This window comes from Intrasporangium mesophilum (genome assembly GCF_054783095.1).
This window is the reverse complement of sequence record NZ_BAAGRF010000003.1, coordinates 285,723-397,445: the sequence shown is the minus strand read 5'-3', so window position 1 is coordinate 397,445 and position 111,723 is coordinate 285,723. Positions and strand designations below refer to the sequence as shown.

Sequence of the window (111,723 nt, the reverse complement as noted above, 5' to 3'; positions counted from 1 at the left end):
GGGCTCCCCGCAGGGCTCGGGGCGGTGGCCGCGCCTCTGGTCGTCGTCGGGGCGGCAACCGGCGATATCACGCTTACCGGTGTGGGGTGGGTCATGGGGGTCGCCGCGACTGCCGCACAGTGGCCGGCGGGTCTGGGTCCGCTCCATCGGGCGCTCGTCCTGGGCGAGCTGACCACCGCGGTGTACCTGCTGCTCTACACCACGATCTCCTTTCCTGCGCTCGCCACCATGGCGGCGATCGGCTATGCCACCGGATGCGCGTGGCGGCTGATCGTCGGCCGTGACATCCCGACAGTCACTCCCGCCGAGGCGGCGGCCCTGGCACGCGACATCGGGGTGGTGGTCGCCGACCCGCGACGTGCCCGGCGGGCACGCAACGGCATGGCGGAACGGTTCCACGCGCGCGCCGACGTGGGCAGCGTGGAGATCTGGGTCTACCAGCGCAGCACCGTCGACACCCAGGTGCTGTCGCGGCTGCTGCGGTTCCTCTGGTACCGCAACGCACGTATGCCGGTGCCGCTGACCCGGCTGCAGAACCTCGAGCATCACCTCGCGGTCACGATGCGGGCAGCCGAAGCCGGCGCATCAACCACGACCATCCTGGCCGCCGGCCTTGCCGGAAGCGCGGAAGACGTGGTCGTCGTGACCACGCTCGACCACGGCCGGACGCTTGCCGAGCTCGACGGCGACGATCTCGACGACCGCCTCCTGGACCAGCTGTGGCACGTCATGCTCCGACTCGGACAGGCCGGTGTCTCGCACGGTGCCATCACGGCAGAGGCGGCGGCGACCGACGGCACCTCGTGGACGGTGCGCAACCTACCCGGCGGATCGGTCGTTGCGAGTGCTCGCGACCTCGCCGCCGACCGGGCCGCCTGCCTGGTCGTCACCGCCGGGGTCGTCGGTCCGGACCGCGCCGCCGCTGCCTGCCGCCGGGCCCTGGACGACCAGCAGCTCGCCGACGTCCTGTCGATGGTCCAGGTGGCGGCGCTGCCTGCGGACGCTCGTCCGAGCCGCAAGTCCCCGCTGCTGAAGGACCTGCGCCAGGCGCTGACCAGCGACCTCGGCGTCGAGTCGGCCGAGCTGGCCGAGGTCCGGCGGCTCAAGGCGGGCAGCATCCTCATGGCCCTCGGCACCCTGCTCGGCGTCTGGCTGCTGATCGGCCAGTTCGCCGGGTTCGACGATCTCTGGCAGACCATCCTCTCCGCAAGCTGGGCTTGGATCGCCGCCGCGTTCGTCGTCGGAGTGCTTCCCAACTTCACGCAGGCCGTCGCGATCAGCGGCGCGGTTGCGGCGACGATGCGAATCGGACCGCTGGTCATGCTCCGGCTTGCGGACGGCTTCTTCGGACTCATCGGCGGCACCGTCGCGACCACTGCGGCGGCGGTGCGCTTCTTCCAGAAGGAGGGCCTCGGCGCCTCCGTCGCGGTGAGCTCGGGCGTTCTGTACAGCCTGGCAGGCTTCGCCGTTCAGGTCGTGCTCTCGTTGATCGCGGCGCTGTTCGCATGGGGCTCGTTCTCCCTGGCGAACCTGCAGTCCAGCTCTTCGGAGACCTCGGAGAGTGCGGGCGGCCACGGTTACCTGCTGTGGCTGCTGCTGGCCGCCCTGGTGCTCATCGGAGTGATCGCCGGACTGCTGGCACTGCGTCCCCGCTTCCGTCAGCAGGTGGTCGACAAGGCCAAACCCCAGTACGAGATCGTGCGCGACAACCTGCGCGAGATCGCGAGCAAGCCTGCCAAGCTGCAGCGCCTATTCGGTGCGAACCTGTGCAGCCAGGTTCTGCTCGCATGGAGCCTCGGGCTGTGCCTGCACGCCTACGGCGGCTCCACCTCCGTATGGGTCCTGATCCTGGTCAACACCGCAGCCTCCCTGCTCGGCGGCCTCGCGCCGGTCCCCGGTGGCATGGGAGTCATGGAGGGCGCGATCATCACGGGACTCATGGCGGCCGGAGTCCCGGAAGCGCAAGCGGTGCCAGCCACGTTCGCCTACCGCCTCATCACGGCATACCTTCCGCCGGTGTGGGGATACCCGGCCATCTTCTGGCTGCGCAAGCGCGAGTACCTGTGACCGACGCATCGTCGGGCCCGTTCCGCGCACCGCCCGAGCGGTGTAGAACTCGTAGATGACCGCACGTCAGCGGCCCAGGTGGTCCGAGCTCCAGCCGCTGCTGCGCCCACGCGGCGGACCACTCAACCCGACTGACCGGCGGCTGGCCCGCGCCGCGTCGGTCGCCGACCTCCGGCTGCTGGCGAGACGTCGGGCGCCACGCGCGGTCTTCGACTACACCGACGGCGGCGCCGGGGACGAGTACGCCCTGCGACGGTCCCGAGCGGCATACGCCCGCGTCGAGTTCAACCCGCATGTGCTCCGCGACGTCTCCGCGGTCGGCGGTTCGACGACCATCCTGGGCAGGTGGTCGGCGGCACCGCTCGTGTTCGCGCCGACCGGGTTCACCCGGATGATGCACACCGAGGGCGAGCCCGCCGTGGCGCGGGTGGCCGAACGCGTCGGCATCCCGTACGCGCTGTCGACGATGGGCACCACCTCGATCGAGGATCTGGCGGCCGCCGCCCCGGATGCCAGGCGCTGGTTCCAGCTCTACCTGTGGCGCGACCGGGCGGCCAGTCGGGACTTCGTCGCCCGGGCCCGGGAGTCGGGCTACGAGGCGCTCGTGCTCACGGTCGACACGCCGGTCGCGGGGCCCCGGCTCCGCGATGTCCGCAACGGCCTGACCATCCCGCCCTCCCTCAGCCTGCGGACCTTCGTCGACGGCGCCCTCCATCCGGCCTGGTGGTTCGACCTGCTGACCACGGAGCCGCTCGAGTTCGCGTCGCTCGACCGTTCCGACGGCACGGTCGCAGACCTCGTCAACCGGCTCTTCGACCCGGCGGCAACACTCGAGGACCTGGCCTGGTTGCGCTCTGCGTGGGATGGGCCGCTCGTCGTCAAGGGGATCCTCTCGGTCGCTGACGCGGAGGCAGTCGTGGACGCGGGCGCGGATGCCGTGGTCGTGTCGAACCACGGCGGGCGCCAGCTGGACCGGAGCAGGACGCCGCTGGAGGTGCTGCCCGTCATCGCCGACGCGATCGGTGACCGCGCGGAGGTGTACGTCGACGGGGGCATCATGTCGGGAAGCGACATCGCGGCCGCCGTGGCGCTCGGCGCCCGGGCTGCCCTCGTGGGACGGGCCTATCTGTACGGCCTGATGGCCGGCGGTGAGCGGGGGGTGCAGCGCGCAGCGGACATCCTGCTCCGTGAGCTCACCGGCACCCTCGCGCTGCTCGGCGTGGGTGGTGTCGCGGAGCTTCGCCCAGACCATGTTCAGATCCGAGAGCCCGGCGGTACTTTCGAGCATGGACGTCATTGACTTCACGCCGAGCCGTGATCAGTACGCCTACACCTTCGGCGGCGCCGCTCCCGCAATGCGGATCAAGCCGGGGGACGTCCTTCGGCTGTGGTCTGACGATGCCTTCGGAGGTGTCCTACGCACGGTCGATGACCTGTCGAGCGCCAAAGTCGACCTCCGCTTCGTCAACCCGCAGACCGGCCCCTTCTATGTCGAGGGCGCCGAGCCGGGCGACACCCTCGTCCTGCACCTGGTGAACCTGACCCCGGCCCGGGACTGGGGCGCCTCTGCGGCCATCCCGTTCTTCGGGGGCATGACGAGCACCGACCGTGTCGTCACTCTCCAGGACCCACTCCCGGACACGACGTGGATCTACGAGGTGGACAGCGAACGCCGGACCGTGGCCTTCGCTGCACGGCATACGGACCACCGCATCGAGCTGCCGCTCGAGCCGATGCTCGGCACCGTGGGGGTGGCCCCCGCTGGCGGCGAGGTGCGCTCCTCGCTCGTCCCCGACCGCTTCGGCGGGAACATGGACACGCCGCAGATGCGCGCCGGGTCGACGGTCTATCTCGGTGTCAACGTCGAGGGGGCGCTGTTCTCGATCGGCGACGGGCACTACCGGCAGGGCGAGGGAGAGGCGTGCGGCACCGCGGTGGAGGGCGCGATGGACTCGACCATCATCGTCGAGCTGGTGAAGGGCGGAGCACCCGGGTGGCCGCGCATCGAGGACGACGCGCACGTGATGGCGGTCGGGTCGAGCCGGCCGCTGGAGGACTCGTGGCGCATCGGAAACGCCGAGCTCGTGCACTGGGTCGGCGAGCTCCTCGGTCTGCACACGATGGACGCCTACCAGCTCTGCTCCCAGATCGCCCAGGTGCCCATCGCGAACGTCGTCGACGCGAACTACAGCGTCGTCGTCAAGGCGCCGAAGGCCCTGCTTCCAGGGGCGCAGGTCTACGACGGCATCCACGCCGACCTGCGTGACCGGGCCCGCGGCCTCGGCCCGCACTGACAGAGGCATCGACCACGACGAAAGGCCCAACCCATGGATCTGCACCTCGCCGGCAAGCGCGTCCTGGTCACCGGAGGCACCCGAGGCATCGGTCGAGCGATCGTCGAGGCGTTCCTCGACGAGGGGGCCGTCGTGGGCTACTGCGCGCGCGATCCCCAGGAGGTCGACGGGACCCAGGACGACCTGGCTGGCCGCGGCCAGGTCACGGGCTCCGTGCTCGACGTCGGGGACGGCGAGGCCCTGGCTGCGTGGGTCGACCGGTCCGCCGATGCGATGGGCGGTCTGGACACGGTGGTCGCCAACGTGAGCGCGCTGGCGATCCCCGACACCGAGGAGAACTGGCAGCAGAGCCTCAACGTCGACGTCATGCACACGGTGCGTCTGGTGCGGGCGGCGATGCCACACCTCGAGCGGAGCGAGGCCGCCTCGATCATCGCGATCTCCAGCGTCTCGGGCCGGGAGTCGGACTTCGCCTCGGGTCCCTATGGCACCGCCAAGACGGCCATCGTCGGTTATGTCCACGGCCTTGCTCTGCAGCTGGCGGACAAGCGGATTCGTGCCAACACCGTCTCGCCGGGCAACACCTACTTCGACGGAGGCGTGTGGGCGAGCATCGAGACCGGGAATCCCGAGCTCTTCGCCACTGCTGTCGGCCTCAACCCGACCGGCCACATGGGCACCCCCGCGGAGATTGCCGCTCCGGTCGTGTTCCTGGCGAGCCCGCTCGCGAGCCGGATCAGCGGCACCAACCTCGTGGTCGATGGTGCGCTGACCCGCGGCGTCCAGCTCTGACTCGGCGCAGGATCGGGACGACCGATCGGATCGAGAATGGAGGGGCTAGGTGACGTGGATCGAGTAGCTGCCCGTTGCGCAGCCCGACACCCGCCACCCGCCGTCGACCTGCGTCACCTCTGTGTCCGTCACCCCCGCCGTAGTCAGGTTCGGATGTGTGTCGCCGGGCACCCAGATGTCGAGCTGGCAGTTGATGTCGGGGTCGTCGACGGTGGCGGCGAACGTCAGATCGGCGCCGCGGGAGGCCAGCGAGTCCAGCCGTCCCGGGAATGCGCGCGGGTATGCCCGGCTCAGAGGCTCTGCGAACCCCTCAGGCGGCGGACTCAGCTTGCCCGTGCGGCAGTCGACCGAGACCAGGTTGCCGCTGCTCCTCGCGTCGTCGCCCGTCTCCGGCGAGCCGCAGCCCTGACGCCACACCCAGAACGCGCCGCCGACGCCGAGCCGGTCCTGTGCCGCGACGAAGCGCTGCACCTTTGCGCCGTCCACACCCGGGTCCCCGAACCAGCCCCACTCGCCGAGCCACAAGGCGGCGCCGTACGACTTGGCCGCTTCGGCCGACATCGCCAGGTTCCGCTCGATCGACGCGATGGTCAGCCCGAGGCTCTGGTCCAGGGTGATCGACTCGCTGTACGGGTGGGGAGCGAACACCAGCTGAGCATCGGAGGTGAACCCGGGAGGTGGCGTCACGTCGAATCCGAGTCCGGACCACAGGACGCTCGGCTCGAAGAAGATCAAGTGTGCGAAACCGGGGGCCTCCGCGTCGCGGATCGCCGTGATCGCCGCGTCGTAGTACCGCCCGAGAAGCAGGGCGTTGCTGACCGGCGGGGTCGCGCCGATACCGGGCTCGTTGAGCAGGTCGTAACCGGCGACGGCCGGCTCGTTCGCGAATGCCTTCGCCACCGTCGCCCAGGTGCGGACCAGCTCGGTCTGGATGCCGTCGCGGTCTGTGTAGAAGTTGCTGTATGCCGTGGCGACCGCCGGAGCGAGGTCGCGCGCCATGAACTGGCAGTGCTGCGCAGCATCGGTGATCGTCGCCCACGCCGGGGCACCGTCCCACCCGGTCGTCGGGGACGTCCCACCGCCGCACCTCGCGTCGGGCGCGGCCAGCGCATTGCCCCAGGCGTCCTGGTGCATGTCGAGCACGGTGTAGAGGCCATGCGCTTTGGCTGACGCCACCGCGGCCTTGATCTCGTCGAGGTAGGCCTGGTCGAACGCTCCCCTGGTCGGCTCCAGCCGCGACCACGACATGCCCAGGCGGACCACGTTGAAGCCGTACGACGCGATCTGCGCGAAGTCGGCATCGACGGGCTTCTGGGTCGCGGGGACATCGGGGTCGCGCAGGTAGTAGTCGATCAGCTGGTTGACGTTGACGCCGCGAAGCACGACCCGACGGCCGGTGACGTCGCCGATGACGGGGAGCCCGTCGCTGGCCTGTGCCGGCAGCAGGTGCAGTCGTTCCATTCCGCCGCTCGCGGGGACGGGCGCCACGGCTGTAGGGCCCGGGCGTCCCGTCGGGACCATGAGTGGGATCACGAGCAGGATCACGACAGCGCCTACGACGATCCAGGTTCGCCGGCGCGCGCGGTAGGGCGTCGCGCCCTCCTGGTCGCCTCCGCCGACGCGAGCTCGCCAGCGCCACGTGACTCCGGTCGCGACGGCAGCGACCAGGCCGACGCCCACGCCGTACCCGATGCCCGTCGCAACGGCGATCAACGTGGTCGCGATCCACCAGCTGTCCGCGCCGGCATCGTCGAGGTGACCGGTCAGCGCGGCAACGGCTGCCCCGACGACCCCGAGTCCGATGCCCGCGACGAGCGCCGCGAGCCAGACCGCCAGCGGGGCCTTGTCCGGAATCCGGCGCAGAGCGGTCCGGATGGTCAGCGCGAACAGGCCGAGAAATACGACTATCCCGGCCAGCGTGCCCAGCGCGCTCGCGGCGCTGGTGGGGGCAAGCAGAGGCCCGCCGAACGCGTAACCGACCGGGCCGCCGCGCCAGTTCGAGCTGGCCAACGCCATGACCGCGACGACGACTGCAGCAACCGCCACCAGGAACGCCCAGCCCGACTCGAGCCAGTGCCCGCTGCCTGGGGCTCCGGCTGTTCCGGACCCGTTTCCGGACGCCGTTGCAGACGTGGTTCCGGACGCACGCCGGCCGAGCCCGAGAACGGCGCCCGCCGCGACCAGGGGGCCGGCCACCAGACCCTTTATCCCAGCGAACCCGCTCGTTGCAACGGCGAACTTCAGGGCGGCAGCAAGGCTCAGGTGCGGCCCGAGCATCGGGAGTGCCGCCATGAACCCGGTTGCGGCCGCAGCGAGGGCGACCGCGCCGAAAAAAAGTACCCAGGAGAAGGCGAACAGCCCTCGTCTCGAACGGACCAGCGCGTAGACCGGAACCATCGTCCCGGCCAGCAGCACCGGCAGTCCCACGACCAGCGGAGCCCACTGGTACAGCCCACCGAACCCGACCACGGGCATCCCGTGCCCTCCCACCGGGGCAAGCAGGCCCGTCGGGTCAGCGATCGCCAGGACCACGACGAGCAGGAGCACGACCGCGCCGGCGGCGGCGGACGCGCGGAGCTCTCGGCGTCGCAACAGCGTGCGCCACCGGGCGCGGAACATCGTCTGATCGGCCATAGTGAGCGCGAAGCATAACCGGGCTCTGCATGCGCGCAGGCCAGATCGCCGGACTGCGTGGCGATGGCGGACGAACCTACGGCTGCCGGAGCTCCCGCCGCATGACCGGGCGGGTTCGGTAGGTACGTCCGATCTCCACGAACCCGGCCCGCTGGAACATGGCCATGGTTCCCGTGAAGACGGCTGACGGTGACGGGGTGCCGGCCAGACCATCGGTGTCAACCGGGTGACCGTCGAGCACAGAGGCACCGTGCTGCGCAGCCCAGTCCGCAGCGGCCTCGAGCAGCGCGACTCCGACTCCGCTCCCCCGGTGTTCGCGACGCACCACGAAGCAGGACACCCACCACGCGTCGGGATCCTCATCAAGGATGCGGCCAAGGCGGCGGTGCTCGGTGATACCTGGCAACGTGAAGCGCGGCACCACCCGCGTCCAGCCGACCACCAAGCCATCGAGGACGGCCAACAGACCGATCGGAACATCTGCCTCGTGAACTTCTCGGTGCAGCGCGGCCCGGTTATCGGGCTCGCAGTGCCGCCGCAAGCGTTGGCACCAGCACGATGTGGGGTCCTTCTCCCGCGGTCCGAAGGCGCGCCCGAGCTGTGGCCACATCTGGGCCGTCGCCGGCACCACACGCACCGTGCTCATCCTTCCGCGTCCTCCAGCGCAGGTGCCATCCCAGCAGGCTAGGCGCGCTTCCGGACGATCTACATCCGGAACGCCGTGCGCCTACCGTCGGAACGTCAGGTGTACCGTGCCGCTCTCGGCAGTTTCGGCGGTGACGTCGTAGCCCGACTCCAGACCGCGCAGGTCGTCCCAGAGGCGGATACCGCGACCGAGCAGGATCGGTGCGATCGCGACGTGGAGCTGGTCGACGAGCCGCGCCTTGAGGAAGTCGCGCGCGACGCTGGCTCCGCCGCCCACGCGGACGTCCTTGCCGTCGGCGGCTTCCAGCGCGCGGTCGAGCGCCTCCTGGGGTGCCGCGGACAGGAAATGGAACGTCGTGCCGCCGGCCATCTCGATCGGCGGCCGTGGAGCGCCGTGCGTAAGAACGAACACGGGCACCCGGAACGGGGGTTCGTCGCCCCACCAGCCTCGCCAGTCCGGGTCGTCGGGGAAGTTGTGCAGGCCGAACATCCCGGCACCCATGATCTCCGCGCCGACCTCCGCGAAGTATGCCCTCGCGTACTCGTCGTCCACGCCGGTCGTGCCCTCACCCGAGGGGTCCTGCAGAACCCGTTCGCGGAAGGTCTTGGTCGCGACATAGGCATCGACCAGGCGCGACCAGTCCTCGCCCATCGGGTTCTCGCTGGTCTGATCCGTGGTGGTCGCAAATCCGTCGAGCGAGATGTTGAGGTCAACGCGAACTGCCATCTGCGCCTCCAGGGCGAGTGCTTGTGGGTTGCCCTCACGATACTGAAGCCCCCAGCGCGTCGAGGATGCTCGTGGTCGAGCGTGGCCGATGCAGACCGCATCGTTGTCTCTCGGGTAGAGAGCACATCGGGCTGATCCGTCTCAGAGCCGTATGCCGCGCAGCCGCATGAACGCGACGGGGTCCGTGGCCTGACCGTCGACGTCGACCTGGAAGTGAAGGTGCGGTCCGGTGGAGTGACCGGTGTTCCCGGTCCGGCCGATGACCTGCCCGGCCTTGACCGCGTCGCCGGCCGTGACCAGGAACGCGCTCTGGTGCATGTACTTGAGGACCACGCCACCACCGCAGTCGAGGTCGGTCTGCATTCCCCCGCCGAACGGGTCGGCCGGATCGGTGCGGGCGATCACGCCGTCACACGCTGCCCGGTCGGGCGTGCCGATCGGGACGGCGAAGTCCTGGCCGCGGTGCAGCTTCCACGACCCGTTGACCGGGTCGAGCCTCATCCCGAACGGGCTCACGAGGACGTATGCCGCCGGGGCCAGCGGGTGCGCCCACACGCCCGACACCTGGGCAGCGCCTGCGGCGCCGGTGCAGTCGAGGGTCCCGGCGGCTCCCGACAGGAGCACCTGGGCCAAGGCCCGGGCGTCGGGCTCCCACCGCTTGTAGAGCGTGGGAAAGGCCGACCGCTGGACGGCCTGGGCCGCGACCCCGAAGGGCATGCTCTGCCAGCCCTGGACGTCCAGCAGGCCCGGGTTGTTCGTGTGGGCCGAGACGCCGTAGAACGCGTCGCTCGCCTGGACCGGGTCGAGAATCGCCTCGCGGGTGCCCCACCCGGCGGACGGCCGCTGCTGGAAGAGCCCGACGGAGTCACGGTCGCCGCTCGGAAGGTTCCGCAGCGAGGACTCCTGCATGGCGGTCATCAGCGCGATGATGACCCCGTTGGCGCCTGCGTTCGCGGCCCGTCCACGGTCGGCGATGACCGTCGCGTTCGCCAGCTGCTCCGCCGACCAGCGGCTCGCGCTTGCTGGTCGGGCCGCGGCGCCCGATGGCCTCCGTGCGGCCGCTGCATCGACGGCAGCCGTGCCGGCAGAGCCCGACCCAGGAGTCAAGGTGCAGGCCACCGGGGCCGGGTCCTGGCTGCTGGCGCTCGACCCGGCGACCGCGCCGAGCAGGAGGGTGAAGCCGAGCATGCCCGCGAAGGCGGCGAGGACCAGACCGCCGACGAGACCCTTGGCCAGCCTGCGGGGGCCGATCGCGAGGAGCAGGCGGGCCCACACTCTCGGCTCAGTCCCCCGGCGCGGCCGCCGACGCCGGCACGATGTCGGTGGCCAGCCAGCGCCCCTTGACGAGCGCCAGCTCCACCCGGGTGGCTCCGGCATCGGTCGGAACCTCGAACGTCGCGGCGCTCCCGTCGGGCAGGACATGGACCATCCGCGCCGGACCGGTGACCGTGGTCGCGTCGATCCGGGCCGGGTCGGTGTACGACATGGAACGCTCGAGCTCTGGCGCGATGTACCCGCGCACGCCCGAGAGCCACTGGTCGGCTGGCAGCGACGGGCGGGCCCAGGCCGTCACGAAGCCCTGGGCCGCCTCCGCGGACCCGGCCGGGACGGCTGGGCCGGTCGGGTCGTTCGGGTTGCCGCCCGCCGGACCGGTGCCCTCTGGCGCCGACGGCGTAGTGCCCGGGAGCGTGCCGGTGGGCATGGCGGTCGTGGTGCTTGCCGGTGGGGGGTCGGCGTCTGACGGCATGCTGGGGGCAGCCGTGGTCGCCACGGCCGCCGAGGTCGCGCTCGCGGTCGGCTCCGTTGTGGCGGCGGCCCGGGACGCGACATGCCAGAGCACCATGAGGACGACGACGCCGCCCAGGACCGCGAAGAGTCTTCGCGGTGAGTGCAGGGGCCACCGCACCCAGGGAGCGATCACGTCCCAGAGCACGCCGCGGGTCTGGCGCCGGTTAGGACTCAACGAGACTCCCGTTCTCGGCGTGGTTCCTGGCCGGGCTGAAGACGACGAACACGCGCTGGCCGGCGGCGTCATAGGTCAGGTTCGAGTCGTCGACTACCGGGGTCACCGCGGTCTCTCGGTCGTCGAGGACGCGCCCCTCCACCGCTCCCGTCCCGAGCGGCGTGCGACGCGATTGGCCCTCACGACTGCCCACCGGCACCAGGTCGGGGATGCTGCGCTGCGACTCGTCGCGCGCCACCAGGGGCGTTGCGTGCTTCCCCAGGTAGGGCTCCTGGCTGGGCCGGCTGGGATGGACGAGCTCACCCGCGCCGGACCCGAGCTGCGCGAACATCGACCGCGTGCCGCCCGACACCTCGCGCGCGGTCCGTCCCGCCTCGGCCGATGGCAGCCCGGCGACCGGCCGCTCCCGCGGCGCGAACGTGCCCCGCCCACTCCCGCGGAAGGCGGCTCCGGAGGTCAGCTCGCCGGCATACTCCGGCGTCCGAGAAGCGGCCACGAACAAGGGCTCGGAGGACGGCGGCACTGCCGCCGGGTTGTGCACCGGGTGCTGTCGCTGAGGCCCCGACGGGGGTATGCCGCCCGGCCCGGGCTGCTTGTCCCGCGCGTCGTCGTCGGCGTCCTTCCCCCGCTCGGTCCCGACGCGGGTGCCGAGGTAGGCGGGCAGGAACCGCCCGGGGAACTTCATCTTCGGCAGGACCGCGGTCGGCCGGAGCAGCCTCCAGACGAGGTAGGCGACAAGGAACACCAGCACGAGCTTGAGCCAGTCGGGCAGGCTCGAGCGCAGGACGCCCACGTTGTAGCGCAGGACGACGAGGGCGGCGAGGAAGTAGATCGGGCCCATGACGAGCGGCTTGACGACCTTCTTGAACAGGCCCAGCGCCATGTCTCGGGTGGAGTCGACGAGGAAGACGACGCCGGCCACGGGCGTCAGGGGCAGTAGCAGACGGATCAGCACGTAGGCGCCCAGGACGAAGATCCCGGCGACCACGAGGAAGAGCGCGACCGTGAGCACCGAGACGAAGCTGAGCAGGGCCGTCGTGATGCGCTCGCCCCACTTGTTGCCGGTGAAGTAGTCGTAGGCGACGGGGTCGTCCTGCTGGATCTTGTCGGCGAGCTGCCGGAACGCTTGCGCCTTCGCCGCGACGATGCGCGCTCCGGCGCCGGCGGGATCCTTTGCGTACGTGTCGTACTCGTTCCAGGTGAAGTGCGTCGCGGCGAAGACGCCGGGGCCGTAGGTCCGCGCCGTCACGCCGTCGGCGTCGCCGAAGACCCCCTCGGCCCACGAGCGGAACACGGTCTCACGGGTCAACGTGTCCCACTGCCGGTCGAGGGTCCGCTTGGCCGCGGTCGCCTTGTCCTGGTTGGACTGCGGTGCGACCGGACCGACGAAGTCTGCCTTGTCGAACCCGTCGGCGATGGCGACCACTGCGGTCTGGACGCCGTCGTCGAGCAGCCTGACCGACTCGACGGGATAGCTCACCGCCCACGACGTGACGACGAGGACGAGCAGCGCCCAGGCGACCGCGTTGATCGACCCGGACAGCTGACCGCTGCGCGCCCTGAGCAGGGTGACGATCGCCACGATGGTCATGGCGACGCTCAGCCACGGGAACCAGGTCCCCGCTGCAGTCGAGGCCGTCACGCTGGCGACCGTCGTGTCCAACGAACCGATCCAGCCCGACGGGTCGACGACGAGCGTGAACAGACCCTGCCCCCACGACGGGAGGAGCCCGGGCAGCTCGAGGCCGATCAGGTTCCCGAGGTTCGCCCCGAGGCTGGGCATGATCCCGTCCTGCGGCGAGCAGCCGTTGTCGTAGTTCCACCACTTGTAGTTGGTGCCGTAGACGGACTGGATCGACACGTTCGGGTCGGTGAACGGGTCCCCGCTTACGACGATCGCCGGCCGAACCGCGATATGCCCGTAGGGATTCGACGGCAGCGGCGGGTCCCCCTTGCAGTCCGGGCCCAGAGCGGGTGCTGACGCAAGCGTCGGGCCGGCGGCCGAGAGCGCCGGCCCGGGATCCGTGAGCGGCGCCGCTGTCGCAGACCCCGCCAGGCCGAGCAGCAGTATCGCAGCGGCCAGGACGGCCAGCGCGAACCGCCGCGTCACGCAGCGCCCTCGCTCTCGCGGGGTGGGAACTGCGCGATCCGGGACGCGCGCTTCTCAGGCGAGGCCGTCGTGTTGAGTGCCTCGAACAGCTCCGGGTGGTGCTTGAGGCTCACCCGGATCTTCTCCATCCCACCGCGCCCGCCCTCGCCGCCGAGGCCGTCGCGGTAGATGAACTCCCGGAACCCGAGCCGCTCCTCGCTGCGGCGGCCGCGGGGCGAGAGGTTGCCGAGGATCTCCTCGTAGCCGATGCCCTCGGGCTTGCCGAGGAGCTTGAGAGCGTCCCGCTGAGCGTCGATGTCCTGCGTCCGCCCGACCAGGGCAGCCCCGACAAAGTTGTTGACGTTGTTGGCGCCGAGCACCGTCGAGGCGTTCTGCATCGCGACGAGGGCCGCGCAGTTGTTCTTGCGGGAGTCCGAGCTGAGCTTGTAGACCAGCGTGCGGCCCGCCCCCGATCCCTCGGTGACCTCCTGGGCCTCGTCGAGCACGAACAGCTTGCGCTCGTGCGGGTCGCCCCGATAGATCAGCTGCAGCGATGACCACGCGGCGAGCGCCATGATCGGCCGGTAGAGCAGCTCCTCCGGGCTGTAGTCCTCCAGCGCCACAGACTCGTCCGGCTTGACCAGTCCCTTGAGGTTGAAGACGGTGAACCGCGCCTCCTGCGCACGGTCCAGGTGCGCCGGAGTCACTGTGCGCGCGTGGAAGAAGAGCCGCCCGAGCTCTCGTTGCGACGCCGCCACGAGCTCGTTGGCCACGTCCTGCGCGAGCTGGTCACCGCGCCGTAGCTGCTCGATGACGGACATGGGCGAGGAGTACCGGGTGTCCGGCGAGGCTGTGATGGCCGAGCGGAGCCTCGCCTGTGCGCTGGGGTCGCGACCCATCGACAGCGGCAGGCACCAGCGCAACGTCTCGTACGCGAGGTCCCGCCGGGTCGACCGGGCCGCGTTCTCCGCGAGCTCGAGCTTGGTCGCGAAGTCCTCCTCGTCCTGCGCGTCGAGCGCGACCATGGCCCGATTCGGCTCTGGCACAACGGCATACGGCGAAAGACTGCCTGGCGCGCCACCCAGCAGGTCGACGCTGCGGGAGATGTGCGCCAGCTCGGGCAGCTTCAGCATCTTCTGCAGGCGGCCGGCCGGGTCCATGGCCACGCCGCGCACGCCCGACAGGACGAACTTGTACGAGCAGGTCCCCAGCAGCATCGACTTGCCGGAACCGGGCGTGCCGACGACCGGCACGAGGCCGCCCTGCTCCATGACCTCGGTGAGGAACCACGGGTCGAAGCAGACCGCTCGCGCCGACAGCCCGGCAGTCTCGCCGATGTGTGCGCCACGGCGGTCGCCGACCTCGGCCGTCACGGCCGGCAACCCCGCTGCCACCTTGAGGATCGGGAACTTGCGCGCGTGAGCGTTGCCCGACAACGGCTCGCCGGGGACGAACTCCCTTGCCAGGTGGTACTGCCCGAGCTCCCGTACCAGCTTGATCTGCGGCTTGTAGAGGTTGACGAGCCGAGCCGCGCGCTCCAGAGCCTCGTTCTCGGTGCTGCCCGACACGGCCACGCGGTACCAGCCGCGTGTCCGGGTCGACAGACCCGTGAACTCCGTCCGCATCTCGTCCTCGACGTCGGCCGCACGGTCGGCCTGACGGGCGAGCTGCTTCGGCGGGCGCTTCCCGTGCTCCTCACGCCAGTGCGTCATCTGCCCGTCGATCCGGTTGGTCAGCCGAGACATCTCCTTGGAGATCTCCTCCGGCGCTCGCGGGTCGACGCGGTAGAACCACTCGACGGGGAACCCGAGTCGGTCCGACTTGGCCATCCACGGCTCGTGCTTCTCGGGGATCTGGATCTCCCCCACCCGCGCCACCGTCAGGACCACGACGTGCCGTGTCACCGGCGCGTCGTTGACCGCCGTGACGATCCGGACCGAGGCGCCGAGCGGCTCGGCTGTCCACGACGCCGTGTTGACGAACTCGGCGAGGTCATCCTCGTCGAGCGAGTGCCGGTCGGGCTCGTCGGGACTGGGCACCGGGACGGGACAGCCGAGCGCGAACGAGCGTGCGAGCAGCCACTCCATGTCCTTGGGCGACGCCGGGGCCGCCTCGATGCCGGGGCCCGCCATGATCGCGTCGACCGCCTGCAGCCGATCTTCCAGCGCCTGCATCTCCCGGTCGACCGCGCCGGAGAGCACCTTTCCGAGCGCCTTGAGCGCAACCCCCCGCTCGCCGAGGTCGACCCCGTAGAAGACGAGCTTGTCGGCCTGGGTGTGCTGCGCCATGTGCAGCTGGTCCCGGTGCATCATCTCGTCGAACCCGGTCTGGGGCTCCGGGGCGTTGGCGTATGCCGCGGCGGCCCAGTGGTGGACCGGGTAGGGCCGGGTCGTGACGCGGCAGTACACCGTCGTGCCGACCAGCTCGGCGAGCTGCACGGCCTGGTCGTAGATGAGACCCTCGCCCTCCTCGACCGACCGGAAGCTCCAGGTCTGCGGGTCCGCGAGGTACCACGCGACCATCCGGTCCGAGCCCTTGCCCGAGAAGGTGACGTGGTTGACCACCGCACGCAGCGCCCAGTCGTCGAGCCGGCCGCGGTACTGCGCCTGGTCGCCGACCGGCGCCCGGCGCTCCTGACCCTTCTTGAACGGCGTCCACATGGCTCACTCCTCCCGGTCTCGCCGGGCGCGGCGGGCCAGGTACCGTCCCAGCGCACCCCGCGGCCGCGTGACGCGACCGAAGGCATCGCCCCTTGACCCACGGGCCTTCCGGTCGAGCCGCGGAGCGCGCAGATCGTTCCAGAAAGAAGCGGCGATCGCGCTGATCGGGCGCTCGGGCGTCGCGTGGTCTGCCATCACCATCGCCGCCCAGACCGTCCCGATGAGCAGCAGGCCGACGCTGAGCAGGCTGAACTGCATACCGACCTGGCGCGCGATCACGAAGGCCAAGGGGGCGATGCCGAGCCACGCGAAGATGGCCTTGTGCCGCATCGGGGCGATGTACCGGCCCGGTGGACCGAGGTAGGTCTGGTCCACCTCGTAGAGCTCGTCGTCGTCCGGGAGCCGCATGGCGGTCAGTTGTTGCCTCTGAGCAGACCGGCCATCCAGGTGCCGATGTCCGATGCGTTGGTTCCGGTCGCGATGCCCAGCACGGCCAGGCCCAGGAACAGGCCGGCCACGATGGTGATGCCCTTGCCGACATTGCCACCCCGTGCCGCCCACAGGACCGTGATGGCAAGGATCAGGATCACCAAAGGGATGGCGTTGTTCTGCAGCCAGCCGACCAGCCCGGACGTGCCGTAGTCGGCCGCCGGCAGCGCGGCAAGGGTCGTGAGGGTCTGCATGCTGTGGCTCCTTGCGTGAGACCGGGGGCTGGATCCGCCCCAGGACGTCCACTGTGACCCCTCTGCTTGAGCCGCGCGACTTGAGACTAATAGGGCGTTCACCCTCAGAGACGGCAAGTCACGATATTGCCGAACCATCCCGGCCTCGCCTGTCCCACAGGCCACACGAGCACCAGGACGGGAGACGAGCGGGACCTTCGGCCCTGGCAGAGGACCACCGGCACGAGGGGATCCTTGATCTCGAGCGCGGCACGATCGACGTGCCCCCAGGCGAGGTGAACCGACATGCAAGCGATCAAGGACGCCGCGGCTGACTTCCTGAGCCACAAGCGGGTCGCTGTCACAGGGGTATCCCGGAACGCGGCCTCACACGGCAGCAACGCCGTCTACCAGCGCCTCCGGGAGCGCGGCTACGAGGTCTACGCCGTCAACCCGAACGCCGACGAGGTCGAGGGTGACGCCGCCTACCCTGACCTGAAGTCCATCCCGGGCGGCGTCGAGGCGGTGGTGATCGGAACCCGTCCTGAACGTGCGCGGGCAACGGTCGAGGAGTGCGCCGCCCTCGGTATCCAGCGGGTGTGGATGCACCGTGGCCCTGGCGGCGGAAGCGTCTCGAAGGAGGCCGCGGACTGGGCGCGCGGGCACGGGATCACCGTCATCGACGGCGGCTGCCCGCTCATGTTCGGACCCACGGCAGATCCCGGGCACAAGGTGATGCGCTGGATGTTCAGCCTCGGCGGCAACGTGCCGCGCAGCGTCTGAGACCAGAAAGGAGGACGTCACATGGTGACTCTCCTTGCCGCCCAGGACGGCGCCGGGACGTATCTCGACTGGGGTGTCGTCCACATCTCGCTGGCCAACCTGCTGGTCATCGTGCTCATGGTCCTCGTGTTCTTCGCGGCGCTGCTGATCCCCTTCCCCAAGGCGCGTGGCGAAACGTCGCGAGGCGCCGGGAGATCTGCAGACAACCCCGACGAGAAGGGGGTGGACCGATGAGCTCGACCACCTGGACCGAGCGGCTGCGCACGCGGATCGAGCACACCGTCCCACCGGGTGAGGCACTCCCGGACCGGCAGCCGGCATACGTCTCGTCGTGGATCTACGTCTTCGGCGTGCTCACCCTGGCCGCACTCGTCGTCATCGTCCTCACGGGCTGCATTCTCAGCCTGGGTGGAGTGGAATGGTGGCACACCTCGTCGGTGGGCCATTTCGTCAACAGCCTCCATCTGTGGTCGGTCGAGCTCTTCTTCTTCTTCATGGTCATCCACCTGTGGGGCAAGTTCTGGATGGCCGCGTGGCGTGGCGGACGGGTCCTGACCTGGGTCACTGGTGCGGTCGCGTTCCTCGCCTCCATCGGCACGGCCTTCACCGGATATCTCATCCAGTCGAACTTCGACAGCCAGTGGATCAGCACCCAAGCCAAGGATGGGCTCAACTCGGTCGGGATCGGCGCCTACTTCAACGTCCTCAACACCGCCCAGATGGTGTTGTTCCACGTGGTCCTGCTTCCCCTCGCGGTCGGTCTCATCACCGTGGTGCACGTGATCCTGGTCCGCCGCAAGGGCGTCGTCCCACCGATCGACGCGAAGGAGCCGTCGTCATGAGCACTCTCGCGCGGCGCCGGCACGCGGTCGAGACCCCGGACTCGCACACGTTCCCGACGCGCCGTTACGACCTGGTCAAGGAGTTCGTCATCGCGCTCGCCTCGGTCGCCGCCCTCACGGTGGTCCTCGCCATCATCTTCGGCTCACCCGACGAGAAGGCGATCTCGCTGCAGGACTGGGCCAAGGCGGCCCCGAACGACGTTGTGGCCACCGCGGCCGCCGAGCTGTCCGGAGACAGCGGGACGGCCGGGTACGGCCCGCCCTACAACGATGCGTCCGAAGGTCAGAAGCTCCTGGGCATCCCCCTGCAGAAGTGGGCCGGGGTCACCTATCCCATCGACGCCGCGAACGACTTCGTCATCAACCCGCTCCGGGCCGTCTCGGGCGACGCAACGCTCACCGCTGCAATCAACCAGTGGGCTCATGCGACGCCCGACCAGCAGACCTCGTGGGCCAGTGGGTACGTGACCGCCCTGGGCAACGCCGCCAACGGAGACCCCGCCAAGGTCGTCCCCGGTGACTTCGGCCCGGTGCCGGCGCTGTCGACGGCATACGAACGCCTGGCGGCGAGCGGCGGGCTTGAGCAGCTCGTCAGCGAAAACGCCTTCTACGGAGGCGATCCCACGCGTCGACTGCTCCTGCTCGCCGACGGAAGCTACCTCGAGGACCAGGCCCGAGCGCGCAGCCTCGGCGGTGACCAGTGGGGGATGATGAACGAGACCGGCAACTACCCCGGCCAGCCATGGCTCTGGCTCTACACCTTCTGGTATCAAGTCCCGCCGTTCAGCACGTCCGACAACGCTGACGCGCTCGTCTGGGGCCTCATGATGCTTCTCAGCCTCGGTCTCGTGCTGCTCCCCTTGATCCCCGGGCTGCGGGACATCCCGCGACTCGTCCCGATCCACCGGCTCGTCTGGCGCGACTGGTACCGCCGCGAGCGCGCGCCCCGCTGAGCGGCAGGCGGGTGCGTCAGGCCGCGCGTGCGATCACGTCCTCCATGCCTTCGCCCATGAGTCGAGTGGCTCGAGGTGCGTGAGCAGCAGGCGACCCTGTTCCGTCAGGGAGTACCCGTCCTCACCGGGCGCGAGAATCCCCGCCTCTTTCAGTTCGCGAACCCGCTCGGCCAGCACGCTGGACGAGACGCCGCCACAGCGCTTCTGCAGGTCGCGAAATGTCGTCGGACCGCTCCGAAGCTCCCACAGCACGCGCAGCGCCCAGCGTCGCCCGAGCAGGTCGAGCAGCGCCATGATGGGCCGGCCTGTTTCTGACCCACGTACCGGGCGTCCGGGTAACGGCGTCGCTGTCATGTGCTTTCCTTTCCGAAGCGCCAATGCTACCGTGACTGACATGCCTCTGAAAACGAAGCATCCGCGCGTGGCGCCGGTGGAGCCGCCCTACGACGCTGAGACAGCGGAGGCGCTGGGAATGCTCGGACCCCCGATCCAGCTTTTTCGCGTGTTCGCCCGGCGGCCCGACCTGGCTCGGTCGGTCGCCGGCTGGGGGCGCTACTACCTGTCGCGCAGATCCGCGCTGACACTTCGCCATCGCGAGCTCGTCATCGACCGCACCACCGCCCTGTGCGGCGCCGGCTACGAGTGGGGCGTGCACATCGCCCAGTTCGCTGGGAAGGCGGAGCTCAGCGACTCCCAGCTCGAGTCGCTGGCGACAGGCAAGCCGACCGATGCGTGCTGGCCGGCCGGTGACCGGCCGGTGCTCACGGCCGTCGACACTCTGCACGAGATGTCCGACCTCGACGACGAAACCTGGACCAACCTCGTCGACTCCGTCGGTCAGGACGGCGCTCTGGAACTGCTCCTCCTTACAGGCTGGTACCACGCGATCTCGTTCGCCGTGAACGCGCTACACCTGCCGCTCGAGCCAGGCACGAAGGGGCTCGATTGACGACATCCTCCCCGGACCGATCTGAGCTTCTGGATCACGGGGCGAGGATTCGGATGGTCGCGATCATGTCGCGCTGCTGGTCCAACACCCGCTCCGACGTCTGAGGGAAGGCGGACCGCTCGATCACCACGCGCCGGCCGTGGACGTCGACAATCCAGAGCTCCACGATCTCGGCGAACCAGGTCATGCTGCGGTAGGTGGCAAGGTTGAAGTCGAGGCATCGTCTGGCATCCGGTTCGGCGTGGACCTGGAGGATGACGTGCACGCCGTCGCGGCCGAATGCCCTGACGGGCTCAGGCTGCTCGAGGACGTCGAACCCGTAGCTCCTGGGCAGGGCGTTGGCGAGGTCGATCGGTCTCGGCCCGGGGTCGACCCACCGGCGCCGCAGCCTGTCGCAGCCCCCGCTCGCCACTCTGTCGATGGACATAGCGCGCACCCCGGCGACGTCAGGTTGGCCGCCGTTCACCTGACCCTTCACGACAGCGCCCTTCTCGAGGAACCACCCGCTCGCAGGAACGGTGAACTCGACGATGGCACCAGCGGCGACCCCCGGCAGGGACTCCTCCTGCCACTCGTGGCCGATCGTCATCCGATACGTGGCACCGGGCCGAAGCGCCGCTCGGGCGGAAACTACCGGGCCGGTCGGGGCGACTCTCTGGGCCTGCCACTCGAGCGGCGCGGGAACTGTCTGAGGGGCTTCCGGCACGGAATACACCGGAGGCGGCGCCTCCTGCACCGGCGTCATGGTGGGTCCGCTCATGTCGCCGTCCCTCTCGAGCGGTCCGGCCGTTGTCGACAGCGGGGAAAGGACCGGCGGTCCTGCCGCGTCGGTGCACGCACCAGTCACGGCGAGGACGCAGCACAGGCCGGTCAGGACCGGCCCGCACCGCCATCCTCGAGCGACTTCCCGTGTGGAGGTCTCCACAGCCCCTCCCTGCCAACGCTGGCAAGCACCCCCTCCCTGTGATTATTGGCTACTTGTTTCACTGACGGCGCATCTAGGGTCGAGCCATGGAGTTCGTCTCGGTGCCGAAAGCTCGGCCGGGTGACAAGGTGGCTGTGCTGTCGCCATCGTTCGCCGCGCCCGCCATCGCGCCGGCGATCCACGAGCAGGCGCTTCGACGGCTCGCCGGAGTCACCGGCTTGGTGCCGGTCGAATACCCGACCACCCGCAAGCTCGGCGCATCTGCCGCAGAACGTGCCGCGGATCTGAACACAGCTTTCGCCGACCCCGAGATCCGTGCTGTCCTCGCCACGATCGGCGGCGACGACCAGATCACCGTCGTCCCGCATCTGGACGCGCGGCTCATCGCCGACGATCCCAAGCCCTTCCTCGGCTACAGCGACAACACCAACGTCTTGAACTGGCTGTGGAGCAACGGCGTCCCGGGCTTCTACGGTGGATCGACGCAGGTCCACATCGGTCCCGGACCGCGTCTGGATCGCGTGCACGAGATATCGCTTCGTGCCGCCCTGCTGACCGGCGAGCGTGTTGAGGTGACCGAGCCCGGAGAGTCAGAGGACATGGGTCTCGAATGGAACGACCCCCGCGCCCTGACAGAGTTCGGGAGCCGCGAACCCACCGAGCCATGGTCCTGGTCCGGACCCGAGCGCCCAGTGACCGGACGCACGTGGGGTGGCTGCATCGAGGCGATCCAGTGGATCCTCACCGCTGGCCGCTTCCCGTCAGACCCGTCAGTCCTGAAGGGTGGCGTGCTCTTGCTGGAGACGTCCGAGGAGTTGATCCCAGCCCGCGAGTTCAGCTATATCCTGCGCTCCTTGGGCGAGCGCGGTCTGCTGTCGGCGATCGACGCCGTGATAGTCGCCAGGCCACCCACCTCGGACTTCACCGTCCAGCCCACCGCCGCCGAACGTCGAGCCAAGCGCGACGAGCAGCGGGACGCGGCCTTCGCGGTCATCGCGCGGTACAACCCGGACGCAGTCGTGGTCGTCGGCCCACCGTTCGGTCACACCAGGCCACAGTGGATCGTGCCGTACGGAGGAACGATGACCGTGGACGGTTCGACAAGAAGAGTCTTCGCCGACTACCGCTGACCTGCGCGTCCGATCGTTCGACTCCGTGACAGAGGTGGTGCCGGTTACTTCTTCCGATGTCGGTTACCAATAGGTAACACTGGTGGTGACAACGGGAGGCGCAGATGAGTCACGACGTGTCCGAGAGGGAAGCACAGCGGCGCGACGCCGGCGAGGTGGTAGAACCGCTCCCCGTGCAGTCCGCGAGAGACAGCGAGGGGGCTTCGGGGACGCGGCTGGGCGCCACCGAGTCCGAGGCCAGGGCGTTGGCCGAGGCCGCACGCGAGTCCGAGTGGAACCGCCCCAGCTTCGCCAAGGGGATCTACCTCGGCCGCTTCGACCTCTCTCTGATCCACCCGCACCCCCGCGGCGCCGACGACGACATCGAGCGCGGTGAGGCCTTTCTGGCGAAGCTGCGCGCGGTGTGCGAGACCATCGACGGCCACCGCGTTGAGCGCGAGGACCGGATTCCGAACGAGTACCTCGCGGCACTGTCGGACATCGGCGCTTTCGGCATCAAGATCCCGCGGCGCTACGGCGGCCTGGGGCTCACCATGGCGTATTACGGGCGAGCCCTGATGCTCCTGGGGTCTGTACACCCGAGCATCGGCGCGCTCGTGTCGGCGCACCAGTCGATCGGCGTGCCGGAGCCCGTCAGGATGTTCGGGACCGAGGAACAGAAACAGCGGTTCCTGCCCCGCTGTGCCGCAGGCGCGATTACCGCCTTCCTGCTCACCGAGCCCGACGTCGGTTCCGATCCGGCCCGGATGTCCTCGACTGCGACGCCCTCGTCCGACGGAACGGGCTATCTGCTCGACGGTGTGAAGCTGTGGACCACCAACGGCGTCATCGCCGAGCTCGTCGTCGTGATGGCGCGAGTCCCCCAGCACGACGGCGGCCGTGGCGGGATCAGCGCTTTCGTCGTCGACACTGCCTCCGAGGGCATCACGGTCGAGAGGCGCAATGCGTTCATGGGCCTCAAGGGCCTGGAAAACGGCGTGACCCGCTTCCACCAGGTGCGAGTGCCGGTCGAGAACCGGCTTGGCGCCGAGGGCCAGGGCCTCAAGATCGCGCTGACCACGCTCAACACCGGGCGGCTCTCCATCCCCGCCCTGTGCGCAGCGGCCGGCAAGTGGTCACTCAAGATCGCCCGCGAGTGGTCGGCCGAACGTGTGCAGTGGGGGCGGCCCATAGGCCAGCATGGCGCGGTCGCGGAGAAGATCTCATTCGTCGCTGCGACGACGTTCGCCCTGGAGGCTGTGCTCGAGCTGTCGGCAGCGCTCGCAGACGCAGGGACCAAGGACATCCGCATCGAGGCCGCGCTGGCGAAGCTCTGGTCCAGTGAGATGGCGTGGCTGGTCGCCGACGAGCTCGTACAGATCCGAGGTGGGCGGGGTTACGAGACCGCTGCGTCGCTGGCCGCCCGCGGGGAGCGTGCCGTGAACGTCGAGCAGCTCCTCCGCGACCTGCGCATCAACCGGATCTTCGAGGGATCCACCGAGATCATGCACCTGGTCATCGCGCGCGAGGCGGTCGACGCACACCTGGCCGCGGCGGGCGATCTGGCCAAGCCCGACGCCGACCTTCATCAGAAGCTGAGAGCCGCGGCGAAGGCAAGCGGCTTCTACGCGAAGTGGCTCCCCCACCTCGCCGCCGGCACCGGAACCGTGCCTACCGGCTTCCACGACTTCGGTCCACTGGCCCGGCACCTGAGGTACGCCGAGCGATCCTCACGCAAGCTGGCCCGCCAGACCTTCTACGGCATGTCGCGCTGGCAGGCCAGGCTCGAGTACAAGCAGGGCTTCCTCGGACGCATCGTCGATATCGGCGCCGAGCTGTTCGCCATCGCTGCGGCCTGCGCACGCGCCGAGATGATCCGCACCGAAGACCCCGACCAAGGTAAGGCGGCGTACGCGCTCGCCGAAGCCTTCTGCGAACAGGCCCGACTACGCGTGGACCACCTCTTCCAACGACTCTGGACCAACACTGACGACAACGACGGACGGATCGCGGCCCGCGTCCTCGACGGAGACTTCACCTGGCTCGAGGACGGAGTCCTCGACCAGTCCGAGGGCACCGGGCCCTGGATCGCGGAGTGGACACCAGGACCGAGCGACCACGAGACGGTCCGCCGCCACTACCGCTGAACGAGGGTGGCCGACGCCGACCCCGCCGGCGCCGGCGGCATCCCCGTCGACGCAGGCGGACCGCGACAGCCCGCCAGCTGGCCACCCGCCGTCGTGGAGGATTGACGTCGCCAGGACAACCTCAAGCATCCACACCCGGCCACCTGCGGGTCACCATCGCCGACAACGGACGAGGCTTCGACGCCCACGCACGCACGGCAACGGGCGGCCTGGCCAATATGCGCGACCGCGTTACCGCGGCCTGCGGCACTATCCGGCTCGGGAGCAACACACCATCAGGCACCATCGTCAGCGTCGAGCTCCCGGTCTCGACCGGGAGGGACCCGTCCCGACCGACATAGCCGTCGGGGACGCTGGATACGGCCAAGCGGGGAGGCCCCCCGCCCTGCGTGGTTGGCGTGTCCTTCAGGCCCGGGCAAGCGGGTGCGGGGTCTCCCTCGCGCCGCGCCGCAGCAGCACGATGCAGACGGCGACGACCCACACCCAGAAGGCCGCGTAAGGCAGGAACCACGCGCCGCTCGTCCAGTCGAGCCGGGCCACGACGAAGCCGACGCCCGAGGTGACGGCGAGCCAGCCGAGCCACCTGGGCAGCGCTCGCGCCGTGAGGGCCACCGACCCGCACGCCACAGCGAAGCTCCCCAGCGCCAGCCATGAGTTCGCGAACCCGATGTTGCCCGCGTCGAAGGCGAAGACGGCGAGCTCGCGGCTCACCGACTCACGTGCGCTTGCGGCTGCCCAGAAGGGCTCGAGCACGACGTATGCCGCGAACACCACGATGGATGCGAGCGCCACCGTCGAGCGCCACGCCGGCTCGCCCTCGTGGCGTCGCAACAACACGGCGAACCCGACCGCCCACCAGAGCAGGGCCAGGGAGCCGAGGATCTGGAACGCCGTGGCTGCCGGTACCCAAGAGGTCTGGCTGACGGCGTCGAGGAATGCGGTGACGTTGCCCGGAGGCCCGCTGAAGTCAGGCTCTCCGAGGGTGGAGATCGCGATGGTCGGGGCGAACAGCAGCGGGACGGTGACCAGTCCTAGGACGCCGAGCGTCCTCGTGAGCCGGTTCCAGCTCTGTTCCGAGGTGGCGCGCGAGTCGGCGTACGTGCGGTCGGTGTCCATGACAGCAAAGGTAGGAACGACTGGACGGACACAGAACGCGGCCAGCCCCGACCGCCCCCGGGGCTGGCCCCACGCACACACCTGTGGCTTAACGCGATTTCTCCGCCGGCCGCATACCCGTTGTCGAACTGCTCCGCCTCGCGGGCGCCGTCCTGGTCGGGACCCACGCCGAATTGGCCGTGACCGGGCGCCGCTACCTGCCCGAGGCACCCATGACCGCCCTCACCACGACGCGCTGTCGAGAAGGGAGCCACTCCAGGACAACTCACGGCATGGTCAGCACCACCAAAGACCTCGTGGTGACACACACCTCACGAGACGGCACTGTCACTGGTGGTGACGCGCAGTGTGACTCCTATTGCGAAAGGTGAGGTTCGACGTTCAGCGGACTCGCGAAGGTGTCCCAGTCCGCGCCGGGACCGCGTTCTCGGCCTGGTGGTCCGGAACTGGTCCGCAGAAGCCTCGCCCTCGGTGTCGTCAACGGCGGCCGGGGGCGGGGCATGAAGACGGGGCCTGACCGTGTTGGGCCCAAAACGGGCCCACCGTCCTCGCCGCGAAGGAACCCGCCAAGGACTCAACCCTGATCGGCCGCTGACAATGTTGGAAAGGGCGTGCCCCGTAGCGTCGTGCCAGCGACAGGTACAGCGTCGCTGTGACGGGCGACGGCGTCCCCGAGCTCGAGAGCACAGACAAAGGCATCCTTCCCGCGGTCGCCGGGATGCGGGGCGAGCGGCTCCGGTGGAAGCCCGTGACGCGCGAGCCTGTCTGTCTTCACTCGCGCCGCGGACAGCCTCGACCTTCTACGGCTTGAGTCACGGCTGACCCGTGCGGTGCTCGACCGAGTGCAGGAAGCGCCGCAACTCTCTGGTGACGTCTTGCGGCGCTTCAACCGAGCTGACGTGGCCGGGACCGGAAAGCACGACGAGCTCGGAACTGGGCACCAGAGCATGAATCGCCTCGCCGACCGCGACTGGAGCGCGCACGTCGTGGTCGGCATACACCAGGAGCGTTGGCACGTCGATCTCGGGAAGCACATAACGCTGGTCCTCGAAGCACGCGCGGCTCATGGCCCGGAAGGCACTCGGACGGACCGCCCTCACACTGTCGATGAAGGCGGTGACCAGCTCACCCCCCGCCGACGGCGAGAACATCGACGGCGCCATCGCGGCCGCGAACTCGTCGGCAGCGAGCCCCGAGGCGTGAAGCGATCGGGCGAGCCGCTGCTTGGCATCCTCAGCTCCCAGCGAGCCCAGCCAGCCGGCGTACCCGCTCACGAGTGCGAGTGAGGACGTGAGTTTGCGATGCCGGTGGAAGGCGGCTAGCACCAGCGCTCCGCCGAAGGAGATCCCGACCAGATGGGCTCGATCTATTTCAAGTGTCCGAAGGAGGGCGACGAAGCAGTCGGCGTAGTCGTTCATGCCGAAGCCCTCGGGAGGGTCCGCTGACAGTCCCGAGCCCGGAGCGTCCCACGCGATCACCGTGAAATCGGCTGCGAGCGCATCGATCTGGCTGCCCCACGTCGAGCGCGCGTCGCCCACGAAGCCGTGGGCAAGCGCCACCGGTGGCCCGCTTCCCACTCGCTCGTACGCGATATTCAGCCCCAGAACCGAAACCTGGTCGGTCACGCCGGTATCTTCCCACCGTCGCCACTCAGAAGCGGTGCTCGACCGGCGCGTCACGGCGGGTAAACGACCTCGGGTATCCGCGGGTGGTTTCGCAGACGATGCCGGGTGTCACCAAACTTCTGACATCGTGTCTGCGGACGTCGATCAAGCCCAAGCTGGCGTGCTGATCGCGGCATACGGGATGTTGCCTTTCTGGCTCTCCAACGCGCACCGCTTCGCTCCCTGCAGACCTGGGTCGATCACTTCCTCCCCTGGCGGGGCGACGACTCGGAGTCCCTCGAGACTTACGCAACCCACTTCGAACGGCACTCACCCGCCACCAAGGAGTCACCATGAAGAAGTTCGTCTTCCTCGCGCACGGCACGATGGAGCGCCCCCCCGAGTTCATCCAGGCACAGAAGGCGTGGTGGTCCTCGATGCAAGGCCACGTCGTCGACTCGGGGAACCCGCTGTTCAACGGACACGACGTCTCCAAGGACGGCGCTGTCGCCCAGATCGGCGCGGACCTTCCACCCGCACTCGGCTACTCGATCGTTCAGGCCGAGTCGATGGATGCAGCGGTCTCGCTGCTCGAGTCGTGCCCCATGGACATGTGGGTATACGAGGCGATGCACATGTAGGAGGAGCCCGCCGGGTTGCGCTCAGCCGGGTGACACGGCTTCGCTGACCCGGAGTGCACCGCCACGTCCGACGAAGGGGTGATCCCGCAGCAGGGCGGTCGCCGCCGCGAGGTCCTCTGCCTCGATGACGGAATAGCCGCCGGCCGGTCCCTCGGCGACGCCGTCCGCCACGCCCGCGCTCGAGACGACAGCGGAACCGCCGAGCGGGGCTCCAGGATCGACCAGGGCTGAGCCGACCTGCTCGACCCAGGTCATGAATGCGGCCATCGCCTGTCGTCCCTCCTCCTCGGTCCGAGGAGCGCCGGCACCGTGGTACGTCACAAGAAACTTCGCCACGACGCTACGAGCCTGCGTATGCAACCTCCATGTTCTGCTGGACAAGCGACATGTCCGATCGTCCACATGCACGTACGCTGGTGCTGTGAAGCGCGTCAGCGCTCCCTCGGACGACCTCGCCGACGTGCTCAGGGGCATCAACGTCAGGAGCACGATCCTGTGTCGCTCGCATTTCACCGCCCTGTGGGGCTTTCAGGTCGACGCCTCGGATCTCGCGAAGTTCCACATCGTCCTCGACGGCGCGGCGGGGCTTGAGCTCGACCGTCCGGCCGAGTCTCATCGGCTCGAGGCCGGGACCATCGTCGTGCTGCCTCAAGGCACGGGACACCGTGTGCGCGATGACCCGAGCAGCCCGGTGCGGGACCTCGAGAAGATCCTCGCGGATCACCCACCGGACGCGGCTGGGCGTCTTGCGTACGGCGGTACCGGGCCGAGCACGACTGTCCTGTGTGGCGCGTTCGAGGCCGCCTTCCTGCCCGAGGACATGACCGACCTGCTGCCGCGGGCACTCGTGCTCCAGCAGGACGGGAGCAGCAGGGTGACCCGGTGGCTCCAGCCGTTCGCCGACCTGCTCGCCTCGGACCACCCCGCCCCCGGCGAGGCCGCGGTCTTGTCGAAGGTCGCTGACCTTTTCCTCACCGAGTTCTTCCGGCAGTACCTCGCGCAGCAGAGCCCGCGCTCGTGCTCCTGCCGAGTAGCGACGGCACCGGCGCCCCGATCGCGACCGCCCTGAGGCTCATGCGACGCGATCCTCGGGCGCCGTGGACGGTGGAGGGCCTCGCGCGGCAGGTGGGGATGTCCCGTACGGCGTTCGCCGCACGGTTCCGCGACTCGGTGGGTGAGCCACCACTGAGCCACCTGACCCGGGTTCGGTTCAGCCAGGGCGCTGGCTACCTCACGACGACCTCACGGACCATCGGCGCCATCGCCAGGGACGTCGGCTACGACAACGAGTCGTCCTTCTCGAAGGCGTTCAAGCGGATGTACGGGTGCCCGCCCGGGGCCTTTCGCAGCGAATGGGCCGGGTGACGACGACTCAACCAAGCGACTCGCGCGGCGGGTTCGGCGGCCACTCCTAGGGAGACCGTCGCGAGAGTCCTCGGTGATGGCGCCGACCCCGGACGCATCACCCTCGCGCGAGGCGCATCACTGTCCATGACCAGGACCGCCATGGCTCTGGATCAGGGCCTGCGAGCGGTTGTGATCCGGGCGTCGAGCTGGCGTTGCTTGCGCCGGGATGGCCGTCCCGTCTCGACGAAGTGCTTGAGGTCCGCCAGGAACCCTGGGGTGATGTGGGCGATCTGGAGCCGGATCACCGGATAGAGGACCCAGCCGAGGACCCCGTGCACCTGCAGCGCCGCCTCGAGGTCCACCCTGCTGCGCTGGTCGCCCAAGGCCGTGACACGCCACCGGTTTCGGGCGGTGCGGAGGAACGGCGGAAGGCCCTCGGCCTCGTAGGTCAGGGTGCGCCCCGCCTCGTCGTACGACACGATCCGTTCGGTCACCTCCGCGACCGCGCCGAGACCAGTAGTGCACACGCGGCCTGCGACGGGTGCGCCGAGAACCCGGGAGTCACCGGGTGCCGGGTGGGATGCCGGAATGACCGTGGCCCAGTCGGCGACGTGGTCGAAACGGTGCGCCACGACGTCCCAGACGGCGGCCGCTGGGGCGTCGATCGTGACCTGGGCTCGCAGTGTCGTCATGCCTCAACCATCCGTGGCGTCCGCGTGGAGGGCGATTCCCTGCTGGGGAATGGATCCGTGACCAGGCCGGTGGCACAGTGCTGCTCATGGCGTCGCACAGCAGTGCTCCAGGCAGCCCATTCGGGGTGCGCCTGCGCCAGTGGCGGCAGCAACGGCGCCTGGGCCAGCTGGAGCTCGCGGGCCGCGCGGCTCGACCGCACGCCACGTCTCGTTCCTCGAGACCGGGCGGTCGCGGCCGAGCCGCGAGATGGTGTTCCGGCTGACCGACGTGCTCGACCTGACCCCGCGCGAGCGCAACCTGCTGCTGCAAGCGGCAGGGTTCGCGCCGGCATACCGGCAGGGGTCGGTCGGTGACCCGGAGCTGGAACCGTATGCCGCCGCGATCGACCGGTTGCTCGCCGCCCACGAGCCGTTCCCGGCTCAAGTGCTCGATGCGTACTCCGTTGTGGTTGCGGCGAATCGGGCCTGCAGTCCGCTCTTCGGCGACGGCCTCGTCGCCACGAACATGGTCGAGTTCTACCTCGACAACCCCGCCTCCCGGGACGTGATTGTCAACTGGCCCGAGGTCGCGTATGCCGCCCTGGCCAGGTTGCGTCGTCAGCGCGACCGGGCGCCCCTGGACGAACGCCTGCAGGACCAGGTTGACCTCGCCGAGTCCGCGGTGGCCGACCTGCCGAAGCCGTTGGACACCGGCCCCGACAGCCTCGTGGTCTGTCCCTGGTTCCGCGTCGGCGACAGGATCATGCGCACCATCGTGCTGACGGCACGCTTCGACGCGGCGGTCGACGTGACCCTCGACGAGCTGCGGATCGAGCTCATCTACCCGCTCGATACGGCGACCGAGCGCTTCTTCCGCCAGATGGCCTCAGCATGACCCTCACCCAAGCGACAGTGACGTCGGTATGCGAAAGCCGGTCCCCGAGCCGGCTTTCCATTCGAGGCTTCGGCCGCTTCAATGACGATGTGGGTGTGGATGTGACGGTGCGGACGACGATCGAGTGCCCGCTTGAGACTCTCGCCGCGTTCGCAGGCGACCCGACGAACGCGCCCAGGTGGTACGCCAATATTCGATCCGTGGACTGGCAGACTCCGCCGCCTGTCGCGGTCGGCTCACGGATGGATTTCGTTGCCCAGTTCTTGGGTCGACAGCTGTCGTACACCTACGAAGTGGTCGAGCTCGAGCCGACGCGGCGGCTCGTCATGCGCACTGCTGATGGCCCGTTCCCGATGGAGACCACGTAAACATGGGAGCCAAGCGGCGCCGGACAGACCCAGATGACCTTGCGGAACAGAGGCAACCCCTCCGGCTTTTCACGGTTCACCGCTCCGATGATGGAGCGCGCCATGCGGCGAGCCACCACCAAGGACCTGGCCCGGCTCAAGGCAATCCTCGAGGGTGGCGACCTGGGCACAGGGGATATGGCGCGGGCGTTGACCGTTACGAGGCAATTCCAGGCCCACTGGGGTCGCCTCGGGCGCGTGACTGCTCAGGCTTCCGGGAGCCCGGAGTCGAGGCAGAGAATGTTGCCCTCGCTGTCCTTGAACCAGGCAGCCTTGCCCATATCGCCCATGGAGGCGACGCCGTCATCCCACTCCACGCCCGGCATGTCGTAGGTCTCGAGAGCGACACCCTTGGCCTGCAGGGCGCGCGCCTCGGCCTCGACGTCGTCGACGTGGAACTGGGCGATGGTGTGACCGGCCTGGCCGGCGTACTCGGTCTGGTAGACGCTGAACGCCGTGCCGCCCTCGGTGCGATAGATCAGCATCCCGGCGTCTCCGAGCTCCATGGCTGGCTCCAGGCCGAGGGTGTCGGCGTAGAACGATCGGGCTCGCGTGAGATCGGCGGCAGGGATGTTGGCGGTGACGGATGCACTCGTGAGCATGGGATCCTCCTGATGAGCTGCACATGAGATTGGGTCGGGGTGTGGCGACGTCGCCGGCAGAATCGAGCGACGCGCGAACGGCGGATCAGCGGGTGAGGGCAATGACGGTCGGCGCCCCATGTCTCCTGACGCTCCGCCGGCCCTTGTCTGGGTGAAAGCCACCTCCTCGGGTTTGGTTCTGTTCTGGGCCAGCTCGATGACCCTCGTTCCGAACTACACCCTGCTCTGGCGATGCCGCAGTCGAACCACGAATTTGGGTTCGCGGTGGCTGCACGATTGGCATGCGCTGTCCTGGAAGCCCTCTTTGCTACTAGTTCATTCGCCGAAGCACGGCAGCGAAACCGCGCCCGGGGCGCAATCAGCTCAGGCGCGACGAGCGGCAGATGGCCTCAGTGATACCCGAGCTAGGGGCTTGAACCCCTTGACTTGTGGGCTTTCGGGGTTTGTGGGCCCAGGAACGCCGCGGACGCGGTACAAAGCGGGACACAACGGCGCGCGGATCGTACGAAAACGGGCCCTGACCTGCGAAACAGGTCAGGGCCCTGTCGGTCGGGCTGACAGGATTTGAACCTGCGACCCCTTGACCCCCAGGTCAGTGAGGTCTCTTTCTTATGCCCGCACTCGCGCCTGCCGACGCCTCGTCGCACGCTTGAGCGCGCATGGCGTGCACAAATGCCGTATTTGGAGGACGTCGTCAGGCCGCGGGCTGGCCCGGACGATGCATCGGGCCGACGCATACGTGCGCAGCTTCTCTGGGCCGAGGGCTCACTACTTGAGGACTCTGCCGAAGAAGTCGGTGGCGAGCCCGACGACCCGGTCCTTGACTGTGTCGCTGTCCAGGCCCGTCGCGGGGACAGTCTGAGGGGTGATGTTGAAGTCGGGGTCGATCAGGACGTTGATCTCGTCCCGGATGTCCACCGGGCTGGTGAAGGTGTCGAAGGAGCAGTAGTCCATCGGACGGCCCGACAACGGGAAAGCGGTCACGATCTGACTGATGGTCTGCCGATCGAGGATGGCGTGCTCGTTGCCCTGCGCGATGGCGCCTGCTGCCTGGGTCTGGTCGCAGTACGTCGAGTCGAAGCTGCGGTGGACCGCTCCGTTGATGATCACGAGGGCCTTGTCCTTGCTGGAGATCTTGTCGATGGCGAACTGGCTCACGGCCATCGGCGAGGTCCGGTCTTGGTCGCCGGCGACCAGGAGCGTGGGAACAGTCACTTGTTGAAGGTCGACGCCACTGGTGATCGACGGCGAGCCGATGGCCAGACCCATGACTCCCTTGACCTTGACCTTGAACTTGGCCTGGTCCAGGACCTGTCCCACGGGCTTGATGTTCCAGAGCGCACTGCCTCCGGCAGCGGCGAGCGCGGTGACGGTTCCGCGCGAGTGACCCATGACGCCCACCTCGGACAGGTCGACGCGGTCGCCCAGCCACTCCGGAAGGTTGTCCAGGACCGCCGAGACGTCAGCAACGCGGTCCTTCATGCTGACCGGGATGTCCGTTCGAGAGCATGGTGGTGGCAGGGAGTCGTTGCAGGTCCAGTTCGCCAATGGACCGAGCGTGCTGACGAGGTAGTCGATCCGGACGTCGTCTTGGCTGTTGCCGGTATGCGACGGAGCCGCGACGACGAAGCCGGCACGGGCGATCTGTTCGAGCGTGTAGGCGTAGTCGATCGGGTCGTTCAGGTTGCCGTGCGAGAACACGATCACCGGGAAGGCTGGGCCGCGCGGGTCGACCGGCACATTCTCGCGGGCGGTCCCGCCGGTGAGGACCCAGGACAGCGGCCGGTACCCCTGCGGGAGCGCCCGACCGTTCAACGCCGACGTGTAGACGGTCTTCGGCGCGGCCGAGAAGCCCCGTGGATCTGCCGGGTACCACAGGTGAACGGCGACGTGCCTACCCGGGACGCCGCGCGGCGGGTCAATGATCAGGATCTGATGGCCGACTGGGCGGTCTTGCTGGTTGACGACAGCCCCTGCAGCCCCCGTGGCGGCGTGCGACGGCATCGCGAGCGCGGTGCCCGTAATCGCCGCGACACACAGGACGACCGCCGCAAGGACGGCTCGAGGCTTCGCTCGTCTCCCGTGGGCAAGGGCCAGCAACCCGCGGGCCGCGTTCGGTCCACCAGGCGTGATGAGTTTCATGAGAACCCCCTTCTGGGCCGGCGCCGCCATCGGGGCGACGTCTGGTTCGCCTCACCGCCCGCTGGCGGTGAAGTGCTGCTGCACCTGAGCGCTGCTCAGCGCGACGTTGTAGATCGCTACCTCGTCGATGAGCCCGGCGAAGTACTGCGTCCCGTCCGTGTCGCGGCCGATGTTGAGGGCGGTCGCGTTGTTGCCGACCGCGCGGCTGGTGACTTGGCCGGTCCGGTCGATGCCGTCGATGTAGAGCGTCACCAGGTGCCCGGACTTGGTCGCCACAAGATGGTGGAAGCTGGTCGTGTCCTTGGTCGGGACGCTCGCCGCGGCGATCATCCCCGAGCCACCCTTGGAGAAAGTCAAGGTGTCCTTGACGAAACTCAGCCGCCAGGAGCCGGACCCCTTCGAGAGCACGGTCCTCGCGGAGTTGGAGGTGCTGGCCCGCCTGACCCAGGCTTCGAGCGTGAGGCTGTCGCCGGTGTCCAGCGACGCGCCGTCGGCGACGGCCACGTAGTCGTTCGAGCCGTCGAATCCGGCCGACGAGTTCGGGTCGCCGAGCAGCGCTCCTGGCTGACCTAGCGCGACACCGTTGTAGTAAAGACCCGCGTTCGCGCCCGTGGCGTCGGCTGCAGTGGTTCCAGACGTATCGTCGAGGCGCCAGTAGGAAACAAGTCCCGGCGTGCCCAGCACCGCCGCGCGGTAGTCGAGGACCACTGTCCAACTTCGCGAGGCCGGGGTGGGATCGATGTTCCCGCTGGCGTCCGTGGCCGTCACCTCGAAGGTATGCGGTCCCCTCGCGAGGTTGGCGGTGGTGTAGGGCGAGCCGCACGACGTGAAGGCAGCCCCGTCGAGGCGGCACCGGAACGTCGAGCCCGGCTCGCTCGAGGTGAACGTGAAGGTCGCGGCCGTAGCGGTCACGCTGCCCGAAGGACCGCCGGTGATGAAGGTCTCCGGCGGGCTGGTATCGGCTGGCGCAATCGTCCAGGTCCACACGGCCGGAGAGGGGTCGGTGTTTCCCCAGGCGTCCGTCGCCTTCACCTCGAAGGTATGCGGCCCCGGCGTGAGTGTCGGGGTGGTGTTCGGCGAGCTACACCCAACGAACGCACTCCCGTCCACGCGACACCGGAACGTCGAGCCCGGCTCGCTCGAGCTGAAGCTGAAGGTCGCGGCCGTAGCGGTCACGGTGCCCGAAGGACCGCCGGTGATAAAGGTCTCCGGCGGGCTGGTGTCGACCGGCCCGAATGGCGACTGGTATCTCGCGAGGGCGATGTCGTTCGTGAAGCCGGGTGTGGAGGTGAAACCAGCCACCAGGGTCCGGCCGTCGGCTTGGACGGCCACGGCACGGGCCACATCGCTCGCGCCGCCGAAGGACGTGATCTGCTTGCCGTCGCCCGAGAACGTGAGGTCCGGGGAACCGTCGGGGTTGAACATGGCGATCCCGAAGCAGAAGCCTCCGAGCGTGAAGTCCCGCATCGACTGGCCAACCACGACGATCTTGCCGTCCGCACCGAGCGCGACGGCGTTGCCGTAGTCCTCCACATCGAGGTCGCTGGTCTGCTTGCCGCCGAACCCGAACGAGGTGTCCAGAGATCCGTTCACGTCGTACCGAGCGAGCGCGAAGTCACTGAGGCGGGTGTCCGGACTGCTGGGGAGCACGACGCCACCGGCGATGATGACCCGGCCGTCCGCCTGAATCGCGACGCCGCCGGCCGAGGCCTCGCCGCCGAAGTCCGTAGTCTGTCTGCCGCCGATGCCGTAGGAGGAGTCGAGTGATCCGTCCGGGCGGAAGCGGGCAAGCGCGAACTCATCTGTCTGCCCGTAGGAGGTGGAGCCGCCGGCAACGAGGTTGCCATCGCCTTGGGCCACGACTCCGGCGACGCTGTCCTGCCCCCCGAAGTCCGCCGTCTGCCTGCCGTCGCCGGAGAAGCTGCTGTCAAGCGAACCATCCGGGTTGAAGCGGGCAAGAGCGAAATCCGAGCCGCTCCCTCCCCCCAGCACGATCCTGCCGTCCCCCTGGAGGGCCAGCGCATTGGCCCGGTCGTCCGCGCCGAAGTCGGTGGTCTGTCTCGCGTCACCCGAGAATCCCGTGTCGAGCGAGCCATCCGCGTTGAGGCGTTCCAGCGCAAAGTCCCACGCCGGAGCTGGATTGGTTGGGGTCGGCGGACCATGAGTCCCCCCGGCGACGACGATCCTGCCATCGCCCTGGATCGCCACTGCGGTCGCGACATCCATGCCGCCGAAGTCGGTGACCTGCCTGCCGCCGACCCCGAATGATGTATCGAACGCGCCGTCGGGCAGGTAGCGGACGACCACGAAGTCACCGTCGGCCTCCCCGACCACCACGATCTTGCCGTCGGCCTGGATTGCCACGGCACTCGCGCCCTCCTCGCCGCCGAAGTCGGTCACCACCAGGCCGTGCCCGCCGAACGTCGGATCAAGGTCGCCTGGGCTCGCCTCGGCCGGGACACCGGCCACCAGCATTGCGGCAACCACCAAGGCCGAAACTGCAGCCACTGTCGTGATGCGTCTCATCATGGCTTTCCTCTCGTCATTCGAGCATCGGCGGCAAGAACCAGCGAGAGAACACGCTCACCGGATGCAGCTCCTTTTTGTGCATTTCGCCGCGCTAGCACCCCTGGGGAACCAGGATGAGGTGGCGGCCGTCGCGAGTTGTCAATACCGTCCCCACTATGGCCATGTGAAGACACCGAGGAGATTTCGAGCCTCGGGCGAAGCTCAGTAAGCTAGGCATGCTCGGGCCCGTCCACCCCTGATTAGCGGGACGGACTGAGCGCGGCGCTGTGGGCTAGGCACAAAGGTCGACTCAGACGTCAAGACCCATCGCTCTCTGCCGGACCGATGAACCAACGAATGGGAGCCGCCGGAAACGCTATCAATTCGAGGGTCGGACGGACTAGGCAGGTTAGGCCGGGACCAGCCGGCCGACCAGTTGGATGCGGCATCGGAGCCGATGCGGGTATCGCGTGATTCGGTGAGCCATTTGTCGCGGGCCCGATGTCACGGGCCATGGCCCAACCTAGGGATAACAGGCGCCTGGGCGCCTCAGGCAAATGCCTAGGTTCCGCTCAGTTCCGAGTGGGCGAGCAGCGCCGCAAGTTCCGAGCGGGACCGGACACCGAGCTTGGCGTACACGTGGCCCAGGTGGTAGCCCACCGTCTTAACGCTCAGTACGAGCTGGTCCGCAGCTTCCCGATTGGTCCGGCCCGCGCCGACCAGCCGGGCCACCGCCCGCTCCTGAGGCGTGAGCTCACTGACGATCGAAGGGCCGGAAGCCTTCGTGGCGTGATCAGGCAGTCCCGAAGCGAGCAACTCGGAGCGGCAACGGGCCATAAAGGGCTCCGCTTGCAGCGCGCCGAAGGCCCCAAGTGCGGCGTTCAACAGCTCTCGCGCACGGCGGCGTTCCCCACGGCGGCGCAGGAAGCTCCCATATGCGAGTGGGGCCAAAGCGAGATCCAGGGCGTTCGCGCGGCCTTCGCGCATCGAGTGTTCGAACAAGGCACGCGCGGCCGTCGGATCGCCCATTGCGGCGTCGAGCACACCCTCGATGCGGGCCGCTGTGCCCATCGTCGAGGGTAGGTTCCTCCGGGTGCCTATTGTCCGGAGGTCGTGCAGCACGGAGGCGGCGTCGCCGTGGCGCCCAAGGGCAATGAGCGCCTCCGCGTACTGACTCCGCCAACCGAATACGCCGGGCTCATGCGTCGCGGACCCGACGGGGGTCTCGAGAAGCGGCTGGACGGCCGAGATCACAGCAAGTGCGTCTCCACGACAGGAAGCCAAGTGGACCGCGGCGTTGGCTGCGTACGACAGGCTGGCTCGGTCGCCGAGTGCGGTGGCGGCGGCTTGCGCTTGCTCGGTGTGCGCCCCTGCCTCGACCCACTGTCCACGCGCCGCCAAAACCAGTACGGGGATGGCGTGGGCCAGGGCGAGCAACCATGTCTGACCGCTGTCAATGATCAACGATAGGGCCTGCTCGGCGTGGCCAAGTGAGTCGTCCCACGCGCCAACGCGGTACTCCGCCTCGGCTAGGTAGCTGATGGCAACCAGCCCGATGGAGCTGCCGCCGAAACCTCGGTGACCAGGCAGGAACGCTTGAAGGTCGGCCCTAGCCTCGTGCGGCCGTCCGACGAACAGGAACATCTCGCCCCGACTGATCAGCTCGTTGAGTCGGCCCGCCGGCACATCATCTGGCGACATAGGAAGGTCGCGCAGAAGGTCGAGCCCTTCGGGGCCGAAGCCCGAGAGGCAGGTTCCCAGCGCCTGCACCGCGCGCACGTCAGATGCGACCGGCCCTGGCAGCATCCCGCTCTTGAGAGCGCGACCAGCCCATCGAGCGGCAGATGCGTTGTCATTTTGGAGTAACCGCAAATGCGCCAGCATGGCGGCCGCGGCCGCAGCCTCCCCAGCGACGCCGGAATTCCAGACCGTCTTTGCCTGCTCCTCGAACTCGAGATACCGTCCCGAAGCCCACGCCAACTTGGCCTCCACGAGGCGCCGCTGTGGAGTATCCGCCATTTCCACAACACGGTCCGCAAGGATCACTGCTTCCTCGACTTCACCTGCCTGCAGGAGGAGTCCCACTGCGGCTAGAACGAACGCGCTCTCCTCTCCTGGCTCACTCAGCCGGGCTGCGGCGAGCAGCAAGTCCGCCGCTAGGGCCGGCCGCCCTTGCTGTGTCTCGATCTCCGCTTGCACCCTCAAGATGGATACGAGCTCGGGAGTTGGGCCGGACGCAGCTGCCACCTGATGGGCAAGTTGCGACGTCGGGGAACCCATTTGAGCTGCCCGCAGGTGCAACCTCGCCCGGGTCCCTGGCCCAAGGCTGCCATAGACGGCCGACCGGGTCAGCGAGTGGCGGAAGGCAAGCGTCCAGCCCTCATTCGTGAGGTGGCCCCTGATGATTCCAGACGCTTCCGCCTGCTCCAGCGCGTCCAACGGCTGGCTGACCTCGCCGACAGCGGCGGCCGCATTCAGCGAACATTCCACACCCAATACAGCAGCTGCGGTCACCAGAGACCGGGCCGCCCTAGGGCAACCAGTCAACGACGCCAGCACGAGCCGGCTGAAGGAGTCCGGGGCAGGAATGGGGAAACCCGTGCGTTGCAGGTCGGCCGACGACATTTCGGTCAGCAGCGCACATAGATGGAGCGGATTGCCACCAGTGTGCTCTCGTAGCCGAGCGGCCGCGCGGTGGCGGAGAGCCGGATGACCCATCTGGGTGCAGAGCGCCAGGACCGCCCCGGTGTCCAATCCAGGGAGGGTCATCTTCTCGCCACGGTCGTTGAAGTGTCGCTGCAGTGACGCAGGGAGACGGTCCATGTCATCGCTGCGCGCAGTGAGCAGCGTGAGCACCTGGTCCACCTGCAATCGCCTGAGCGCGAACGTCAGAGCTGTCAGGGACTGGGGATCCGCCCACGGAGCATCGTCGACGATGATCGCCACCGGTCCGGCCTCCTGCAGTTCGCCCACGAGTGTGAGTAACTCCGCGCCCACCTTCATCGGATCGGTTGGGCCAAGTTCGGCCCGATGGGCCATGGACATGCCGTCGGTCGCAGCCGACCATAGCTGCATAACCAGGCCGTACGGCATGCGTGTCTCCGCCTCATCCGCTGACAGCCTGATGACGCGCCAACCACTCAACGACTCGCCGAAATGGGCAATAAGGGATGTTTTTCCAATTCCGGCCGGTCCATCAACGACAACTAACCGCGGCTGACCGGATACAACCTGTTCGGCGCGCTCGCTCAACACCTGCAGCTCATGCTCGCGCCCCACAAACTCCGCTCGCACTCGTACCTCCGCAACGACGCTGGACCCCTGCCCGATCCCTAGCATTCCGCTGCGCGCACCACTTGTCAGAGACCTCGTGGGATCTGAGCCTGTACGCGCCCTCCGCGAGACGCTGCGCAGGGAACGGGGCCGCGGTTGTCAGCGAGATGACATCGACGCCTCGTCCATCCCCGTCACGATCGTCGGCGAAGCGCATATCGCCAGAATGGGGATACCGTCCGCGACATCCTCGCGATGATCCACTCGCCGTCAACACCACCCGCGGCGTGAGCGTCTTCGCACACCTGGCACGTCATGGCCGACCCCGGCGTTCGCTGCCAGATCACTCCAGCCTGGTCGAGACAGTCCACCACGGCACTGCGGACATCGCCGCAGGCAATGCCAGCCCAGCCGTGCTCCCGCGCGACCAGATCATCATCGACCACGGCTGCTTTCCACCTGGTCGACACCGGATCGCCAGGGCGCACGTGAAGGGCGATCGCTTCATCGGGGGACCGACATCGGATGGCTCTAACGAGGGCGACCGGCTACACAAAGTACAGCGGGTAGGAGATCCCGTACAACGGCAACGTCTCGCTCATGACCCCTGGAGGGCGATGATCTGCGCGGGACACCTCCGCCCGCGGGGGCGTTCGCCGAATTGCGGGGCCTACTGACGATCGCCGACCCCTGCGCGCGCGACCGCTCTGAGCGGGACCCAGAGCAGATTGTCATACACCTGATGCGGCTTCAGCTCCTGCCCGACGACGGTAGAACCCCTTGACCCCGAGCACGAAACGGGTCAAGTGCAATAGATCGAGGCTTGGACCGCCAGCTCGCCACTGGAGGAGCCCTCGTGCGGCGGCACAGGCGACGGTGAGGACGCCGGGCAGGGAGACGAAAACGGGGCCTGACCTGCGTGAACAGGTCAGGCCCCGGTCGGTCGGGCTGACAGGAGCCGTCGTCTCGCTCCGCTGCTCGTTCCTCGCAGCGGTGCGCTCCTTCTCCCCGCATCCCGTCCGCCCGGACAAGGCTCGAGGGGCCTGCTGGAACGACTCCGTCGCTCCAGCAGGCCCCTCAGCGTTTGGTCGGGCTGACAGGATTTGAACCTGCGACCCCTTGACCCCCAGTCAAGTGCGCTACCAAGCTGCGCCACAGCCCGTTGCCCCGTGGGGCGAACGAAACCATAGCGTACGGGCACCTTGGCGACCGAATCGGCCCCGGACACGCCCGACGCAGCCGTCTGCCATCGGGCCCCTCCCCTGGGAGCGGCCCGACGGCATACGTGCGCTCTGGGACGCCGACCAGGCAACGCTGACCTGACACGGCCCCTGACCTGCTGCTCTGCTGGAGCGTCAGCCGACCGTCAACGGCGGCGCTTCTCGCGGACGCGGACGGACACCTCGATGGGCGTGCCCTCGAAGCCGAACTGTTCACGCAGCCTGCGCTCGAGGAACCGCCTGTAGCCGGCCTCGATGAACCCGGACGCGAACACGACGAAACGAGGCGGTCGCGTCGAGGCCTGGGTCGCGAACAGGATCCGTGGCTGTTTGCCGCCGCGCACGGGGTGCGGGTGGGCGGCGACGATCTCGCCGAGGAAGGCGTTGAGGCGAGCAGTCGGGATGCGGGTGTCCCACGAATCGAGGGCGGTCTCGAGGGCCGGCACGAGGCGGTCCGTATGCCGTCCGGTCCGAGCGGAGATGTTGGCGCGGGGCGCCCAAGGGACCTGGACGAGCTCTTTCTCGATCTCGCGCTCGAGGTAGTAGCGGCGCTCCTCGTCGAGGACGTCCCACTTGTTGTAGGCGATCACGAGCGCGCGGCCGGCGTCGATGACCTGCTGGATGACGCGAACGTCCTGCTCGGCGATGGGCTCCCCGGCGTCGATGAGCACGACCGCGACCTCCGCCTTCTCCAGGGCCGTCTGGGTGCGCAGCGAGGCGTAGAAGTCGGCGCCGCGCGTCTGGTGGACCCGCCGTCGGATGCCGGCGGTGTCGACGAAGCGCCACGTCTTCCCGCCGAGCTCGATCAGCTCGTCGACCGGGTCGCGGGTCGTGCCGGCGACATGGTCGACGACCACCCGGTCGGACCCGGCAAGCTTGTTGAGCAGGCTGGACTTGCCGACGTTGGGGCGGCCGATGAGCGCGACGCGACGCGGCCCGCCCGGCGCGTAGGCGCCGTAGGCGGACACTGCCGGAAGCACCTCGAGCACAGCGTCGAGCGCGTCACCGCTTCCTCGGCCGTGTACCGCGGACACCGGCCACGGCTGGCCCAGGCCGAGGTTCCACAGGGCCGCGGCATCCGCCTCGCCACGCTCGTCGTCGACCTTGTTGGCGACGAGCACGACCGGCTTTCCGGACCGGCGCAGCAGCCGCACCACGGCCTCGTCGTCGTCGGTGGAGCCGACGGTCGCGTCGACGACGAACATGACGACATCGGCGAGGTCGATCGCGATCTCGGCCTGCTCGGCGACGCGCAGGTGGATCCCCGTCGCGTTGATCTCCCAGCCGCCGGTGTCGACGATCGTGAACCGTCGACCGCCCCACTCGGCCTCGTAGGACACTCGGTCGCGGGTGACGCCGGGGACGTCCTCGACGACGGCTTCGCGTCGTCGCAGGATGCGGTTGACCAGGCTCGACTTGCCGACGTTAGGGCGGCCTACCACGGCGACGACCGGCAGCGGTCCCTCGCCGACCTCGGCGGCGGCATACGGCCCCTCTGCGGCAAGCAGCGCCTCGTCCTCGGCGCTGAGGTCGAAGTCGCTCAGGCCGGCGCGCAAGGCGCGCTCGACCGACGCGTCATCGGGCCCTGCATCGAAAGCGGCCTCGCCGGCGGAGTCGCCAGCGGGGTCGGTGGTCGAGATCGGAGCGCCCTCATCGGTGGGGCGGGCGGTCTCGTCAGTCACGGTGTCCTCGAATCAGTGAACGTCTGTTGACGCACCATTCTCCACCCGGGCGCGCTGCACATGTGACGCGAGCGCTTCGCGCAGCTGCTCGCTGGCCAGTCGCAGCCGGTCGCGGCCAGGGGCCGAGGTGTCGACGGCGAGCTGGAACGGCTCTCCGAAGTCGACAACGAGCCGCGAGCGCGGTGCAGGCCACGAGTCCTTGGTCTTGCCTGGCACGCGGGTCCCCATGACGGCCACTGGGACGACCTGCGCCCCGGTGCGCAGTGCGATCCACGCCGCGCCCTGGTTGACCTGCTGGACGTCACCGTCGGACCGGTTGCCCTCGGGGAAGATGCCGACCGCTCCCCCGGCCTCGAGCACCGCCGTCGCCGCCGCCAAGGCGGCGCGGTCGCCGACGGTGCGGTCGATCGGGATCTGGCCCACGTTGCGGATCGTCCAGCCCCAGAACCCGCTGAACGCCTCCTGCTTGACCAGGAAGCTGACCGCTCGCGGCGCCATGCCGAACACGAGCGGGCCGTCGAGGAACGCCGCGTGGTTGGCCACGAGGATCACGGGACCGGTCATCGGAACCCGCTCCGCGTGGCGCGCGCGGCCGGAGTAGAGCGTGCTGAAGATGAACTTGCCGATCAGGCGACCGATCCGGGCGCGGTTCGGGTGTGGGGCCGTGGCATCGGTCATGACCGTGCCGTCTCGACGATCTGCAGGACCGCGGCGACAGAGCCGTCGAAGTCGAGGTGGGAGGTGTCGAGGGTGGTCACACCGTCTGCGGCGACGGTGAACTCCGACACCGTGGAGTCGGCCTTGTCGCGGTCGACGATCTGAGAGCGGGTCGCCGCGACCGCCTCGTCGTGGGCGGCGCCGTGCAGCTCTTTCGACCTTCGGGCCAGGCGGGCCTCCTCCGACGCGGTGAGCAGGATCCGCACCTGTGCGTCGGGAGCCACGACGGTCGTGATGTCGCGCCCTTCGGCCACGACGCCGCCTTCAGCACGTCCGGCATCGGCGATGAGGCGACGCTGCAGGACCCGCAGCGTCTCACGCACCGGGATGACGGTCGCGACGGCCGAGACGTTCGTCGAGATGCCGGTCTCTCGGATCGCAGCGGTGACGTCGGTGTCGCCGACCCGCACCGTGGGCACGTCGGGGTCGGTGCCGATCTCGAGGGGCAAGGTGCGCGCGGCCGCCGTGACCGCGTCGGGGTCGGTCAGGTCGACGCCCTCGTGCAGGCACCACCAGGTGAGCGCCCTGTACATGGCGCCGGTGTCGAGGAACCCGAACCCGAGCTTGCGCGCCACCTCCTTCGAGACACTCGACTTGCCCGACCCGGAAGGGCCGTCGATGGCGACGACGAATCCGGACAAGCTCTCATCAGGGGTCTGCGACATGCGCCCGAGGATAGTGCCTCGCACCCACCGCGCCGGGACCCGCCCGTAGGACGGATCGGCCCGACCCGTAGCGCTGTCGCACTCAGTCGTGCACGCGCCAGCCGAGCCGCTCGAGCTCAGCGCGAAGCGGCTCGACCGACGCCGGCACGACGGAGATCTCGGCGATGCCGACAGCCTGCCCGAGACCGTGCTCCAGGTGCAGGTCCTCGAGGTTGATCCCCGCCTCACCGACGTCGGTGAGCAGGCGGGCCAGCGACCCGGGCACGTCGGGCACGACCACAGACACGACCTCGTATGCCGCCGGGGCGCTGCCGTGCTTGCCCGGGATCCGCGCGTGGCCGAGGTTGCCGGCCTCCAGGACGCGGCTGAGGGTCCCGAACGACCCCTCGCCGTCGTCGTCGACGAGCCTGTCGAGCGCTGCGACGACGTCGTCGACCTGCTCGCGGACATGGCGCATCACGTCCCTCACCGCAGGCGCGTTGCCCGCCAGGATCTGCGTCCAGAGCCTCGGGTCGCTGGCGGCGATACGTGTCACGTCGCGCAGTCCTTGCCCAGCGAGACCCACGGCCGACTCGGGGAGCTCGCGCAGGCAGCCGGCGACGATGCTCGCGGCCAGCTGCGGGACGTGCGACACCGCCGCGACCGCCTCGTCGTGCTCGTGGGCCGGCATGACGCGGACGGCCGATCCCACTGCGGTAGCCATCGCACGAACCTGCCGGACGGCGGTCTCGGTCGAGCCGGGGTGTGGGACGACCACCCAGGCGCGGCCGTCGAAGAGATCGGCTCGGGCGGCTGCCGGCCCGGACCGCTCACGACCCGCCATCGGGTGCGAGCCGACGTAGCGCGATGCGTCGACGCCTGAGGCGAGGACGCGGTCGAGCACGGACTCCTTCACGGAGGCGACATCGGTGACGACCGCCTCAGGCCAGCGGACGAGGGCCGCGACGACGGCATCCGCAGCGACGTCAGGAGGTGCCGCCACGACCACGACATCCGGGATCGGGGTCGCGTCGTCCGCGATCTCACCCGCCCGCAGGTCCCGAGCGAGCCGGACGGCGGTCGGCGACGGGTCCTCGAGAGAGACGTGAAATCCGTTGGCGGACAACGCGATTCCGAGGCTGGCACCGATCAGCCCGGTGCCGATGATGCGGACGTGCGTGGTCACCGGCTCAGCGTAGCGAGGCGGTGGGTGATCCCGCGCAGTCGCGCCGTCTTTCGGGTCAAAGGCCTGCGGCCTTGTAGAGCGCGCCGATCTCGGCCTTGTTGAGGCGGCGCATCCGCCCCGACTTGAGGTCCGCCAGGCGGATCGGGCCCACCTCCGTGCGGACCAGCTCGAGCACCGGGTGCCCGACCGCCTCGAGCATGCGACGGACCACGTGCTTGCGCCCTTCGTGCAGCACCACCTCGACCATCGCCTTGCCCGGCTGATGGTCGACGATGCGGAACGAGTCGACGCTCACCGATCCGTCCTCGAGCTCGACGCCCTCACGCAGCCGCTTGCCGACATCGCGGTTGACGGGGCCGCGGATCGTCGCGATGTACGTCTTAAGGACGCCGTATGCCGGGTGCTGCAGGCGGTGCGCGAGGTCGCCGTCGTTCGTGAGCAGAAGCAGCCCTTCGGTGTCGGCATCGAGACGACCGACGTGGAACAAGCGCTCCTCACGGTTGCCGACATAGTCGGCGAGGGAGATGCGGCCGAGCTCGTCGTTCATCGTGGTCACGACACCCTTGGGCTTGTTGAAGGCGAGGTAGACGCGGTCCTCGTCGAGGTTCACTCGCACCCCGTCCACGTGCACGACCGCGCTCTTGGGGTCGACCCGGACGCCGAGCTCGGTGACCACCTGCCCGTCGACCTCGACGCGGCCCTGCTCGATGAGGTTCTCGCAGACACGCCGGGAGCCCACCCCGGCGGCAGCCATGAGCTTCTGGAGGCGCACGCCATCCGGGTCGTGCACGTCGACTGGCACGGCCTCCCGCCGCGGCGGAAGCTTGGTCGGCTGGCTCGCCTTGGTCGAGCCGGCGAAGCGCGGCCCGGTGCTCTTGCGCGCCGAGGCCTTGCCAGGGCCTGCGGCCTTCTTGCTCGCTTTGGCCCGGCCTGCGCCTGCGGCTTTCTTACGAGGCTGACGTGGCGAGCGCGAGTACTCACTCATACGAGATCACCATCCTTGGAGAGCCGAGGGGCCGGCGTTGCCTGGACGCAGCGCAGCGAGCTGGGTCCCACGCTCTGCGTGGGAGGAACGAGCGAGCGCAGCGGAGGAAGGCAACGCCCACCAGGCGCCGTGGCACGCGTCGGAGCGAAGCGAGGCGCCATAAGCACAGCCGCGGGGCCGGCGTTGCCTGGACGCAGCGCAGCGAGCTGGGTCCCACGCTCTGCGTGGGAGGAACGAGCGAGCGAAGCGGAGGAAGGCAACGCCTCACGGGCCCCGCGGCACGCGCCGGAGGCGCCAAGAGCAGGGCTCATGCGTGTCCTTCCTCGATGAGCTCGTCGATGACATCGGCGTCGGGCAGGTACGGGGCGAGGGCGGGAAGGTCGTCCAGCGACGCCAAGCCCATCCGCTGCAGGAAGTAGGGGGTCGTCCGATAGAGCACCGCACCGCTCTCCCCGACGTCGTCGAGCTCCTCGATCAGGCCGCGCGACAGAAGCGTCCGCACGACCCCGTCCACGTTGACGCCACGGACCGCGCTGACCCGCGACCGTGACACCGGCTGCCGGTAGGCGATGACCGCGAGCGTCTCGAGCGAGGCCTGCGTGAGCTTGGCCTGCTGGCCGTCGAGGACGAACTTCTCCACGACCGGGGCATAGTCGGCCCGGCTGTAGACGCGCCAGCCGCCCGCGACGCTGCGCAAGGTGAACCCACGCTGCTGGGCGGCATACTCCTGCTCCAGCTCGTGCAGATGCGCGCGGACGTCCTCGACCGGCAGCTCCAGCGCCGACGCGAGCGACACCTCGTTGATCGGCTCGTCGACGACCATGAGGACCGCCTCCAGAGCCGATTTGGCCCCGCCCGGGAACTCGTTGATGTCGAAGGCGATCTGTTCGTCGGCACCCGCGGCGGTGTCGAGCTCGTCAGGCTCGGTCACCGCGTCGGGCCCCTGCGCCGACTGGTCACTCATCGTCTGCTCCTGTCCGTGGGGTGTCTCCACCCGTCGTGCTGTCCTGCTCCTGCTCCGCCAGGCCGTCGTCCGGCCCGGTACCAGCCTCGCGCGTCTCGCCGTCCTCGTCGAACTCGTCGAACTCGTCCTCGATCGAGACGTCTCCCTCGTCGGTGCCGGTCCAGCGGATGTCGAGCTCACCGAGAGCCTCGGCCTGCTCGAAGGCGATCGCAGACTCCTTGAACAGCTCGAGCAGCGCCAGGAAGCGCGCGACGATGACCAGCGTGGTGTCCGCGTCGGCGACGAGGCTGCGGAAGGAGACCTGCCCGCGGGCCCGAAGGCGGTTGACGATGATCGCGGCCTGCTCGCGAACGCTGACCTGAGGCGCGTGCAGGTGGTCCAGGCCCACGGTCGGTGGCGCCTTGGGCGTCATCGCGCGGGCGGCGATCTTGGCGAACTGTTCCGGGGTGACCGCGATGACCAGCTCCGGCAGCAGGCTGGTGAACTCGGGGTCGAGCCCCGCCAGGCGCGGCGTGATGCGCCCTGCGGTCGCCATCCGCTCCCGGAAGATCGCCGCGACCTCCTTGTACGCGCGGTACTGCAGGAGCCGCGCGAAGAGCAGGTCGCGCGCCTCGATGAGGGCGAGGTCCTCGTCGTCCTGCGGACCCGACTGCGGCAGCAGGCGAGAGGCCTTGAGATCGAGCAGGGTCGCCGCGATGAGTAGGAACTCCGAGGCCTGGCCGAGATCCCACTCGCTCTGCGCTGCCTGTGCGGCCTTGATGTGCGCGATGAACTCGTCGGTGACGCGCGCGAGGGCGACCTCGGTGATGTCCAGCTTGTGCTTGCTGATCAGTCCGAGCAGCAGCTCGAACGGCCCGGAGAACACGTCGAGGTGCACCTCGAACGGTGCCGCGGCCCTTCGGGTGATGACGCCACCTGGCGTCAGTTCCTCACGGGCAGCGCCGGGGCTCCTCGGCTGCGCCGGTGCGTCTGCGGGCACGGCAGACGTGTCGGGGTCGACCGACCCGCGGCCGACGGTGTCCTGCTCGGTCATCACGCCACGGCGGTCAGGCGGCACCGCCGCGCGAGATGAGCTCGCGCGCGAGCTGGCGGTAGGCGTTCGCGCCGGAGTGGTCGGAGGAGTAGGTCGTGATCGGCTCGGCAGCCAGGGTGGCGTCGGGGAACTTCACGGTGCGGTTGATCACCGTGTGGAACACCTGGTCGCCGAAGTGGTCGACGACGGACTTCACGACCTCTCGGCTGTGCAGCGTGCGCGGGTCGTACATCGTGGCGAGGATGCCGTCGAGGCGCAGTCGCGGGTTGAGCCGGTCGGTGATCTTGTCGATGGTGTCGATGAGCAGGGCGACCCCGCGCATGGCGAAGAACTCGCACTCGAGCGGGATGACCACGCCGTGCGAGGCGGTCAGGGCGTTGACGGTGAGCAGTCCGAGCGACGGCTGGCAGTCGATGAGGACGACGTCGTAGTCGTCGACCACGGGGCGAAGCACCCGGGCGAGCACCTGCTCGCGCGCCACCTCGCCCACCAGCTGCACCTCGGCCGCCGACAGGTCGATGTTCGCCGGGACGAGGTCGAGGTTCGGGGTGCGAGTCTGCTGGATGATCTCGTGGATCTCGTGGCCCCGCTCGATGAGCAGGTTGTAGATCGTGAGGTCGAGCTCCTGTGCGTTGATGCCAAGTCCGACGGACAGCGCGCCCTGTGGATCGAAGTCGAGGACGAGAACCTTGCGCCCGAGCTCGGCCAGCGCGGCGCCGAGGTTGATCGTCGTCGTCGTCTTGCCGACGCCGCCCTTCTGGTTGCACATCGCGATGATCCGCGCGGGCCCGTGGCTGGTCAGGGCGGGCGGCTGCGGGAATTCCGGCAGGGGCCGTCCGGTGGGCCCGATCTCGCCGGCGACGAAGGTCTCGGTCTGGGGCAGATGGTTCGAGGAGGGGGTGGAACGTGCCGTGCTGGGCGTCACGACGTGCTCGGACGGCACGGACTGCATAGTGTCGTGTGACTCCTCGTTCACCGTGGGTTCCACTCCGCTCGGCCTGGCGCCGAGAGGCTGTGGTCAGCCTCTCGCTGATCACGAGTGACCCTATCAGCGGGCACGTGGGTGAGCGCCCGCATAGACCTCGCGGAGTCGGTGCACGGACACCATCGTGTAGATCTGGGTGGTGGTCACGGAGGCGTGACCGAGCAGCTCCTGGACCACCCGGACATCCGCGCCGCCGTCGAGCAGATGGGTCGCGAAGGAGTGACGCAGGGTGTGTGGCGACACGTGCTCGGTGAGGCCCGCTCGGGACCCAGCTCGCTGGATGACCGCCCACGCCGACTGGCGTGACAGCCGCTGCCCGCGCTGGTTGAGAAACAGCGCGGGACCCCCCGATCCGTGCGTAGCCAGGGCCGGTCGGCCTCTGACGAGGTATGCCGTGACAGCCACGACCGCGTAGCGCCCGACCGGGACGATGCGTTCCTTCTGGCCCTTGCCGCGCAGCCGGACGGCGCCGACACGGCCGCTCGGCCCGCCGTCCTCCGTCGGCGTGCCTGGCCCTTGCTCCGCCTCTCCCGTGTCGATGTCGTCGACGTCGAGACCCACCGCCTCGCTGATCCGCGCGCCGGCTCCATAGAGGATCTCGAGAAGCGCACGGTCGCGAAGCGACTCGGGCGTGTCGCCGACCGACGAGGCGGCAAGGAGGCGCTCGACCGCCTCGAGCGGGATGGCCTTGGGCAGGCGGCTCGGCGGCTTCGGCGGCGCGACGTTGGCCGCCGGGTCGCTCTGCACGTCCCCCTCCAGAGCCAGGAAGCGGTGGAAGCCCCGCACCGCCACAAGGGTCCGCGCCGCCGACGACGCCGCGAGCCCGCGCTCTCGCAGCGAAGCCAGGAAGTCGGTGACGTCGGCCTCGGTGACCCGGCCGGGATCGTCGATCCCCCGCTCGGCGAGGAACGCGCAGTAGGCCCGAAGGTCTCGGCCATACGACTTCAGCGTGTTGTCGGACGCGCCCTTCTCGACCCGAACGTGGTCGAGCCAGCCGCGGACATCACGCTCCAGGCGCGTAGAGGTGCGCGTCGGAGACTGGATGGCCGCGGCGTTCGTCGTGGCGTTCGTCGTGGCCGCGGGCGGACCCACTGTGACGTCCCGAGTCAGGACAGCGCCTCCTCGAGCGAGATCGAGTCCATCCCGTGCGCCTCGGCGACACCCGCGTAGGTGACATGGCCGTCGTAGGTGTTGAGACCGAGCCCGAGGGCGCGGTCAGCGCGCAGCGCGTCGCGCCAGCCCCGGTTGGCCAGCTCCACGGCATACGGCAGCGTGACGTTGGTCAGCGCGTAGGTGCTCGTGTGCGGCACCGCTCCGGGCATGTTCGCGACGCAGTAGAAGACGGAGTTGTGGACCATGTAGGTGGGGTCCGCGTGCGTCGTCGGGCGCGAGTCCTCGAAGCAGCCGCCCTGGTCGATCGCGATGTCGACCAGCACCGATCCCGGCTTCATCCGGGAGACCTGCTCGTTGGTGATGAGCTTGGGAGCCTTGGCGCCGGGGACGAGCACTGCCCCGATGACCATGTCGGCGTCGGAGATGGCACGCTCGATCTCGTACGCGTTGGAGGCGACCGTCTGGCAGTGGCCCTGGTAGACGAAGTCGGCGTGGCGCAGCTTGCTGATGTCGCGGTCCAGCAGGAGCACCTCGGCCTGCATGCCGAGCGCTATCGCGGCGGCGTTCATTCCGGAGACACCGGCCCCGATGACCACGACCTTGGCGGCGTACACCCCGCTGACACCACCCATGAGGACACCTCGCCCACCTTCCGCACGCAGCAGCGCCTGGGAGCCGACCTGTGGCGCAAGGCGTCCGGCGACCTCGGACATCGGGGCGAGCAACGGCAGGCTGCGGTCGGGCAGCTCGACGGTCTCGTAGGCGATCCCGGTGACCTTGCGCTTGACGAGCTCCTCGGTGAGCGGCCGGTCCGCAGCCAGGTGCAGGTAGGTGAAGAGGGTCTGTCCTTCGCGCATCCGGCTGTACTCGGACGCGATCGGCTCCTTCACCTTGAGGATGAGATCGCCCGTGTCCCAGACCTCGTCGGCTCCGTCGAGGACCTTGGCGCCGGCGGCCTCGTAGTCCTCGTTGAGGATCGACGAACCGACTCCTGCGTCACGCTCGACGAACACGTCGTGCCCGTGCCGGCCCAGCTCGTGGACCCCGGCGGGTGTGATGGCCACGCGGTACTCGTGGTTCTTGACCTCGCGTGGGATGCCGACCTTCATGCCGTTGCACTTCCTTTCGGACTGACCACCACCCCGGCGCCGTTGCCGTGGCTCGGGCGCCCCGTCAAGGGGCTGCCAGGCCACTGTAACCGCGGCCCCGGCACCGTCATGACGGGCCGCCGAAACGCAGTCCTGCACAGGGACCCGACGACACCACTCGTCATCCACAGGCGCGCGCTGATCAGCGTGTCGCGGCCCCTGGCCATGCCATCGTGTCCCCATGCATCCGGTCCTCGTCGAAGTGCTCGGGGTGACCATCGGCACCCACGAGTTCTTCGTCGCGCTCGGTCTGTCCGTCGCGCTCCTCGTGTTCCGGGCGGAGATGCGACGGCGCGGCATGGTCGACCAGCGGCTGTGGGCCGTCGTTGCCGTGGCGCTCGCCTGGGGTGGGGTGTTCATGTATGCCGGCACCTGGTTCCAGCATCTCGACCCGTCGAAGAACGCCGGCTTCGTCGAGCAGTTCCTCTACGGCAACCGGAGCATCCTTGGTGGGCTCGTCGGGGCATATGCCGGAGCCCTCGTCGGCAAGCGGATCACCGGTTACCACGGCCGCACGGGAGCCCTGTTCGCCCCCGCCGTCGCCGCCGGGATGGCGATCGGGCGGATCGGCTGCCTCCTGACCGAGGCTCCGGGCACGCCAACGGGACATGCGTGGGGCATCGTCCTCGACCCGGACGCCGCGGCTCGCACCGGGGCCGTGGCCAACGTCCCGCTCCACCCGTCCTACGCCTACGAGATCGCCTTCCACGTCGTCGCGCTCGTGGTGCTGGTTGCGTGCCGGGACCGACTTGCCGACCCTGCGGGCCTGTTCACCATCTACATCGCGGCTTACGCGGCGTTCCGGTTCCTCGTCGAGTTCGTCCGCGACAACGACGTCGCGTGGCTGGGTCTGACCCGGCCGCAGCTGTTCCTTGCCGTCCTCGGGCCGTTCGCCGTGTGGCGTGCGGTCGTCGTGCTTTCCGCGCCGCGCCCGGCGCCCGTCCTGCAGGAGACCGCGTGAGCCGAACCACGCCCGCCATCGGCACGCCCGCCGCCCCCCTCGCACCCACCGGAGCCGGCCGGGGTCTTCGCGGCGACCGGATCCACCGCTATGTCAACGCGTTCTGCCCGCGATGCCATGAGGAGCGGCCGGACCGCGACCTCGCCGAGGTGCCGCGACTGAGCGGATGGCTCGCCGAGCGAGACGGGCGCATCTGGCTCGAGCGAGGCTGCCGGGAACACAGCCTGGTGCGCACGCTCTATGACGAGTCACCCGAGATTCTGCGCTATCTCGAGCAGTGGACCGCACCCACCAAGTCGCATGTGCCGGACCGCGTCGGCAACTTCCTGCCCGCCCCAGAGGCCTACGCCTACGGCCTGCCTGCCATGCAGACCCAGCACACCTGCATCCTGCTCGAGGACATCACCGAGCACTGCAACCTGCGCTGCCCGACGTGCTTCACCGACTCGGCGCCCAGCCTGCGGGGTGTGGCTCCGGTGACGGACGTGCTGGCCAACGTCGACGCCCGCATCGCGCGCGAGGACGGCCGGCTCGACGTGCTCATGCTGTCCGGCGGGGAGCCCACCCTTCACCCGCAGCTCGGCGAGCTGCTCGACGCTCTCGTGTCGCGCCCGATCGTGCGGATCCTCGTCAACACCAACGGCATCACGATCGCCAAGGACGACGCGCTGCTCGACCTGCTGCGGCGGCACCGCGAGCGCGTCGAGGTCTACCTCCAGTACGACGGCGACAGCGCCGAGGCGTCCCGGCACCATCGCGGCGCCGACCTGCGACGGTTCAAGGACCTCGCGATCGAGCGGCTGTCTGCCGCCGAGGTGTTCACCACGCTGACGATGACCGCCGCTCTCGGGGTCAACGACCGCGAGATCGGACACGTCGTGCTCCGGGCTCTGCACACACCGTTTGTCGGTGGCGTGTCTATCCAGCCACAGTTCGGTAGCGGCCGTAGCGGGCCGATCGACCCGGTCGATCGCCTGACCCACACCGGAGTCCTGGCCCGTCTGGAGGAGCAGACGGGCGGGCTCGTCTCGTGGCGCGACCTGACGGCGCTGCCCTGCTCACATCCGCACTGCGCGTCAGTCGGGTACCTGCTGCGCGGCGACTCCGGCGACTGGACCTCTCTGACCCGGGCCGTCGGCCATGACCGGCTCCTGGAGTGGCTCGACCTGGCTCCCGACGTGCTGGCCAACCGTGTCGTCGACCAGGCGATCCCGTCGGAGCTGCGCGCGGTCGTCAAGGAGTCCGTCCTCGGTCTCCTCTCGGAGCAGTCGTCGCTGTCCCACCCGCAGGTCGGCGAGCTGTGGCGCGGCATCTGCCAGAACTGCGACCTTGGCGTCGGCACGCTGGCCACGCTGGCCGGCAGTGGCCTTCCCGGCAGGGAGAAGCGCCTGCGCCGGCTCCTCGCCGAGCGGGTCGTGCGGGTCACCGTCAAGCCGTTCATGGACCTCTCGACGATGATCGAGGAGCGCCTGACGCAGTGCTGCGTCCACGTCGGCACGCGCGGCCCCGACGGCGCCGACCAGTGCGCGCCCTTCTGTGCCGTCCAGGCGTGGCCGGCCCTGGCGCGCCAGCGGATGTCCTCGACGACGGGTCAAGAGCTCCCGCTGGTCGCCATCGGTTCGGACAGCGAGAGGCCGACATGAGCATCCCTCCGCCGAACGTCCCGCCTCCTCCCCCGCCTCCTCCCCCGCCACCGGAGCCGCCGCGGTACCGGCGCCTCAAGGGCGCCAGCATCGGCGTTGCCTTCGTGATCCTGCTCGTCGGCGGTGGCTTCCAGCTGTCCAACGGGGTCTCCCTGGTCATCAGCGGGATGGTGCTGGCCGTGGTCGGATCGACGCTCGCTATGTTCAGCCCGCGTTTCCGGCCGTATGCCGTGGGCTTCCTCATCGCCGTAGGGCTGGTGATCATCGTGGTCGGTGGGGCCTGCATCGGCCTGATCGCGACGCTGTCGTCCCAGGGTGCCTGACATGCCGGCCCGCGACTGGAGCGAACCGAGCGATCACGCCGACGCTCCCGGCCCGACCGACCGGGCGCTCGACCTGACACCGACGCCCCCAGGGCCCGGGCCCGCTCCGTCGGCGAGCCCGGCGGCCTACGACCCGCTTCGGCTGTGCATCTTCGCGACCGTGGCGCTGCTCGCCTGGCTCGCCGGACCGTGGGCCCTGGCGTTCTTCGCCGGGGTCGGCTTCGTGGGGTACTGGCGGGCGCGGCGGGCCGGGCTGCTCCGGTCGCGTTGCCTCCTCGGAGACACCCGTCTGGTCCTGCTCTACCTCGGGGTCCTGACCGCGGTCGCAGTCGCTTCGATCCTTCGGCAGCTGACCGGCTGACGGCCCCGAACTCCGCGTAGGTTTGGCACGCACCGACGAAGGAGAGGCCCCCTGATGAAGCTCTACGCCGACCTGCCGGTCCGCCGGACTCGCCAGCTCGTCGCGGACATCCTCGTCCTGCTGTGGGTCGCCCTGTGGGTCTGGCTGGGGCGGCAGGTCCACAACCTCGTGCTCACCCTGCAGACGCCTGCCACCTCCATCACCCACGCCGGTCAGTCCGTCAATGGAGCCTTCACCGGCGCGGGCGACCAGGCGGGCCGGCTCCCCCTCGTCGGCGAAAGCCTCGAGCAGTGGCTCGACAAGGCCGCCGGGGCTGGCACCACGCTGTCCGACGCCGGCACCTCCATGTCCGACACCGTCGGCAAGCTGGCGCTCGTCCTGGGCCTGATCACCGCGCTCGTCCCGATCGTGTCGGTGGCGTGGGTCTGGCTGTGGATGCGGATCAGCTTCGTGCGGGAGGCCTCCAGCGCCCAGCGGTTCATCGACGCTCGCGAGGACCTTGACCTGTTTGCGCTGCGCGCCATGGCCACCCAGCCGATGAAGGCACTCGCCCAGATCAGCGACGACCCGGCCGGAGCCTGGCGCCGGCAGGACCAGGAGGTCATCCGCCGCCTGGCCGTGCTCGAGCTCCGGGAGCAGGGTCTGCGCCCGCCACGGCTGCGCGACCCGCAGCCGCGCTGACGGCTCGCCGGGGGCTCCTGGAGCGGGCCGGCGGAGACCATGCTGCTGGGACGACGCCGACCGGCGCCCGAGCCGTGTTCAGCCGATGCGGGTCACCTGCGGGACGAGGTCGTCCGCCGGCGGCATCCACGAGTCGGCCCGGGCCGGCACCTGGTCACCCGAGCGGATGTCCTTGACCTCGTCGCCCGCGTCGCTCGCACTCGGGAACCAGACATACGGAATGCCGCGGCGCTCGGCATACCTGATCTGCTTGCCGAACCTGGCTGCCGACGGAGCGACCTCGCACGCGATCCCACGGGCGCGCAGCGCCGTCGCCACTGCCACGGCCTGCTCGCGCGAGTCGTCATCCTTCAGTGCGACGAGCACGGCAGCCGGGGTCGAGCGCGATGCGGTGACGAGGCCGCGGCCGAGAAGCAGGCCGAGGATCCGGGTGACCCCGATCGAGATCCCCACCCCCGGGTAGACGTTCCTCCCGTCGGACGCGAGCGCGTCGTACCGCCCACCCGAGCAGAACGAGCCCCAGTCCTCGTGCCCGACGAACTGGGTCTCGTACACCGTGCCGGTGTAGTAGTCGAGCCCGCGAGCGATTCGCAGGTCCGCGACGACCTTGCCCGGGGCGTGCGTCATCGCCGTGCAGATGACCGCCTGCAGCGACTCGAGGCCCTCGTCGAGCAGCGGGTGCTGCACGCCGAGCGCTCGGACCTGCTCGACGAAGCCGAGGTCCGCGGAACGGATGGAAGCCAGGGCCAGGCACTGGTCGGCCTGTTCGGGCGTGGCACCGGACCCCACGAGGAGGGTCTTGACCTTCTCGGGACCGATCTTGTCGAGCTTGTCGACGATCCGCAGAGTGCCGATGACGTCGGTGAGCCCGATGCCCTGGTAGAAGCCGTTCGGGATCTTGCGGTTGTTGACCTGGATGACGAAGTCGCCGACGGGGAACCTGCTGAACACGTCGGCGATGACCAGGGGCATCTCTGCCTCGAAGTGCGGCGCGAGCTCCCCTACGTCCACGACGTCGATGTCGGCCTGGGTGAACTCGCGATAGCGGCCCTCCTGCGGGCGCTCACCCCGCCACGCCTTCTGGATCTGGTAGCGCCGGAACGGGAACGCCAGCTTTCCGGCGTTCTCCAGGACGTAGCGCGCGAACGGCACCGTCATGTCGAAGTGCAGGCCCCAGCGCGCGTCGTCCTCGGAGCCGCCTGCCAACCGGGACACCGCGTAGATCTCCTTGTCGGTGTCCTCGCCCTGCGCGCTGAGCCGATCGATCGGCTCGATCGAACGAGTCTCGACAGAGGCGAACCCATGCAGCTCGAAAGTCTCACGGATGACGTCGAGGAAGCGCTGCTCGACGATCCGGTCGGTCGGGAGGTACTCGGGAAAGCCGCTGATCGGCGTGACCTTGGCGGCCGTACGGGGCGTGCTCACGACGGCAAGTCTCTCAGGTACGGGTTGGTCGCGCGCTCGTGGGCCATCGTCGTGGCGTGGTAGTGCCCGGGCAGCACGAGCGTCGAATCGGGCAGCGGCAGGACCACGTCGCGCAGGCTGCGCTGCATGGCCTCCGGGTCACCCCCCGGAAGGTCGGTGCGTCCGATGGACCCGGCAAACAGCACGTCGCCGGTGACCATCGTCCGGTCGACGTCGACCTGCTCGCGGACACCGTCGGGCACGTCGTCGATGCCGAACATGACCGATCCCTCGGTGTGGCCGGGAGCATGCAGGACCTCGAAGTCGAGCCCGGCCAGCGAGAGCCGCACGCGGTCCTTGATCTCGACGACGTTGCTCGGCTCGGTCCAGGTGGCCCTCGCGCCGAACTGCTGCTCGAACATCGCCACCAGCCCCGGGTTGCTCCGGCCCAGCAGGTCGGTGAGGCGGTAGCGGTCGTCGGCGTGGATGTATGCCGCAGTGTCCGAGCCGCACACCGGCGTGACGGAGTACACATGGTCGATGTGGCCATGGGTGAGCAACACCGCCGCGGGACGCAGCCGGTGCTCCGTCAGGACCTCGCGCAGACGCTCCTCGACGCCGACCCCAGGATCGACGACGACGCATTCCTGCCCCGCGCTGGTGGCGATGACATAACAGTTGGTGTCGAAGGCTCGAGCCGGGAACGCGATCGTCAGCACCCTCGGAGCCTAGCCAGGGCAGGCGAGGGTGGCACCGGCATACGGGGGCGCGCAGCGACGGCCTCCGACGCACCAGCGCGGGAGCCTCGGGACTCGCGACATGTACATCGGGGCGACAGAAGGTGACGTGGCTACGTGTTTCTGCGGTAAATGCGTCGGTCCCGGAGCAGTTGTCATGCAGTCGTGACCCGTCCGCCTGCGCCTGCACAGGAGCAGTTCCCTAAAATGACCGAACGCCCCCGGGGAGCACCGCCTCGGGCCCGTTCGAGGAGAAGTTCGTGACCAAAGAGCAGGAACGCGCTCGCGCGCGCCGCCGCTACGAAGAGCACCAGAAGACCCAGAAGCCGCCCGTCAGCGACGCGACGCGCGACAAGCAGGTCTTCGGGGTGATCCTCGCGGTCCTTCTCGTCATCGCCGCCGTCATCGTCGTGCCCAAGCTGATCGGCGGCTCGGACACCGGCACCCCCGCTGCCGGCGGGGCCACAACCCCGGCGACAACCGCGACGACGACGTCTCCCACGACGAACGCGGCGGGCCTCAAGGAGGGGCAGAAGCTCGCGGCCGGGTGCACCACACCGCCTGCGCTCCAGGCCAAGCCGAAGCAGTTCACCGAGGTCCCCAGCAAGGCGACCGCTGCCGGCAAGACGTTCGTCGCCACCGTCAAGACGACCTGTGGCGACATCACGTTCGAGCTCGACGGCACCAAGGCGCCCCAGACGGTCGCGTCCTTCCTCAACCTCGCCAAGAACGGCTACTGGGCACCGAGCCCCTGCCACCGCGTCACGACCGAGGGCATCTACGTGCTTCAGTGCGGTGACCCCACCGGCACCGGCTCCGGCGGGCCTGGCTACACGTTCGGCATCGAGAACGCGCCCAAGGACGGCAAGTACCCCACTGGGTCCCTCGCCATGGCGCGTACCAGCGACCCGAACAGCAACGGCGGCCAGTTCTTCATCACGTACAAGGAAACCCAGTTGCCGACCGACGGTGGTGGCTACACGATCTTCGGGAAGGTGACCAAAGGCCTCGACATCGTTCAGAAGATCGCAGCGAACAAGGCCCTGCCGCCGAGCCCGCAGGACGGAACCCCCGTGTCCCCGATCAGCATCCTCAGCGTCAGCGTGACGGAGAAGAAGGCATGACCGACAACATCCACTCACACCCGACCATGTCCGAGGATGCGCCGACACCCGTGGACACCGCGGCGGAAGCGGCCTCCGACACCCCGGAGACGACCCCCGCTGAGCCGGTGACGGCTGATTCGGTGGACGAGGCACCAGCGCCCGCGGAGGCCCCGGTCGCAGCCCCGGTCGAGGAGCAGGTTGAGCCGGCCGCTGCCGAGCTCGACGACGTGATGGCTTCGGTCGAGTCGACCGAGGGTGGTGGCGTTGCTGGAACGGCCACCGAGCCGCAGGCGACAGCCGACACCGAGCCCACCGAGCCGGAGGCGGCAGCCGAGCCGGAGGAAGCAGCCGAGCCGGAGGCGGCAGCCGAGCCGGAGGTGACTTCCGACACCGAGCCCACCGCGCCGGAGGCGGCGGCCGAGCCGGAGGTGACTGCCGACACCGAGCCCACCGCGCCGGAGGCGGCAGCCGACACCGAGCCCACCACCGAGCCGGAGGCGACTGCCGACACCGAGCCCACCGCGCCGGAGGCGGCAGCCGAGCCGGAGGCGGCAGCCGACACCGAGCCCACCGCGCCGGAGGCGACTGCCGACACCGAGCCCACCACCGAGCCGGAGGCGGCAACCGACATCGAGCCCACCACCGAGCCCACCCCCGAGCCCGAGGCGGCAGCGTCGGTGCCGTCGCCTGCGGACTTCGCAATCCCCAAGCCGAGCGCCATTCCGACGCCGGCGGCGCTGGCCAAGGCGGCGCCGCACCCGGCGGTGCCCGCCCCACCCGCACCCACCGTCAGCGACCATTCGGCGTCGGCCGCGTTCGGGCGGGTTGCCGACGACGGCACCGTCTTCGTGAGCACCAAGGAAGGCGAGCACGAGGTCGGCTCCTACCCGGGTGCGACACCGGACGAGGCGCTGAACTACTTCGCCCGCAAGTACGACGAGCTCTTCGCCTCCGCGGTTCTGCTCGAGCAGCGCCTCGCCCAGCCGGAGGTGCCCTCCAAGGATGTCGCCGAGGGGCTGAAGACCCTTGCGGCCCAGGTCAAGGACGCCTCTGTCGTCGGTGACCTCGACGCGCTGGCAGCCAAGCTCGACGAGATCCAGTCGGGCATCGCGCACAAGCGAACTGTGGAACAGCAGCACCGAGCCGAAGCGCGAGCCTCAGCTACCGTCGAGCGCGAGAAGATCGTGGCCGAGGCAGAGTCGATCGCCGCCCAGCCGGAGAACCGCATCCAGTGGAAGACCAGCGGCGCCCGGATGCGCGAGCTGCTCGACGAGTGGAAGGCCCACCAGCGCGCGGCCACCCGTCTCGACCGCGAGACGGAGTCCGCCCTGTGGCAGCGCTTCAGCGCTGCCCGGAACAGCTTCGACAAGGCGCGTCGCAGCCACTTCGCCGGCCTCGACGCTGCGCACGCCGACGCCAAAGCCACCAAGGAGCGGCTCGTCAGCGAGGCGGAGGGGCTCGCCACGAGCACCGACTGGGCGGCCACCGCGGGCGCGTTCAAGCGCCTCATGGACGAGTGGCGTCGCGCGGGGCGGGCCAGCCGGACCGACGATGACCGCCTGTGGGCGCGCTTCAAGGCGGCACAGGACTCGTTCTTCGCGGCCAAGGACGAGGTCGTCGCAGCCGAGGAAGAGCAGTTCCGGGGCAACCTCGAGGCCAAGGAGGCCCTGCTCGTCGAGGCCGAGGCGATCCTGCCGGTCACCGACCTGGAGAAGGCCAAGGCCCAGCTGCGCGTGATCCAGGACAAGTGGGACGCGGCTGGCAAGGTGCCCCGCACGGACATGGACCGCATCGAGAAGGCCATTCGCCGCGTCGAGCAGACCGTGCGCGACGCCGAGGACCGCAAGTGGCGCTCGACGAACCCCGAGGTCGCGGCTCGTGCCCGCGGCATGGTCGACCAGCTCGAGCGCGCCGTCGCCGAGCTCAAGGCGGACCTCGCCCGAGCCGAGGCGTCGGGCAATGCTGCCCAGATCCGCAAGGCCCGGGAGGCACTCGACGCGCGCCAGGCCTGGCTGGACCAGGCCCGTGCCGGCGTCGCCGAGTTCGGCGGCTGACTGACCCGTCGAGTGGCCGCGTCGTCACACCGGTCCGCCTGAACGACACCCTTCGTCGTGGCGCGTGTGACGACGCGGCCACTCGACGTTGAGGATCAGTTGGTCGACTTGCCGCCGTTGACGCGGTAGACGTCGAAGACGCCGTCGATCTTGCGCACCGCCTTGATGACGTGGTCGAGATGTGCCGGGTCACCCATCTCGAACGTGAAGCGCGAGAGCGCCACGCGGTCGCGCGACGTCTGCACCGAGGCCGAGAGGATGTTGACGTGCTGGTCTGAGAGGACTCGCGTCACGTCGGACAGCAGCCGGTTGCGGTCGAGCGCCTCCACCTGGAGCTGGACGAGGAAGACGCTCGCCGAGCTCGGTGCCCACTCGACATCGATGAGTCGCTCCGGGTTAGCGGTCAGCTGCGCGGCGTTGGTGCAGTCCACGCGGTGCACTGACACGCCGCTACCCCGGGTGACGAAGCCGATGATCGGGTCGCCCGGCACCGGCGTGCAGCACTTGGCCAGCTTGACCCAGACGTCCGCGGTGCCGACGACGACCACACCCGGGTCGCCACCGCGACGACGACGGTTAGCCGCGCGCGTCGGGACGGTGGCCTCGGCGAGGTCCTCGGTGGCACCCTCGACGCCGCCCATGGAGGCGACGACCTTGCTGACGACATGCTGCGCGGAGACGTGCCCCTCGCCGACTGCGGCATACAGGGCCTCGATGTCCTGGTAGCGCAGGTCGGTGGCGACGGCCGTCATCGACTCGTGGCTCATCAGCCGCTGCAGCGGGAGGTTCTGCTTCCGCAGCGCCTTGGCGATCGAGTCCTTGCCGGCCTCGATGGCCTCCTCGCGACGCTCCTTGCTGAACCACGCCTTGATCTTGTTCCGGGCGCGCGGACTCTTGACGAACTGGAGCCAGTCGCGCGAGGGCCCGGCGCCGTCGGCCTTGCTGGTGAGCACCTCGACGACGTCGCCGTTCTCGAGAGTGGACTCGAGCGGCACGAGGCGCCCGTTGACGCGGGCCCCGATGCAGTGGTGCCCGACCTCGGTGTGCACGGCATAGGCGAAGTCGACCGGGGTGCCACCCATCGGCAGCGCGACGACCGAGCCCTTGGGCGTGAACACGTAGACCTCGCTCGAACCCATCTCGAAGCGCAGCGAGTCGAGGAACTCGCCCGGGTCCTCGGTCTCGCGCTGCCAGTCGAGCAGCTGGCGCAGCCAAGCCATGTCGTTCTGTGGCGTGATCTCGCCGGGCCGCGCTCCACCACCGTTGACGGCCTGGTCCTTGTACTTCCAGTGGGCCGCGACGCCGTACTCGGCACGGCGGTGCATCGTGTGCGTGCGGATCTGGATCTCGACCGGCTTGCCCTGCGGCCCGATGACCGTGGTGTGCAGCGACTGGTACATGTTGAACTTCGGCATCGCGATGTAGTCCTTGAACCGGCCAGGGACCGGGTTCCACCGCGAGTGCAGGGCGCCGAGCGCCGCATAGCAGTCACGCACCGTGTCGACGAGGACGCGGACCGCGACGAGGTCGTAGATCTCCTCGAAGTCACGGCCGCGCACGATCATCTTCTGGTACACGGAGTAGTAGTGCTTGGGCCGGCCGGTGACCGCGGCCTTGATCTTCGCTCCGGTCAGGTCGTCGGTGACCTGCGTCCGGACCTCCTTGAGGTACTCCTCGCGCGCGGGAGCGCGCTCGGCGACCAGCCGGACGATCTCGTCGTAGACCTTCGGGTAGAGCGTCGCGAACGAGAGATCCTCGAGCTCCCACTTGATGGTGTTCATCCCGAGCCGGTGCGCGAGCGGCGCGTAGATCTCGAGCGTCTCGTTGGCCTTGCGCTTGGCCGACTCCTCGCTGACATAACGCCAGGTGCGTGCGTTGTGCAGCCGGTCGGCCAGCTTGATGACGAGGACGCGGATGTCACGCGCCATCGCGATGACCATCTTGCGCACCGTCTCGGCCTGTGCAGCCTCGCCGTAGGTCACCTTGTCGAGCTTGGTGACGCCGTCGACGAGCATCGCGATCTCGTCGCCGAAGTCGCGCCGCAGCTCGTCCAGGCCGTATGCCGTGTCCTCCACGGTGTCGTGCAGCAGCGCCGCGGCGAGGGTCGGGGGTGTCATGCCGAGCTCGGCGAGGATCGTCGCGACCGCCAGCGGGTGCGTGATGTACGCGTCGCCGCTCTTGCGCATCTGGCCCTCATGGGCGCGCTCCGCGGCGGCATACGCCCGCTCGATGATCGAAAGGTCGGCTTTGGGGTGGTTCTGGCGGACGCCGGTCATGAGTGGCTCGAGCACCGGGTTGCCGGTCGGCCGGGCCGCGCCGAACCGGGCAAAGCGGGCTCGCACCCGCGACGGGGTGGAGAGCTCGCTACGGACGTCCTCACTCATGTACTGAGTCTAGGGCGCAGCGCAAATCAGACCGTGAGGATCGACTCCACGGTGCGCCCGGAAAGTCTGGAGCGTCCGTCGAGGAAGCCCAGCTCGATGACGAACTCCAGAGCGGTCACCGACGCGCCCGTGCGCTCGACCAGCTCGCAGGCGGCAGCCGCGGTGCCGCCCGTGGCCAGGACGTCGTCCACGAGCAGGACCCGCTCTGCGGGCCGGAACGCGTCGGTCTGGACCTCCACGTGCGCGCTGCCGTACTCGAGGTCGTAGGACGACCCGAGCGTCTCCCCGGGCAGCTTTCCGGCCTTGCGGATCGCGACGAAACCGATGCCGAGCGCGTGGGCCACCGGGGCACCGAAGATGAACCCTCGGGCCTCCACCCCGGCCACGGCGTCGATCCGCCCCTCCCACCGTCCCGCGATGTCGCCGACGAGCGCGGCGAACGCCGGCCCGTCGGCGAGCAGAGGCGACAGGTCCTTGAACACGATCCCGGGCTTGGGAAAGTCGGGAACGTCGCGAACACCTCGCGCGACGATGTCCGCGATCGCAGTCACGCCACCTCCTGCGGTGCAGAACCGGACAGGGCCGGTTCGGGTCGGTCGTGTCGGTCGGGGCAGCGCCTCAGCGCTGAGACTTCGGGGTGTGCTTCGGCTGGTTCCGCGGTCCCGACTGGGCGTACTTGTGCAGCGGACGGGGCGCCCCGTCGGCGGTGGCACGCGTGCGGTCCGTTGAGGCGGCCCCGGTGCTGTCCGCGCCGACCACGACCGGCTCGGGAGCACCGACGGCGGCTGCGGCCGCGTCGCGCTCGGCCTGCCGGGCGCCGTGCCGGGCGACGTACTTCTCCAGCTCGCGGACCGCCGGCTCGTTGCGTCGCAGGTCGACGAGCAGCGGGGTCGCGATGAAGATCGAGGAGTAGGCGCCGACGCCGATACCGATGAACAGGGCCAGAGACAGGTCGAGCAGCGTGCCCGGGCCAAGGAACGTGAAGCCGACGAAGAGCACCGCCGCGATCGGCAGCAAGGCCACCACGGTGGTGTTGATCGACCGGACCAGCGTCTGGTTCACGGCAAGGTTGGCTGCTGCGGCATACGTCATCCGCTTGGTCCGGAACGCGTCCGCGGTGTTCTCGCGGACCTTGTCGAAGACGACCACCGTGTCGTAGAGCGAGTAGCCGAGGATGGTCAGGAAGCCGATCATCGACGACGGCGTGATCTCGAACCCGAACAGGGCGTAGATGCCGACCGTGATGATCAGGTCGTGCAGCAGCGCCACGAGCCCGGATATGGCCATCTTCCAGGTTCGGAAGTAGAGCGCCATCACGATCGTCACCAGGATAAGGAACACGATGAGGCCCTGGATGGCCTGCTTACTGACGGACTCCCCCCAGCTCGGGCCGATGAGCGACGCGCTGACCGAGTCCTGAGGGACGCCGAACGCCTTGGCGAGCTCGGTGCGGCCCTCGTCGGTGAGCTCCGAGGCTGCCTCGGTCTGCACGCGGACGGTGTTCTGGCCGACGATCGTCGTGACGACGTTGCCGCTGATGCCGGCGTCGCCGATGGCGCCCTGCGCCTTCTCCTCGTAGCCCTGGCTGTTGGACACATCCTGGACCCGGAACTCGGTGCCGCCACGGAACTCGATGCCGAAGTTGAGTCCGCGGGCGAAGATGCCGACGAGAGCGAGCACGATGAGCACGCCCGAGAAGGCGTACCACGTCTTCTGGCGCTTGATGAAGTCGATCGAGCGCTTGCCCGTGTAGAGGTCATTGCCGACCTGGGCGAAGTTGACCATCGTCACGCCTTCCGCTCGGAGAGTCGGGCCGAACCGGCCGGGGTCGGGGTCGGAGCCGGGTTGGTGGTGCCCGCGGCCGGCGATGCGGGACGCGCCGGGCCGAAGCGACCGGCTCCGCGGTAGCGGATGGACTCCTTGGCGCCGAGGCGCACCGGGTCGAGCCCGGACCACTTGTGGCCGCCGCCGAAGAACTTCGTGCGGGCCAGCAGCTGGACCATCGGGTGGGTGAAGAGGATGACGACGAGCAGGTCGATGATCGTCGTGAGGCCGAGCGTGAAGGCGAAGCCCCGGACGTTGCTGGAGGCGAGCAGGTAGAGCACCAGCGCGGCGATGAAGTTCACCGCGTCGGCGGCCAGGATGGTGCGCCGAGCGCGCTTCCACCCCGTCTCCACCGCTGCGACGAGCGGACGGCCCTCGCGCACCTCGTCACGGATGCGCTCGAAGTACACGATGAAGGAGTCTGCGGTCACACCGATGGCGACGATCAGACCGGTCACGCCGGCCATGGTCAGGCGGAACCCGTGGGTCGTGCCGAGCACGGTCACCGCGAGGTAGGTGATGACCGAGGCGACGACGAGCGAGAAGACCGTGACCAGGCCGAGCGCGCGGTACTGGAACAGCGAGTAGATGACGACGAGCAACAGGCCGATGAAGCCGGCCAGTAGGCCGATCTTGAGCTGCTCCTGACCGAGCTGCGGCGTGATCGTGTCGTTGGTCTCGAGCTGGAAGCTGATCGGCAGGGCGCCGAACTTCAGCTGCTGCGCGAGCTGCTTGGCCGAGTCGATCGTGAACGAGCCGGTGATCGAGGCGCGACCGTCGGTGATCACGGCGCGCGCCTGAGGAGCGGTGATGACCGAGTTGTCGAGCACGACGGCGAACTGGTCGAGCGGCGGGTCGTTCTGCAGGGCGTAGAGCCGCTTGGTGACGGCCGCGAACTTGGCCTTGCCGCTGTCCTTGAACGACAGGGCGACCTCGACGATCGAGGTGGGCTGGCCGTTCGGGCCCGGCTGGAAGCCGCTGGTCGCGTCGGCGATCTCGTCACCGTTGATCTCGGCCGGGCCGAGGATGTACTTGGTCACACGGTCGTCGCCACAGGTGGCGACGGGCAGGGCGGGGTCGTCGACGACCTTGTCGGTCGAGCCCGGCTTGGTGCAGTCCAGCGCCATGTACTGCTTGGCCACCGCGTCGGCGGCCTCGTCAGCCTTGGCCTGAGCCCAACCGAGCCCGACGAGGCCCTTGCTCGCCTGCTGCTTGAGGGCGGCCTGTGTCTCAGCGGCGGTAGGTGCGGCTGTCGTGGCCGTCGGTGCCGGCGCCGTCGCCGTCGCGGATGGCGACGCGGTAGCGGTGCCCGTCGCGGTGCCCGTAGCCGCACGCAGCGCCTGCGGCACAGCGCCGTTCTGCGCCGTCGCCGAGGTCGAGGGAGTGCCGGTCGCAGACGCGGATGGCGTGCCGGCGGGCGTCGTTGCGGTGCCGGTCGGGGTCGGGGTGCCGGTCGACGAACCACCCGGGGTCGTCGCGGCGGCGTTGGGCTCGACCGCCTGGACATAGACCTGGCGGAAGCGCATCTGCGAGGACTTGCGGATGGCGTCGAGCTGCTCGGCCGACGGCGTGCCCGGGATGGAGACGACGATGTTGTCCTGGCCGAGCGTCGAGATCTCGGCCTCGGAGACGCCGTTGGCGTCGATGCGCTGACGGATGATGTCGACCGCCTGGTCGACCTGTCCGGGGGTGACCTTCTCGTTGCCGACCTGGACGGGCTTGAGCACCATCTCGGTGCCGCCCTCGAGGTCCAGGCCGAGGCGTGGGGTCAGCGACCCGTCGCCCCACTTGGCGAGGCCGCCGGCGAGGACGCCGAGGGCCAGGATGATGGCGAGCAGCGCCAGCAGGCTCCGCGTCGCCGACTTGGTGATGGAGGTACGAGCCACGTGCGCCTCACTGACCGTTCTGCGACGCGCCCGGCGCGGTGCCCGGCGCGGTGTCCGGCGTGATGTCGCCGTCATCGTCAGCGTCGGCGTCAGCCAGGCTGGCGGTGCCCGCCTGGGTGTCGGACTGCTTCATCGCGATCGCGCGACGGTCATAGCGCAGGGTGGTGCCCTCGGCGACCTCGAGCCAGGCGCTGGTCTCGTCCAGGTGCTTGACCGTGCCGAAGAGGCCGGACGAGGTGATCACCTTGTCACCGACGTTGAGCGCCGCGCTGAACTCGCGCACCTGCTTCATCCGCTTGTTCTGGGTGTAGAACAGCCAGCCGAGGAGCAGCAGAGGCAGGGCGAAAATCAGCAAATAGGATGCCCCGTTGGAGTTCATGTCAGGCTCGATCCTTCGTTTCATCGTCCGGTCGTCATGCGGGCATGCCACGACCACGTTGAGGGTGTCTGGACGTCGCATCAACGACCGGAGGCACCGGATAGTGCCGCAAGGGCAGCGGCGACTGATGCCCGCAGGAGTCTACGTGCGACGCGGCAGTTTGTCAGACCGGGGGACCCGCATGCACGCGGTGGCCGGGTCACGTTTTGGCCGCATTGCGCGGCGGGGCGGGTCGGGCACGCTCACGACAGGCTGTCGAAGCGACCTCCGCCGGCCTCTTCGAGCGGCAGGGTGGCCGACCAGAGCCCCTGTGCATCCAGCGGCGGTGTCAGCCCGAGATGCTCCCAGGCGAGGCTCGAGGCTGCTCGCCCGCGCGGAGTGCGCACCATGAAGCCCTCTCGGACGAGGTAGGGCTCCGCGACGGTCTCCACGGTGTCGGGCTCCTCCCCCACCGCGACAGCAAGGGTCGACAGGCCGACAGGTCCGCCGTTGAAGCGGCGGCACAGGGCATCGAGCACCGCGCGGTCGAGCCGGTCCAGTCCGCGCTGGTCGACGTCGAACAGCTCCAGCGCCTGGCGGGCGGCCGGGAGGGTGACCCGATGGTCGCCGTGGATCTGGGCCCAGTCCCGCACCCGGCGCAGCAGCCGGTTGGCGATCCGGGGCGTGCCCCGGGAACGCAGGGCGATCTCGGAGATGCCGTCGTCGTCGGCCTCGAGCCCCAGCAGCCGTGCCGAGCGCCGAAGGATCTGGACGAGGTCGGCGGCAGCGTAGTAGTCCAGGTGCGCCGTGAAGCCGAAGCGGTCGCGCAAGGGAGCTGGAAGGAGCCCGGCGCGTGTCGTGGCACCCACGACCGTGAACGGCGGCAGCTCGAGCGGGATCGCGGTGGCGCCGGGCCCCTTGCCGATGATGACGTCGACCCGGAAGTCCTCCATCGCGAGGTAGAGCATCTCCTCCGCGGAGCGTGACATGCGGTGGATCTCGTCAAGGAAGAGCACCTCGCCCTCGGCGAGCGAGGACAGCACTGACGCGAGGTCCCCGGCGTGCTGGATGGCGGGGCCGGAGGTGATGCGGATCGGCTGCTCGAGCTCACTGGCGACGATCATCGCAAGGGTCGTCTTGCCCAAGCCGGGAGGCCCGGACAGGAGCACGTGGTCGGGCGGTGTGCCGCGACGCCGTGCCGCCTTGAGGACGAGGCCGAGCTGCTGCCGGACGCGGTTCTGCCCGGGGAAGTCGTCGAGTCGCTTCGGCCGCAGTGCGGCCTCGACCTGACGTTCGTCGGCCTCGTCCCCCTCGTCCAGCCGCGCGTCCACGATGCGGGCGGTCGCATCGAACGAGCCGTCGTGCCACGCCATCTCCGGCTCGAGCGCGGGTCCGTCGCCGGACTCCCAGGGCGCGGGGCGGGCCTCGCTCATCTGCCGAGCTCCTGAAGCGCGGCCCTCAGCAGGGCCGAGACGCCGGCGCCCTCAGCGGCCTTGGGGGCCACCTTGTCCAGTGCGTCCTCGGCCTGGCGAGCGGTCCAGCCGAGACCGACGAGGGCCTCGCGAACCTGCTCGCGCCACAGCTCGCCGGAGTCGAGGTGGACGGGCTCCGCGGTCCCGGTGGAGCTCGGGAGCGCCCCGATCTTGTCCTTCAGCTCGAGCACGAGCCGCTCGGCGCCCTTACGGCCGATGCCGGGCACCTTCGTGAGTGCGACGAGGTCGCCGGTGCCCAGGGCGACGCGGACTGCGTCGGGCGAGTGCACGGCAAGCATGGCGAGCGCGAGCCGGGGCCCCACCCCCGACACGGTCTGGACCGTCTCGAAGATGACCTTCTCGTCGTCTGTCGCGAAGCCGTAGAGCGTCAGGGAGTCCTCGCGGACGACGAGGGAGGTCGCGAGCTCGGTCGGCTGCCCCAGGTGCACCGACGCGGCCGTTGCCGGAGTCGTGTGGACGAGCATGCCGACTCCCCCGACCCCGACGACGACCGAGTCGAGGCCGACCTTGAGGGCGGTGCCGGACAGCGAGGCGATCATCGAGGTTGGGCTCCAGTGGTCGGGTGTGCGGGGAGGTTGCGGGCCGGACGACCTGTGGGTGTCCGGACCTTTCGGGCCGCCGGTATGCCGCCGGGGCGGGTGCCACCGCGGGCCAGGGCCTCGCGGTGCGCCTCTTCCAGCCGGCTCTGGGTGCCACCGCGCCAGACGTGGCAGATCGCGAGCGCGAGTGCGTCGGCGGCGTCTGCGGGCTTGGGAGCACGCTCGAGCCCGAGCAGCCGGGTGACCATCGTGGTGACCTGGGCCTTGTCGGCACGCCCGCTGCCGCTGACCGCGGCCTTGACCTCGGTCGGGGTGTGCAGCGCGACGGGCAGGCCGCGACGCTCGGCGAGAATCATGACGATCCCGGTGACCTGCGCGGTGCCCATGACGGTCGAGACGTTGGTGTCGGCGAAGACCCGTTCGATCGCGACCGCCTCGGGGCGGTGCCGGTCGAACCACAGACGAAGCTCGTCCTCCACGGCGACCAGGCGCTTCGGCGTGGGGTCGCCGGAGGGTGTCCGGATCACTCCGACCTCGACGAGGGACAAGCGCCGCCCGGGCACGCCGTCGACGACTCCCACGCCACAGCGGGTCAGCCCGGGGTCGACGGCGAGGACGCGCACGGCATACCTCCTCGGGTTGTGGTCGGGGCGCGACGCTGGGCGGCCTCATGCGAACAGGTGTTCGGCTCCCACCGTATCCACCCCGCCGGGAAAGGACGGGAGGCACGCCGTCACCGGCGTGCCTCCCTCGCACCGCGGAACGTCGGGTGCGTGTGTCGGTGGCGCTCAGTCCTCGTCGTCGAGCTGGGCGAGGACGTCGTCGGGGATGTCGCCGTTGGCGAAGACGTTCTGCACGTCGTCGCTGTCCTCGAGCGCCTCGATGACCCGGATCATCTTCTTGGCGCCGTCGAGGTCGAGTGGGACCTGGAGGTTCGGCACGAAGGAGGCCTCAGCGGAGTCGTAGTCGATCCCCGCGTCCTGCACGGCCTTGCGGACGGCCACGAAGTCGGTCGCCTCGGAGACGATCTCCCAGGTGTCGCCATTGTCGTTGACCTCCTCGGCGCCGGCTTCGAGCACGACCTCGAGGATCTCGTCCTCCGAGCCGGCGTCCTTGGGCACGATGACGACGCCCTTGCGGTTGAACACGTACGCCACGGACCCGGGGTCGGCCAGCTGCCCTCCGTTGCGCGTCAGCGCGGTGCGCACCTCTGCCGCCGCGCGGTTCCGGTTGTCGGTGAGGCACTCGATGAGCACGGCGACGCCGTTCGGGGCATACCCCTCGTACATGATCGTCTGGTAGTCGGCCCCGCCGCCCTCGGCGCCCGACCCGCGCTTGACGGCGCGGTCGATGTTGTCGTTGGGCACCGACGACTTCTTGGCCTTCTGGATCGCGTCGTAGAGCGTCGGGTTGCCGGTCGGGTCACCGCCACCCTGGCGGGCCGCGACCTCGATGTTCTTGATGAGCTTGGCGAAGAGCTTGCCGCGCTTGGCATCGATGGCAGCCTTCTTGTGCTTCGTGGTGGCCCATTTGGAGTGGCCGCTCATGCAGTGTCCTCGCGTTCGTGTGCTGTGTCGCGTTCCTGGATGTCGCGCATGCCGGGTGTCGCCGCCGGTGATCGCGTCGCCGGGTGTCGCGCCCGAGCTACCGGCGGTGCGCTCTGACGATCGAGACGAACTCGGCGTGGATCCGGCGGTCGCCACCCAGCACCTCGGGGTGGAACGAGGTCGCCATGAGGTTCCCTTGCCGGACCGCGACGATCCTACCGGCGGCGGGGCCTTCGCTCACGCGGGCAAGCACGTCGACACCCGAACCGGCCTCCTCCACCCAGGGCGCGCGGATGAAGACGGCGTGCACGGTGCCCGCGTGCGACTCGTCGAGCCAGGCGTACTCGAGGTTCTGCTCGAAGGAGTCGACCTGGCGGCCGAAGGCGTTGCGGCGGACCGTCACGTCGAGGCCGCCGAGGGTCTCCTGGTCCGGCCGCGCGTCGGCGATGCGGTCCGCGAGCATGATCATCCCGGCACACGAGCCGTAGGCGGGCATGCCGTCGGCGATCCGCTTGCGCAGCGGCTCCTGCAGCTCGAAGGCTCGGACGAGCTTGTCCATCACCGTCGACTCGCCGCCGGGGATGACGAGCCCGTCGACCCGCTCGACCTCTTCGGGTCGTCGGACGGTGACCGCCTCGGCGCCGAGTGCGGTCAGGGTCGCCAGATGTTCTCGCACGTCACCCTGGACGGCGAGCACGCCGATACAGGGCGCGGTGGTGCGTGGTGCCATGGGCGCGAGCGTAACTGTCGCGGCAACACACCCGGAAACCGAGAGCTCGCGACGGTTGCAGCTGGCCGGAGCTCTCGGTTTCCGGGTGTGTTGCGGGTCGAGGCGGTCTGGGATGCGAGACAGTGTCGCGAAGGCGCGACTGACGTGGCGACCGCGGCACGGGATACGTTGCGCCCATGACCTCCCAGACGCTCGACACGCTCCGGGCCCGCGCCGAGGCCGCGGACGCCGCCTCACCGCTGCGGGCCACGCGAGACCTGTTCACGCTGCCCGACGGCGTCATCTACCTCGACGGCAACTCGCTCGGGGCGCTGCCCAACGCCGTGCCCGCCGCCGTCCAGGACGTGGTGCACCGGCAGTGGGGCGAACGGCTCATCCGGTCGTGGAACGAGGCTGACTGGTGGGGTGCCCAGACGCGCATCGGCGACGCGGTGGGCCGTCTCGTCGGAGCGGCGCCCGGCCAGGTCGTCGTCACCGACTCGACCTCGGTCAACCTCTTCAAGGCCGTGGTCGGCGCAGCCCGCCTTCGTCCCGGGCGCACGGTCGTGCTCACCGACCCCGACTCGTTCCCGACGGACCTGTACATGACCGAGGCAGCGGCGCGGCTCGCGGGCCTGGAGGTTCGGCGCGTGACGCCGAGCGAGGCGGAGGCCGCGATCCACGAGGTCGGCGAGGCCCTGGCCCTGGCCGCCTACTCCAGCGTCGACTACCGCACCGGCGAGGTCTGGGACCTGCCCGCGATCACGGCCGCGGCGCATGCTGTCGGTGCACTCGCCTGCTGGGACCTGTGCCACTCGGCCGGCGTGATGGAGGTCGAGCTCGACGCAAACGAGGCCGACCTGGCCGTCGGCTGCGGGTACAAGTACCTCAACGGCGGCCCCGGGGCCCCGGCGTTCCTCTACGTCGCCGCGCGCCACCAGGACGACTTCGACCAGCCGCTGACGGGCTGGCAGGGGCATGCACGGCCGTTCGACATGAGCCCGGACTATGCCCCGGCGCCCGGCATCACCCGGGCCCGCGTCGGCACCCCGCCGCTGCTGTCGATGCTGGCGCTGGAGACGGCGCTGACGGCATACGACGGGCTCTCCCCCGCGGACGTCCGGGCGGTGTCCCTGTCGGTCACGGGCACGTTCATCGCCGCTCTCGACGAGCTCGGCGTCGACCTGCCGCTCGCGACCCCTCGGGAGGACGCGCGGCGAGGCTCACAGGTGTCGCTACGGCACCCGCAGGCGTTCGCCGTGGTCCAGGCCCTCATCGCGCGAGGCGTCATCGGCGACTTCCGGGAGCCGGACATCATCCGGCTGGGGTTCGCTCCCCTCTACGTCACCCACGTCGACGCGGTCAGAGCCGCCGAACACGTCCGCGAGGTGCTCGACGACCGCGAGTTCGAGCGGCCGGAGTTCGCGGAGCGCGGCGCGGTCACCTGACGGCCTGCACCACCGGACTGCACCACCGGGATACGTATGCCGCCGGGCTGGGAGCCAGCCCGGCGGCATACGTCGCGTGGGGGTCCCGGGCCGGACTACCAGCCGCGCTCGGCCAGCCGGTGCGGCTGCGGGATCTCGTCGACGTTGATGCCGACCATGGCCTCACCGAGGCCGCGGGACACCTTGGCGATGACGTCGGGGTCGTCGTGGAAGGTCGTCGCCTTGACGATCGCCTCGGCGCGCTGGGCGGGGTTGCCGGACTTGAAGATGCCGGAGCCGACGAAGACACCCTCGGCGCCGAGCTGCATCATCATCGCCGCGTCGGCCGGGGTGGCGATGCCACCGGCGGTGAACAGCACGACCGGGAGCTTGCCCGCCTGGGCGACCTCCTTGACGAGGTCGTACGGCGCCTGGAGCTCCTTCGCGGTGACGTACAGCTCGTCCTCGGGCAGGCCCTGCAGCCGCCGGATCTCGGCGCGGATCTGGCGCATGTGCGTCGTCGCGTTCGACACGTCACCGGTGCCGGCCTCGCCCTTCGAGCGAATCATCGCGGCGCCCTCGGTGATGCGCCGGAGGGCCTCGCCGAGGTTGGTCGCCCCGCACACGAACGGCACGGTGAACTGCCACTTGTCGATGTGGTTGGCGTAGTCGGCCGGGGTGAGGACCTCGGACTCGTCGATGTAGTCCACGCCAAGGCTCTGCAGCACCTGCGCCTCGACGAAGTGGCCGATGCGGGCCTTGGCCATCACCGGGATCGAGACGGCCGCGATGATGCCGTCGATCATGTCGGGGTCGCTCATGCGGGAGACCCCGCCCTGGGCACGGATGTCGGCCGGGACCCGCTCGAGGGCCATGACGGCGACCGCTCCGGCGTCCTCGGCGATCTTGGCCTGCTCCGGGGTGACGACGTCCATGATGACGCCGCCCTTGAGCATCTCGGCCATGCCGCGCTTGACGCGCGTCGTGCCCGTGCCGGTCTGCTGGTCAGCCGCGGACGTGGTGCCCGTGGTCGGGGTGGTGCTCACGATGTCCTGCTTTCTCGCGCTCGTGATCGGGCTCCCGCAGGAGCCACGAGATCGGTTGCTCACAGCGTAGGCCCCAGCGAAGGGTGCCCACGACACGGTTCACGACCGGTCAGCGGGCCGGGGAGGACGACCCCGGATGGCCGCCCACGGTCACACCGCGAGCTCCTGTGGCATCTCGTCGTCGAACTCGATGGTGTGCGGTATCGGGGTGTACCCGGCCAGGTGGAACATCCGGATCGCCCACTTGCGTCGCACCCGGCGCACGTCGGTCACCGCATCGTTGTGGAAGCGGCGAGCGAGCTGAACTCGAGTGCAGGCCGAGGTCACCCTGGCCAGCACGTCCTGCCCGATGGGGGTCTCCCGCAGGGTGGCCACCGTGTCCGGGGTGAGCGCGAGGTCCAGCGCCTCGGTGAGGTCGCTCTCTGCCTGTTCTCGCGCCTCGCCGTGGTCTGTGGGCGCCTCGAGCGACTCGGCTGCGGCGTTGGCGAGCAGCAGCGCTGTCGCTCCGTCGAGCAGGCCGGTGTTGGCGAGCTCGACCGAGGCCTCCGCTCGCCGCACCAGGCGAGCGTCGAGGGCGGCCAGGGTGCCGCTCAGCCGCACGTGCAGCCGGTCCAGCCGGGCCGCGGTGTAGGAGAGGTACCACGCAATGATGACGAGCACGAAGAGGACCGCGAAGACCCACGAGAGCACCTCGCTCATCGTGTTCCTCCGCGCAGGAAGCGGTTCCAGCGGCTCGGCGGCTCCCACGAGGCCGCTACACGACCCTCGATCACCGTCTCGTAGACCGCGATGATCTGGTCCGCGACGACCGGCCAGTCGAACATCCTCGCCCGCTTCGAGCCGGCCTGCGCCAGCTCCCGACGCCGGAGCGGGTCGCGCAGCAGGTCGACGAGGACGCGGGCGAGGTCGTCGGGCTGCTCGTTGGCGAACAGCGCTCCGGCCGACCCGCCGTCGAGGACTCGGGAGAAGGCCGGCAGGTCGCTGGCCAGGACGCACGCGCCGGCCGACATCGCCTCGATGAGGATGATCCCGAAGCTCTCGCCTCCGGTGTTCGGTGCGACGTAGACGTCCACCGACGCGAGCAGCGACGCCTTGTCGGCGTCCGAGACGGCGCCCAGAAACTCGCACGCCGCGACGACCTCCGGCGGCCAGCCCTCGGTGATCTCGGCTGGGTCGCCCGGACCCGCTACGAGCACCCGCAGGCCGGGGATCGAGTCGAGCGCCGCGGGCAGTGCCTGCGCGAGCACGGGCAGCCCCTTGCGGGGCTCGCCCATCCGCCCGAGGAACGCGACCGTGGGCGAGGTGGGCGTGCCGATCCACTCGGCGCGACGCGGGGCCGTCGCGAACCGGTCGACGTAGACCCCGTTGGGGATCACGACAGCGTCGCCGCCGACATGTGTCGTGACCGTACGCCGGGCGTCCTCGCTCACCGCGATCCGCCCGGCGATCTTCTCCAGGTGCGGCCGGACGATCGGGTATGCCGTCTGCATCGTGCGCGACCGCAGCATCGAGGTGTGGAACGTCGCCACGATCGGGCCTTCGGCGGCCAGGAGCGCGAGCACGCTGACGCTCGGGGTCACGGGCTCGTGCAGGTGGAGCACGTCGAAGCCGCCGGCGTCGACCCAGCGCCCGACCTTCGCGGCCGTGACGGGGCCGAAGTTGAGCCGGGCGACCGACCCGTTGTACCGCACGGCGGTCGCGCGACCGGCCGAGGTGACGTAGGGCGGGAGAGCGGTGTCGCTGTCGGCCGGCGCCAAGACCGACACCTCGTGGCCGACGCTGATGAGGTACTCAGCGAGGTCGCGGACGTGGAACTGCACCCCACCCGGAACGTCGAACGAGTAGGGGCAGACGATCCCGATCCTCACGGGGTGTCCTGCTGGGAGGCACCGGACGGCATACGAGCGGGTGCCGTGACGCGGTCGTCGAGGTCGTCGACGAAGACCTTCTGGAGCATGTGCCAGCTCGAGGTGTGGTCGCGGATCGTGCCGCCGATGTAGTCCGCGCACTGCTGGATGAGGTCGGCCGCCTTCTCCGCTGTGGTGCCCGTGACCCTGGGGCGCAGCCGCTCGCTGAACTCGATGACCGTGCAGTAGCCGCCCAGACCGACGCCCTTGGGCGCCTTCTCGTACCAGATCCGCGCGCAGTAGAACGGGACACCGGTCATGAGCGAGAGCACGGCCGGGCCCTTGGCCATGCGGGCGCGGTGGCCGAGCAGGTCGACCTCGACGCCGCCGTTGGTCAGGTCGCGGTCGCTCGCGAGGGCGATGAGCCGGCCACCGTCGCGCGTCGCCCGCAGGAGGCCGGCGAACGGGTCGCCCGCTCCGGTCAACGGGATGATGTCCATGTTGATCGAGTTGCGGAACTGCACGAACTCCTGGAAGACCGCCTCGGGCTTGAGGCGCTCGGCGACCGTCGTGACCGGTTGGAGGTTGTGCGCGGCCCAGGCAGCAGCGAGGTCGAAGTTGCCCAGGTGGCCGACGAACAGGACGACCGCCTCGCCCCGCTCGGAGAGCCCCCGGATCTCCTCGTCGCCGATGGCCCGGACGGCCCCGTTGACCTGCTCGGCACGCAGGGAAGGCAGGCGGAAGGCCTCGCAGTAGTAGCGCATGTACGAGCGCATGCCCTCGCGGACGAGCCGGTCGACCTCGTCCTCGGTCAGCTCAGGACGCACCCGGCGATAGTTGGAACGGAGCCGCTCGATGCCCTTGCCGCCGCGGGCCACCGCGAGGTCGGCGACGCGGTTGAACAGGCCGTATGCCGCCGCTTCGGGCAGCGCGCGCACCACGGACCAGCCCAGCTTGAACCCAAGGACGCTGACCGTGTCGGTCGCCCGGTGCACGATGCCGCTCAACTGGACACCTCGCCCGTTGCCAGCGCCTGGCGCCGCACCGTGAGGATCCGCTGGAGGACGGTCACGAAGCTCGCGATCGCGAGCGCGCCCAGGACGACGCCGAGCAGGAGCGTCGAGTTGAACAGGTCGGCGAAGAAGGCGGCGACGAGCACGGCCACGAGGCGGTCGGCGCGCTCGGCGATGCCGACATTGGCCGTGAAGCCCAGGCCTTCCGCCCGAGCCTTGGCGTAGGACACGACCGAGCCGAGGATCAGGCACGCAAGGGCCAGCCCGGCCATCCAGAAGTTGGCACCGGGGCCGGCGTAGTAGAGCACGAGGCCGCCGAAGATCGCGGCGTCGCCGACGCGGTCGAGCGTCGAGTCGAGGTAAGCGCCCCACTTGCTCGAGCGGCCCAGCTTGCGCGCCATGACGCCGTCGATGTTGTCGGAGAACACGAAGGCGGTGATGACGAGGACACCCACCCAGATCTCCCCGCGCGGGAAGAACGCGAGTGCGCCGACACAGACTCCGAGCGTGCCGACGATGGTGACGATGTCAGGGCTGATCCCGAGCTTGAGGAAGAGGTTGGCGACCGGACCGAAGATCTTCTCGATCGAGGCGCGCAGGAGTCTGTTGAGCATGGTGGTGACAGCGTACTGACCGTGGTCGGCCCGGACTCAGTCGCGGGGCCAGGCGTCCACCAGTCGGGCCCGAGTCTCCTCGAGCAGGACCGGCAGCGCCTTGGTCTGGGCGATGATCGGCAGGAAGTTCGAGTCGCCGGTCCAGCGCGGCACGATGTGCTGGTGCAGGTGCGCGGCCACCCCGGCCCCGGCGACCGCCCCCTGGTTCATCCCGAGGTTGTACCCGTGCGGCGCGGAGGCCGCCTGCAGGGCGCGGACCGCCTGTTTGGTGAGCGCCGTGAACTCCGCGGTCTCCTCGTCCGACAGGTCGATGTAGAGCGAGACGTGGCGGTAGGGGCAGACGAGAACGTGTCCCGGGTTGTACGGGAACAGGTTCATCACGACGTAGCAGAGCTGACCGCGGTGCACGACGAGGCCCTCCGCGTCGGACTTGCCGGGCGCAGCGCAGAACGGGCAGCCATGGCCCGCTTCCTCGGTGGGCCGGTCGCCGAGGATGTACGCCATGCGGTGCGGCGTCCAGAGCCGCTCGAAACCGTCGTCGACATGGGCGAAGTCGGCGGCGAGCTCGGGCACGGGACCTCCGGGGTGCTCCGTCATGGTTGTTGATCCTAAGGCGACGACGAACGGTGAGGCGGCGCGGCCCGGCGTTCCCGAGGCCGCCCGCGGCAGTGTGACGCAAGCCACAAGGATCGCTGCGCCGGGCGTGTCGATTGGGAGATCTCACCCCGCCACGGGTTGAATGCTGGGTGGCCCTGCGGTGTGTGAGACCGCAGGGCCGTCGTCGTCTGTCGACCCCTGACACGGATCAGCCCTGCGGGTGTGAGAGCCGCAGGGCCGAGGTCCGACGAGGGCGCGAGGGAGCAGGCACCCGTCGTGCGGTCGAGGAAGGTGAAGGCCCGGGAAGTATGAGTTCCCGGGCCTCCGATCCTGGCTCACCGAGGTGATCCAGAAACCATTCCGCCGAAGCGGTTTGGTAAGGACAGTTGTAGACCCGCTCCCCCGGCCCTGACAAGGGCTTTCGCAAAAGATCCCCTGTCAATGTGCCCCCCGAGCGGCGTGTCACCGGATTTCGTCGGCGTGTCGCGGCGTCGACGCCCAGATGAACGCTCGGCAACGGCATACCTCACGGCCCCGGCTCCTCGGGATCGGCTGTCGCGTTGGGTGATTCGTGCGGTTTACTTGATCCGAGGGCCCCGTGGTGTGTGAGACCACGGGGCCCTCGGCACGTCTCGGGGCTGCACCCTCGTGGGCGTTCAGACCTGCGCGCGGGTCTCGATCGCGGCCAGGATCTCGGCGATCGCGTCGTCGACGGGCACGCCGTTCTTCTGCGACCCGTCGCGGAACCGGAACGAGACGGCGCCGGCGGCCCGGTCGTCCTCTCCGGCGATGAGCACGTACGGCACCTTCGACTTGCTGGCGTTGCGGATCTTCTTCGGGAAGCGGTCGTCGCTCGCGTCGAGCTCGACCCGCACGCCCTGGCGCTTGAGCCGGTCGAGCACCTCGCCGAGATAGTCGGCGAAGTCGTCGGCGACGGGCACGCCGAGGACCTGCACCGGCGAGAGCCAGACCGGGAACGCACCGGCATAGTGCTCGACGAGGACGCCGAGGAAACGCTCGATGGAGCCGAACTTGGCCGAGTGGATCATGACCGGCTGCTGCCGCGACCCGTCGGCCGCCTGGTACTCCAGGCCGAACCGGGCCGGCTGGTTGAAGTCGTACTGGATCGTCGACATCTGCCAGGTGCGTCCGATGGCGTCCTTGGCCTGGACGGAGATCTTCGGGCCGTAGAAGGCGGCGCCGCCCGGGTCGGGCACGAGGTCGAGCCCGGACTCGGTGGCCACGGCCTCGAGGATCGCGGTGGCCTGCGCCCATTCCTCGTCGCTGCCGATGAACTTCGCCTTCTTCTCCTCGTCGGTGTCGTCACGCGTCGAGAGCTCGAGGTAGAAGTCCTCGAGCCCGAAGTCGCGCAGCAGGCCGAGGATGAAGTCGAGCAGGTGCTTGATCTCCCCCGGCGCCTGCTCCGCGGTGACGTACGAGTGCGAGTCGTCCATCGTCAGGCCGCGCACCCGGGTGAGGCCGTGGACGACGCCGGACTTCTCGAAGCGGTACACCGAGCCGAACTCGAACAGCCGCAGCGGGAGCTCACGGTACGAGCGTCCACGCGACTTGAAGATGAGGTTGTGCATCGGGCAGTTCATCGCCTTGAGGCGGTACTCCGCGCCCTCCATCTCCATGGGCGGGAACATCGTGTCGGCGTAGTACGGCAGGTGTCCCGAGGTGTGGAACAGGCCGTCCTTGGTGATGTGGGGCGTGCCGACGTAGTCGAAGCCCTCCTCGATGTGCCGCCGCCGGACGTAGTCCTCCATCTCGCGCTTGATGACGCCGCCCTTGGGGTGGAACACCGGCAGCCCCGAGCCGAGCTCGTCCGGGAAGCTGTAGAGGTCGAGCTCGATGCCGAGCTTGCGGTGGTCGCGGCGCTCGGCCTCGGCGATGCGGTCGAGGTAGGCCTTGAGGTCGTCCTTGGTCGGCCACGCGGTGCCGTAGACGCGCTGGAGCTGGGGGTTCTTCTCCGACCCGCGCCAGTATGCCGCCGCGGAGCGGGTGAGCTTGAACGCGTTGCCGATGAGCTTGGTGCTGGGCAGGTGAGGGCCCCGGCAGAGGTCGCCCCATGCGCGGGTGCCGTCGCGCCGGATGTTGTCGTAGATCGTCAGCTCGCCGGCGCCGACCTCCACGCCGGCCCCCTCCGCAGCGTCACCAGCACCACCCTTGAGCCCGACGAGCTCGCACTTGTACGGCTCGTGGGCGAGCTCGGCGAGGGCCTCCTCGTCGGTCACGACGCGGCGCGAGAACGTCTGCCCCTCGTTGATGATCTTCTGCATCGCGCGCTCGAGCGCCTTGAGGTCGTCGGGGTGGAACGGCGTCGCGACGTCGAAGTCGTAGTAGAAGCCGTCGCGGATGGGCGGTCCGATGCCGAGCTTGGCCTCCGGGTCGACCTGCTGGACGGCCTGAGCGAGGACGTGCGCCGTCGAGTGGCGCAGGACGGCCAGGCCGTCCTCGCTGTCGATGGTCACCGGCTCGACCGCGTCGCCCTCGGCGAGCACATGGGCGAGGTCGCGCAGCTGGCCGTTGACACGGGCGACGACGACGCTGCGGTCGCCGTCGAACAGGTCGCCGGCCGTCGTCTGCTCGGCGACCGATCGCTCGCTACCGGCGACGGTGACGCTGATCTGTGCAGACACGGCTCGTGCTCCTTGCGCATGGGACCCGCAGACGTGGGGTCGGACGAGGTATGCCGCGTGGTTGCGGCTCCGGCAAGCGTATCGATGGGTGCCGATGCCCGGTCACCCGACCAGCAGGATCCGGCGACGCGAGCGAGTCGCTGTCCCGCTCGGTCCGACATATCGGGCTAGTCTCGATGAGCGGACCGTGTTCGCGACCAGCCAGGGGGCCACGCCATGACCGCTCGACCGCACGCCGCCGCAACGGGTGCGACCGCGGCCCTGGCAGCCCTCCTGGCTGCATGCTCGCCGGTCATCAACGGCGATGACCCGAGCGCTCCGCCACAGAGCCACCAGCCCACGACGGTCACCACGCCCCTGCCTCCGACGATCACTGGCGGGCCGTCACCGACGACCGCGGCTCCCGCTCCGGCGCTGCCGCGTGGCGGGCGGGTCCTGTTTCCCGCCTACCGGCTGGTCGGGTACGCCGGCTATCCGGGCTCGCCGGCTCTGGGCCGGCTCGGTATCGGCGACCTCGATGCCCGGGTCCGCGAGATCGAGAAGGTGGCCGGGCCGCTCGCCGGCGGGCGCAAGGTGATGCCCGTCCTCGAGCTCATCGCGACCGTGGTGCGCTCGGATCCCGGCAGGAACGGCATGTACCGGACCCGGACGGCGCCGGCGACCATCGACCGGTATCTCGCAGCGGCTCGCCGGGCGAAGGGGATCCTGCTGCTCAACATCCAGCCGGGTCGCGCCCGGTTCATCGACGAGGTGCGGCACTACGAGCGGTGGCTGGCACAGCCCGACGTCGGTGTCGCCCTCGACCCTGAATGGGCGATGGGGCCGCACCAGGTGCCGATGCGGGAGTTCGGGTCCACGACCGGCGCGGAGATCGACGGGGTCGCGGCCTACCTCTCGGACCTCGTGAAGCGGCACAACCTCCCCGAGAAGGTGCTCGTCTACCACCAGCTGGCTCCGTCGATCGTGCGCCGTGAGGCGGGCATCCGGGCTCGTCCTGGCGTCGTCCTGGTCAAGTCCGTCGACGGGATCGGCAGCCGCGCGATGAAGCTCGAGACCTACGACAAGCTCGTCGCCCACCTTCCCCGGCCGGTCCACGCAGGGTTCAAGCTCTTCTACTCCGAGGACAGACGGTTCGGGCCTCTGATGACGCCCGCGCAGGTCCTGGCGTTGCGGCCACAGCCGGAGTACGTGCTGTACGAGTGAGGCGTGGGACGCGTGTCCTGTATGTCCCTGCTCCCAGCCGGTTCCCAGTCTTCTCGGATTTGCCCAGCCTTGTCACCAGTCGCGCGGATACTGGTGAGTCGACTGGCCGCCAGCCGAGGCACCGCCAGCGACCAAGGGACCAGGGGCACTCACCGTGGACAGCACCGTCGACGCCCGCACCACCGACTCCGTCGACGGTCCGCCGCCGGCCGGCCCCGAGGCGCTCGGCCTCGAGGTCGGGTCCGCTGTCGGACTGGCGGAGACCGCGGAGGCCGAGTTCATGTGGGCGATGCACGAAGGGGCTCCAGACGAGGCGAAGCAGGTCCTCGGCATGGCGTCACGGCGGGTGGGTGGCGGGGTCGCCCTGGTCATGCGGCACGACCCGACGGGTGGCTTCTGGAACAAGGCGCTCGGCTTCGGGGTCACCGAGCCCGTGACAGCCGAGCTCGTGGCGGAGCTGGCTGACTTCTACCGGTCCGGCGGAGCGCCGGCCATGGTCCTGCAGATCGCGCCGTCGGCGTTGCCGGCTGACTGGGACGAGACCTGCGCACGCCACGGCATCGCCGCGGGGAACGTGTGGGTCAAGCTCCTGCGACCAGCCGAACCGGCTCTACCGGAAGGCCAGACGGACCTTCATGTCGACGTCGTCGATCGCACGTCGGCCGCCGACTATGCCCGGGTCTTCGCCAGGGGGTTCGAGATGCCCGAGGAGCCGCACCTGCTGGCGATGTTCGGTGCGGTGGTCACGTCGGGACTCGGCTTCACGGCATACGGCGCCTGGGACGGCGACCGGCTGGTGTCGGCAGCGCAGCTGCATGTCGCGGGCCCGGCCGCCGCGTTCTGCGGCGCTGCGACGCTCCCGGACGCACGAGGCAGGGGTGCGCAGTCGGCGTTCATGGAGCGGCGGGTTGCCGACTCACGCGCCGCCGGGTGCGCCTGGATGAGCGCCGAGACGTGGCAGGAGGCCGATGGCGCGCACAACCCGTCGCTGCACAACATGAGACGGGCCGGGTTCGTGGACATCTACGACCGCCGCAACTGGGTGTGGCGCAACGAGACGTGAGGATGTGGCGACGATGGAACCAGTGACTGTCGAGGGATTCGCCGGCTTCTGGTCCGCGAGCGCACCGGATGCCGAACGCATCCGCCTGGCGCCCTTCGCCGAGCACCGGATCGACGAGGTCGTCGACCTGACCGTGGCCCGGCTGCCGCACCTGTCCGCCGTCGAGGCTCGCTGGGTCTTCGGGGCGGGAGCGAACATCGAGGATCGCACCGTCATCGAGGCGCTCGACCCGCATGACAGGCTCGTCGGGGTTGCGGTGACCGCTCATCCGGTGTTCGCGCCCGCGGGACGCTCGTTCCTGCGGGTGGTCGTGAGCGCCGACCACGAGGGTCATGGGCTGGGCAGTGCCCTGCGATCAGCCGCGATCGAGCATGTGCCACCGGGCACGACGATGCTGGTGTCGGGCGTGTACGACGACGAGCCCCGGTCGCTCGAGGTGGCCCGCCACTGGGGCTTCGCGACGGACGAGCACGCGATCGAGTCCGAGCTGCCTCTGGTCGACCTCCCCGAGCCCGACCTCCCCCAGGGCGTGACCCTCCAGGAGGCGCCCGACTTCGACTTCGACGACCGGGAGGCCGTCGAGGCGATGCTGCTGCGCAGCCAGACCAACCCGGAGGCCGAGCAGGGGTGGGTCTTCGACCTGGCCAAGCTGGCCTCCTTCGTCGGTGAGAAGGAGGCGCCGGTCTGCGTCCTCGCCCGGGTCGACGGCGTCCCGGCCGGCATCACGACGGGCTCGGTCGCGGAGGGCGTGCTGACCATCGGCTACAGCGGCATCGACCCGCAGCTGCGCGGCCGCGGCCTCATGCGGCTGGTCAAGCAGCAGGCCCACCTCGTCGCCGCCCGCGCCGGGGCGACGGTGAGCCGGACCCACAACGAAGAGCTCAACACGGGCATCCGGCACGTCAACGCACAGCTCGGCTACGTCGTCACGAGCGGCGTCTTCCGGATGTCGGCCGGGTTCGCGGGCTGACCGCTCGCAGCGTCCGCGTGAAGGACCGTCGACCGAGACTCACGCCCACAGGTTCTCGACGACCGCGTGCTCGACGCCGCCCTTGGCCTCCTCGAGCACAGACAGGCTCCGAGTCGGGTCGAAGACCGTGCGCAGCCGCACCGTCGAAGGCAGGCGCACCGGCTTGCGGAACCACACGCGGCTCGTCAGCCCGCTCTCGGGCAGGCGAGGACCCAGTGCTGCGAGAACCCTTGCGTACGAGTACATCCCGTGCGCGATGGCCGTGGGGAACCCGAACGGCCGCGCGGCCAGGGCATGCACATGGATCGGGTTCCAGTCGCCTGAGACCGCGGCATACGCCCGTCCTGTGCCCTCCTCCAGGCGCCAGGTCGGTCCCGTGCTCACCCCCATGAGCGGGTCCACGGACGGAGGCTCCGACGAGGGCGCCTCAGCGTGCTCTGGGCCTCGGGACAGGTAGGTGCTCACTCCGTGCCAGACCACCCGCCCGGCGACACTGACCTCCGACACGAGGTCCACCTGCCGACCTCGACGGTGCGGACGCAGCGACTCCGCCCAGACGGAGACGTCCAGAGCGTGGTCGAGGGCGATCGGACTGGAGACGGTGATCCGGTTCTCGATGTGGACGGTGCCGAGCAGCGGCAGCGGGAACCGGTCACCGCTCATCACGGCCATCTGCAGAGGGAATGCGAGCAGGTGCGGGTAGGTGACCGGAAGGGTGTTGCCCACCCCGAACCGGCAGACGCGGTCGTATGCCGCGAGGTCGGCCAGGTCGACGCGGACGCCGGCGCGGGAGACCCGGATGTCCGGCAGGTCTTCGCTCGAGCGACCTCTTTTGAGTGCTGCGGTCGCGTAGATGCGTCTGAGGTCCGGGGCTGCCTCGAGCGTGATCTCTTTCGTCATCGCGGTCTCACGCCCCGAGCAGGCTCTGACCGCAGACTCGGACCACCTGACCCGTCACTGCCGCCGAGCCGGGCTGGGCCATCCAGGCGATCGTCTCCGCCACGTCCCGGGGCTGCCCGCCCTGTTGGAGTGAGTTCATCCTGCGGCCGATCTCGCGCGTCGCGAACGGGATCCTCGCCGTCATCTCCGTCTCGATGAACCCAGGGGCGACGGCGTTCACGGTGATGCCGCGGGCGGCCACCGCGCCCGACAACGCGGTGACAAGGCCGATCACCCCCGCCTTGCTCGCGCCGTAGTTGGTCTGGCCGCGGTTGCCGGCGATGCCCGCGATCGACGCGACGCAGACGATGCGACCACCATCAGGCATCGCGCCAGGAGCGAGGATCGCGTCGTTCATCCTCAGGATCGACCGCAGGTTGACCTCGATCACGCTTCTCCAGCGTGCCTCGTCGAGGTTGACGAACAGCTTGTCGCGGGTGATCCCGGCGTTGTGGACGACGATGTCGAGCGCGCCATGCCGCGCGACGGCGTGCTCGACGAGCCGCGCTCCCGCGTCCTCGGCCGTGACGTCGAGCTGCAGCGCCGTGCCCTGCACCTCGTTGGCGACCTTCGCCAGGGCGTCGCCCGCGGCTGGGACGTCGACGGCTACGACCGTGGCACCGTCACGGGCCAGGACCCGAGCGATCTCGGCACCGATGCCGCGCGCGGCGCCGGTGACGACCGCGACCTTGCCATCAAGCGGCCGAACGGCGCTGGCGTTGTCGCCCTCACGCTCCGCCACGCGGACGACCTGGCCGTCGACGTAGGCCGACCTGCCGGAGAGGAAGAACTCCACAGCCGAGCGGACACCCGATTGCGAGTCGCCCTGAGCGAGAACGAGATTCGCGGTCGCGCCGGCGCGCAGCTCCTTGCCGAGCGACCTGACGAGTCCCTCGAGCGCACGCTGAGTCGTCACCTGGGTGACATCCGTGAGCATGGCCGGGTCGCATCCGATCACGACCACCCGGCCATTCGGAGCGAGCGCCTTGACGGCCGGCGCACCGAGGACGCGCAGCTGGTCGAGGTCGGACGGGTCGGTCGCCGCGCTCAGGTCGAGGACGACGGCACCGAGCCTTCCCTCCGCGTCGTCCGCCGGCCCCACCACTGCGAGGCCGAGCGTGCCCAGCCAGGCGGTGAGGCCGTCAGCGAACGCGCCGCCCCCCGCCACGAGCACCGGGCCCTCGCACAGCGGCATACCGGGCTCGTAGCGGCGCAGCCGGGTCGGCTGCGGCACCCCGACCCTCCTGGCGACGGGCGAGCCGATGATCGTGGTGAACAGGTCGCTCATCCGTTCAGGCCTCCAGGATCGCGACGACGCCCTGGCCGCCCGCCGCACAGATCGAGATGAGCCCGCGGCCGCCGCCGGCCTCGTGCAGCTGCTTCGCAAGCGACGCGACGATGCGACCGCCGGTGGCAGCGAAGGGGTGCCCGGCCGCGAGTGACGAGCCGTTGACGTTGAGCCGTGAACGGTCGATGGAGCCGAGCGGCTCGTCGAGGCCGAGCCGCTGCTTGCAGAAGTCGGGGTCCTCCCACGCCTTGAGCGTGGTCAGCACCGTGGCGGCGAATGCCTCGTGGATCTCGTAGAAGTCGAAGTCCTGGAGCGTCAGGCCGTTTCGCGCGAGCAGGCGCGGGACGGCATACGCAGGCGCCATGAGCATGCCTTCGTCGCCGTGGACGTAGTCGACCGCCGCGGTCTCGGCGTCGACGAACCACGCAAGTGGGGTGAGCCGGTGCTCGGCGGCCCACTCCTCGCTGGCCAGCAGGACCGCTGAGGCACCGTCCGTGAGCGGGGTCGAGTTGCCCGCGGTCAGCGTCGCGTCCTCACCCTTGCCGAAGACGGGCTTGAGCCCAGCCAGCTTGTCGACAGTTGAGTCAGCGCGCAGGTTGTTGTCCCGAGTGACCCCGAGGTAGGGCGTGACGAGGTCGTCGAAGAAGCCACGGTCGTATGCCGCCGCGAGCTTCTGGTGGCTCGCGGCGGCGATCTCGTCCTGCTCCTCCCGCGGAATCCCCCACTGCGCGGCGGTGATCGCCATGTGCTCGCCCATCGACAGACCCGTCCGGGGCTCGACGTTCTGCGGGATCGACGGCACCAGGTGCCCTGGGCGCAGGCCGGTCAACGCCTTGACACGATCCGCGGCGGAGCGCGCTCGGTTGGCCGCGAGTAGCGTCTGGCGAAGGCCCTCGTTGACCGCGATCGGGGCGTCGCTCGCGCTGTCGACGCCGCCGGCGACACCGGAGTCGATCTGTCCGAGGGCGATCTTGTTGGCCACGAGGATCGCGGCCTCCAAGCCGGTGCCGCAAGCCTGCTGGACGTCGTAGGCGGGCGTCGTCGGGGCCAGGCGGGTGCCGAGCACGGTCTCGCGGGTGAGATTGTAGTCGCGGCTGTGCTTGAGCACCGCACCGGCGACCACCTCACCCAAGCGCTCGCCGGCGATGCCGAACCGTGCGACGAGACCGTCGACGGTCGCAGTGAGCATGTCCTGGTTCGACGCGGTGGCGTAGGCCCCGTTGGCACGCGCGAAGGGGATGCGGTTGCCGCCAAGGACGGCGACACGCCGGGGCGAGCGGGCGGCTGACTTCGTGGCCATGGTCTCTCCTGCTGATGGGCTCGGGAACCGGCGCAGGCACGTAGGCGCTGCGGCCTGTGCGCGACGGCGTCAGAGACAACATAACCGGGCCCTCAGTCGGGCGGGCGCTGGTACCGGCCCCTGCGGTGGACGAGCGGGCTCGGGTCGTCACCGACCTCGATGTGCTCGACGACCGCCTCGACGAGCCGCGACCATCCCACGTCGCGCGTCGCACCGACGTCGAGGCGCACGCCGGCCCAGGTCGCCGCCGTGACGACACGAGGGCCCCAGACGGTCTGCTCCCAGTCGGTGAGGCGGAAGGGACCGCCGGGCGCGGGCATCGTTCCCGCGAACGCGTCAGCAAGGTCCCGGTGTCGCCAACCGAGCAGGCTCATCACCGCGAGCTCAGTCTCCACGAGACGCTCGAGCAGGTCCGACTCCGGGTGCAGCAGCGCGACGACCCGACCCGGGTCGCCCGGGGCCACGAGATACGAGGAGACAGTGAGGCCGGCGCGGTCTGGCCCGTCGCCCGATGTCCACAGGGACACCGTGGCGCCGACCCGGCCTCGGAGCTGGCGCATTGGGTCGCGGTCCTCGTCGGGAGGCAGGAAGGGATGGCCGGTGTGGATCGTCACTCGGGGTCCGCGACGAGGAGCGCGTCGTCGACGGACACCTCACCGGGCTCGACCACCTCGGCGTAGACACCCGCGCACTGCGCCGGCTTCTGCGTCACCGTGAGCGTGCAGGCCCCCAGCCGGATCAGCCGGCCGACCAGGCCCTCGAGCACGGCCGGCTCGACGTCGAGCACGATGTTGGCCTTCGGGTGGGTCTCGACGTACTCCTCCGCGGAGACGAGGTGCACGGCATGCTTCTTGGAGCGGTTGCCCTCGGGCCCGCTGGGCGTGATCTCGACGGACTCGAGCGACTGGCCCGGGGCGTCCGAGTCGGCGTAGATGTGAAGACTCGAGACGGTGGCGTTCATGGTCGTCACGCTAGTCGTTCAGGCGCTAAATTCGACTGGTGGACGTGAAGGGACTCGAACCCCTGACCTCTCGCGTGTGAAGCGAACGCTCTAACCAACTGAGCTACACGTCCGGGCGCCCCAGCCAACCGACAGGCATCGGGGCGACGGAGGGAAACAATAGCCGCATCCACTCCCGTCGCGGTAATCGACGCGCCCAGACGGCAGCCGGTGGCGGCGAGTCCCGGCGCGCCGGGCCCTCAGTCGATGCCGGGCAGCTGGCCGAGCAGGTCTTCGGCCCACTGCGGCACGAACGGCGGCACGCCACGCCACGCGAGGTAGCCCCACATGACGACCCACACCACCAGCACCGTCCCGAGCGCGACGAGGCCTCGGACCCAGAGCGCCTGGTCGAGGATCCAGTCGTTCCACCGGCTCACGTGACGGCGGGCGAAGTCGAGCCAGCGCTGGGCGAACTCGAACTCGCTCGCGAGGATGAGCAGGCCGAAGAAGACCACGAGCCAGCCCGGGCCGGGCGCCGGCACCATGATGAGGCCGGCGAGGGTGACCACCGCCCCGACGACGCCGACGGCAGTGCGCCACGCCAGGTGCGTCACGCGGTTCCGTCGCAGCCGCGCTCGCCACGCCCAGCGGTCCTCGGCGGCGTCGAGAGTGAGGTTCGGGTCGGAGTAGTCGACCTGCTTCTCACGGTCGTCGCTCACGGGTCCAGGTCGGCTTCCCCGTTGGTGCGGAAGATCTCCTGCAGGGCGGTCGTCAGCGGGCGCTCCGCCGGGAGCTCGCGGTCGTCGACGGCATGGACGGCCAGGACGTCCTTGGTCGAGCTGGTGATGAAGACCTCGTCGGCCGTCGTGAGGACATCCAGGGGCAGCGTCTCCTCGCGCACGTCGAGACCAGCGGCGCGCCCCCACTCGATGACGAGCTCGCGGGTGATGCCACGAAGGAGCCCCGACTCGGCAGGTGGGGTGAGCACGACGCCGTCCACGACGACGAAGACGTTGCTGCCTGTGCACTCGCAGAGCTCGCCGCGGCTGTTGGCGAAGACCGCCTCGACCGCGCCGGCCTCCTTGGCCCGGGCCAGGGCGACGACGTTCTCGGCGTACGAGGTCGTCTTGAGCCCGACCACGGCCGAGCGCTCGTTCCGCGTCCACGGCATGACGGCAAGCTTGCCGCTGGGCGGGTTCGGCGGCTGCGGGGCCGCAAGGACGATGTACGTGAGCGAGGCGTCGTCGCGGTCCGAGCCGAGCGGCCCGAGGCCGCCGGTGACGCTGTACCGCACCCGCCCGAAGTCGATGGTCGGCCCGTCGAGGACAGCGGCGATCCCCTTGTCCACCAGCGCGAGATCCACGGGCGGCAGGCCGAGCCCACGGGCAGAGCGCTCGAGCCGCCGGTGATGGCGGGTCAGGGCGAACGGCTGCCCGCCCACGACCTTGGCGGTCTCGAAGACGCCGTCACCCACCGTGACACCGTGGTCGAGCGCCGAGACCGACGGCCCCGTCGGCTCCACGAGCTCACCGTTGACCCACACGCGAGTAGTCGTGCTCATGATCCCTTCCCCGGCTCGTCCCATCGGGTCGGGCGAGCCGACCTCATGGTGTCACAGTGCCTGCGGCGAGCCCGACGAGGCGGGCGGCCTTGAGCTCTGTCTCGGCCCACTCCCCCGCCGGGTCCGAATGCCACGTGACGCCGGCGCCGGTGCCGAAGCGCAGCCAGCGCCGCCCGTCCTCGTCCCGCCCCGCCCAGAAGGTGCGAATCCCGACGGCGAGGGCGGCCTCGTCCCGGTCTGCGTCGACCCAGCCCACGGCCCCGCAGTAGGGTCCCCGCGGCGACGCCTCGAGATCACGGATCGCTTTGAGCGCGCTCGACTTCGGCGCCCCGGACACCGATCCGGGCGGGTACGCGGCGGCGAACACCTCGGGCCACGCGACGTCGTCGCGCATCCGCCCGCTCACCGTCGACACGAGGTGGACGAGTCCTGGGTGCTGCTCGACGGCGCACAGCTCGTCGACCGACACCGTGCCCGGCTCGCAGACCCCAGAAATGTCGTTGCGCATGAGGTCGACGATCATGACGTTCTCGGCATAGTCCTTGGGGAGCATCTGCTCCGCCGTGGGGGCCGTGCCCTTGATCGGGCGGGTCACCAGCCGCCCGTCGCGTCGCGCGAGGAAGAGCTCCGGCGATGCGCTCACGACGTCGAGGCCGGCCGCCTCGCAACGGACGCGGGCGGCATACGGTGCTGGGTTTCCTTGTCGGACAAGAGTGTCGAGCGCGTCGAGGTCCGCGTCGCTAGTGAGCTCGTGGCTGAGCACGCGGCATACGTTGACTTGGTAGACGGTCCCCGCGGAGATGCGGTCGCGGACCTCGCGCACGGCGTCGACGTATGCCGTCCGGTCGAGTGAGGTGTGCCAGGTGCCACGCAGCGGCCCCCAGGTCGCGTCGGCTGGTTGGCCCGCCCCAGCCTCGACGTCGGCGAACCGGACCGCCGTGACCTCACCCTCGAAGGTGGCCACGACCGCCCAGAATCCCTCGCGGGAGATGGCCTCGAGCGCATCGGGACCATGGCGCACGTCGAGGACGTGGCAGGCGCGCCTGTCGGCGAAGCGGGCGTGGTCCACCCGCAGATACTAGTTCTGGGCGGCCAGGGCCTTCTCGATGTCGTCGGCCAGCCCGGCGGGCTCGGTCGACGGGGCGTACCGGGCGATGACCTGGCCGTCACGGCCGACGAGGAACTTCGTGAAGTTCCACCTGATCTTCTTGCCGAGCAGGCCGCCCTTCTCCGACTTGAGCCAGGTGAAGAGCGGGTGCTCGTCGTCGCCGTTGACGTCCACCTTCGCGAACATCGGGAAGGTCACGCCGTAGTTCTTCTGGCAGAACTCGCCGATCTCCTCCTCCGTGCCCGGCTCCTGGGAGCCGAACTGGTTGCACGGGAAGCCGAGCACCCGCAGGCCCTGCTCCTGGTAGGTGCGATAGAGCTGCTCGAGACCGGCGTACTGCGGCGTGAAGCCGCATGCGCTCGCCGTGTTGACGACGAGCACGACGTCACCGGAGTAGTCGGACAGTGACCGCTCCTCACCGTCGAGCGCCGTCGCCTTGAAGTCGCCGATAACAGCCACAGTGTCCTCCTTGGTCGGATACGACCATCATCACCCAGGTCTGCCGCGAACGAGGTCCCGGGGGTGGTGCGGCCGGCGCTCACCCGTCAGGTGTGTCGTCCTCGTCCGGCTCCGGTGGCGCCTGCCTTCCCTCGCGCTCGTCGCGGTCAGCCCACTCCAGCAGCGTGCTGAAGTCGAAGACGGCCTCGTCGATCCCTGCATGCAGGTCCCCGACCGCGGCGAAGCGCGCGGGCATCGTCCGGATCGTGAAGTCGTCCGGCTCGGCGTCGTCGATCTCGTCCCAGCGAAGGGGCGCCGACACGGTCCCAGTCTTGTTGCCACGGACGCTGTACGCCGCCGCGATCGTGTGGTCGCGAGCGTTCTGGTTGTAGTCGACGAACAGGTCGTCCGGCGAGCGGTCCTTGCGCCACCAGGTCGTGGTGACCTCGTCGGGCAGGCGGCGCTCCACCTCACGGGCGAACGCCAGCGCGCCGCGCCGCACGTCCTTGAACCCGTAGTCCGGCTTGATCCGGACATAGACGTGCATCCCCTTGCCGCCCGAGGTCTTGGGCCAGCCGACGGCGCCGATCTCGTCGAGCACCTCCTGCGCCACGTGGGCGGCCCGTCGCACGCGGTCGAACGGACAGCGAGGCATCGGGTCGAGGTCGATCCGCCACTCGTCGGGCTTCTCCGTGTCGGCGCGCCGGCTGTTCCAAGGGTGGAACTCGACCGTTGACATCTGCACCGCCCAGATCACGTCGGCGAGACGCGTCACGCAGAGCTCGTCAGCGTGCAGCCCGAATCGCGGGAAGTGCAGCCGCACCGTCTCGACCCACGGTGGGGCCCCCGCGGGCAGCCGCTTCTGGTGGACCTTCTGGCCCTCGACGCCCTTGGGGAACCGGTGCAGCATGCATGGTCGCTCGCGCAGCGCGTTGACGATGCCGGGGCCCACCGACAGGTAGTACTTCGCGAGGTCGAGCTTGGTCTCGCCGTGGTCGGAGAAGTACACACGATCAGGATTGGTGAGCCGGACGTCGAAGCCCTCGACGTCGAGCTCGAGGGACGGGCTGCTGCGCGCGGCTGCCATGGCCCCAGGCTACTGACGATGCCGACACTCTTCCGGCAACGCACTGCGTCGGGCGTCGCCTCACATCGTGAGGACGGCCACCCCGCTGAACGCACCGGCCGCGAGGTCGCCGAGCGCGCGGTCGGCGTCCTCGAAGGCATACTCGCGCACGCTGGCGTGCAGCCCGAGCGACCCGGCGAGGCGGAACAGCTCCTCGCCGTCCTGCCGGGTGTTCGCGGTGACCGAGGTCAGCCGCCGCTCGCGGAACAGGTGGTCCTGGTAGACCAGCCCGGGGATGTCGCTGACGTGGATGCCCGCCGTGACGAGGGTGCCCCCCTGGTCGAGAGCGGCCAGGGCGACGGGCACCAGCTCACCCGCCGGCGCGAAGAGGATTGAGGCGTCGAGCGGCACGGGTGGCAGGCCGTCGGCCGCGCCCGCCGAGGCGGCGCCGAGCTCCAGAGCCAGGCGCTGCGCGTCCTCACCACGCGTCAGGACGTGGACCTCGGCTCCTTGCGCGATCGCCAGCTGCGCGGTGAGGTGAGCGCTCGCTCCGAAGCCGTAGATGCCGAGCCGTCCGCCCGGAGGCAGCTCGGCCCTTCGGAGGGCGCGGTACCCGATGATCCCCGCACACAGCAGCGGCGCGGCCTGCACGCTCGTGACGTCGTAGGGAATCCGGTAGGCATAGGCCGCAGGCACCGTGGCCAGGCGCGCGTAGCCGCCGTCGGCATCCCACCCTGTGAACTTCGCTGCGGGACAGAGGTTCTCGCGACCGCTGCGGCACCACCGGCACTCTCCACACGTGTGTCTCAGCCAGGCGATGCCGACTCGGTCGCCGATCGCGAACCGCGTCGTGCCCACACCCATCTCGACCACCCGGCCGACGACCTCGTGGCCGGGCACGACGTGACGGAGGTGCTCGGGAAGGTCACCGTCCGTGACGTGGAGGTCCGTCCGGCATACCCCACACACCTCGACCTCGACGAGCACCTCGTCGGGTGCGGGGCGCGGGGCCGGCCGCTCGACGCGTCTGATCCGCCCCGGCCCGTCGTCGCCGACGCTCTCCCAGGCGGCCATCACCGTCGGGGCGGGTTGAGGGCTCATGGGACGAGAGTAGGCGCGGGTGCTCGCGACGGCTCCCGTCAGCCTGCTCATCACCTATGTCGCCGGGACGGCAACGGCCCCGGTCACGTCGTGACCGGGGCCGGCTGCTGAGCGGACGACCGGGCTCGAACCGGCGACCTCAACCTTGGCAAGGTTGCGCTCTACCAACTGAGCTACGTCCGCGGGTCACCGCTGCGGCGGTGTGCGATGGAGAGAGTATCCGACGCGGAGCCGATCTGCACATCCGCCCACAGGCCACGGTGGTCGGAGATCGGAAATGCCTCCGCGCCACTGCCGCCCACGCTGATTCCCGGGCCGAGACCACGTGGCGTAGCTGCCGTCGTCCGGCTGCTCTGCCCCCGTGCGCGGTCGCTGCGGGAGCAGGTCGACTGGGACGTGGTCCGGCGCATGACCGACGGGAACGTGTTCGCGGCGGCGCTGCTCGTGGTGTTCGAGAGACTCGAGGTCATCGAAGGCGAGTCACCGTGATCGGGTTGAGGTCGAAGTACATCTTCGTCCGGCCGTCACCGGGGGCAAAGAACACCCGCCCCGCATCGCCGATCCCGAAGGCCGACAGGTCCAACCGGAAGGCGTACGGATCCTTCGGATCGTCAGGGATGAGCTGGAAGCCGCGGTAGAGCACGGGAACGGGACTGACGCACCGAAGGTGGAGCTGACCACGGCGGACGAACACGGTGACCCCCGCGCCGAACATCATCCGGGCTCGGGCGTCGCTGGGTGGTCCCGGGAGTGGGTACCAGCCGCAGAGGTCGTTCCACAGGTGAGGCTGCTGCGCGACACCGTTGGTGCGATCCGCATCCTCGGTTCGCGCGGCGGTGGTCCGCAGCAGCGGGTCGAGGAGGCCACCGAGCTCTCCGGGGAGCCACAGCATCGCGTTGCGGGCACCATTGGTGAAGGCCATCACAGCGACGTGGTCGTCCGGTGCGACGAAGAACTGCGAGTTGAAGCCGGGAGCGATGCCACCGTGCTCCACCAGGGCGTGGCCACCCGTGGCGGATCGGAAGAAGGCCAGGCCCATCCCGGGCACCCGCGGGTCCGGCTGGTACTGCGGCTCGAACATCGCGTGCATCGTTTCGGGAGCGACGATCCGACCGTGTTCGTTGGCGCCGCCGCCCATCAGGGCCGCGAGGTACGCCGCCATCTCGCGCGGCGTGGAGAAGGCGGCCGAGGCTCCCGGAGTTGTGAACTCGTAGTCGCGCACCGGTCTCGGCCCGCGACGGCCCAGCGTGTACCCCGTGGCAAGCCGCTCGTTGACGGCGCGCGTGCGTGTCAGCGAGGTGTCCGTCATGCCGAGCGGCGCGAAGACGTTCGCCGCGAGATAGTCGGCGAGGGGACGGCCCGACACGTCGGCGACGATCTGGCCCAGGGTCGCAAAACCGTGGTCGGTGTACCGCCACCGGGTGCCCGGCTCGGCCACGACCCGAAGGCCACGTTCGTACATCGAGGCCAGGGACGGGACGGGCCGGTCGGCCCTGACGACCTCACCGAACAGCGGCCGGAAGAGGCCGGTCGCGCTTGCGAGCTCGGGTATGCCGGACGTGTGGGTCAGCAGATGACGCACCGTCGGCGGGGTGATCCCCGGCCGCGCCGGCACGAGGCGGTAGCTGTGGAGGTACCGCTGCGCGGGGGCGTCGAGGTCCACGAGGCCGCGCTCCCACAGCTGTGCGATGGCCACTGCTGTGAAGGTCTTGGTGATGGAGGCGACCCGGAAGACCGTGCCGGGAGTGATCGGGACCCGTGTCTTCAGGTCAGCCACCCCGTGTCCCCTGAAGTGGACGAGGCGCCCCTCGCGGACCACGCCGACCGCTAGGCCGACCGCGGCCCAGCGCGCGAGGATCTCGTCCACGCGGTCATCGACTGCCTTGGCGTCCTCGATCGCGATCCCGGCCATGACGCACCTCCCGTTCTCTCCACCGTCTCACCCCTGACCGATCGCGCGTCCGGGCCCAAAGTCCCTGTCCCTGAGGACGGGCCGGTGGAACGGTGGCATCGAGTGGCGGCGTGTGTACGGAGGCGTACGCATGGAGGCGTGTTAACGGAGGCGTCCGCATGGAACGCGTTCGCGTTGGAAGGGCCTCGGGCGACGAGCGGTTGGGCTCCGAGGACAAGGTCATGCTGTGGCCCGAGGCCAGGTGGCCCCAGCACGTCAGTGCGCTCCTGATCCTCGATGGCGCTCCCCTGCTCGCTGACGGCGGGCGGCTTCGGCTGGACGCGCTGCGACGCCATGTCGACCAACGCCTGGACCTCGTGCCGAGGCTGCGCCAGCGCCTCGCCGTGCCCGGGCCTGGTCGCGGGGGCCCTCGCTGGGTCCAGGACGCGCGTTTCGCGGTCGAGCGGCACGTGGATGCCGTCGGTGTGCCGCCACCCGGAGACACCGCCGCGCTGCTCGCTGTGGTCGAGCAGCTGCGCCGGCGTCCTCTTGACCACGGGAAGCCGCTCTGGGACCTGTGTTTCCTCACCGGCCTGGCCGATGGGCAGGTCGGGCTCCTGGCGCGTCTCCACCACGTGGTGGCCGACGGGATGGCCGGCATGGCCACGCTGTCGGCTCTGCTCGACGCCGAGGTCCGCGCGCCCGACGGCGGCGTGCTCACTGAGCCCACGGGCACGGCGCAGCACCCGGACTTCCGGCGGCCCCCGATGAGTGCGGTGGGTCCTCCCGCGGGCGGGGCCGGGACCAGCCCGTCGATCCCGCGAGGCGCCGGCTCCCGGCGTCCCGCGGATGTCGCCCGGCCCTTCCTGCGGCTGCTCGCCGGTCCGCACCCGGCGCGGACGAGCCTCGATCGCGTCGTCGGCCCCGACCGCACCCTGGCCGTGGTCAGGGTGCCGCTGGAGCCGGTCCGCGAGACGGCCCGAGCGCACGGCGCGACGGTCAACGACGTCCTGCTGACCTCGACCGCAGGAGCACTGCGTCGCCTGCTGCTCGCACGCGGCGAGCCGACGCCGCGACTGCCTTGCTATGTTCCTGCGACCCTAAGACGAGAGGACGACCGGGAGGGGGCTCGGGGCAACCTCCTCACCCAGCTCGTGGTGCCGCTCCCCCTCGGCGTCGAAGACCCGGCATACCGCCTGCGGGAGATCAGCCTCGCGTCGGCCGCCGCCAGGCACGCGCCCCATCCCCCGCTCGGCGCGCTCGTGGGCAACCCAGTCGGCCGCCGGCTGCTGCTCGCTCTGCTCGACCGCAACCCGGTGAGCGTGACCACTGCAGACATCGTGGGTCCCGGCGCCCCGCGATGGTTCGCGGGGGCCCGGATCACCGACGTGTTCCCGCTGCTCCCGCTCATCGGCTCGGTCACGGTCGGGGTCGGTGCGGTGTCGTATGCCGGCCGGCTCGACATCATGCTCGTGGCTGACGCGGACGCATGCCCCGACCTCGTGGTCGCTGCCGAAGGACTGGGTCAGGACCTGGCCCGGCTTGGCATCGACGTGCTGCCCGACTGACTGTGTGGAGCTCCGGGGGCATCTGCAAAACCTGACCAACACCTGGTGCGTCAGCCCGACCAGAGCCGCCGGGGGTGGCTGTCGCCCACCCGAGCGAGGGGCTGCGAACCGCTCGGGGGATCGGCCGCAGCCCCTCTGCCGACAACATCGCCGAGGGCGGCGGGCCGTTACGCGATGCCGACCCCGATCTGGCGCCGGCGGCGATGCGAGCTGCCGCACCGGCTCGCGGGCTCCGGGACGCTGTCCAGGGCCGCCGCTGCGGCACGACGCGTGACCACCCAGGCGCGCGGCCACCCACCGGCATACCCTCGCTCGCGTCGCCCAACCCGGTCGAGTGAGCGCGCCGTCCCACCGGTCACAAGCGCGGATCACAGGCGCGTGTGACGCGTGTGACGGAGCGCTCACTCGACCCGGCAGGAGCGGGCGCGGGTGGCCGGACCGTGTCAGCGCCGCTGCACGGCTCGTTGCACGAAAAGGGCCCCTGGCTCTGCGTTTCCGCAGGCCAGGGGCCTTTCGTGCTGGTGGGCGATACTGGGTTTGAACCAGTATCAGCAGCCTTCCCGCGCCACTGGGTGTGACTTACGTACGAATCGGCTGTGTTCGCCGGGGAGGCGGCGGCGTGGCAGGCCCAGGAGGCTCGCTACGCCGCTGAGGCCCTCGGGCTCACACCGAAGGCGCTCGTGGCGCTGGGATGGAGGATCTCCGATGAGCAGTAGCAGGAGGGCGGCCCGGGCCCCTGTCTCCCCTGCCGCGGCGGCAACAGCTACAGGCGGGTTCCCAGCCGAGCTCGCCGGCGGGCCGTGCATCGAAGACTGGGCAGACAGAGGCGAGACCATGTCCGGCGTCGACTGGCACCGGGCGCACCGCAACTGGGAGGCCGCAGTCCAGGAGTGGGTCCAGGCGACAGGCTGGGAGCGCCCCGGTCGACCGGCGCTGAACGCGCTGAACCTGGCCCGGACCCGGCTGCCGTGGTCGCGTCAGCGGATCCAGGAGCGCGGGGATCTCGCGCTCCTGGAGTGGCTCGAGGGCCGTGCCCCGATGCCCCGAGGAAATATCTACCGCCGAATCATCCGCTACTGAAGGGAGCGACCGCCGGTGCCGGTCTACCACTGTTTCGGGATGATGATGGGCAACCTTGGGTGCACCTCGCACGGGCCCTGTCAGCTCAGCGCATCCACCGGCATGGCCCAAGAGCTCGGAAGCACGTCGTGCTCGAATACCCGGCATTCAACTAGGGCGGCAACTAAGCGGGTCGGGACGGCACCGCACCGGGCCACTGGGCTGCGACGGCATCCTCGTGCCAGCCGCCCTGCAGTCGGTTGTACGCCCGGCTCGCGAGCGTGTGCAGGGACCGCACGACCTCGTCTGGTGGCTTCTCGTCCTTCGCCGCCAGGTAGCTGATGACCACGTTCACCGCGGTCGCTTCCTGCTGCGTCATGCGCGCCATGCCCGCCAGGCTACGGCGTCAGTCCGGCCCGCGCATGGCATCGTGGAGGAGCTCTGCTTTCTCGTCTTTCCACGCAGTCGGAAGCAGTTTGTCGAGGTCCTTCCCGTGCGCGCGTCGGGGGTTGATCGCGGCGAGCGAACCGACGAACACGGACCAGGTGAGTCCGTCGCCGGCGAGCTCGGCCATCCCACCCTTGGCGTACTTGCCGGGCGACGAGTGCCAGCCGTTGTAGCTCATGTCCTCCAGTGACTCGATCTCCTTGACGTGCTCGGGTTTGCGCGTGTCCTCAGTGATCGCGCCCGTCATGAGGTCCAGTGCGCCCGTGTGCATCGCCCAGCCGATCAGCGGGAAGGTCGGGTGCTCGGTGAGGCACAGCCCGCCGGTGGCGCGGCCGTCGGCGTCCTCGATGAGCTCTCCGTTGGCCCAGGGGATCAGTCCGGGGCCGCGTCCGCGTGGTGACCGGTGGGTGGAGATGTCGGCCTGCCGGGCGAAGCCAGGTATGGCACCGTCACCGGTGGTGAAGTGGCTGGCGTGGGAAACCACGAAGAGGACGGGCTTGAGGCCCTCCGCCCTGGCCTTCCCGAGCACCCATTTCGTCGCGCGGCGATCGCGCTCGTGCAGGAAGTCGGGGAGCCGTCGAAACGGCGCCCATGCGGTGGTCGCCGCCGTCGGCAGCTGCGTCACTGTGCCCATTCCGGTGTCCCCTCCGGTCCTAAGTCGGGTGGCGCGCCGAGCTTCTTCTCGTCCTCCTTGAGGTGGCCGACGAAGAGCGACGCGAGCTCGGTCCACTGGTCAAGGCTCACGCCTTCGCTCTCGTAGACGTGGACCACCTCGCGGGGCGTCCAGTCATCAACGAGATAGGGCGTGAGCCATTGCTCGCATTCCCATGCTGCGAGGTAACTCTGGCGTCACTCGGACCGGTAGATGCCCTGGCGCAGGAACTCGTCGGCCCCGTGGCCGCGCAGCGCAGGAAAGCGTTCAGCGATCGACCAATGGCGCATCGCGTGGGACAGCGCGAACTCGACGGAAAGCTTGTTCGCAGAGACGGCTTGGACGCCAAGCGCGACACAACCAATCGCCAAGCCCTCGGCCACGAGCCTTCGCTGCTGGTCCTTCGTCAGTTTCGGCATGCCGGAAGCCTAGGTGCTGCTGCCGATAAAACCCCGCACCGTGCCCGGTGGCCGCCAGGCGGGATCTCTGGTCGGACAGGGAAGAGGGCGGCAGCTGCTCGGGGGTTGAGCCGCATCGGCGTACCCGGCGTTCAACTAGGACGGCCACTAGGCGGGGCCGGGCAAAATTCGCGTGGCTCTCCACCTGCGGCAGCCCTATCGTGACTCACTGTGCAGGGGAAGGGTTCGAGTGCCCGATTGGGCGACCGGTGGCTGACCGATGACCTCGCCTGGCTGGACCGGCAGCTGACGATCGAGCAGGATCCTGAGCCCAACGCGCGACCCGTTCACCCGGGCAGTGTCGTGGCCATCGACAACCGTTCGTGTGTGCAGTACGACCCGATCTCATCTCAGGTCGCGAGCCTCCTTCACGCGACTGAGGACAACTTGCACGCCATCAAGGTGATGATCCGCGACGCCGAGGTCATGCACACATATGCCGAGTACGCCATGGTCCGCGGAGCTCTCGAGTGCGCCGCGCTCGCGTGGTGGCTTCTCGCACCCAACGACCGGAGCGAGCGGGTCAAGAGACACCTTCGCCTCCTGTGGCGGGACACCGTTGACATGCACGAGGCGATTGGTGGGTTCGGTGACGTCGACGAGCGCAAAGAGAAGCGGCGTCAGCAGATCATCGATGCCTCCGCCGGCGCGGGCATCGCGAGTGGCGCCGCGTTCGACCGATGGGGCTACCAGGGCGTCATCCGCGAGTTCTCTGAAGCGACAGGAATCCCGGCTCTCCTGACCTGGCAAGCAGCCTCCGGCATGGTGCACGGTCGACGCTGGGCCATGAGCGCACTGAGCATCCTCGAGCCGCACGGGCCCAGCGATGTCGACAAGATGGTCGAGGTGAAGGTGAGCGGCGATACCCACCAGCTGGGCTTGGTCCTACGGGTCGCCCTCCTCGCCTTTAAGGCCGCCGAGAGGCTCTATGCAAGGAGGCGGACGGCGCCTGGCAACCTCGCGGGCGTCGTCTCACGCATGTACTGCCCCGCTGCGATCCGAGTGGCACTGCTCGGCTTCTCGAGCCTTTCTCCTCCGCCAGCGCCCCGCTCGACTACGCAGTCGGCGTGAGCAGCTCGGCAGAGAGCCACTGCACGACCAGCGCGCCGTCGCTCTGCACGACGTAGGCGACGTGGGCGAACCAGCCCGTCTCGCGCCGCTCCCACGCGATCACGAGGCCCGGGTGAGGCTGCCCGTCGACGCCCTTGACCCAGCAGTGTGCGCGGTCAGGCGGAGGCAGGGGGATCGGGTGTTGGTGCCCTCGCCCACTGCCACCTGCCATCCATCCAGTATCGAACATGTGTTCGCACCGGACGACGTCGGGCAAGTGATGGTGACACGGCTTAGGCTCCGAATCACACGAGCCGCGGCATTCGTCCGCGGCCCAACTGAGACAGGGAGAACACCATGAAGTTTGACCAGGACAGACTCACGGACATCGCCAACGGGATCAGGGTTGCCGGCATCATGCCACCGCGCCTCGTCTTCCAATCGTTCGCCAGCCTGGTTGGCGATGGGGCCGTCGAACATGTCCTGACCGACATGAAGACGGACGATGGTCGTGTCACGTGGCACGCGGTCGCACTGGCCGGCGATCTTCTGGTGTCCCTAAGGGCATCACATGAGGCGCGACAGTGGCACTACGAAACCGAGAAGGGGGAAGAGCGCGAGGGCACGCTCGAGGAAGCCCGCGTGATCTCGGTCGCCGACGTCGCCGCGGTCAACGTCGTCGGGATCCAGAGCGTGCCGCGGCTGGGCTATGAGAGCGAGACGCTGTACGAGTGGATGACCAATTGGTCGGTGACCCTCCGAGACGGCTCAACCATCCACCTGCCAACCAGCGACAGGACCTACGAAGCCGCAGACGCTTTCGCTTCCGATCTGCGCGCCGCCCTATGCGCGAGCACCGCAGTGGCTCGGGGCTGAGCCATGGCGATCACGATCCCGAAGAAGGACGAGGCCAAGCGGCCGATCTGCCCGGACTGCGGCGCGGAGATGGTGAGCCGCTCAGTCCTCGGGGATGAGCGGGAGTCCTCTACATCTACGAAGGCGCTGATCTGTCCCGCCTGCGGTCACCGCGAAGGCTCCTAGCGACCCGGCTGTTCGCCAGACAGGCCAGTACCCCTGAGCCCAACTGGCCGGGGGTGCTGGCGTCGGGTGCGTCAGGCGGCGTTTAGCGGGAGCGGACCTCTGATCGAGCGACCGTGCGACACGCGACCCGTTCAATCGTGGCCATGCCACTCGAGGCCCAGTCGTTTCCGCAAGCACAGTCGGGTGTCCGCGCAGACCCACCGAGCTCGGACGGCAGCACGGGCGTAGGTGGGTGACTCGGGGGCGGCCTGCGGGGTGATCCGCGTCTGGATCTCCTGCAGGACCAGATCCTCAGTCACACGACTGCATGCCTGGCAGCGGTCGGGCTTTCGACCATCCATGCGGAGAGTGTGCCGGACGGAGCGACAGTGCGTGAGCGGTTGACTGTCGAGGTCTGGTGGAAATCAACACGACGGGTCAGAAGTCGGGCACTCTTCCCCTATGGGGAGAAAGAGGGCCGCACTGGTGATCCTGGCACTCGGCGTCTGGAGTGCGCTGTGCGCAGTCGGCGGAGTAGCTGCGGTCGCATCTGTACCGACGCTAAGGGGAGTTGTCCAGGGACCCGCCGGCCCGCCCGGGCCACAAGGCCCCGCGGGAGAAGCGGGGTTGGTTGGAGCGACCGGGCCACGCGGCCCTGCAGGCAACGATGGCAAGGACGCGGGAAGGGTCACGCCCTACGACCTCCAGCAGTCTTTGGCCGGCGTGACAGTTGTCGGGACCGGAGGGACATGCCCGCAGGGCTCAGCGCCAGTTGGTCGCGTCGTGACCTCAGTAAGCCTCTTTCCGGATCCTCTAGGTTCAGCGATCGATCCCGCGTCGCGGATGTCCGTGCAGCAAGAGAGGCTCTGCCGGTACTGACGCCCCGGGGGGATGGGGGCGGAACGCTTCGACCCCACACATCAACTCCGAGACCAGTCCTCGTCCGGGTACCGATCGAGCCCTTGGAACCACTCCTTGAAGCCCTCAGCCTCGATGAGCCACCGGCGGCCGTAGCGCTTGGCCTTCAGGCGCCCGGCGTAGATCTCCTCGTAGATCGAGAACGTGCTCAGGCTGGTCAGCTCGCACGCCTGCTGGACACTGATCGACAGGACCCCCGGTCGGATCACCTCGCCCATCCGGACCGGCTCGACGGACTCATCTGACTCGCTCATGAGGCCAGAGCATGGCATCGCGCTCTCCGGTCACGGGGCCGAAGGGGGCGAAATTCTTTGGGCACCAATCAGATTCGCCAAGGTGGCGCCAACTTGGGTTGGGCCTAGGGCTTGAACAGGATCCGCTCCGAGAGGCAGTGCCCGGCGCCACGACACGTCGCCTGCTCGCCGCTGAGCTTCACCGCGAGCTCGTGGGTCGCCTTGGCGCGCTTTGGGGTCCAGAATCGGTCCAGTTTGCAGGGTGCCGGGCCGTCATCGAGGACTCTCTCGGGAGGGTCAGGGAGTGCCGCAGACTCGAGGATCGCAGCAGCTCGAGTCAGGTTCTCGGCGTACTGCAGGGCCTCCGCCGCGGTGAGGGCGGTGTCACTCAGCACGTACGGCGTGATGACGAGGTTTCCGTCCTCCTCGACGATCCACACCTCGGCCCGACCCTCGGCGGCCTTGATGCTCATCGAGTGCCGGCAGTAGCCCGGCCAGCCGAGCTCGGCGTCGCCTTCGAAGTGGTCGTTGCACCACGACGTGTGAGTACGGGTGCTCTCCCGGAGTGCAGCATTCTTCGGGACAATGTCTTTCACGGTCGATTCATCTCCTGTGTAGGTGATCGGTCCAGGCCTCCGGTCGGTGCTCCTACACCGCCGGGGGCCGGTTTCTTTCCTACCGCCGCCAGGTGACAGCGGTCGTCTTGCGTCCCGGCCGGACCGGGAACGTGTGCGGGTCGGACGCGGCCACCCGGAGGCGCCCGAGGACGATCGCCTCAGCCAGCTCCTGCTCATCGAGCGCGCGCCGCCACGCATGCCAAGCGGCCGCCTCGCGGAACGGGTTGGGTTCCGACGCCGCGCTCATGCCGACGCCTCGAGCCGGTCCTCGATGGTGAACATGGCCGCGTAGGCCGTGGCGTCCCAGAAGTCGCGCATGGCTCCGGCGCGAGCGGCTCGCTCGTCGTTGCCGACGCTTGCCCACAAGGCACGGTCCTGCGACTCGTGGGCCTCGCGATAGGCGGCCCGGTGCATCAGTTCGGTGATCTCGCGGGCTGGCATCGTGGACAGGTCCGCGAACGGCACGACGTTGCGCTGACGGATAGCGGTGGCCGTTGTGGTCATTGTCACTCCCCTGCTCGGGGGGGCCATCCGACACGTATCCGACACGCGGGCAAATGCGAACGGCCCCTGATCCAACGTTTCCGCTGTTCAGGGGCCGTTTCTTGCTGGTGGGCGATACTGGGTTTGAACCAGTGACCTCTTCCGTGTCAAGGAAGCGCGCTACCACTGCGCCAATCGCCCGGGTTTGTGCAACTCGGTGGTGCACACCGAGGTGGAGACGGGATTTGAACCCGTGTACGCGGCTTTGCAGGCCGCTGCCTCGCCTCTCGGCCACTCCACCGTGGAAGGCATCTGCCGTGCTCTGCCTCTCCGAGCGGACGACCGGGCTCGAACCGGCGACCTCAACCTTGGCAAGGTTGCGCTCTACCAACTGAGCTACGTCCGCGGAACACCAGCGGTGTAACTCCCCGCTCGCGCTTGGTAGACATTAGCCGATCGGTCTGCGAGATACAAAACCGGCGCCGGATGAGGACTCGACGCACCCGGCGGTGGGCTCGAGCAAGCCCCGAGAGCACCCATCGGGCCGGTCATCCTGACTCGCGAGCCTCCGGTCCCGCGGGGCCGCCGGGCTCGGTCGGCGTCCCTCCGGACATGGTGAACCTGCTGGGCCGTCGCTCGCGGAGCTGGACCGGCCAGAGCACCCGTGTGGCGGCGTTGAGACCGGCCCCGACGAGGATCGCGATGGCGAGGAAGTAGAGCCAGATGAGCAGTACGACCGGCGCGCTGAGCGGCCCATAGATCGTCGAGCCGCCCAGAGAGGCCTCGAGCGACACCCGGACGACGTAGGACGCCAGGAGCCAGATCGCCATCGCGAGAAAGGCACCGGGCACATTGCGCCAGTACGGTCCTCGCCGCGGTGTGGACACGTGGTACAGCGTGGTCAGCGCGAGAGCGCCGAAGAAGACAACCGCCGGCCAGTAGAAGATCCGGACGAAGCCGAGCTGAGGCGGCAGCCAGCTCCCGACGAGCTGAGGCCCGAGCAGCACGAGCGGGAGCAGCAGGATCCCCGCGATCGTGCTGACGGTGTAGAGGGACAGGCTCAGCAGCCGCAGTCGGACGATGCCACGAACGTCCTTCTGGCCGTACATGATCGACACGGTGTCGATGAACACGTTGAGGGCCCGAGAGCCCGACCAGAGGGACAGCAGGAACCCGACCGACACGAGCTCGGGCCGGCCGCGGCCGAGGACGTCGTCGATGGTCGGCACGAGCAGCTTGGTGATGCTGTCCTCGGTGAGGAAGCGTGCGGCATACGTCTGGATGGCGTTGACGACGTCGTTGACGGTGTCCGGCCCGACCCAGCCGCTGATGTAGCCCAGGCCGCCGAAGAGTCCGAGCACGAGCGGCGGCAGGGACAGGAGCATGAAGAAGGCCGCCTCGGCCGCGAGGCCCGTCACGCGGTAGTCGAGGCAGATGTCGAACGTGCGCACGGTGAGGCGCGCCAGTGTCACCGCCCCCGGAATCCGCTCCAGGACGGCGCGCACCCTCTCCGTGACCGTCATCGTCCCCGAGGCTATCCGGGCGGCCTAGTCTCGGCGGGTGAGCACACACGAGGTGTCGAACCAAGCGCCGCCCTTCGTCGGGTACGACTTCTTCGCGACCGACCCGGCGCTCTCGGAGAGCGTGAGGCGCTGGGTTCCCGCACCCGGCGTGGCCGAGCTCGAGACGCTCGGCCGCCTCGCGGGCACGGCCGAGGCGCAGGACCACGGTCGCCTCGCCGACACCAACCCGCCGGTCCTGCGGACGCACGACCCGAGCGGCAACCGGCTCGACGAGGTCGAGTTCCACCCGTCGTGGCACTGGCTCATGTCGCAGTCGGTGGCCGCGGGGCTCACCGCCGAGCCCTGGATCCAGCCGGCCGGCGCTGGTGCCCACGTGCGCCGCGCGGCCGGCTTCATGATGTGGTCTCGGGTGGAGGCAGGCCACGGCTGCCCGATCTCGATGACGTATGCCGCAGGGTCGGCCCTGCGACACGACGCGGGCCTGCGGGACCGCTGGCTCCCGAAGCTCGCCAGCCGGTCCTACGACTTCGGCATCCGCCCCGTGGAGGACAAGTCCGGCGCGATCGCCGGGATGGGCATGACCGAGAAGCAAGGCGGCTCCGACGTCCGCGCCAACACGACCCAGGCCGTCCGGGTGTCGGATGGTCCGTTGCCCGGGGACACCTACCGCCTCACTGGCCACAAGTGGTTCTGCTCTGCCCCGATGAGCGACATGTTCCTCATGCTTGCCCAGGCTCCGGGTGGGCTGACCTGCTTCCACGTTCCACGAGCCCTCGACGACGGCAGCCGCAACGCGTTCGCGCTACAGCGGCTCAAGGACAAGCTCGGCAACCACTCGAACGCCTCGAGCGAGGTCGAGCTCGACGGCACGTGGGCCACCCGCCTCGGCGATGAGGGCCGGGGCGTCCGCACGATCATCGACATGGTCGGCGCGACCCGCCTCGACTGCATCCTCGGCTCGGCGGCGACGATGCGCGACGCCGTGGCCCGCGCCACGCACCACGCGCGGCACCGTGCCGCCTTCGGGGCCCTCCTTGTCGACCAACCGCTCATGCGCAACGTCCTGGCCGACCTCGCGCTCGAGTCGGAGGCGGCAACCGTCCTCGGCCTTCGGCTCGCTCGCGCCTTCGACGACGGGGACACGAACCTGGCACGGCTCGGGGTCGCGCTGGGCAAGTTCTGGGTGTGCAAGCGCACGGCACCGGTCGTGGCGGAGGCGCTGGAGTGCCTCGGGGGCAACGGCTACGTCGAGGAGAACGGGCTGGCCCGGCTCTATCGGGAGGCACCGCTCAACTCGATCTGGGAAGGCTCTGGCAACGTCAACGCGCTCGACGTCGTGCGAGCCGTGACCCGAGAGCCGGCCAGCCTGGAGGCGCTGACCAAGGAGCTGCACGTCGTGCGCGGACGGAGTGCGGAGCTTGACGCCTACGTGGACTCCGCTGTCGCACTGGCAGCGTCGCTCGACGCCACGTCTCCATCAGCGGCGTTCGTGGCCCGTTCCGTCGTCGAGCGCCTGGCCGTCGCGTTCCAGGCGGTCCTGCTCGTCGAACACTCGCCGGGGGCGGTCGCCGACGCGTTCGTGGCCAGCCGGATCTCCGGTCGGCGCGGAGGTGCCTTCGGGTCGCTCGACGCGGACCTCGCCGCCGCCACCGAGGACCTCATCGCCCGCGCGCTCTAGCACCGCGAAACCGTCCGTTGGAGGTGATGAGTCGGCGGATCGGGCGACCCAACACCTCCACCCGCATACCTCGAACCGGCAGGGGCGGGTCAGCTCTCGGCGAGGCGGCGCTTCTCGACCTCGACGTCGAAGTCCGCGGCCGGCCACGGCAGGTCCATCTCCCGCAGGGCCTCGAGGACCAGCTGCTGGACAGCCAGACGGGCGTACCACTTGCGGTCCGCCGGGACGACGTACCACGGGGAGCCGACCGTCGAGGTGGTGTCGAACACGGCCTGGTAGGCCTCCATGTACTCGTCCCAGTGTGCGCGCTCGTCGACGTCGCGAGGGTTGTACTTCCAGTACTTGTCCGGGCGCTCGAGCCGCTCCAGCAACCGAGCCCGCTGCTCGTCGCGGGACAGGTGCAGCATCACCTTGATGACCTGCGTGCCAGAGGACTCGACCTCGCGCTCGAACGCGTTGATCTGGGCGTAGCGCTGAGACCACACGGCCTCCGGCACGAGCTCGTGGACGCGCACGACGAGCACGTCCTCGTAGTGCGACCGGTCGAAGACCCCCAGCTGTCCCGGCTTCGGCAAGGCCCTCTCGATGCGCCACAGGAAGTCGTGGGCGCGCTCCTCCTCGGTGGGAGCCTTGAAGGCCGTCGCTCGGACCCCCTCCGGGTTGATGGAGACGACGTGCTTCATGATGCCGCCCTTGCCGGCGGTGTCCATGCCCTGCACGACGAGCAGCAGCGCGCGCTCGGACCCGGCCGTCGACCCGGCGTAGAGCCGCTCGAGCAGGTCGGCGAACTCGTCGTGCGCCGCCTCGAGGGCAGCCTCACCGTCCGACTTGTCGCTGTCGAACGCAGGCGTGGCCGACAGGTCGACGTCCGCGAGGAGGAACCCGGGGCCGACGCGCAGCGCGTCACCGAAACCGCCCAGGCGAGCGCCGTCGTCGACCACCGCCGCCCGCGCCTCCTCGAGCTTCTTGGCCTTCTTCTTCGCCTTCTTCTTATCGTCCTTGCTGCCCATGCGGTCATCCTGCCGGAATGCGGTGCGCATGAGCGGGATCCAGCGGACACTGTCCGCATGCGGCTGCTCGTTCCCGGCTCGACCGGCATCCCCCCGCTCCGCGAGCTCGACGACGCGACGGTCTTCGCGGCATACGCCCCTCCCCGGGCGTCGTGGCTCCGGAGCAACATGGTCAGCACGCTCGACGGGTCGGTGACTGGCGCGGACGAACGATCCGGCTCCATCAACAACGCGGCCGACCGCCTCGTCTTCGAGGCCCTTCGGGCGTGGTCCCACGCGGTCGTCGTCGGCGCGGGAACCCTTCGGGCAGAGCGGTATACGCCGATCGCCGTCGACGACACGTGGCGAGCGCTGCGCGCAGCCCAGGGACTCCCACCCGCATTGCCGATCGTCGCCGTCAGCAACTCCGGTGAGCTGCCACCGCGACTGGAGGGAGTGCGTGACGGGTCCGTGCTCCTCGCGACGCACAGGTCGGCTCCAGGGCTGAAGCAGTCCGCAGGCTCCATCGGCGACGACAACGTCATCGTGTGCGGCAGTGACGCCGTCGACCTCGGCGAGCTGGTCCAGGCGCTGCATGACCGCGGCTGGACGCGGCTGCTCACAGAGGGAGGCCCGTCCCTGCTCTCCGCTCTGCTCCGCGAGGGCCTCCTCGACGAGCTCTGCCTCACGATCGTTCCCGCGCTCGTCGGGGGCCACCATCCGCGGCCCGTCGGCGGTCAGGACGTGCCGACAGACCTGCACCTCGAGCTGCTCGCGGAGCAGGACGGCACGTTGCTCGGCCGGTGGCTCACAGGCCGCTGACGAACTCCCGCAGGACCCGCTCCCAACGCGTGCTGTCGAAGTTCCACTCGCGGCAGTGCCGGGCGACCTGCCAGCGCTCGAACCGCACGATGTCCGGACGTCGCCCGGCGAGCGCGACGGCGGGACCGATGGGCACGAAGTCGTCGCCGTCGGAGTGGATGACGAGCATCGGGTGACGCAGCTCGCCGGCCCGCGCCACCCAGTCGGTCCTCGCGACGTCGATCGGCTCCCGGACACCGACGATCCTTCGGCTGCGCGAAGAGCCCATGAGGTCGGTTGCGACGTGCACCAGCGGCCTCGGGACGCGGTGCAGGCGGCCGTGGTGCCGCAACACGACACCCCAGTCGATGACAGCCGAGTCGAGCACCACGCCCGCCACGCGGTCTGCCAACGGCGAGCGGTCCAGTGCCTGCAGGACGACCGCGCCGCCCATCGACCAGCCCAGCAGCACGATCCGCCGGGCCCCGTGGGACACGGCATACGCCATCGCGGCCTCGACGTCGCGCCACTCCGAGAGGCCCAGGTTGTAGCGCCCGTCCGGTCCCTTCGGGGCGTCGCGGTCGTTGCGGTATGCCGTCACCAGGCTCGTCCAGCCGGCTTCACGAAGCACGGGGACCGCCCGGAGCGTCTCCTCACGGCGCGCGCCACGGCCGTGCACGAGCACGGCCCAGTCCCGCCCGCGACCACGACCCGCCGGACGCACGAGCCAGCCCGGCAGCGGACCGACATCGGAGAGCACCGAGACGTCCTGGTCAGGAAGGCCCAGGCTGACCGAGGGGCGGTCCCAGTAGTAGTACTGGTTCCATCGCGCAGGGCCCACGTCCAGAGCTCCCCGGTCGACAGCGATCAGGCGGCGCGTCACCGACTCGGCGTCCTGCCCCACGATCTCCCCCACCCGAGCGTGACCCAGCCCGCCGTCGAGCCAGACGCCATACCGTCCCGGCACGACCGGGTCAGGCCCCGCTGCGAACGTCACCGTCTCCTCGTCGTGCCCGAGGACGACGACATCATCGGGCTGGAGCTCGTCGGGCGTGAGTATCCGCCTCGCGAAGTAGGCTGCCGCCGCGACCGACCCCGTGGCGGCACCCAGCAGCGATCCGGTGCCCGCCGCAGCAGCCACGAGCACCGGACGCGACACGACTCTTCGCCAACGCACGGACACATCGTCGCAAAGCCTGTCCTGTGCCGTGGGACTGTCCGGGCACAAAGCGACAGCACCTGGCGTTGGTCTGGACATGAGTGACAAGAGCACCACCCCGAAGCCGTATGCCGTGCAGCGCACCGACGAGGAGTGGCGGGCCGCCCTCAGCAGGGACGAGTACCACGTCCTGCGTCAGGCCGGCACCGAGCGCGCCTTCACGGGCGAGTACACCGACACCAAGACCCGCGGCGTCTACTCCTGCCGCGCCTGCGGGGCCGAGCTGTTCCGCAGCGACACGAAGTTCGAGTCCCACTGCGGGTGGCCGTCCTTCTACTCGCCGCTGGCCGGCGACTCCGTCGAATACATCGAGGACCGGACCTTCGGGATGCGCCGGGTCGAGGTGCGATGCGCGAGCTGCGGCTCTCACCTGGGGCACGTCTTCGAGGGCGAGGGCTACGACACGCCCACCGACCAGCGCTACTGCATCAACTCGATCTCGCTCCGGCTCGAGCCCGACGAGGACACCGCTCCGACCGCATAGATACCGCATAGATTTGGAGCATGGCGGACGACGGCGACATCCGGATCGGCACCGAGGAGCGTGACGAGGCGCTGGCCGCACTCGCCGTGCACCGGGACGCGGGGCGCCTCGACGCGTTCGAGTACGAGGACCGGCGCGGCAAGGCGGTCGACGCGGTGACGAAGCGCGACCTGACGGCGCTGTTCACCGACCTGCCGGAGCCCCGGCCGAAGCTGGCCGGGACCCGGTCCAGCGCCGGCGCCGGCGTGGCCCAGCGCCCCGCCGGCCCCGTCGCTGCACGACGGCACCGGAAAGTCGGTCAGACGATTGCCAGCCTGTCGCCGTTCATCGCGTTGGCGGCGTTCGCCGTCACCCGGTCGTGGCTCGCCTTCCTGCTCATCCCGGTGCTGGCGATCATCGGCAACGCCATCGACGACTGAGGCGGACGAGCAGTCAGCGCAGGTTCGCCACGAGGTCGGCCGGCTCGACCTTGGGCCCGGTGAAGAAGGGGATCTCCTCACGCACGTGCCGCCGCGCGCCCGAGGCGCGCAGCTCGCGCATGAGGTCGACGATCCGGTGCAGCTCGTCCGCCTCGAAGGCGAGCAGCCACTCGTAGTCGCCGAGCGCGAAGGACGCGATGGTGTTGGCGCGCACGTCGGGATAGTCGCGCGCCATCTGGCCGTGCTCGCGCAGCAGGTCGCGGCGCTCCTTCTCGTCGAGCAGGTACCACTCGTAGGAACGGACGAACGGGTACACGCACACGTACTTGCGCGACACCTCTTCGGCCATGAAGGCCGGGATGTGGCTCTTGTTGAACTCCGCCGGACGGTGCAGCGCTGCAGCACTCCAGACCGGCTCGAGGTGCTGCCCCAGCTCGGTGCGCAGCAGCCGGTGGTAGGCCGACTGGAGCTGCTCGATCGAGCCGGCGTGCCACCAGACCATGAAGTCGGCGTCCCCGCGAAGACCAGCGACGTCGTACAGCCCGCGCACGACAACCCCTTCGTCCGCGATCTCGCCGAGGAACGCCTCGAGATCCGCAAGCACCTTGTCGCGGTCGTCGTCGAGCGGGGTCACGCTGCCGAAGACGGACCACATGGAGTAGCGGATCGTCTCGTTGATCTCACGCATCTGTGCAGGGGTAAGGCGGTCACTCATGCCCCCACTATCGCAAGCCGCCCGACACGCCCGCTCAGCGGGTCGCGACGGCCCCCATCAGCCGGCGCGCGGCAGCGCGACCGGAGGCGATGCACGCTGGGATCCCGACGCCGTCGTATGCCGCACCGCACAGGGCGAGACCGGCGCCCGGCTCCCGTGTGGCCGCGATGCGCTCGGCGTGCCCGACGGCATACTGAGG

111 protein-coding genes and 6 tRNA genes (2 of these 117 running past the window's edge) are annotated in these 111,723 nt (G+C 69.5%); 37 read left to right on the top strand and 80 right to left on the bottom strand.

What is annotated here, in order from left to right; genetic code table 11:
• The 4 genes in view from ACYVLP_RS03225 to ACYVLP_RS03210 are tightly spaced (at most 55 nt apart) and all read left to right on the top strand, a layout consistent with a single transcriptional unit that may run on beyond the window.
• Window positions 1-2,067, top strand: the 3' portion of a protein-coding gene (locus ACYVLP_RS03225; RefSeq protein ID WP_460625882.1) for a lysylphosphatidylglycerol synthase transmembrane domain-containing protein. 318 nt of this gene lie to the left of the window's left edge; only the last 2,067 of its 2,385 coding nucleotides appear in the window; its start codon lies beyond the left edge, outside the window; it ends in the stop codon at window positions 2,065-2,067.
• A 55-nt stretch (window positions 2,068-2,122) separates the two neighbouring features.
• Entirely contained in the window at window positions 2,123-3,367 is a 1,245-nt protein-coding gene (locus tag ACYVLP_RS03220; RefSeq protein ID WP_460625881.1) for an alpha-hydroxy acid oxidase, read from the top strand.
• Complete coding sequence (locus ACYVLP_RS03215) at window positions 3,354-4,361, top strand: acetamidase/formamidase family protein (protein ID WP_460625880.1); 1,008 nt, start codon at window positions 3,354-3,356, stop codon at window positions 4,359-4,361. The genes ACYVLP_RS03220 and ACYVLP_RS03215 overlap by 14 nt, the downstream gene beginning before the upstream one ends.
• Window positions 4,362-4,394: 33 nt before the next feature.
• Window positions 4,395-5,153 (top strand): SDR family NAD(P)-dependent oxidoreductase, encoded by a 759-nt coding sequence (locus tag ACYVLP_RS03210; RefSeq protein ID WP_460625879.1) that lies wholly within the window; start codon window positions 4,395-4,397, stop codon window positions 5,151-5,153.
• A 45-nt stretch (window positions 5,154-5,198) separates the two neighbouring features.
• Here ACYVLP_RS03210 and ACYVLP_RS03205 read toward each other — a convergent pair whose 3' ends face one another.
• The 9 genes from ACYVLP_RS03205 to ACYVLP_RS03165 all read right to left on the bottom strand — a co-directional run bounded on the left by ACYVLP_RS03205 (window position 5,199) and on the right by ACYVLP_RS03165 (window position 16,554).
• Complete coding sequence (locus ACYVLP_RS03205; RefSeq protein ID WP_460625878.1) at window positions 5,199-7,787, bottom strand: cellulase family glycosylhydrolase; 2,589 nt, start codon at window positions 7,785-7,787, stop codon at window positions 5,199-5,201.
• 76 nt (window positions 7,788-7,863) lie between these two features.
• On the bottom strand, window positions 7,864-8,397 hold the full coding sequence (locus ACYVLP_RS03200) for a GNAT family N-acetyltransferase (RefSeq protein WP_460625932.1): 534 nt from the start codon (window positions 8,395-8,397) through the stop codon (window positions 7,864-7,866).
• A gap of 117 nt (window positions 8,398-8,514) precedes the next feature.
• A complete protein-coding gene (locus ACYVLP_RS03195; RefSeq protein ID WP_460625877.1) occupies window positions 8,515-9,159 on the bottom strand; it encodes a dihydrofolate reductase family protein in 645 nt (214 codons plus the stop codon).
• A 141-nt stretch (window positions 9,160-9,300) separates the two neighbouring features.
• Window positions 9,301-10,434 (bottom strand): M23 family metallopeptidase, encoded by a 1,134-nt coding sequence (locus ACYVLP_RS03190; protein WP_460625876.1) that lies wholly within the window; start codon window positions 10,432-10,434, stop codon window positions 9,301-9,303.
• 7 nt (window positions 10,435-10,441) lie between these two features.
• Window positions 10,442-11,092, bottom strand: a complete 651-nt coding sequence (locus ACYVLP_RS03185) for a hypothetical protein (RefSeq protein ID WP_460625875.1) — start codon at window positions 11,090-11,092, stop codon at window positions 10,442-10,444.
• A 19-nt stretch (window positions 11,093-11,111) separates the two neighbouring features.
• Window positions 11,112-13,232 carry a TrbL/VirB6 family protein gene (locus tag ACYVLP_RS03180; RefSeq protein WP_460625874.1) on the bottom strand — a complete coding sequence of 707 codons (2,121 nt, stop codon included), beginning with the start codon at window positions 13,230-13,232 and terminating at the stop codon, window positions 11,112-11,114.
• Window positions 13,229-15,871: an ATP-binding protein gene (locus ACYVLP_RS03175; protein WP_460625873.1), complete on the bottom strand. Its 2,643-nt coding sequence runs from the start codon at window positions 15,869-15,871 to the stop codon at window positions 13,229-13,231. Before ACYVLP_RS03175 ends, ACYVLP_RS03180 begins: the two co-directional genes overlap by 4 nt.
• A 3-nt stretch (window positions 15,872-15,874) precedes the next feature.
• Window positions 15,875-16,279, bottom strand: a complete 405-nt coding sequence (locus tag ACYVLP_RS03170; RefSeq protein WP_460625872.1) for a hypothetical protein — start codon at window positions 16,277-16,279, stop codon at window positions 15,875-15,877.
• A 5-nt stretch (window positions 16,280-16,284) separates the two neighbouring features.
• On the bottom strand, window positions 16,285-16,554 hold the full coding sequence (locus ACYVLP_RS03165) for a hypothetical protein (RefSeq protein ID WP_452267651.1): 270 nt from the start codon (window positions 16,552-16,554) through the stop codon (window positions 16,285-16,287).
• Window positions 16,555-16,839: 285 nt separating this feature from the next.
• Here ACYVLP_RS03165 and ACYVLP_RS03160 point away from each other — a divergent pair, with 285 nt between their 5' ends.
• The 4 genes from ACYVLP_RS03160 to ACYVLP_RS03145 are packed head-to-tail and all read left to right on the top strand — an operon-like array spanning window position 16,840 to window position 19,111.
• Window positions 16,840-17,316 (top strand): CoA-binding protein, encoded by a 477-nt coding sequence (locus tag ACYVLP_RS03160; RefSeq protein WP_460625871.1) that lies wholly within the window; start codon window positions 16,840-16,842, stop codon window positions 17,314-17,316.
• A gap of 21 nt (window positions 17,317-17,337) precedes the next feature.
• The gene (locus tag ACYVLP_RS03155; RefSeq protein ID WP_460625870.1) at window positions 17,338-17,550 is read left to right on the top strand and encodes a hypothetical protein; all 213 of its coding nucleotides are present in this window, start codon (window positions 17,338-17,340) and stop codon (window positions 17,548-17,550) included.
• The gene (locus ACYVLP_RS03150; protein ID WP_460625869.1) at window positions 17,547-18,158 is read left to right on the top strand and encodes a cytochrome b N-terminal domain-containing protein; all 612 of its coding nucleotides are present in this window, start codon (window positions 17,547-17,549) and stop codon (window positions 18,156-18,158) included. Before ACYVLP_RS03155 ends, ACYVLP_RS03150 begins: the two co-directional genes overlap by 4 nt.
• Window positions 18,155-19,111 carry a hypothetical protein gene (locus ACYVLP_RS03145; RefSeq protein WP_460625868.1) on the top strand — a complete coding sequence of 319 codons (957 nt, stop codon included), beginning with the start codon at window positions 18,155-18,157 and terminating at the stop codon, window positions 19,109-19,111. The genes ACYVLP_RS03150 and ACYVLP_RS03145 overlap by 4 nt, the downstream gene beginning before the upstream one ends.
• Window positions 19,112-19,144: 33 nt before the next feature.
• Here ACYVLP_RS03145 and ACYVLP_RS03140 read toward each other — a convergent pair whose 3' ends face one another.
• The gene (locus tag ACYVLP_RS03140) at window positions 19,145-19,405 is read right to left on the bottom strand and encodes a winged helix-turn-helix transcriptional regulator (protein ID WP_460625867.1); all 261 of its coding nucleotides are present in this window, start codon (window positions 19,403-19,405) and stop codon (window positions 19,145-19,147) included.
• Between the two features lie 100 nt (window positions 19,406-19,505).
• On the opposite strand from ACYVLP_RS03140, the gene ACYVLP_RS03135 reads away from it, so the two are divergent.
• Window positions 19,506-20,060: a carboxymuconolactone decarboxylase family protein gene (locus tag ACYVLP_RS03135; RefSeq protein ID WP_460625866.1), complete on the top strand. Its 555-nt coding sequence runs from the start codon at window positions 19,506-19,508 to the stop codon at window positions 20,058-20,060.
• Between the two features lie 34 nt (window positions 20,061-20,094).
• On the opposite strand, the gene ACYVLP_RS03130 is transcribed toward ACYVLP_RS03135, so the two are convergent.
• Window positions 20,095-20,820 carry a hypothetical protein gene (locus ACYVLP_RS03130; RefSeq protein ID WP_460625865.1) on the bottom strand — a complete coding sequence of 242 codons (726 nt, stop codon included), beginning with the start codon at window positions 20,818-20,820 and terminating at the stop codon, window positions 20,095-20,097.
• A gap of 251 nt (window positions 20,821-21,071) precedes the next feature.
• On the opposite strand from ACYVLP_RS03130, the gene ACYVLP_RS03125 reads away from it, so the two are divergent.
• Both ACYVLP_RS03125 and ACYVLP_RS03120 read left to right on the top strand, forming a co-directional pair.
• Entirely contained in the window at window positions 21,072-22,115 is a 1,044-nt protein-coding gene (locus ACYVLP_RS03125; RefSeq protein WP_460625864.1) for a S66 family peptidase, read from the top strand.
• A gap of 104 nt (window positions 22,116-22,219) precedes the next feature.
• Window positions 22,220-24,241 (top strand): acyl-CoA dehydrogenase family protein, encoded by a 2,022-nt coding sequence (locus tag ACYVLP_RS03120; protein WP_460625863.1) that lies wholly within the window; start codon window positions 22,220-22,222, stop codon window positions 24,239-24,241.
• A 405-nt stretch (window positions 24,242-24,646) separates the two neighbouring features.
• On the opposite strand, the gene ACYVLP_RS03115 is transcribed toward ACYVLP_RS03120, so the two are convergent.
• Window positions 24,647-25,357: a hypothetical protein gene (locus ACYVLP_RS03115; protein ID WP_460625862.1), complete on the bottom strand. Its 711-nt coding sequence runs from the start codon at window positions 25,355-25,357 to the stop codon at window positions 24,647-24,649.
• Window positions 25,358-26,169: 812 nt separating this feature from the next.
• On the bottom strand, window positions 26,170-26,982 hold the full coding sequence (locus tag ACYVLP_RS03110) for an alpha/beta fold hydrolase (protein ID WP_460625861.1): 813 nt from the start codon (window positions 26,980-26,982) through the stop codon (window positions 26,170-26,172).
• Between the two features lie 332 nt (window positions 26,983-27,314).
• On the opposite strand from ACYVLP_RS03110, the gene ACYVLP_RS03105 reads away from it, so the two are divergent.
• Window positions 27,315-27,602, top strand: a complete 288-nt coding sequence (locus ACYVLP_RS03105; protein ID WP_460625860.1) for a hypothetical protein — start codon at window positions 27,315-27,317, stop codon at window positions 27,600-27,602.
• A 21-nt stretch (window positions 27,603-27,623) separates the two neighbouring features.
• Here ACYVLP_RS03105 and ACYVLP_RS03100 read toward each other — a convergent pair whose 3' ends face one another.
• Complete coding sequence (locus ACYVLP_RS03100; protein WP_460625859.1) at window positions 27,624-27,938, bottom strand: YciI family protein; 315 nt, start codon at window positions 27,936-27,938, stop codon at window positions 27,624-27,626.
• Between the two features lie 85 nt (window positions 27,939-28,023).
• Here ACYVLP_RS03100 and ACYVLP_RS03095 point away from each other — a divergent pair, with 85 nt between their 5' ends.
• Window positions 28,024-28,671: a cupin domain-containing protein gene (locus tag ACYVLP_RS03095; protein WP_460625858.1), complete on the top strand. Its 648-nt coding sequence runs from the start codon at window positions 28,024-28,026 to the stop codon at window positions 28,669-28,671.
• Between the two features lie 5 nt (window positions 28,672-28,676).
• Entirely contained in the window at window positions 28,677-28,967 is a 291-nt protein-coding gene (locus tag ACYVLP_RS03090) for a helix-turn-helix transcriptional regulator (RefSeq protein WP_460625857.1), read from the top strand.
• A gap of 152 nt (window positions 28,968-29,119) precedes the next feature.
• Here the strand turns inward: ACYVLP_RS03090 and ACYVLP_RS03085 are convergent, their stop codons facing one another.
• The gene (locus tag ACYVLP_RS03085; protein ID WP_460625856.1) at window positions 29,120-29,641 is read right to left on the bottom strand and encodes an SRPBCC family protein; all 522 of its coding nucleotides are present in this window, start codon (window positions 29,639-29,641) and stop codon (window positions 29,120-29,122) included.
• Between the two features lie 139 nt (window positions 29,642-29,780).
• On the opposite strand from ACYVLP_RS03085, the gene ACYVLP_RS03080 reads away from it, so the two are divergent.
• Window positions 29,781-30,515, top strand: coding sequence for a helix-turn-helix transcriptional regulator (locus tag ACYVLP_RS03080; RefSeq protein WP_460625855.1), 735 nt, complete (start codon window positions 29,781-29,783; stop codon window positions 30,513-30,515).
• Complete coding sequence (locus tag ACYVLP_RS03075) at window positions 30,512-30,883, top strand: SRPBCC family protein (protein ID WP_460625854.1); 372 nt, start codon at window positions 30,512-30,514, stop codon at window positions 30,881-30,883. Before ACYVLP_RS03080 ends, ACYVLP_RS03075 begins: the two co-directional genes overlap by 4 nt.
• Window positions 30,884-31,128: 245 nt before the next feature.
• On the opposite strand, the gene ACYVLP_RS03070 is transcribed toward ACYVLP_RS03075, so the two are convergent.
• The 15 genes from ACYVLP_RS03070 to ald form a co-directional block, all read right to left on the bottom strand.
• Window positions 31,129-31,524, bottom strand: a complete 396-nt coding sequence (locus ACYVLP_RS03070; RefSeq protein ID WP_460625853.1) for a VOC family protein — start codon at window positions 31,522-31,524, stop codon at window positions 31,129-31,131.
• A gap of 768 nt (window positions 31,525-32,292) precedes the next feature.
• On the bottom strand, window positions 32,293-33,666 hold the full coding sequence (locus ACYVLP_RS03065) for an alpha/beta hydrolase family protein (protein ID WP_460625852.1): 1,374 nt from the start codon (window positions 33,664-33,666) through the stop codon (window positions 32,293-32,295).
• 51 nt (window positions 33,667-33,717) lie between these two features.
• Window positions 33,718-36,195 (bottom strand): LamG-like jellyroll fold domain-containing protein, encoded by a 2,478-nt coding sequence (locus ACYVLP_RS03060; protein WP_460625851.1) that lies wholly within the window; start codon window positions 36,193-36,195, stop codon window positions 33,718-33,720.
• A 540-nt stretch (window positions 36,196-36,735) separates the two neighbouring features.
• On the bottom strand, window positions 36,736-39,468 hold the full coding sequence (locus ACYVLP_RS03055) for an ATP-binding protein (RefSeq protein ID WP_460625850.1): 2,733 nt from the start codon (window positions 39,466-39,468) through the stop codon (window positions 36,736-36,738).
• A 1,064-nt stretch (window positions 39,469-40,532) separates the two neighbouring features.
• Window positions 40,533-40,609 (bottom strand) — tRNA-Pro (locus ACYVLP_RS03050).
• Window positions 40,610-40,813: 204 nt separating this feature from the next.
• The gene (gene der, locus ACYVLP_RS03045) at window positions 40,814-42,349 is read right to left on the bottom strand and encodes a ribosome biogenesis GTPase Der (RefSeq protein WP_460625849.1); all 1,536 of its coding nucleotides are present in this window, start codon (window positions 42,347-42,349) and stop codon (window positions 40,814-40,816) included.
• A gap of 12 nt (window positions 42,350-42,361) precedes the next feature.
• Window positions 42,362-43,027, bottom strand: coding sequence for a lysophospholipid acyltransferase family protein (locus tag ACYVLP_RS03040; protein ID WP_460625848.1), 666 nt, complete (start codon window positions 43,025-43,027; stop codon window positions 42,362-42,364).
• Window positions 43,024-43,731: a (d)CMP kinase gene (cmk, locus tag ACYVLP_RS03035; protein ID WP_460625847.1), complete on the bottom strand. Its 708-nt coding sequence runs from the start codon at window positions 43,729-43,731 to the stop codon at window positions 43,024-43,026. The genes ACYVLP_RS03040 and cmk overlap by 4 nt, the downstream gene beginning before the upstream one ends.
• An 82-nt stretch (window positions 43,732-43,813) precedes the next feature.
• On the bottom strand, window positions 43,814-44,896 hold the full coding sequence (locus ACYVLP_RS03030) for a prephenate dehydrogenase (RefSeq protein ID WP_460625846.1): 1,083 nt from the start codon (window positions 44,894-44,896) through the stop codon (window positions 43,814-43,816).
• 55 nt (window positions 44,897-44,951) lie between these two features.
• Window positions 44,952-45,881: a pseudouridine synthase gene (locus ACYVLP_RS03025; RefSeq protein ID WP_460625845.1), complete on the bottom strand. Its 930-nt coding sequence runs from the start codon at window positions 45,879-45,881 to the stop codon at window positions 44,952-44,954.
• Window positions 45,882-46,188: 307 nt separating this feature from the next.
• Complete coding sequence (scpB, locus tag ACYVLP_RS03020; RefSeq protein ID WP_460625844.1) at window positions 46,189-46,845, bottom strand: SMC-Scp complex subunit ScpB; 657 nt, start codon at window positions 46,843-46,845, stop codon at window positions 46,189-46,191.
• The gene (locus ACYVLP_RS03015) at window positions 46,838-47,878 is read right to left on the bottom strand and encodes a segregation and condensation protein A (RefSeq protein WP_460625843.1); all 1,041 of its coding nucleotides are present in this window, start codon (window positions 47,876-47,878) and stop codon (window positions 46,838-46,840) included. Before ACYVLP_RS03015 ends, scpB begins: the two co-directional genes overlap by 8 nt.
• Window positions 47,879-47,891: 13 nt before the next feature.
• Window positions 47,892-48,830 (bottom strand): ParA family protein, encoded by a 939-nt coding sequence (locus ACYVLP_RS03010; RefSeq protein WP_460625842.1) that lies wholly within the window; start codon window positions 48,828-48,830, stop codon window positions 47,892-47,894.
• A gap of 96 nt (window positions 48,831-48,926) precedes the next feature.
• Window positions 48,927-49,955, bottom strand: a complete 1,029-nt coding sequence (gene xerD, locus ACYVLP_RS03005; protein WP_460625841.1) for a site-specific tyrosine recombinase XerD — start codon at window positions 49,953-49,955, stop codon at window positions 48,927-48,929.
• A 14-nt stretch (window positions 49,956-49,969) separates the two neighbouring features.
• The gene (gene ald, locus ACYVLP_RS03000) at window positions 49,970-51,085 is read right to left on the bottom strand and encodes an alanine dehydrogenase (RefSeq protein ID WP_460625840.1); all 1,116 of its coding nucleotides are present in this window, start codon (window positions 51,083-51,085) and stop codon (window positions 49,970-49,972) included.
• A gap of 220 nt (window positions 51,086-51,305) precedes the next feature.
• Here ald and ACYVLP_RS02995 point away from each other — a divergent pair, with 220 nt between their 5' ends.
• From ACYVLP_RS02995 to ACYVLP_RS02975, 5 genes are read left to right on the top strand one after another with little or no spacing between them, the layout of a single operon-like run.
• On the top strand, window positions 51,306-52,085 hold the full coding sequence (locus tag ACYVLP_RS02995) for a prolipoprotein diacylglyceryl transferase (protein WP_460625839.1): 780 nt from the start codon (window positions 51,306-51,308) through the stop codon (window positions 52,083-52,085).
• Window positions 52,082-53,728, top strand: a complete 1,647-nt coding sequence (locus ACYVLP_RS02990; RefSeq protein ID WP_460625838.1) for a radical SAM protein — start codon at window positions 52,082-52,084, stop codon at window positions 53,726-53,728. Before ACYVLP_RS02995 ends, ACYVLP_RS02990 begins: the two co-directional genes overlap by 4 nt.
• Window positions 53,725-54,051, top strand: coding sequence for a hypothetical protein (locus ACYVLP_RS02985; protein ID WP_460625837.1), 327 nt, complete (start codon window positions 53,725-53,727; stop codon window positions 54,049-54,051). Before ACYVLP_RS02990 ends, ACYVLP_RS02985 begins: the two co-directional genes overlap by 4 nt.
• Window position 54,052: 1 nt before the next feature.
• On the top strand, window positions 54,053-54,412 hold the full coding sequence (locus ACYVLP_RS02980; RefSeq protein ID WP_460625836.1) for a hypothetical protein: 360 nt from the start codon (window positions 54,053-54,055) through the stop codon (window positions 54,410-54,412).
• A 54-nt stretch (window positions 54,413-54,466) separates the two neighbouring features.
• A complete protein-coding gene (locus ACYVLP_RS02975; protein WP_460625835.1) occupies window positions 54,467-55,093 on the top strand; it encodes a hypothetical protein in 627 nt (208 codons plus the stop codon).
• A gap of 78 nt (window positions 55,094-55,171) precedes the next feature.
• Here ACYVLP_RS02975 and hisS read toward each other — a convergent pair whose 3' ends face one another.
• Together hisS and ACYVLP_RS02965 are read right to left on the bottom strand one after the other, a co-directional pair.
• Window positions 55,172-56,518, bottom strand: a complete 1,347-nt coding sequence (gene hisS, locus ACYVLP_RS02970; RefSeq protein WP_460625834.1) for a histidine--tRNA ligase — start codon at window positions 56,516-56,518, stop codon at window positions 55,172-55,174.
• A complete protein-coding gene (locus ACYVLP_RS02965; RefSeq protein ID WP_460625833.1) occupies window positions 56,515-57,216 on the bottom strand; it encodes an MBL fold metallo-hydrolase in 702 nt (233 codons plus the stop codon). Before ACYVLP_RS02965 ends, hisS begins: the two co-directional genes overlap by 4 nt.
• A 278-nt stretch (window positions 57,217-57,494) precedes the next feature.
• Here ACYVLP_RS02965 and ACYVLP_RS02960 point away from each other — a divergent pair, with 278 nt between their 5' ends.
• Window positions 57,495-58,358, top strand: coding sequence for a peptidylprolyl isomerase (locus ACYVLP_RS02960; RefSeq protein WP_460625832.1), 864 nt, complete (start codon window positions 57,495-57,497; stop codon window positions 58,356-58,358).
• Window positions 58,355-60,394, top strand: a complete 2,040-nt coding sequence (locus ACYVLP_RS02955) for a DUF349 domain-containing protein (RefSeq protein ID WP_460625831.1) — start codon at window positions 58,355-58,357, stop codon at window positions 60,392-60,394. Before ACYVLP_RS02960 ends, ACYVLP_RS02955 begins: the two co-directional genes overlap by 4 nt.
• A gap of 95 nt (window positions 60,395-60,489) precedes the next feature.
• On the opposite strand, the gene ACYVLP_RS02950 is transcribed toward ACYVLP_RS02955, so the two are convergent.
• The 10 genes from ACYVLP_RS02950 to pdxT form a co-directional block, all read right to left on the bottom strand.
• On the bottom strand, window positions 60,490-62,778 hold the full coding sequence (locus ACYVLP_RS02950) for a RelA/SpoT family protein (RefSeq protein ID WP_460625830.1): 2,289 nt from the start codon (window positions 62,776-62,778) through the stop codon (window positions 60,490-60,492).
• A 26-nt stretch (window positions 62,779-62,804) separates the two neighbouring features.
• Complete coding sequence (locus tag ACYVLP_RS02945; protein WP_460625829.1) at window positions 62,805-63,329, bottom strand: adenine phosphoribosyltransferase; 525 nt, start codon at window positions 63,327-63,329, stop codon at window positions 62,805-62,807.
• Window positions 63,330-63,396: 67 nt separating this feature from the next.
• Window positions 63,397-64,563, bottom strand: a complete 1,167-nt coding sequence (gene secF / locus ACYVLP_RS02940) for a protein translocase subunit SecF (RefSeq protein WP_460625931.1) — start codon at window positions 64,561-64,563, stop codon at window positions 63,397-63,399.
• Window positions 64,564-64,565: 2 nt separating this feature from the next.
• On the bottom strand, window positions 64,566-66,488 hold the full coding sequence (gene secD / locus ACYVLP_RS02935; protein ID WP_460625828.1) for a protein translocase subunit SecD: 1,923 nt from the start codon (window positions 66,486-66,488) through the stop codon (window positions 64,566-64,568).
• Between the two features lie 7 nt (window positions 66,489-66,495).
• The gene (gene yajC / locus ACYVLP_RS02930; RefSeq protein ID WP_460625827.1) at window positions 66,496-66,924 is read right to left on the bottom strand and encodes a preprotein translocase subunit YajC; all 429 of its coding nucleotides are present in this window, start codon (window positions 66,922-66,924) and stop codon (window positions 66,496-66,498) included.
• A gap of 185 nt (window positions 66,925-67,109) precedes the next feature.
• Window positions 67,110-68,219: a Holliday junction branch migration DNA helicase RuvB gene (ruvB, locus tag ACYVLP_RS02925; protein WP_460625930.1), complete on the bottom strand. Its 1,110-nt coding sequence runs from the start codon at window positions 68,217-68,219 to the stop codon at window positions 67,110-67,112.
• Window positions 68,220-68,275: 56 nt separating this feature from the next.
• Window positions 68,276-68,878, bottom strand: a complete 603-nt coding sequence (gene ruvA / locus ACYVLP_RS02920) for a Holliday junction branch migration protein RuvA (protein ID WP_460625826.1) — start codon at window positions 68,876-68,878, stop codon at window positions 68,276-68,278.
• Window positions 68,875-69,501, bottom strand: coding sequence for a crossover junction endodeoxyribonuclease RuvC (ruvC, locus tag ACYVLP_RS02915; protein WP_460625825.1), 627 nt, complete (start codon window positions 69,499-69,501; stop codon window positions 68,875-68,877). The genes ruvA and ruvC overlap by 4 nt, the downstream gene beginning before the upstream one ends.
• A 165-nt stretch (window positions 69,502-69,666) precedes the next feature.
• A complete protein-coding gene (locus tag ACYVLP_RS02910; RefSeq protein ID WP_460625824.1) occupies window positions 69,667-70,425 on the bottom strand; it encodes a YebC/PmpR family DNA-binding transcriptional regulator in 759 nt (252 codons plus the stop codon).
• 97 nt (window positions 70,426-70,522) lie between these two features.
• Window positions 70,523-71,155, bottom strand: a complete 633-nt coding sequence (gene pdxT, locus ACYVLP_RS02905; RefSeq protein WP_460625823.1) for a pyridoxal 5'-phosphate synthase glutaminase subunit PdxT — start codon at window positions 71,153-71,155, stop codon at window positions 70,523-70,525.
• Window positions 71,156-71,331: 176 nt separating this feature from the next.
• On the opposite strand from pdxT, the gene kynU reads away from it, so the two are divergent.
• Window positions 71,332-72,582 (top strand): kynureninase, encoded by a 1,251-nt coding sequence (gene kynU / locus ACYVLP_RS02900; RefSeq protein WP_460625822.1) that lies wholly within the window; start codon window positions 71,332-71,334, stop codon window positions 72,580-72,582.
• A gap of 95 nt (window positions 72,583-72,677) precedes the next feature.
• Here the strand turns inward: kynU and pdxS are convergent, their stop codons facing one another.
• The 7 genes from pdxS to thrS form a co-directional block, all read right to left on the bottom strand.
• Entirely contained in the window at window positions 72,678-73,607 is a 930-nt protein-coding gene (pdxS, locus tag ACYVLP_RS02895) for a pyridoxal 5'-phosphate synthase lyase subunit PdxS (protein WP_460625821.1), read from the bottom strand.
• A gap of 150 nt (window positions 73,608-73,757) precedes the next feature.
• Window positions 73,758-74,306: a hypothetical protein gene (locus ACYVLP_RS02890; protein ID WP_460625820.1), complete on the bottom strand. Its 549-nt coding sequence runs from the start codon at window positions 74,304-74,306 to the stop codon at window positions 73,758-73,760.
• The gene (locus tag ACYVLP_RS02885; RefSeq protein ID WP_460625819.1) at window positions 74,303-75,475 is read right to left on the bottom strand and encodes a glycosyltransferase family 4 protein; all 1,173 of its coding nucleotides are present in this window, start codon (window positions 75,473-75,475) and stop codon (window positions 74,303-74,305) included. Before ACYVLP_RS02885 ends, ACYVLP_RS02890 begins: the two co-directional genes overlap by 4 nt.
• Window positions 75,472-76,461: a phosphatidylinositol mannoside acyltransferase gene (locus ACYVLP_RS02880; RefSeq protein WP_460625818.1), complete on the bottom strand. Its 990-nt coding sequence runs from the start codon at window positions 76,459-76,461 to the stop codon at window positions 75,472-75,474. Before ACYVLP_RS02880 ends, ACYVLP_RS02885 begins: the two co-directional genes overlap by 4 nt.
• On the bottom strand, window positions 76,458-77,081 hold the full coding sequence (gene pgsA / locus ACYVLP_RS02875) for a phosphatidylinositol phosphate synthase (protein ID WP_460625817.1): 624 nt from the start codon (window positions 77,079-77,081) through the stop codon (window positions 76,458-76,460). Before pgsA ends, ACYVLP_RS02880 begins: the two co-directional genes overlap by 4 nt.
• Before the next feature lie 36 nt (window positions 77,082-77,117).
• Window positions 77,118-77,678 (bottom strand): HIT family protein, encoded by a 561-nt coding sequence (locus ACYVLP_RS02870; RefSeq protein WP_460625816.1) that lies wholly within the window; start codon window positions 77,676-77,678, stop codon window positions 77,118-77,120.
• Window positions 77,679-78,334: 656 nt separating this feature from the next.
• Window positions 78,335-80,320, bottom strand: a complete 1,986-nt coding sequence (thrS, locus tag ACYVLP_RS02865) for a threonine--tRNA ligase (protein ID WP_460625815.1) — start codon at window positions 80,318-80,320, stop codon at window positions 78,335-78,337.
• A gap of 216 nt (window positions 80,321-80,536) precedes the next feature.
• Between thrS and ACYVLP_RS02860 the strand changes: the two genes are divergently transcribed.
• From ACYVLP_RS02860 to ACYVLP_RS02850, 3 genes are all read left to right on the top strand, one after another.
• Window positions 80,537-81,523, top strand: coding sequence for a hypothetical protein (locus tag ACYVLP_RS02860; protein WP_460625814.1), 987 nt, complete (start codon window positions 80,537-80,539; stop codon window positions 81,521-81,523).
• A gap of 154 nt (window positions 81,524-81,677) precedes the next feature.
• Complete coding sequence (locus ACYVLP_RS02855; RefSeq protein ID WP_460625813.1) at window positions 81,678-82,586, top strand: GNAT family N-acetyltransferase family protein; 909 nt, start codon at window positions 81,678-81,680, stop codon at window positions 82,584-82,586.
• A gap of 22 nt (window positions 82,587-82,608) precedes the next feature.
• Complete coding sequence (locus ACYVLP_RS02850; RefSeq protein WP_460625812.1) at window positions 82,609-83,556, top strand: GNAT family protein; 948 nt, start codon at window positions 82,609-82,611, stop codon at window positions 83,554-83,556.
• A 39-nt stretch (window positions 83,557-83,595) separates the two neighbouring features.
• On the opposite strand, the gene ACYVLP_RS02845 is transcribed toward ACYVLP_RS02850, so the two are convergent.
• The 13 genes from ACYVLP_RS02845 to ACYVLP_RS02785 all read right to left on the bottom strand — a co-directional run bounded on the left by ACYVLP_RS02845 (window position 83,596) and on the right by ACYVLP_RS02785 (window position 93,483).
• Window positions 83,596-84,456, bottom strand: coding sequence for a MaoC family dehydratase (locus ACYVLP_RS02845; RefSeq protein ID WP_460625811.1), 861 nt, complete (start codon window positions 84,454-84,456; stop codon window positions 83,596-83,598).
• Window positions 84,457-84,463: 7 nt separating this feature from the next.
• On the bottom strand, window positions 84,464-85,783 hold the full coding sequence (locus ACYVLP_RS02840; RefSeq protein ID WP_460625810.1) for a 3-oxoacyl-ACP reductase: 1,320 nt from the start codon (window positions 85,781-85,783) through the stop codon (window positions 84,464-84,466).
• A 4-nt stretch (window positions 85,784-85,787) separates the two neighbouring features.
• Window positions 85,788-87,083: an acetyl-CoA C-acetyltransferase gene (locus tag ACYVLP_RS02835; RefSeq protein ID WP_460625809.1), complete on the bottom strand. Its 1,296-nt coding sequence runs from the start codon at window positions 87,081-87,083 to the stop codon at window positions 85,788-85,790.
• Between the two features lie 92 nt (window positions 87,084-87,175).
• Entirely contained in the window at window positions 87,176-87,697 is a 522-nt protein-coding gene (locus ACYVLP_RS02830; RefSeq protein WP_460625808.1) for a flavin reductase family protein, read from the bottom strand.
• Window positions 87,694-88,044, bottom strand: coding sequence for a hypothetical protein (locus tag ACYVLP_RS02825; protein ID WP_460625807.1), 351 nt, complete (start codon window positions 88,042-88,044; stop codon window positions 87,694-87,696). Before ACYVLP_RS02825 ends, ACYVLP_RS02830 begins: the two co-directional genes overlap by 4 nt.
• 36 nt (window positions 88,045-88,080) lie before the next feature.
• Window positions 88,081-88,157: transfer RNA gene (locus ACYVLP_RS02820), tRNA-Val, on the bottom strand.
• 126 nt (window positions 88,158-88,283) lie between these two features.
• Window positions 88,284-88,745, bottom strand: coding sequence for a TIGR02611 family protein (locus tag ACYVLP_RS02815; RefSeq protein WP_460625806.1), 462 nt, complete (start codon window positions 88,743-88,745; stop codon window positions 88,284-88,286).
• Complete coding sequence (locus tag ACYVLP_RS02810; protein ID WP_460625805.1) at window positions 88,742-89,587, bottom strand: aminotransferase class IV; 846 nt, start codon at window positions 89,585-89,587, stop codon at window positions 88,742-88,744. The genes ACYVLP_RS02815 and ACYVLP_RS02810 overlap by 4 nt, the downstream gene beginning before the upstream one ends.
• 43 nt (window positions 89,588-89,630) lie before the next feature.
• Complete coding sequence (locus tag ACYVLP_RS02805; protein ID WP_460625804.1) at window positions 89,631-90,656, bottom strand: chorismate-binding protein; 1,026 nt, start codon at window positions 90,654-90,656, stop codon at window positions 89,631-89,633.
• Window positions 90,657-90,665: 9 nt separating this feature from the next.
• Window positions 90,666-91,154 (bottom strand): glutathione peroxidase, encoded by a 489-nt coding sequence (locus ACYVLP_RS02800; protein ID WP_460625803.1) that lies wholly within the window; start codon window positions 91,152-91,154, stop codon window positions 90,666-90,668.
• A 79-nt stretch (window positions 91,155-91,233) separates the two neighbouring features.
• The gene (gene ligD / locus ACYVLP_RS02795; protein WP_460625802.1) at window positions 91,234-92,220 is read right to left on the bottom strand and encodes a non-homologous end-joining DNA ligase; all 987 of its coding nucleotides are present in this window, start codon (window positions 92,218-92,220) and stop codon (window positions 91,234-91,236) included.
• A gap of 60 nt (window positions 92,221-92,280) precedes the next feature.
• Complete coding sequence (locus ACYVLP_RS02790; protein ID WP_460625801.1) at window positions 92,281-93,300, bottom strand: zinc-dependent alcohol dehydrogenase family protein; 1,020 nt, start codon at window positions 93,298-93,300, stop codon at window positions 92,281-92,283.
• A 110-nt stretch (window positions 93,301-93,410) separates the two neighbouring features.
• Window positions 93,411-93,483, bottom strand: a tRNA-Gly gene (locus tag ACYVLP_RS02785).
• 24 nt (window positions 93,484-93,507) lie between these two features.
• Here ACYVLP_RS02785 and ACYVLP_RS02780 point away from each other — a divergent pair.
• Window positions 93,508-93,789, top strand: a complete 282-nt coding sequence (locus tag ACYVLP_RS02780; protein ID WP_460625800.1) for a hypothetical protein — start codon at window positions 93,508-93,510, stop codon at window positions 93,787-93,789.
• Here the strand turns inward: ACYVLP_RS02780 and ACYVLP_RS02775 are convergent.
• Window positions 93,767-95,212 carry a serine hydrolase domain-containing protein gene (locus ACYVLP_RS02775; protein WP_460625799.1) on the bottom strand — a complete coding sequence of 482 codons (1,446 nt, stop codon included), beginning with the start codon at window positions 95,210-95,212 and terminating at the stop codon, window positions 93,767-93,769. The genes ACYVLP_RS02780 and ACYVLP_RS02775 overlap by 23 nt on opposite strands.
• A gap of 158 nt (window positions 95,213-95,370) precedes the next feature.
• Between ACYVLP_RS02775 and ACYVLP_RS02770 the strand changes: the two genes are divergently transcribed.
• The 3 genes from ACYVLP_RS02770 (at window position 95,371) to ACYVLP_RS02760 (ending at window position 97,839) form a co-directional block, all read left to right on the top strand.
• Window positions 95,371-96,759 (top strand): wax ester/triacylglycerol synthase domain-containing protein, encoded by a 1,389-nt coding sequence (locus ACYVLP_RS02770; RefSeq protein WP_460625798.1) that lies wholly within the window; start codon window positions 95,371-95,373, stop codon window positions 96,757-96,759.
• A gap of 74 nt (window positions 96,760-96,833) precedes the next feature.
• Window positions 96,834-97,097, top strand: a complete 264-nt coding sequence (locus ACYVLP_RS02765) for a hypothetical protein (RefSeq protein WP_460625797.1) — start codon at window positions 96,834-96,836, stop codon at window positions 97,095-97,097.
• Window positions 97,098-97,593: 496 nt separating this feature from the next.
• A complete protein-coding gene (locus ACYVLP_RS02760) occupies window positions 97,594-97,839 on the top strand; it encodes a hypothetical protein (protein WP_460625796.1) in 246 nt (81 codons plus the stop codon).
• 163 nt (window positions 97,840-98,002) lie between these two features.
• On the opposite strand, the gene ACYVLP_RS02755 is transcribed toward ACYVLP_RS02760, so the two are convergent.
• From ACYVLP_RS02755 to ACYVLP_RS02740, 4 genes are all read right to left on the bottom strand, one after another.
• Window positions 98,003-98,206: a hypothetical protein gene (locus ACYVLP_RS02755; RefSeq protein WP_460625795.1), complete on the bottom strand. Its 204-nt coding sequence runs from the start codon at window positions 98,204-98,206 to the stop codon at window positions 98,003-98,005.
• Between the two features lie 18 nt (window positions 98,207-98,224).
• Window positions 98,225-98,899, bottom strand: a complete 675-nt coding sequence (locus tag ACYVLP_RS02750) for a hypothetical protein (RefSeq protein WP_460625794.1) — start codon at window positions 98,897-98,899, stop codon at window positions 98,225-98,227.
• Entirely contained in the window at window positions 98,887-99,009 is a 123-nt protein-coding gene (locus ACYVLP_RS02745) for a hypothetical protein (protein WP_460625793.1), read from the bottom strand. Before ACYVLP_RS02745 ends, ACYVLP_RS02750 begins: the two co-directional genes overlap by 13 nt.
• Window positions 99,010-99,114: 105 nt before the next feature.
• Window positions 99,115-99,336 (bottom strand): hypothetical protein, encoded by a 222-nt coding sequence (locus ACYVLP_RS02740; RefSeq protein ID WP_460625792.1) that lies wholly within the window; start codon window positions 99,334-99,336, stop codon window positions 99,115-99,117.
• A gap of 237 nt (window positions 99,337-99,573) precedes the next feature.
• On the opposite strand from ACYVLP_RS02740, the gene ACYVLP_RS02735 reads away from it, so the two are divergent.
• A complete protein-coding gene (locus ACYVLP_RS02735; RefSeq protein ID WP_460625791.1) occupies window positions 99,574-100,446 on the top strand; it encodes a hypothetical protein in 873 nt (290 codons plus the stop codon).
• Here the strand turns inward: ACYVLP_RS02735 and ACYVLP_RS02730 are convergent.
• Window positions 100,430-100,657, bottom strand: coding sequence for a hypothetical protein (locus ACYVLP_RS02730; protein ID WP_460625790.1), 228 nt, complete (start codon window positions 100,655-100,657; stop codon window positions 100,430-100,432). The two genes, ACYVLP_RS02735 and ACYVLP_RS02730, sit on opposite strands and share 17 nt — an antisense overlap.
• Before the next feature lie 125 nt (window positions 100,658-100,782).
• On the opposite strand from ACYVLP_RS02730, the gene ACYVLP_RS02725 reads away from it, so the two are divergent.
• Complete coding sequence (locus ACYVLP_RS02725; protein ID WP_460625789.1) at window positions 100,783-101,301, top strand: hypothetical protein; 519 nt, start codon at window positions 100,783-100,785, stop codon at window positions 101,299-101,301.
• A 1,064-nt stretch (window positions 101,302-102,365) separates the two neighbouring features.
• On the opposite strand, the gene ACYVLP_RS02720 is transcribed toward ACYVLP_RS02725, so the two are convergent.
• The 8 genes from ACYVLP_RS02720 to ACYVLP_RS02685 form a co-directional block, all read right to left on the bottom strand.
• Window positions 102,366-102,617, bottom strand: a complete 252-nt coding sequence (locus ACYVLP_RS02720) for a helix-turn-helix domain-containing protein (RefSeq protein WP_460625788.1) — start codon at window positions 102,615-102,617, stop codon at window positions 102,366-102,368.
• Between the two features lie 104 nt (window positions 102,618-102,721).
• Entirely contained in the window at window positions 102,722-103,192 is a 471-nt protein-coding gene (locus ACYVLP_RS02715; protein WP_460625787.1) for a hypothetical protein, read from the bottom strand.
• Window positions 103,193-103,271: 79 nt separating this feature from the next.
• The gene (locus tag ACYVLP_RS02710) at window positions 103,272-103,460 is read right to left on the bottom strand and encodes a hypothetical protein (RefSeq protein WP_460625786.1); all 189 of its coding nucleotides are present in this window, start codon (window positions 103,458-103,460) and stop codon (window positions 103,272-103,274) included.
• Window positions 103,457-103,717: a hypothetical protein gene (locus tag ACYVLP_RS02705; RefSeq protein WP_460625785.1), complete on the bottom strand. Its 261-nt coding sequence runs from the start codon at window positions 103,715-103,717 to the stop codon at window positions 103,457-103,459. The genes ACYVLP_RS02710 and ACYVLP_RS02705 overlap by 4 nt, the downstream gene beginning before the upstream one ends.
• Before the next feature lie 105 nt (window positions 103,718-103,822).
• Window positions 103,823-103,897 (bottom strand) — tRNA-Val (locus ACYVLP_RS02700).
• Window positions 103,898-103,926: 29 nt separating this feature from the next.
• Window positions 103,927-103,997, bottom strand: a tRNA-Cys gene (locus ACYVLP_RS02695).
• A 32-nt stretch (window positions 103,998-104,029) separates the two neighbouring features.
• Window positions 104,030-104,102 (bottom strand) — tRNA-Gly (locus ACYVLP_RS02690).
• 142 nt (window positions 104,103-104,244) lie between these two features.
• A complete protein-coding gene (locus tag ACYVLP_RS02685) occupies window positions 104,245-105,219 on the bottom strand; it encodes a YihY/virulence factor BrkB family protein (protein ID WP_460625784.1) in 975 nt (324 codons plus the stop codon).
• 37 nt (window positions 105,220-105,256) lie between these two features.
• Between ACYVLP_RS02685 and ACYVLP_RS02680 the strand changes: the two genes are divergently transcribed.
• Entirely contained in the window at window positions 105,257-106,897 is a 1,641-nt protein-coding gene (locus ACYVLP_RS02680) for an acyl-CoA dehydrogenase family protein (protein WP_460625783.1), read from the top strand.
• Window positions 106,898-106,986: 89 nt separating this feature from the next.
• Here the strand turns inward: ACYVLP_RS02680 and ACYVLP_RS02675 are convergent, their stop codons facing one another.
• Window positions 106,987-107,907, bottom strand: a complete 921-nt coding sequence (locus ACYVLP_RS02675; protein ID WP_460625782.1) for a PPK2 family polyphosphate kinase — start codon at window positions 107,905-107,907, stop codon at window positions 106,987-106,989.
• Between the two features lie 57 nt (window positions 107,908-107,964).
• Between ACYVLP_RS02675 and ACYVLP_RS02670 the strand changes: the two genes are divergently transcribed.
• Window positions 107,965-108,708, top strand: coding sequence for a dihydrofolate reductase family protein (locus ACYVLP_RS02670; protein WP_460625781.1), 744 nt, complete (start codon window positions 107,965-107,967; stop codon window positions 108,706-108,708).
• On the opposite strand, the gene ACYVLP_RS02665 is transcribed toward ACYVLP_RS02670, so the two are convergent.
• Window positions 108,695-109,864 carry an alpha/beta hydrolase family protein gene (locus tag ACYVLP_RS02665; RefSeq protein ID WP_460625780.1) on the bottom strand — a complete coding sequence of 390 codons (1,170 nt, stop codon included), beginning with the start codon at window positions 109,862-109,864 and terminating at the stop codon, window positions 108,695-108,697. The genes ACYVLP_RS02670 and ACYVLP_RS02665 overlap by 14 nt on opposite strands.
• A gap of 79 nt (window positions 109,865-109,943) precedes the next feature.
• Here ACYVLP_RS02665 and msrB point away from each other — a divergent pair, with 79 nt between their 5' ends.
• A complete protein-coding gene (gene msrB / locus ACYVLP_RS02660) occupies window positions 109,944-110,390 on the top strand; it encodes a peptide-methionine (R)-S-oxide reductase MsrB (protein WP_460625779.1) in 447 nt (148 codons plus the stop codon).
• 20 nt (window positions 110,391-110,410) lie between these two features.
• Entirely contained in the window at window positions 110,411-110,809 is a 399-nt protein-coding gene (locus ACYVLP_RS02655; RefSeq protein WP_460625778.1) for a DUF1707 SHOCT-like domain-containing protein, read from the top strand.
• A 13-nt stretch (window positions 110,810-110,822) separates the two neighbouring features.
• Here the strand turns inward: ACYVLP_RS02655 and hemQ are convergent, their stop codons facing one another.
• Together hemQ and hemG are read right to left on the bottom strand one after the other, a co-directional pair.
• On the bottom strand, window positions 110,823-111,524 hold the full coding sequence (gene hemQ, locus ACYVLP_RS02650) for a hydrogen peroxide-dependent heme synthase (RefSeq protein ID WP_460625777.1): 702 nt from the start codon (window positions 111,522-111,524) through the stop codon (window positions 110,823-110,825).
• Between the two features lie 34 nt (window positions 111,525-111,558).
• A protein-coding gene (gene hemG / locus ACYVLP_RS02645; RefSeq protein WP_460625776.1) for a protoporphyrinogen oxidase crosses the window boundary here: on the bottom strand, window positions 111,559-111,723 show its final stretch. It continues 1,227 nt past the right edge of the window; the window shows 165 of its 1,392 coding nt (coding positions 1,228-1,392); its start codon lies beyond the right edge, outside the window; the stop codon is at window positions 111,559-111,561.

What these genes read in the sequence shown, in the direction of transcription:
- ACYVLP_RS03220 (WP_460625881.1), top strand. Translation starts at nt 2,123, where the DNA reads ATGACCGCACGTCAGCGGCCCAGGTGGTCCGAGCTCCAGCCGCTGCTG.
- ACYVLP_RS03215 (WP_460625880.1), top strand. Translation starts at nt 3,354, where the DNA reads ATGGACGTCATTGACTTCACGCCGAGCCGTGATCAGTACGCCTACACC.
- ACYVLP_RS03210 (WP_460625879.1), top strand. Translation starts at nt 4,395, where the DNA reads ATGGATCTGCACCTCGCCGGCAAGCGCGTCCTGGTCACCGGAGGCACC.
- ACYVLP_RS03205 (WP_460625878.1), bottom strand. Translation starts at nt 7,787, where the DNA reads ATGGCCGATCAGACGATGTTCCGCGCCCGGTGGCGCACGCTGTTGCGA.
- ACYVLP_RS03200 (WP_460625932.1), bottom strand. Translation starts at nt 8,397, where the DNA reads ATGTGGCCACAGCTCGGGCGCGCCTTCGGACCGCGGGAGAAGGACCCC.
- ACYVLP_RS03195 (WP_460625877.1), bottom strand. Translation starts at nt 9,159, where the DNA reads ATGGCAGTTCGCGTTGACCTCAACATCTCGCTCGACGGATTTGCGACC.
- ACYVLP_RS03175 (WP_460625873.1), bottom strand. Translation starts at nt 15,871, where the DNA reads ATGTGGACGCCGTTCAAGAAGGGTCAGGAGCGCCGGGCGCCGGTCGGC.
- ACYVLP_RS03170 (WP_460625872.1), bottom strand. Translation starts at nt 16,279, where the DNA reads ATGCGGCTCCCGGACGACGACGAGCTCTACGAGGTGGACCAGACCTAC.
- ACYVLP_RS03165 (WP_452267651.1), bottom strand. Translation starts at nt 16,554, where the DNA reads ATGCAGACCCTCACGACCCTTGCCGCGCTGCCGGCGGCCGACTACGGC.
- ACYVLP_RS03160 (WP_460625871.1), top strand. Translation starts at nt 16,840, where the DNA reads ATGCAAGCGATCAAGGACGCCGCGGCTGACTTCCTGAGCCACAAGCGG.
- ACYVLP_RS03155 (WP_460625870.1), top strand. Translation starts at nt 17,338, where the DNA reads ATGGTGACTCTCCTTGCCGCCCAGGACGGCGCCGGGACGTATCTCGAC.
- ACYVLP_RS03150 (WP_460625869.1), top strand. Translation starts at nt 17,547, where the DNA reads ATGAGCTCGACCACCTGGACCGAGCGGCTGCGCACGCGGATCGAGCAC.
- ACYVLP_RS03145 (WP_460625868.1), top strand. Translation starts at nt 18,155, where the DNA reads ATGAGCACTCTCGCGCGGCGCCGGCACGCGGTCGAGACCCCGGACTCG.
- ACYVLP_RS03140 (WP_460625867.1), bottom strand. Translation starts at nt 19,405, where the DNA reads ATGGCGCTGCTCGACCTGCTCGGGCGACGCTGGGCGCTGCGCGTGCTG.
- ACYVLP_RS03135 (WP_460625866.1), top strand. Translation starts at nt 19,506, where the DNA reads ATGCCTCTGAAAACGAAGCATCCGCGCGTGGCGCCGGTGGAGCCGCCC.
- ACYVLP_RS03130 (WP_460625865.1), bottom strand. Translation starts at nt 20,820, where the DNA reads ATGAGCGGACCCACCATGACGCCGGTGCAGGAGGCGCCGCCTCCGGTG.
- ACYVLP_RS03125 (WP_460625864.1), top strand. Translation starts at nt 21,072, where the DNA reads ATGGAGTTCGTCTCGGTGCCGAAAGCTCGGCCGGGTGACAAGGTGGCT.
- ACYVLP_RS03120 (WP_460625863.1), top strand. Translation starts at nt 22,220, where the DNA reads ATGAGTCACGACGTGTCCGAGAGGGAAGCACAGCGGCGCGACGCCGGC.
- ACYVLP_RS03115 (WP_460625862.1), bottom strand. Translation starts at nt 25,357, where the DNA reads ATGGACACCGACCGCACGTACGCCGACTCGCGCGCCACCTCGGAACAG.
- ACYVLP_RS03105 (WP_460625860.1), top strand. Translation starts at nt 27,315, where the DNA reads ATGAAGAAGTTCGTCTTCCTCGCGCACGGCACGATGGAGCGCCCCCCC.
- ACYVLP_RS03090 (WP_460625857.1), top strand. Translation starts at nt 28,677, where the DNA reads ATGCGACGCGATCCTCGGGCGCCGTGGACGGTGGAGGGCCTCGCGCGG.
- ACYVLP_RS03085 (WP_460625856.1), bottom strand. Translation starts at nt 29,641, where the DNA reads ATGACGACACTGCGAGCCCAGGTCACGATCGACGCCCCAGCGGCCGCC.
- ACYVLP_RS03075 (WP_460625854.1), top strand. Translation starts at nt 30,512, where the DNA reads ATGACCCTCACCCAAGCGACAGTGACGTCGGTATGCGAAAGCCGGTCC.
- ACYVLP_RS03070 (WP_460625853.1), bottom strand. Translation starts at nt 31,524, where the DNA reads ATGCTCACGAGTGCATCCGTCACCGCCAACATCCCTGCCGCCGATCTC.
- ACYVLP_RS03065 (WP_460625852.1), bottom strand. Translation starts at nt 33,666, where the DNA reads ATGAAACTCATCACGCCTGGTGGACCGAACGCGGCCCGCGGGTTGCTG.
- ACYVLP_RS03060 (WP_460625851.1), bottom strand. Translation starts at nt 36,195, where the DNA reads ATGATGAGACGCATCACGACAGTGGCTGCAGTTTCGGCCTTGGTGGTT.
- ACYVLP_RS03040 (WP_460625848.1), bottom strand. Translation starts at nt 43,027, where the DNA reads ATGACCGATGCCACGGCCCCACACCCGAACCGCGCCCGGATCGGTCGC.
- cmk (WP_460625847.1), bottom strand. Translation starts at nt 43,731, where the DNA reads ATGTCGCAGACCCCTGATGAGAGCTTGTCCGGATTCGTCGTCGCCATC.
- ACYVLP_RS03025 (WP_460625845.1), bottom strand. Translation starts at nt 45,881, where the DNA reads ATGAGTGAGTACTCGCGCTCGCCACGTCAGCCTCGTAAGAAAGCCGCA.
- scpB (WP_460625844.1), bottom strand. Translation starts at nt 46,845, where the DNA reads ATGAGTGACCAGTCGGCGCAGGGGCCCGACGCGGTGACCGAGCCTGAC.
- ACYVLP_RS03015 (WP_460625843.1), bottom strand. Translation starts at nt 47,878, where the DNA reads ATGACCGAGCAGGACACCGTCGGCCGCGGGTCGGTCGACCCCGACACG.
- ACYVLP_RS03010 (WP_460625842.1), bottom strand. Translation starts at nt 48,830, where the DNA reads ATGCAGTCCGTGCCGTCCGAGCACGTCGTGACGCCCAGCACGGCACGT.
- ald (WP_460625840.1), bottom strand. Translation starts at nt 51,085, where the DNA reads ATGAAGGTCGGCATCCCACGCGAGGTCAAGAACCACGAGTACCGCGTG.
- ACYVLP_RS02995 (WP_460625839.1), top strand. Translation starts at nt 51,306, where the DNA reads ATGCATCCGGTCCTCGTCGAAGTGCTCGGGGTGACCATCGGCACCCAC.
- ACYVLP_RS02985 (WP_460625837.1), top strand. Translation starts at nt 53,725, where the DNA reads ATGAGCATCCCTCCGCCGAACGTCCCGCCTCCTCCCCCGCCTCCTCCC.
- ACYVLP_RS02980 (WP_460625836.1), top strand. Translation starts at nt 54,053, where the DNA reads ATGCCGGCCCGCGACTGGAGCGAACCGAGCGATCACGCCGACGCTCCC.
- ACYVLP_RS02975 (WP_460625835.1), top strand. Translation starts at nt 54,467, where the DNA reads ATGAAGCTCTACGCCGACCTGCCGGTCCGCCGGACTCGCCAGCTCGTC.
- ACYVLP_RS02955 (WP_460625831.1), top strand. Translation starts at nt 58,355, where the DNA reads ATGACCGACAACATCCACTCACACCCGACCATGTCCGAGGATGCGCCG.
- ACYVLP_RS02950 (WP_460625830.1), bottom strand. Translation starts at nt 62,778, where the DNA reads ATGAGTGAGGACGTCCGTAGCGAGCTCTCCACCCCGTCGCGGGTGCGA.
- secF (WP_460625931.1), bottom strand. Translation starts at nt 64,563, where the DNA reads ATGGTCAACTTCGCCCAGGTCGGCAATGACCTCTACACGGGCAAGCGC.
- ruvB (WP_460625930.1), bottom strand. Translation starts at nt 68,219, where the DNA reads ATGGCGTGGCACGACGGCTCGTTCGATGCGACCGCCCGCATCGTGGAC.
- ruvA (WP_460625826.1), bottom strand. Translation starts at nt 68,878, where the DNA reads ATGATCGCCTCGCTGTCCGGCACCGCCCTCAAGGTCGGCCTCGACTCG.
- ACYVLP_RS02910 (WP_460625824.1), bottom strand. Translation starts at nt 70,425, where the DNA reads ATGAGCGGCCACTCCAAATGGGCCACCACGAAGCACAAGAAGGCTGCC.
- pdxT (WP_460625823.1), bottom strand. Translation starts at nt 71,155, where the DNA reads ATGGCACCACGCACCACCGCGCCCTGTATCGGCGTGCTCGCCGTCCAG.
- kynU (WP_460625822.1), top strand. Translation starts at nt 71,332, where the DNA reads ATGACCTCCCAGACGCTCGACACGCTCCGGGCCCGCGCCGAGGCCGCG.
- ACYVLP_RS02890 (WP_460625820.1), bottom strand. Translation starts at nt 74,306, where the DNA reads ATGAGCGAGGTGCTCTCGTGGGTCTTCGCGGTCCTCTTCGTGCTCGTC.
- pgsA (WP_460625817.1), bottom strand. Translation starts at nt 77,081, where the DNA reads ATGCTCAACAGACTCCTGCGCGCCTCGATCGAGAAGATCTTCGGTCCG.
- ACYVLP_RS02870 (WP_460625816.1), bottom strand. Translation starts at nt 77,678, where the DNA reads ATGACGGAGCACCCCGGAGGTCCCGTGCCCGAGCTCGCCGCCGACTTC.
- ACYVLP_RS02860 (WP_460625814.1), top strand. Translation starts at nt 80,537, where the DNA reads ATGACCGCTCGACCGCACGCCGCCGCAACGGGTGCGACCGCGGCCCTG.
- ACYVLP_RS02845 (WP_460625811.1), bottom strand. Translation starts at nt 84,456, where the DNA reads ATGACGAAAGAGATCACGCTCGAGGCAGCCCCGGACCTCAGACGCATC.
- ACYVLP_RS02840 (WP_460625810.1), bottom strand. Translation starts at nt 85,783, where the DNA reads ATGAGCGACCTGTTCACCACGATCATCGGCTCGCCCGTCGCCAGGAGG.
- ACYVLP_RS02835 (WP_460625809.1), bottom strand. Translation starts at nt 87,083, where the DNA reads ATGGCCACGAAGTCAGCCGCCCGCTCGCCCCGGCGTGTCGCCGTCCTT.
- ACYVLP_RS02825 (WP_460625807.1), bottom strand. Translation starts at nt 88,044, where the DNA reads ATGAACGCCACCGTCTCGAGTCTTCACATCTACGCCGACTCGGACGCC.
- ACYVLP_RS02810 (WP_460625805.1), bottom strand. Translation starts at nt 89,587, where the DNA reads ATGAGCACGACTACTCGCGTGTGGGTCAACGGTGAGCTCGTGGAGCCG.
- ligD (WP_460625802.1), bottom strand. Translation starts at nt 92,220, where the DNA reads ATGGCAGCCGCGCGCAGCAGCCCGTCCCTCGAGCTCGACGTCGAGGGC.
- ACYVLP_RS02790 (WP_460625801.1), bottom strand. Translation starts at nt 93,300, where the DNA reads ATGAGCCCTCAACCCGCCCCGACGGTGATGGCCGCCTGGGAGAGCGTC.
- ACYVLP_RS02780 (WP_460625800.1), top strand. Translation starts at nt 93,508, where the DNA reads ATGGAGAGAGTATCCGACGCGGAGCCGATCTGCACATCCGCCCACAGG.
- ACYVLP_RS02775 (WP_460625799.1), bottom strand. Translation starts at nt 95,212, where the DNA reads ATGGCCGGGATCGCGATCGAGGACGCCAAGGCAGTCGATGACCGCGTG.
- ACYVLP_RS02770 (WP_460625798.1), top strand. Translation starts at nt 95,371, where the DNA reads ATGGAACGCGTTCGCGTTGGAAGGGCCTCGGGCGACGAGCGGTTGGGC.
- ACYVLP_RS02760 (WP_460625796.1), top strand. Translation starts at nt 97,594, where the DNA reads ATGTCCGGCGTCGACTGGCACCGGGCGCACCGCAACTGGGAGGCCGCA.
- ACYVLP_RS02755 (WP_460625795.1), bottom strand. Translation starts at nt 98,206, where the DNA reads ATGGCGCGCATGACGCAGCAGGAAGCGACCGCGGTGAACGTGGTCATC.
- ACYVLP_RS02750 (WP_460625794.1), bottom strand. Translation starts at nt 98,899, where the DNA reads ATGGGCACAGTGACGCAGCTGCCGACGGCGGCGACCACCGCATGGGCG.
- ACYVLP_RS02740 (WP_460625792.1), bottom strand. Translation starts at nt 99,336, where the DNA reads ATGCCGAAACTGACGAAGGACCAGCAGCGAAGGCTCGTGGCCGAGGGC.
- ACYVLP_RS02730 (WP_460625790.1), bottom strand. Translation starts at nt 100,657, where the DNA reads ATGGCAGGTGGCAGTGGGCGAGGGCACCAACACCCGATCCCCCTGCCT.
- ACYVLP_RS02725 (WP_460625789.1), top strand. Translation starts at nt 100,783, where the DNA reads ATGAAGTTTGACCAGGACAGACTCACGGACATCGCCAACGGGATCAGG.
- ACYVLP_RS02720 (WP_460625788.1), bottom strand. Translation starts at nt 102,617, where the DNA reads ATGAGCGAGTCAGATGAGTCCGTCGAGCCGGTCCGGATGGGCGAGGTG.
- ACYVLP_RS02710 (WP_460625786.1), bottom strand. Translation starts at nt 103,460, where the DNA reads ATGAGCGCGGCGTCGGAACCCAACCCGTTCCGCGAGGCGGCCGCTTGG.
- ACYVLP_RS02705 (WP_460625785.1), bottom strand. Translation starts at nt 103,717, where the DNA reads ATGACCACAACGGCCACCGCTATCCGTCAGCGCAACGTCGTGCCGTTC.
- ACYVLP_RS02685 (WP_460625784.1), bottom strand. Translation starts at nt 105,219, where the DNA reads ATGACGGTCACGGAGAGGGTGCGCGCCGTCCTGGAGCGGATTCCGGGG.
- ACYVLP_RS02675 (WP_460625782.1), bottom strand. Translation starts at nt 107,907, where the DNA reads ATGGGCAGCAAGGACGATAAGAAGAAGGCGAAGAAGAAGGCCAAGAAG.
- ACYVLP_RS02670 (WP_460625781.1), top strand. Translation starts at nt 107,965, where the DNA reads ATGCGGCTGCTCGTTCCCGGCTCGACCGGCATCCCCCCGCTCCGCGAG.
- msrB (WP_460625779.1), top strand. Translation starts at nt 109,944, where the DNA reads ATGAGTGACAAGAGCACCACCCCGAAGCCGTATGCCGTGCAGCGCACC.
- ACYVLP_RS02655 (WP_460625778.1), top strand. Translation starts at nt 110,411, where the DNA reads ATGGCGGACGACGGCGACATCCGGATCGGCACCGAGGAGCGTGACGAG.
- hemQ (WP_460625777.1), bottom strand. Translation starts at nt 111,524, where the DNA reads ATGAGTGACCGCCTTACCCCTGCACAGATGCGTGAGATCAACGAGACG.